This is a genomic window from Streptomyces sp. NBC_01255 (assembly GCF_036226445.1).
Classification (GTDB): Bacteria; Actinomycetota; Actinomycetes; order Streptomycetales; family Streptomycetaceae; genus Streptomyces.
Window position 1 is genome coordinate 7115705 of record NZ_CP108474.1, and the last position, 115343, is coordinate 7231047.

Annotated in this window: 107 protein-coding genes, 8 tRNA genes and 1 riboswitch (1 of these 116 cut by a window edge); of the genes, 88 read left to right on the forward strand and 27 right to left on the reverse strand. The window is 71.6% G+C overall.

Going from position 1 to position 115343, the window contains the following annotated elements; genetic code table 11:
• A protein-coding gene (locus OG357_RS32225; protein ID WP_329624475.1) for a TFIIB-type zinc ribbon-containing protein crosses the window boundary here: on the forward strand, positions 1-237 show its 3' portion. Its footprint begins 45 nt before the window's first position; only the last 237 of its 282 coding nucleotides appear in the window; its start codon lies beyond the left edge, outside the window; it ends in the stop codon at positions 235-237.
• A 56-nt stretch (positions 238-293) separates the two neighbouring features.
• On the opposite strand, the gene OG357_RS32230 is transcribed toward OG357_RS32225, so the two are convergent.
• The 6 genes from OG357_RS32230 to OG357_RS32255 all read right to left on the reverse strand — a co-directional run bounded on the left by OG357_RS32230 (position 294) and on the right by OG357_RS32255 (position 889).
• Positions 294-368: transfer RNA gene (locus OG357_RS32230), tRNA-Val, on the reverse strand.
• Between the two features lie 42 nt (positions 369-410).
• Positions 411-482: transfer RNA gene (locus OG357_RS32235), tRNA-Val, on the reverse strand.
• Positions 483-524: 42 nt separating this feature from the next.
• Positions 525-596 (reverse strand) — tRNA-Val (locus OG357_RS32240).
• Positions 597-630: 34 nt separating this feature from the next.
• A tRNA-Val gene (locus OG357_RS32245) sits at positions 631-702 on the reverse strand.
• Between the two features lies 1 nt (position 703).
• Positions 704-777: transfer RNA gene (locus tag OG357_RS32250), tRNA-Cys, on the reverse strand.
• A 39-nt stretch (positions 778-816) separates the two neighbouring features.
• Positions 817-889 (reverse strand) — tRNA-Gly (locus OG357_RS32255).
• A 244-nt stretch (positions 890-1133) separates the two neighbouring features.
• Here OG357_RS32255 and OG357_RS32260 point away from each other — a divergent pair.
• From OG357_RS32260 to OG357_RS32270, 3 genes are read left to right on the forward strand one after another with little or no spacing between them, the layout of a single operon-like run.
• Positions 1134-2201 (forward strand): chorismate-binding protein, encoded by a 1068-nt coding sequence (locus OG357_RS32260; protein WP_329624476.1) that lies wholly within the window; start codon positions 1134-1136, stop codon positions 2199-2201.
• Positions 2198-3028 (forward strand): aminotransferase class IV, encoded by an 831-nt coding sequence (locus OG357_RS32265; protein ID WP_329624477.1) that lies wholly within the window; start codon positions 2198-2200, stop codon positions 3026-3028. The genes OG357_RS32260 and OG357_RS32265 overlap by 4 nt, the downstream gene beginning before the upstream one ends.
• Positions 3029-3086: 58 nt before the next feature.
• On the forward strand, positions 3087-3926 hold the full coding sequence (locus OG357_RS32270) for a GNAT family N-acetyltransferase (protein ID WP_329624478.1): 840 nt from the start codon (positions 3087-3089) through the stop codon (positions 3924-3926).
• A 7-nt stretch (positions 3927-3933) separates the two neighbouring features.
• Here OG357_RS32270 and OG357_RS32275 read toward each other — a convergent pair whose 3' ends face one another.
• A complete protein-coding gene (locus OG357_RS32275; RefSeq protein ID WP_329624479.1) occupies positions 3934-4449 on the reverse strand; it encodes a DsbA family protein in 516 nt (171 codons plus the stop codon).
• A gap of 111 nt (positions 4450-4560) precedes the next feature.
• Between OG357_RS32275 and OG357_RS32280 the strand changes: the two genes are divergently transcribed.
• Entirely contained in the window at positions 4561-5010 is a 450-nt protein-coding gene (locus tag OG357_RS32280) for a hypothetical protein (RefSeq protein WP_443066764.1), read from the forward strand.
• Positions 5011-5121: 111 nt separating this feature from the next.
• Complete coding sequence (locus tag OG357_RS32285; RefSeq protein WP_329624481.1) at positions 5122-5304, forward strand: hypothetical protein; 183 nt, start codon at positions 5122-5124, stop codon at positions 5302-5304.
• 19 nt (positions 5305-5323) lie between these two features.
• Here the strand turns inward: OG357_RS32285 and OG357_RS32290 are convergent, their stop codons facing one another.
• Together OG357_RS32290 and OG357_RS32295 are read right to left on the reverse strand one after the other, a co-directional pair.
• Positions 5324-5881, reverse strand: a complete 558-nt coding sequence (locus OG357_RS32290) for a CGNR zinc finger domain-containing protein (protein ID WP_329624482.1) — start codon at positions 5879-5881, stop codon at positions 5324-5326.
• Positions 5882-6072: 191 nt separating this feature from the next.
• Positions 6073-6486 (reverse strand): SsgA family sporulation/cell division regulator, encoded by a 414-nt coding sequence (locus tag OG357_RS32295; RefSeq protein ID WP_015032345.1) that lies wholly within the window; start codon positions 6484-6486, stop codon positions 6073-6075.
• Between the two features lie 190 nt (positions 6487-6676).
• Here OG357_RS32295 and OG357_RS32300 point away from each other — a divergent pair, with 190 nt between their 5' ends.
• Positions 6677-7099 carry a TIGR02611 family protein gene (locus OG357_RS32300; protein WP_329624483.1) on the forward strand — a complete coding sequence of 141 codons (423 nt, stop codon included), beginning with the start codon at positions 6677-6679 and terminating at the stop codon, positions 7097-7099.
• Positions 7100-7153: 54 nt separating this feature from the next.
• Positions 7154-7228 (forward strand) — tRNA-Val (locus OG357_RS32305).
• A 63-nt stretch (positions 7229-7291) separates the two neighbouring features.
• Here the strand turns inward: OG357_RS32305 and OG357_RS32310 are convergent.
• Positions 7292-9886, reverse strand: coding sequence for an SCO7613 C-terminal domain-containing membrane protein (locus OG357_RS32310; protein ID WP_329624484.1), 2595 nt, complete (start codon positions 9884-9886; stop codon positions 7292-7294).
• 82 nt (positions 9887-9968) lie between these two features.
• Between OG357_RS32310 and OG357_RS32315 the strand changes: the two genes are divergently transcribed.
• Both OG357_RS32315 and OG357_RS32320 read left to right on the forward strand, forming a co-directional pair.
• The gene (locus OG357_RS32315) at positions 9969-10430 is read left to right on the forward strand and encodes an SRPBCC family protein (RefSeq protein ID WP_329624485.1); all 462 of its coding nucleotides are present in this window, start codon (positions 9969-9971) and stop codon (positions 10428-10430) included.
• 73 nt (positions 10431-10503) lie between these two features.
• Positions 10504-10575: transfer RNA gene (locus OG357_RS32320), tRNA-Val, on the forward strand.
• A gap of 60 nt (positions 10576-10635) precedes the next feature.
• Here OG357_RS32320 and OG357_RS32325 read toward each other — a convergent pair.
• A complete protein-coding gene (locus tag OG357_RS32325) occupies positions 10636-11364 on the reverse strand; it encodes a 3'-5' exonuclease (protein ID WP_329624486.1) in 729 nt (242 codons plus the stop codon).
• Between the two features lie 120 nt (positions 11365-11484).
• Here OG357_RS32325 and OG357_RS32330 point away from each other — a divergent pair, with 120 nt between their 5' ends.
• The 3 genes from OG357_RS32330 (at position 11485) to thrS (ending at position 15529) form a co-directional block, all read left to right on the forward strand.
• Positions 11485-12051, forward strand: coding sequence for a DUF4365 domain-containing protein (locus OG357_RS32330; protein WP_329624487.1), 567 nt, complete (start codon positions 11485-11487; stop codon positions 12049-12051).
• Positions 12051-13394 carry a hypothetical protein gene (locus OG357_RS32335; RefSeq protein WP_329624488.1) on the forward strand — a complete coding sequence of 448 codons (1344 nt, stop codon included), beginning with the start codon at positions 12051-12053 and terminating at the stop codon, positions 13392-13394. Before OG357_RS32330 ends, OG357_RS32335 begins: the two co-directional genes overlap by 1 nt.
• Positions 13395-13552: 158 nt before the next feature.
• On the forward strand, positions 13553-15529 hold the full coding sequence (thrS, locus tag OG357_RS32340) for a threonine--tRNA ligase (protein WP_329624489.1): 1977 nt from the start codon (positions 13553-13555) through the stop codon (positions 15527-15529).
• 15 nt (positions 15530-15544) lie between these two features.
• Here thrS and OG357_RS32345 read toward each other — a convergent pair whose 3' ends face one another.
• Positions 15545-16231: a potassium channel family protein gene (locus OG357_RS32345; RefSeq protein ID WP_329624490.1), complete on the reverse strand. Its 687-nt coding sequence runs from the start codon at positions 16229-16231 to the stop codon at positions 15545-15547.
• Positions 16232-16296: 65 nt separating this feature from the next.
• On the opposite strand from OG357_RS32345, the gene OG357_RS32350 reads away from it, so the two are divergent.
• Positions 16297-16860, forward strand: coding sequence for an HIT family protein (locus OG357_RS32350; protein ID WP_317593810.1), 564 nt, complete (start codon positions 16297-16299; stop codon positions 16858-16860).
• Positions 16861-16950: 90 nt separating this feature from the next.
• Here the strand turns inward: OG357_RS32350 and OG357_RS32355 are convergent, their stop codons facing one another.
• Together OG357_RS32355 and OG357_RS32360 are read right to left on the reverse strand one after the other, a co-directional pair.
• Positions 16951-18609 carry a hypothetical protein gene (locus OG357_RS32355; protein ID WP_329624491.1) on the reverse strand — a complete coding sequence of 553 codons (1659 nt, stop codon included), beginning with the start codon at positions 18607-18609 and terminating at the stop codon, positions 16951-16953.
• Between the two features lie 183 nt (positions 18610-18792).
• Positions 18793-21000: an elongation factor G-like protein EF-G2 gene (locus OG357_RS32360; RefSeq protein WP_329624492.1), complete on the reverse strand. Its 2208-nt coding sequence runs from the start codon at positions 20998-21000 to the stop codon at positions 18793-18795.
• A gap of 271 nt (positions 21001-21271) precedes the next feature.
• Here OG357_RS32360 and pgsA point away from each other — a divergent pair, with 271 nt between their 5' ends.
• From pgsA to OG357_RS32435, 15 genes are all read left to right on the forward strand, one after another.
• Positions 21272-21931, forward strand: coding sequence for a phosphatidylinositol phosphate synthase (gene pgsA / locus OG357_RS32365; RefSeq protein WP_329624493.1), 660 nt, complete (start codon positions 21272-21274; stop codon positions 21929-21931).
• Positions 21928-22872, forward strand: coding sequence for a phosphatidylinositol mannoside acyltransferase (locus OG357_RS32370; RefSeq protein ID WP_329624494.1), 945 nt, complete (start codon positions 21928-21930; stop codon positions 22870-22872). The genes pgsA and OG357_RS32370 overlap by 4 nt, the downstream gene beginning before the upstream one ends.
• Complete coding sequence (locus OG357_RS32375; RefSeq protein WP_329624495.1) at positions 22869-24020, forward strand: glycosyltransferase family 4 protein; 1152 nt, start codon at positions 22869-22871, stop codon at positions 24018-24020. The genes OG357_RS32370 and OG357_RS32375 overlap by 4 nt, the downstream gene beginning before the upstream one ends.
• Before the next feature lie 123 nt (positions 24021-24143).
• Complete coding sequence (locus tag OG357_RS32380) at positions 24144-24686, forward strand: hypothetical protein (RefSeq protein WP_024758567.1); 543 nt, start codon at positions 24144-24146, stop codon at positions 24684-24686.
• 115 nt (positions 24687-24801) lie between these two features.
• On the forward strand, positions 24802-25716 hold the full coding sequence (gene pdxS / locus OG357_RS32385; protein ID WP_317593804.1) for a pyridoxal 5'-phosphate synthase lyase subunit PdxS: 915 nt from the start codon (positions 24802-24804) through the stop codon (positions 25714-25716).
• A gap of 6 nt (positions 25717-25722) precedes the next feature.
• Positions 25723-26316, forward strand: a complete 594-nt coding sequence (gene pdxT / locus OG357_RS32390; protein ID WP_329624496.1) for a pyridoxal 5'-phosphate synthase glutaminase subunit PdxT — start codon at positions 25723-25725, stop codon at positions 26314-26316.
• A gap of 62 nt (positions 26317-26378) precedes the next feature.
• On the forward strand, positions 26379-27131 hold the full coding sequence (locus OG357_RS32395) for a YebC/PmpR family DNA-binding transcriptional regulator (RefSeq protein ID WP_317593802.1): 753 nt from the start codon (positions 26379-26381) through the stop codon (positions 27129-27131).
• A gap of 138 nt (positions 27132-27269) precedes the next feature.
• Positions 27270-27890 carry a crossover junction endodeoxyribonuclease RuvC gene (gene ruvC, locus OG357_RS32400; RefSeq protein ID WP_329624497.1) on the forward strand — a complete coding sequence of 207 codons (621 nt, stop codon included), beginning with the start codon at positions 27270-27272 and terminating at the stop codon, positions 27888-27890.
• On the forward strand, positions 27887-28519 hold the full coding sequence (gene ruvA / locus OG357_RS32405) for a Holliday junction branch migration protein RuvA (RefSeq protein ID WP_329624498.1): 633 nt from the start codon (positions 27887-27889) through the stop codon (positions 28517-28519). Before ruvC ends, ruvA begins: the two co-directional genes overlap by 4 nt.
• A gap of 65 nt (positions 28520-28584) precedes the next feature.
• Positions 28585-29673, forward strand: a complete 1089-nt coding sequence (gene ruvB, locus OG357_RS32410; protein WP_329624499.1) for a Holliday junction branch migration DNA helicase RuvB — start codon at positions 28585-28587, stop codon at positions 29671-29673.
• Positions 29674-29838: 165 nt separating this feature from the next.
• Positions 29839-30339, forward strand: coding sequence for a preprotein translocase subunit YajC (gene yajC / locus OG357_RS32415; RefSeq protein ID WP_329624500.1), 501 nt, complete (start codon positions 29839-29841; stop codon positions 30337-30339).
• 144 nt (positions 30340-30483) lie between these two features.
• Positions 30484-32259: a protein translocase subunit SecD gene (gene secD, locus OG357_RS32420; protein WP_329624501.1), complete on the forward strand. Its 1776-nt coding sequence runs from the start codon at positions 30484-30486 to the stop codon at positions 32257-32259.
• A 1-nt stretch (position 32260) separates the two neighbouring features.
• Complete coding sequence (secF, locus tag OG357_RS32425; RefSeq protein ID WP_329624502.1) at positions 32261-33331, forward strand: protein translocase subunit SecF; 1071 nt, start codon at positions 32261-32263, stop codon at positions 33329-33331.
• Positions 33328-33879, forward strand: coding sequence for an adenine phosphoribosyltransferase (locus tag OG357_RS32430; protein WP_329624503.1), 552 nt, complete (start codon positions 33328-33330; stop codon positions 33877-33879). Before secF ends, OG357_RS32430 begins: the two co-directional genes overlap by 4 nt.
• A gap of 230 nt (positions 33880-34109) precedes the next feature.
• Positions 34110-36587: a RelA/SpoT family protein gene (locus OG357_RS32435; RefSeq protein ID WP_329624504.1), complete on the forward strand. Its 2478-nt coding sequence runs from the start codon at positions 34110-34112 to the stop codon at positions 36585-36587.
• A gap of 69 nt (positions 36588-36656) precedes the next feature.
• Here the strand turns inward: OG357_RS32435 and OG357_RS32440 are convergent, their stop codons facing one another.
• Complete coding sequence (locus OG357_RS32440) at positions 36657-37886, reverse strand: DUF349 domain-containing protein (RefSeq protein WP_329624505.1); 1230 nt, start codon at positions 37884-37886, stop codon at positions 36657-36659.
• Between the two features lie 200 nt (positions 37887-38086).
• Positions 38087-38884 (reverse strand): peptidylprolyl isomerase, encoded by a 798-nt coding sequence (locus OG357_RS32445; RefSeq protein ID WP_329624506.1) that lies wholly within the window; start codon positions 38882-38884, stop codon positions 38087-38089.
• A 163-nt stretch (positions 38885-39047) separates the two neighbouring features.
• On the opposite strand from OG357_RS32445, the gene OG357_RS32450 reads away from it, so the two are divergent.
• The 5 genes from OG357_RS32450 (at position 39048) to rpsD (ending at position 44199) form a co-directional block, all read left to right on the forward strand.
• On the forward strand, positions 39048-39755 hold the full coding sequence (locus tag OG357_RS32450; RefSeq protein ID WP_030316256.1) for an MBL fold metallo-hydrolase: 708 nt from the start codon (positions 39048-39050) through the stop codon (positions 39753-39755).
• A 10-nt stretch (positions 39756-39765) separates the two neighbouring features.
• Entirely contained in the window at positions 39766-41028 is a 1263-nt protein-coding gene (hisS, locus tag OG357_RS32455) for a histidine--tRNA ligase (RefSeq protein WP_329624507.1), read from the forward strand.
• Positions 41029-41192: 164 nt separating this feature from the next.
• Positions 41193-41819, forward strand: coding sequence for a vitamin K epoxide reductase family protein (locus OG357_RS32460; protein WP_329624508.1), 627 nt, complete (start codon positions 41193-41195; stop codon positions 41817-41819).
• Positions 41820-41862: 43 nt separating this feature from the next.
• Positions 41863-43215 carry a replication-associated recombination protein A gene (locus tag OG357_RS32465; protein ID WP_329625762.1) on the forward strand — a complete coding sequence of 451 codons (1353 nt, stop codon included), beginning with the start codon at positions 41863-41865 and terminating at the stop codon, positions 43213-43215.
• 369 nt (positions 43216-43584) lie between these two features.
• On the forward strand, positions 43585-44199 hold the full coding sequence (rpsD, locus tag OG357_RS32470) for a 30S ribosomal protein S4 (RefSeq protein WP_024758279.1): 615 nt from the start codon (positions 43585-43587) through the stop codon (positions 44197-44199).
• Positions 44200-44248: 49 nt separating this feature from the next.
• On the opposite strand, the gene OG357_RS32475 is transcribed toward rpsD, so the two are convergent.
• Positions 44249-46417, reverse strand: a complete 2169-nt coding sequence (locus tag OG357_RS32475; RefSeq protein ID WP_329624509.1) for an ATP-binding protein — start codon at positions 46415-46417, stop codon at positions 44249-44251.
• A 166-nt stretch (positions 46418-46583) separates the two neighbouring features.
• On the opposite strand from OG357_RS32475, the gene OG357_RS32480 reads away from it, so the two are divergent.
• The 15 genes from OG357_RS32480 (at position 46584) to nusB (ending at position 60332) form a co-directional block, all read left to right on the forward strand.
• The gene (locus OG357_RS32480; RefSeq protein WP_329624510.1) at positions 46584-47021 is read left to right on the forward strand and encodes a DUF948 domain-containing protein; all 438 of its coding nucleotides are present in this window, start codon (positions 46584-46586) and stop codon (positions 47019-47021) included.
• Between the two features lie 6 nt (positions 47022-47027).
• Positions 47028-47375 carry a DUF6167 family protein gene (locus OG357_RS32485; protein WP_329624511.1) on the forward strand — a complete coding sequence of 116 codons (348 nt, stop codon included), beginning with the start codon at positions 47028-47030 and terminating at the stop codon, positions 47373-47375.
• The gene (alaS, locus tag OG357_RS32490; protein ID WP_329624512.1) at positions 47375-50044 is read left to right on the forward strand and encodes an alanine--tRNA ligase; all 2670 of its coding nucleotides are present in this window, start codon (positions 47375-47377) and stop codon (positions 50042-50044) included. Before OG357_RS32485 ends, alaS begins: the two co-directional genes overlap by 1 nt.
• Positions 50041-50511: a Holliday junction resolvase RuvX gene (gene ruvX, locus OG357_RS32495; protein ID WP_024758274.1), complete on the forward strand. Its 471-nt coding sequence runs from the start codon at positions 50041-50043 to the stop codon at positions 50509-50511. Before alaS ends, ruvX begins: the two co-directional genes overlap by 4 nt.
• A gap of 101 nt (positions 50512-50612) precedes the next feature.
• Complete coding sequence (mltG, locus tag OG357_RS32500; RefSeq protein ID WP_329624513.1) at positions 50613-52403, forward strand: endolytic transglycosylase MltG; 1791 nt, start codon at positions 50613-50615, stop codon at positions 52401-52403.
• Positions 52400-53227 carry a shikimate dehydrogenase gene (locus OG357_RS32505; protein ID WP_329624514.1) on the forward strand — a complete coding sequence of 276 codons (828 nt, stop codon included), beginning with the start codon at positions 52400-52402 and terminating at the stop codon, positions 53225-53227. The genes mltG and OG357_RS32505 overlap by 4 nt, the downstream gene beginning before the upstream one ends.
• Positions 53228-53276: 49 nt before the next feature.
• Positions 53277-53561 carry a hypothetical protein gene (locus tag OG357_RS32510; RefSeq protein WP_329624515.1) on the forward strand — a complete coding sequence of 95 codons (285 nt, stop codon included), beginning with the start codon at positions 53277-53279 and terminating at the stop codon, positions 53559-53561.
• 114 nt (positions 53562-53675) lie between these two features.
• Positions 53676-54860 carry a chorismate synthase gene (aroC, locus tag OG357_RS32515; RefSeq protein WP_329624516.1) on the forward strand — a complete coding sequence of 395 codons (1185 nt, stop codon included), beginning with the start codon at positions 53676-53678 and terminating at the stop codon, positions 54858-54860.
• Positions 54857-55378: a shikimate kinase gene (locus OG357_RS32520; RefSeq protein ID WP_329624517.1), complete on the forward strand. Its 522-nt coding sequence runs from the start codon at positions 54857-54859 to the stop codon at positions 55376-55378. Before aroC ends, OG357_RS32520 begins: the two co-directional genes overlap by 4 nt.
• Complete coding sequence (aroB, locus tag OG357_RS32525; protein ID WP_329624518.1) at positions 55375-56472, forward strand: 3-dehydroquinate synthase; 1098 nt, start codon at positions 55375-55377, stop codon at positions 56470-56472. Before OG357_RS32520 ends, aroB begins: the two co-directional genes overlap by 4 nt.
• Positions 56469-56915: a type II 3-dehydroquinate dehydratase gene (aroQ, locus tag OG357_RS32530; protein ID WP_317593782.1), complete on the forward strand. Its 447-nt coding sequence runs from the start codon at positions 56469-56471 to the stop codon at positions 56913-56915. The genes aroB and aroQ overlap by 4 nt, the downstream gene beginning before the upstream one ends.
• Before the next feature lie 136 nt (positions 56916-57051).
• Positions 57052-58086, forward strand: a complete 1035-nt coding sequence (locus OG357_RS32535) for an AAA family ATPase (protein WP_329624519.1) — start codon at positions 57052-57054, stop codon at positions 58084-58086.
• A 77-nt stretch (positions 58087-58163) separates the two neighbouring features.
• Positions 58164-59276, forward strand: coding sequence for an aminopeptidase P family protein (locus OG357_RS32540; RefSeq protein WP_329624520.1), 1113 nt, complete (start codon positions 58164-58166; stop codon positions 59274-59276).
• A 49-nt stretch (positions 59277-59325) separates the two neighbouring features.
• Positions 59326-59892: an elongation factor P gene (gene efp, locus OG357_RS32545; protein ID WP_329624521.1), complete on the forward strand. Its 567-nt coding sequence runs from the start codon at positions 59326-59328 to the stop codon at positions 59890-59892.
• A 2-nt stretch (positions 59893-59894) separates the two neighbouring features.
• Positions 59895-60332 carry a transcription antitermination factor NusB gene (gene nusB, locus OG357_RS32550; protein ID WP_329624522.1) on the forward strand — a complete coding sequence of 146 codons (438 nt, stop codon included), beginning with the start codon at positions 59895-59897 and terminating at the stop codon, positions 60330-60332.
• A gap of 212 nt (positions 60333-60544) precedes the next feature.
• Here the strand turns inward: nusB and bldD are convergent, their stop codons facing one another.
• Positions 60545-61045 (reverse strand): transcriptional regulator BldD, encoded by a 501-nt coding sequence (gene bldD, locus OG357_RS32555; RefSeq protein WP_015032294.1) that lies wholly within the window; start codon positions 61043-61045, stop codon positions 60545-60547.
• Between the two features lie 245 nt (positions 61046-61290).
• Between bldD and pyrR the strand changes: the two genes are divergently transcribed.
• The 14 genes from pyrR to OG357_RS32625 all read left to right on the forward strand — a co-directional run bounded on the left by pyrR (position 61291) and on the right by OG357_RS32625 (position 77992).
• Entirely contained in the window at positions 61291-61854 is a 564-nt protein-coding gene (gene pyrR, locus OG357_RS32560; RefSeq protein ID WP_329624523.1) for a bifunctional pyr operon transcriptional regulator/uracil phosphoribosyltransferase PyrR, read from the forward strand.
• A gap of 84 nt (positions 61855-61938) precedes the next feature.
• On the forward strand, positions 61939-62928 hold the full coding sequence (locus OG357_RS32565; protein WP_329624524.1) for an aspartate carbamoyltransferase catalytic subunit: 990 nt from the start codon (positions 61939-61941) through the stop codon (positions 62926-62928).
• 2 nt (positions 62929-62930) lie between these two features.
• Positions 62931-64217, forward strand: coding sequence for a dihydroorotase (locus tag OG357_RS32570; protein ID WP_329624525.1), 1287 nt, complete (start codon positions 62931-62933; stop codon positions 64215-64217).
• Complete coding sequence (locus tag OG357_RS32575; RefSeq protein WP_329624526.1) at positions 64214-64789, forward strand: PH-like domain-containing protein; 576 nt, start codon at positions 64214-64216, stop codon at positions 64787-64789. The genes OG357_RS32570 and OG357_RS32575 overlap by 4 nt, the downstream gene beginning before the upstream one ends.
• The gene (carA, locus tag OG357_RS32580; protein WP_329624527.1) at positions 64786-65934 is read left to right on the forward strand and encodes a glutamine-hydrolyzing carbamoyl-phosphate synthase small subunit; all 1149 of its coding nucleotides are present in this window, start codon (positions 64786-64788) and stop codon (positions 65932-65934) included. Before OG357_RS32575 ends, carA begins: the two co-directional genes overlap by 4 nt.
• The gene (gene carB / locus OG357_RS32585) at positions 65927-69235 is read left to right on the forward strand and encodes a carbamoyl-phosphate synthase large subunit (protein ID WP_329624528.1); all 3309 of its coding nucleotides are present in this window, start codon (positions 65927-65929) and stop codon (positions 69233-69235) included. The genes carA and carB overlap by 8 nt, the downstream gene beginning before the upstream one ends.
• A gap of 75 nt (positions 69236-69310) precedes the next feature.
• Entirely contained in the window at positions 69311-70420 is a 1110-nt protein-coding gene (locus tag OG357_RS32590; RefSeq protein ID WP_329624529.1) for a quinone-dependent dihydroorotate dehydrogenase, read from the forward strand.
• A complete protein-coding gene (pyrF, locus tag OG357_RS32595; RefSeq protein WP_329624530.1) occupies positions 70417-71253 on the forward strand; it encodes an orotidine-5'-phosphate decarboxylase in 837 nt (278 codons plus the stop codon). Before OG357_RS32590 ends, pyrF begins: the two co-directional genes overlap by 4 nt.
• A 353-nt stretch (positions 71254-71606) precedes the next feature.
• Positions 71607-71930 (forward strand): integration host factor, encoded by a 324-nt coding sequence (locus OG357_RS32600; RefSeq protein ID WP_030008746.1) that lies wholly within the window; start codon positions 71607-71609, stop codon positions 71928-71930.
• A gap of 49 nt (positions 71931-71979) precedes the next feature.
• Entirely contained in the window at positions 71980-72567 is a 588-nt protein-coding gene (gmk, locus tag OG357_RS32605; protein ID WP_317593769.1) for a guanylate kinase, read from the forward strand.
• 64 nt (positions 72568-72631) lie between these two features.
• Entirely contained in the window at positions 72632-72904 is a 273-nt protein-coding gene (gene rpoZ, locus OG357_RS32610; RefSeq protein WP_017242218.1) for a DNA-directed RNA polymerase subunit omega, read from the forward strand.
• A 113-nt stretch (positions 72905-73017) separates the two neighbouring features.
• The gene (gene coaBC / locus OG357_RS32615; protein ID WP_329624531.1) at positions 73018-74229 is read left to right on the forward strand and encodes a bifunctional phosphopantothenoylcysteine decarboxylase/phosphopantothenate--cysteine ligase CoaBC; all 1212 of its coding nucleotides are present in this window, start codon (positions 73018-73020) and stop codon (positions 74227-74229) included.
• A 297-nt stretch (positions 74230-74526) separates the two neighbouring features.
• On the forward strand, positions 74527-75735 hold the full coding sequence (gene metK / locus OG357_RS32620) for a methionine adenosyltransferase (RefSeq protein WP_150272137.1): 1209 nt from the start codon (positions 74527-74529) through the stop codon (positions 75733-75735).
• Between the two features lie 127 nt (positions 75736-75862).
• Positions 75863-77992 (forward strand): primosomal protein N', encoded by a 2130-nt coding sequence (locus tag OG357_RS32625; protein ID WP_329624532.1) that lies wholly within the window; start codon positions 75863-75865, stop codon positions 77990-77992.
• 76 nt (positions 77993-78068) lie between these two features.
• Here OG357_RS32625 and OG357_RS32630 read toward each other — a convergent pair whose 3' ends face one another.
• Positions 78069-78590: a hypothetical protein gene (locus tag OG357_RS32630; protein ID WP_329624533.1), complete on the reverse strand. Its 522-nt coding sequence runs from the start codon at positions 78588-78590 to the stop codon at positions 78069-78071.
• 340 nt (positions 78591-78930) lie between these two features.
• Between OG357_RS32630 and fmt the strand changes: the two genes are divergently transcribed.
• From fmt to OG357_RS32670, 8 genes are all read left to right on the forward strand, one after another.
• Positions 78931-79863 (forward strand): methionyl-tRNA formyltransferase, encoded by a 933-nt coding sequence (fmt, locus tag OG357_RS32635; RefSeq protein ID WP_329624534.1) that lies wholly within the window; start codon positions 78931-78933, stop codon positions 79861-79863.
• 90 nt (positions 79864-79953) lie between these two features.
• Positions 79954-81366 carry an RsmB/NOP family class I SAM-dependent RNA methyltransferase gene (locus OG357_RS32640; protein ID WP_329624535.1) on the forward strand — a complete coding sequence of 471 codons (1413 nt, stop codon included), beginning with the start codon at positions 79954-79956 and terminating at the stop codon, positions 81364-81366.
• A gap of 160 nt (positions 81367-81526) precedes the next feature.
• The gene (gene rpe, locus OG357_RS32645; protein WP_024760842.1) at positions 81527-82210 is read left to right on the forward strand and encodes a ribulose-phosphate 3-epimerase; all 684 of its coding nucleotides are present in this window, start codon (positions 81527-81529) and stop codon (positions 82208-82210) included.
• A 135-nt stretch (positions 82211-82345) separates the two neighbouring features.
• Positions 82346-83395, forward strand: coding sequence for a sugar-binding transcriptional regulator (locus OG357_RS32650; RefSeq protein WP_329625763.1), 1050 nt, complete (start codon positions 82346-82348; stop codon positions 83393-83395).
• Between the two features lie 56 nt (positions 83396-83451).
• On the forward strand, positions 83452-83859 hold the full coding sequence (locus OG357_RS32655) for a ribonuclease domain-containing protein (protein ID WP_329624536.1): 408 nt from the start codon (positions 83452-83454) through the stop codon (positions 83857-83859).
• Complete coding sequence (locus OG357_RS32660) at positions 83856-84188, forward strand: barstar family protein (protein ID WP_329624537.1); 333 nt, start codon at positions 83856-83858, stop codon at positions 84186-84188. The genes OG357_RS32655 and OG357_RS32660 overlap by 4 nt, the downstream gene beginning before the upstream one ends.
• A 105-nt stretch (positions 84189-84293) precedes the next feature.
• Positions 84294-85736, forward strand: a complete 1443-nt coding sequence (locus OG357_RS32665) for a GuaB1 family IMP dehydrogenase-related protein (RefSeq protein ID WP_329624538.1) — start codon at positions 84294-84296, stop codon at positions 85734-85736.
• A 76-nt stretch (positions 85737-85812) separates the two neighbouring features.
• A complete protein-coding gene (locus OG357_RS32670; RefSeq protein WP_329624539.1) occupies positions 85813-86322 on the forward strand; it encodes a GNAT family N-acetyltransferase in 510 nt (169 codons plus the stop codon).
• Here OG357_RS32670 and OG357_RS32675 read toward each other — a convergent pair.
• Positions 86294-87307, reverse strand: coding sequence for a GDSL-type esterase/lipase family protein (locus tag OG357_RS32675; RefSeq protein ID WP_329624540.1), 1014 nt, complete (start codon positions 87305-87307; stop codon positions 86294-86296). The two genes, OG357_RS32670 and OG357_RS32675, sit on opposite strands and share 29 nt — an antisense overlap.
• A 489-nt stretch (positions 87308-87796) precedes the next feature.
• Between OG357_RS32675 and OG357_RS32680 the strand changes: the two genes are divergently transcribed.
• Both OG357_RS32680 and OG357_RS32685 read left to right on the forward strand, forming a co-directional pair.
• Positions 87797-89287 carry an amino acid permease gene (locus tag OG357_RS32680; protein ID WP_329624541.1) on the forward strand — a complete coding sequence of 497 codons (1491 nt, stop codon included), beginning with the start codon at positions 87797-87799 and terminating at the stop codon, positions 89285-89287.
• A gap of 10 nt (positions 89288-89297) precedes the next feature.
• Entirely contained in the window at positions 89298-89753 is a 456-nt protein-coding gene (locus OG357_RS32685; RefSeq protein ID WP_030204433.1) for an Lrp/AsnC family transcriptional regulator, read from the forward strand.
• A 91-nt stretch (positions 89754-89844) separates the two neighbouring features.
• On the opposite strand, the gene OG357_RS32690 is transcribed toward OG357_RS32685, so the two are convergent.
• A complete protein-coding gene (locus OG357_RS32690) occupies positions 89845-90405 on the reverse strand; it encodes a Repetin (RefSeq protein WP_329624542.1) in 561 nt (186 codons plus the stop codon).
• 296 nt (positions 90406-90701) lie between these two features.
• Here OG357_RS32690 and OG357_RS32695 point away from each other — a divergent pair, with 296 nt between their 5' ends.
• Both OG357_RS32695 and OG357_RS32700 read left to right on the forward strand, forming a co-directional pair.
• Complete coding sequence (locus OG357_RS32695) at positions 90702-91508, forward strand: carbon-nitrogen hydrolase family protein (protein WP_329624543.1); 807 nt, start codon at positions 90702-90704, stop codon at positions 91506-91508.
• A 59-nt stretch (positions 91509-91567) separates the two neighbouring features.
• A complete protein-coding gene (locus tag OG357_RS32700; protein ID WP_329624544.1) occupies positions 91568-93265 on the forward strand; it encodes a flavin monoamine oxidase family protein in 1698 nt (565 codons plus the stop codon).
• Between the two features lie 46 nt (positions 93266-93311).
• Here the strand turns inward: OG357_RS32700 and OG357_RS32705 are convergent, their stop codons facing one another.
• The 3 genes from OG357_RS32705 to OG357_RS32715 form a co-directional block, all read right to left on the reverse strand.
• A complete protein-coding gene (locus tag OG357_RS32705) occupies positions 93312-94031 on the reverse strand; it encodes a DUF5995 family protein (RefSeq protein ID WP_329624545.1) in 720 nt (239 codons plus the stop codon).
• Between the two features lie 72 nt (positions 94032-94103).
• Positions 94104-95504 carry a uracil-xanthine permease family protein gene (locus tag OG357_RS32710; RefSeq protein WP_329624546.1) on the reverse strand — a complete coding sequence of 467 codons (1401 nt, stop codon included), beginning with the start codon at positions 95502-95504 and terminating at the stop codon, positions 94104-94106.
• A 109-nt stretch (positions 95505-95613) separates the two neighbouring features.
• Complete coding sequence (locus OG357_RS32715; RefSeq protein ID WP_329624547.1) at positions 95614-96837, reverse strand: MFS transporter; 1224 nt, start codon at positions 96835-96837, stop codon at positions 95614-95616.
• A 105-nt stretch (positions 96838-96942) separates the two neighbouring features.
• Between OG357_RS32715 and OG357_RS32720 the strand changes: the two genes are divergently transcribed.
• The gene (locus OG357_RS32720) at positions 96943-98067 is read left to right on the forward strand and encodes an ROK family transcriptional regulator (RefSeq protein WP_329624548.1); all 1125 of its coding nucleotides are present in this window, start codon (positions 96943-96945) and stop codon (positions 98065-98067) included.
• Positions 98068-98248: 181 nt separating this feature from the next.
• On the opposite strand, the gene OG357_RS32725 is transcribed toward OG357_RS32720, so the two are convergent.
• On the reverse strand, positions 98249-100630 hold the full coding sequence (locus tag OG357_RS32725) for a chitinase C-terminal domain-containing protein (RefSeq protein ID WP_329624549.1): 2382 nt from the start codon (positions 100628-100630) through the stop codon (positions 98249-98251).
• Positions 100631-100873: 243 nt separating this feature from the next.
• A riboswitch (FMN riboswitch) is annotated at positions 100874-101003 on the forward strand.
• Positions 101004-101178: 175 nt separating this feature from the next.
• Here OG357_RS32725 and ribD point away from each other — a divergent pair.
• The 10 genes from ribD to OG357_RS32775 all read left to right on the forward strand — a co-directional run bounded on the left by ribD (position 101179) and on the right by OG357_RS32775 (position 109818).
• A complete protein-coding gene (gene ribD / locus OG357_RS32730) occupies positions 101179-102252 on the forward strand; it encodes a bifunctional diaminohydroxyphosphoribosylaminopyrimidine deaminase/5-amino-6-(5-phosphoribosylamino)uracil reductase RibD (protein ID WP_329624550.1) in 1074 nt (357 codons plus the stop codon).
• 2 nt (positions 102253-102254) lie between these two features.
• On the forward strand, positions 102255-102863 hold the full coding sequence (locus OG357_RS32735; RefSeq protein ID WP_329624551.1) for a riboflavin synthase: 609 nt from the start codon (positions 102255-102257) through the stop codon (positions 102861-102863).
• Between the two features lie 44 nt (positions 102864-102907).
• Positions 102908-103501 (forward strand): nicotinamide mononucleotide transporter family protein, encoded by a 594-nt coding sequence (locus OG357_RS32740; protein ID WP_329625764.1) that lies wholly within the window; start codon positions 102908-102910, stop codon positions 103499-103501.
• Positions 103498-104778: a bifunctional 3,4-dihydroxy-2-butanone-4-phosphate synthase/GTP cyclohydrolase II gene (locus tag OG357_RS32745; RefSeq protein WP_329624552.1), complete on the forward strand. Its 1281-nt coding sequence runs from the start codon at positions 103498-103500 to the stop codon at positions 104776-104778. The genes OG357_RS32740 and OG357_RS32745 overlap by 4 nt, the downstream gene beginning before the upstream one ends.
• Positions 104779-104823: 45 nt before the next feature.
• Positions 104824-105309: a 6,7-dimethyl-8-ribityllumazine synthase gene (ribH, locus tag OG357_RS32750; protein ID WP_024760819.1), complete on the forward strand. Its 486-nt coding sequence runs from the start codon at positions 104824-104826 to the stop codon at positions 105307-105309.
• Positions 105310-105343: 34 nt separating this feature from the next.
• Complete coding sequence (locus tag OG357_RS32755) at positions 105344-105616, forward strand: phosphoribosyl-ATP diphosphatase (protein WP_030551960.1); 273 nt, start codon at positions 105344-105346, stop codon at positions 105614-105616.
• Between the two features lie 63 nt (positions 105617-105679).
• Positions 105680-106528 (forward strand): ATP phosphoribosyltransferase, encoded by an 849-nt coding sequence (gene hisG / locus OG357_RS32760; RefSeq protein ID WP_189804354.1) that lies wholly within the window; start codon positions 105680-105682, stop codon positions 106526-106528.
• 44 nt (positions 106529-106572) lie between these two features.
• Positions 106573-107025, forward strand: a complete 453-nt coding sequence (locus OG357_RS32765; protein ID WP_329624553.1) for a PH domain-containing protein — start codon at positions 106573-106575, stop codon at positions 107023-107025.
• A gap of 289 nt (positions 107026-107314) precedes the next feature.
• Entirely contained in the window at positions 107315-108763 is a 1449-nt protein-coding gene (locus OG357_RS32770) for a hemolysin family protein (protein ID WP_329624554.1), read from the forward strand.
• Entirely contained in the window at positions 108760-109818 is a 1059-nt protein-coding gene (locus OG357_RS32775; protein ID WP_329624555.1) for a hemolysin family protein, read from the forward strand. Before OG357_RS32770 ends, OG357_RS32775 begins: the two co-directional genes overlap by 4 nt.
• Here OG357_RS32775 and OG357_RS32780 read toward each other — a convergent pair.
• Both OG357_RS32780 and OG357_RS32785 read right to left on the reverse strand, forming a co-directional pair.
• Positions 109815-111734 (reverse strand): AAA family ATPase, encoded by a 1920-nt coding sequence (locus tag OG357_RS32780; protein ID WP_329624556.1) that lies wholly within the window; start codon positions 111732-111734, stop codon positions 109815-109817. The genes OG357_RS32775 and OG357_RS32780 overlap by 4 nt on opposite strands.
• A gap of 309 nt (positions 111735-112043) precedes the next feature.
• On the reverse strand, positions 112044-112673 hold the full coding sequence (locus OG357_RS32785) for a uridine kinase family protein (RefSeq protein WP_329624557.1): 630 nt from the start codon (positions 112671-112673) through the stop codon (positions 112044-112046).
• 182 nt (positions 112674-112855) lie between these two features.
• Between OG357_RS32785 and OG357_RS32790 the strand changes: the two genes are divergently transcribed.
• Together OG357_RS32790 and OG357_RS32795 are read left to right on the forward strand one after the other, a co-directional pair.
• Complete coding sequence (locus tag OG357_RS32790; protein WP_329624558.1) at positions 112856-114247, forward strand: peptidase C39 family protein; 1392 nt, start codon at positions 112856-112858, stop codon at positions 114245-114247.
• 203 nt (positions 114248-114450) lie between these two features.
• Positions 114451-115233, forward strand: coding sequence for an SAM-dependent methyltransferase (locus OG357_RS32795; protein WP_329624559.1), 783 nt, complete (start codon positions 114451-114453; stop codon positions 115231-115233).
• The last annotated feature ends 110 nt before the right edge of the window (positions 115234-115343 follow it).

Below are 115343 nucleotides of genomic sequence, written 5' to 3' on the forward strand. Positions count from 1 at the left end.
AACGGCGTCCAGATCGAGCAGTGCAGCGGCTGCCGCGGGATATTCCTGGACTTCGGCGAGCTGGAGGCCCTGACTCGCCTGGAGTCCCAGTGGTCCCAGCAGGCGCCGCCGGCCCCGCAGGCCTACCCGGCGCAGCCCGCCCCCGCGGCCCCCGCCTGGGGAGCCCCGCACCAGGGCGGCCACCACGGCGGTCACTACCGCCAGCGCGGCTTCGGCCGGATGCTCTTCTCCTCCTGAGGGTCCTGAGCACGAAGAAGCCCCCGGCGCGAGATGCGGCCGGGGGCTTCGTCAGGTGGTGCGCGATACTGGGATTGAACCAGTGACCTCTTCCGTGTCAGGGAAGCGCTCTCCCGCTGAGCTAATCGCGCGGGATGGTGCACATGTCGTATCCGAAGATACTCCATACTGCGTGCGCGATACTGGGATTGAACCAGTGACCTCTTCCGTGTCAGGGAAGCGCTCTCCCGCTGAGCTAATCGCGCGGGATGGTGCACACGTCGTGATCGACGGTGCGGGGTGCTGTGTGCGCGATACTGGGATTGAACCAGTGACCTCTTCCGTGTCAGGGAAGCGCTCTCCCGCTGAGCTAATCGCGCGGGGGATCCGGAGATCCAGGATCCGAAGATCCAGTGGACGATACTGGGATTGAACCAGTGACCCCTTCCGTGTCAGGGAAGTGCTCTCCCGCTGAGCTAATCGTCCTTGGAGGTGGAGACGGGATTTGAACCCGTGTAGACGGCTTTGCAGGCCGTTGCCTCGCCTCTCGGCCACTCCACCAGGAGTGATAACAGGGGTTCGGGAAGATCCCCCACATCGAGCGGACGACGAGATTCGAACTCGCGACCCTCACCTTGGCAAGGTGATGCTCTACCAACTGAGCCACGTCCGCTTGTCGTTTCCGTTCCGCTTGCGCGTCCCGGCGACGTGTTGAACTCTAGCGGATTCCTGGGCCAGTACAAAAACGCGTTTCCGCAGCGTGCTGACCTGCGCGCCGATCGGGGTGCCCGTCGCGGCGCCCCGGAGGGTTCGCGTGGCGTTCACTCGCCGTGTCGCCCGAGTGGCGCGCAGCCCCGCGCGCACGAGGCCGCACACACGAACCCGGGGACCCGGTCCACCCGACCTAGACTCGATGCGTGCACGACTTTGCTCCTCTGGCCCGCTTCGGCGGCCTCGTCGCGACCGATCTCCGGGACGTCACCCATGACCCCGAGGCCCTGGACTCCACCGGCTTCTGGGCCGTCTGCGCGGACTTCGAAGGCCGTCTGACCTGCGCCCGCTTCGGCGACGTGCGGCCCGACCCGGTGCCCACGCCCGTGCCGGGAGCCTGGCGAGGACCGGGGGCCGGTGACTGGGCGTCCTCGCTCGACCGCGCCGCGTACACCGCGGGCGTCCGGCGCGTGCGCGAGCACATCGCGCGCGGCGAGGTCTACCAGGCGAACCTCTGCCGGGTCCTGACCGCGCCGCTGCCGGACCCGGCCGCCGCCGACGTCGACGCCCTGACCGCGCTGCTCGCCCGGGGCAACCCGGCTCCCTACGCCGGAACGATCCGCCTCCCCGCCCACGGTGTGGAGATCGCCACCGCTTCTCCCGAGCTCTACCTCCGTCGCGAAGGGGCCCTGATCACCTCGGGCCCCATCAAGGGCACCGGCCGCACCACCGCCGACCTCCTCCCCAAGGACCACGCCGAGAACGTGATGATCGTCGACCTGGTCCGCAACGACCTGGGACGCGTCAGCGCGACCGGCACCGTCGCCGTCCCCGCCCTCTGCGCGGTCGAGGAGCACCCCGGCCTCGTCCATCTCGTCTCCACCGTCACCGGCCTCCTGCGCGAGGACGCGGGCTGGCCCGAGCTCCTCGACGCGACCTTCCCGCCCGGCTCCGTCACCGGCGCGCCCAAGTCCAGCGCCCTGCGGATCATCGAGGCCCTGGAGACCGCCCCCCGCGGCCCGTACTGCGGAGGCATCGGCTGGGTGGACGCCGACGCGGACACCGCAGAGCTGGCCGTCGGCATACGCACCTTCTGGATCGACCGTCCCGAGGGCGTGCTCCGCTTCGGCACCGGCGCCGGGATCACCTGGGGTTCTGACCCGGAGCGCGAGTGGGAGGAGACCGAGCTGAAGGCGTCCCGGCTGGTCGCGATAGCGTCGGGCGCCTACGAGTCGGACGCCTGCGAGGCGAGCGGAAAGGCCATCTCTCGATGAAACTCTGGGTCAACGGCGGGCTGCACGACGCGGAGACCGCCCTGGTCTCCGTCCTGGACCACGGGCTGACCGTCGGCGACGGCGTCTTCGAGACGGTCAAGGCCGAGCGCGGAGAAACGTTTGCTCTCACCCTCCACCTGGACCGCCTCACCCGCTCCGCCCGCGGACTCGGCCTGCCCGACCCGGACCTCGACGAGGTCCGCCGCGCCTGCGCCGCCGTCCTCGCCGCCAACCCGATGGAGCTCGGCCGGCTGCGGATCACGTACACCGGCGGTCTCTCGCCGCTCGGCTCGGAGCGCGGCGACGCCGGCGGCAGCCTCGTCGTCGGCCTCGGCGAGACCGCCCGCCGCGCCGACTCCACCGCGGTGATCACCGTGCCCTGGACCCGTAACGAGCGCAGCGCCCTCGTCGGCCTGAAGACCACCTCGTACGCGGAGAACGTCGTCGCCCTCGCCAGGGCGCGCGAGCAGGGTGCCTCCGAGGCGCTCTTCGCCAACACCCTGGGGCGGCTCTGCGAGGGCACCGGCTCCAATGTCTTCGTCGTGCTCGACGGCACGATCCACACCCCGCCCGTCGCCTCCGGCTGCCTGGCGGGCATCACCCGGGCCCTCGCCGTGGAGTGGACCGGCGCCGAGGAGACCGATCTGCCGCTGGACGTGCTGGAGAGCGCCGAGGAGATCTTCCTGACCTCGACCCTCCGCGACGTCCAGGCCGTGCACCGCGTCGACGGGCGCGCGCTCACCGGCGCCCCCGGGCCGGTCACCGCCAAGGCCATGCGGATCTTCGACGAGCGCGCGGCACAGGACCGGGACCCGCGCCTCGCGTGAGCCCGTTCGCGCGTAAATCGGGATGACGGACGGCCCGGGGGTGGGTAGAACACCCATGATGACCACCACCCTGCGGCCGGCCGGGCCGCTTCAGCAGACGCCCGACGGCGGCCGCTCCCGTACCTACGACGTGTGCGTGAACAGTCGCCGCGTCGGCTCCGTCCACCTTTCGACCGATCCCGGCTTCGGCGCCGCCTCGGGCGTGATCCAGGGACTCAGGGTCGACGAGCCGGACCGGCGGCGGGGCCGTGGCACGGTCGCCGCGCTCGCCTCCGAGGAGGTGCTGCGGAGCTGGGGCTGCGCCGAGGTGCAGATATCGGTGCCCGCCGACGCGGAGGCGGCGCTCCGGATGGCCCGCTCGCTGGGCTACGGCGAGCGCAGCCGGAACATGGTCAAGGAACTGGCCGCCGAGCCGCCGGCCCTGCCGGACGGCGTCGAGGTCAGGCCCATGACCGGGAGCGAGTTCACCGAGTGGGAGGCGCGGGCCAAGGAGGGCTTCGCGCAGAGCTGGATCGACCGCGGGGTCCCCGAGGACCAGGCCCGCGCCAAGGCCGACGACAGCCACCGCAGGTACCTCCCGCAGGGCCTGGCCACCCCCGGCATCGCGATCCACGTGGTCGTCCGGGACGGGCGGCCCGCCGGCTTCCTGTGGACCGGCCGCATCGAGCTCGAACCGGGACGGTGGGCCGCTTTCGTGTACGACATCGAGGTCGCGGAGGAGCAGCGCGGGCGCGGCTACGGCCGGGCCCTCATGCTGCTCGCCGAGCGGGTCGCACGGGAGACCGGGGAGGAACTGCTCGGACTCCACGTCTTCGCGGGCAACACCCCGGCCATCCGGCTCTACGAGTCCCTCGGCTACCGCACCACCTACGTGAACAGCGCCAAGGCGCTCCTGTAGGGGGTGCTCAGCCCTTCAGGAGACGGTCGGCGATCTCCTCGATGCGCTGCCGCAGGCCGTCCTGGCTCTGGCCGCCGTCGAGGCGCTCGCCGCCGATCACGTACGTCGGGGTGCCGGTGACCTTGATCGCCTTGCCCTCGGCCTCGTCCGCGTCGACGGTCAGCAGGTGCCGGCCGTCGATCAGGGCGGTGTCGAACTCCTCGGCGTCCAGCCCCAGTTCGGTCGCCACCTCCAGGAGCACCGGCTCGCCCCGGTCGCCGAGGTCGGCGGTCCTGGCCAGCAGCGCCTCCACGTACGGCCAGCCCTTGCCCTGCTCGACGGCCTCCTCGGCGGCCTGGGCGGCGGCGTAGGCGTGCTTGTGCTTCGCCAGCGGGAAGTGGCGCAGCTGTACGTCGAGGCGGTCGCCGTAGGTCTCGCGCAGCGCGCGGACGTCGTCGAGGGCCACGAAGCAGTCGGGGCACTGGAGGTCGAACCAGGCCTCCAGGACGACGGGGGAGGCGGGTGCGGTGGTGGAGTCGTTCATGGCAGCAGTGTCCCTCACCACCCCCTGGGGAGGAGATCCGGCCGCCGCGACCCCGAGATCTCCCTGAGAAGGGTCCCGGGACGTGGCCCCGGGAGCCCTCGGCGGTGCAGGATGGAAGGGACGCATCACCCGGACCTGGAGGATCGCATGATCGCCGAGACCATTTTCTCCGCGGCGGCCGTGGCGGGCCTGGGTATCGCCGGAGTCACGGCGTACCGGAAGCGCTTCCTGTCCGCCGCCCGGATCGCCGCCTACTCGCTGGTGCCGCTGGGTCTCGTGATGACCGGCGCCGTGGAATGGATCGCCGACACGGCCTTCAGCCCGGTGGCCTGGGCGGGATTCGGCGTGCTCGGTGCCGCCTGGCTGCTCTTCTCGTCCACGCGGGCCATCGAGCGGCGCCGCGGCGGCCGTAAGGAGACCACCGGTGGAGCGGAGCCGAGTGCCGTGGCCCCGGCCGCGTCCTCGCCCTCGCGCGCCGTGGCGCCGAAGCCGCAGGCCGGCAAGTCCGCCGGGGAGGACTTCAGCGACATCGAGGCGATTCTGAAGAAGCACGGAATCTGATCACTTCTGGCGATTCCCGTTCCCGTGATCCACGGGAAGGGGTGAACAGCCCTTGCGGTGAGGCGTGTTGCGGGATTTCCCGGGCGTGGCGTGCGTCATCATCCCCCCGAGATGCTCGATACCTCGCGGGAGCCCGTCCCCGCCGCCCCTGATGCCGCCGGACCCGTCGACATGCCCGCGGAGGAACCGCGCGGCTGTCTGTTCGCGCTCTCCCAGCCGCCGCTGATGATCTTCCTTGCGGTGATCGGCTGCCTGCTGCTGACGGCCGCCGTGCACGATCTCTTCGTGCTGTGACGGGGGGCGGGGCCGGCGGTCAGCCCGCCGCTTCCTTGCGGCGCGCCCGGTATGCGGCCACGTGCAGGCGGTTGCCGCAGGTGCGGCTGTCGCAGTAGCGGCGTGAGCGGTTGCGGGACAGGTCGACGAAGGCCCGGCCGCAGTCCGGTGCCTCGCAGCGGCGCAGCCGCTCCTGCTCGCCCGCCACCACGATGAACGCGAGGGCCATGCCGCAGTCGGCGGCGAGATGGTCCGCCACCGAGGCGCCCGGCGCGAAGTAGTGCACGTGCAGGTCGTAGCCGTCGTGGTCGGTGAGCTGCGGGGTGGTGCCCGCCGCCGCCACCAGCTGGTTGATCAGCGGGGCCGCGATCCGGGGTTGGGGGGCCGAGAACACCGCGGTGAACTTCTCGCGGACGTCGCGGACGGCCTTCAGATCGCCGGCTCCGAGCTCGCCCACGTCGCTGATCTTGTGCGCCCGTACGAAGGTCCGCAGCCCTTCGAGGTCCGCGAGCTCGTCCGGGCGGTCGCCCTGGGGGGCCGTGTTCATCAGATCGACGACGGTGTCGAGGGCGATCCGGGTGTCGTGGGGGATCAGCACGATTCGCTCCCTGGCCGGCCGCGGGCGGGCGCCCGCGGAATGGCGCTGACTCTAGCGCGGCCGGGAAAGGGACAACGGCGCCCACCACCGCGCCGGCTGCGCGGTGGGGAACGCCGTCGTCGTGCCTATGTGACTGCCCACGCGGCGCCGTCGCCCCGAGTCGGACGGCGCCGTGCGGCTCTCGGCCTGGCTCAGCTGTCCGCCAGGATGTGGGAGAGCTCCGTATCGAGATCGAAGTGCCGGTGCTCGGTGCCCGGTGGCACGGCGGCGTCGGTCCGCTTCAGGAACGACTCCAGGGCCCTCGCCGGGGCCTCGAGCAGGGCTTCTCCCTCGGGTGAGCTCAACGCGATGCAGACGACTCCCTGGCCGTGACTACGGGATGGCCAGACGCGGACGTCGCCCGTGCCGGTGGGCCGGTGCAGCCCCTCGGCGAGAAGGTCGCGGGCGAAGACCCACTCGACCGTCTCTTCGGCTCCGGTGTGGAAGGTGGCGTGCACGGCATACGGATCGGCCGTGTCATACCGCAGGCCCGCGGGTACAGGCAGTGAGGACTCGCTCGACACAACGAGGCGCAGGTGCAGCTCGCAGCTGACCGTGGTGTTCATAAGCGCCAGGGCCTTTCGCTCAGTGTGCGCTCGGGGATTCGCACGTCGGCGAAATCGACATGCCACCTCCAGTGCCGTTGTAAACCCCTCTGTCGGTTTTGTGATCGTTCAGGTAGCTCGGATGGCGGTATGTAACCACGAGTAATACCGCCATACCGGTAGGCCCCTCGCGTCCGGTAAGTTGGGGGGTATGAATGCGGAGAGTGACGAGCGCACAGGGGATTCCGCAGCCGGCCAGGAAGCCGAATTGGGATCCCGCGCACCGGAGTTCATCAAGTCCCGACGAGGCCTGCATCTGAGCTGGCAGGTCGGCGTCTTCATCGTGGGACTGGCCGTGGTCGGCGCGGGCGTCGTGATGCTGCCGCTGCCCGGACCCGGCTGGCTGGTCATCTTCGGCGGCATGGCGATCTGGGCGACCGAGTTCGTCTGGGCACAGCTCGTGCTCCGCTGGACCAAGCGGAAGGTCACCGAGGCCGCCCAGCGCGCCCTCGATCCCAAGGTCCGTCGCAGGAACATCATCCTCACCACCGTCGGCCTGGTGATCATCGGCGCCCTGCTCGGCGTCTACCTCTGGAAGTTCGGCATCGTCATGCCGTGGAAGATCGACGAGTGACCCTCAGGCGGTTCGGGAGCCCCGCTGACATGGGGTAATGTTTGCGGTGCGCCCGGGCGATTAGCTCAGTGGGAGAGCACTTCGTTCACACCGAAGGGGTCACTGGTTCGAACCCAGTATCGCCCACCACCCGGCCCGAAGGCCCGGAGACGGAACACCGTCTCCGGGCCTTCGGCGTTCGTCGGTGGTGCGTCACCGCATCCGCGCCAGCCGCTCCCGCAACCGCCGGGCATCCCGCAGCCGCTGCTCGTACGTGGCGCCCACCGCGAGCAGCAGGAGCCCGGCCAGGGCCGGCGGCAGCCAGCGCGGCAGTGCACCTACCGCCTGCACGACGTACGGGGCCAGCTCGTGCAGCCCGTCCAGGGCCAGCACCCCACCGCCGAGCACGAGCAGCGCCTGGAGCCGGAACCGCGCGCCGAGGAGCGTCACGACGAGCGCAGCGACCCCCAGGAGCAGCGGGCGCATCCAGTCCGGGTCCACCCAGGCCGCGACGAGGCTCGGCAGCAGGGTCGCCGCGAGACCGGGGCCGTACGCCGTCCAGGACGAGGCCTCCGGGTCCCGGCGCCGCCGCAGGAACCCGACGACCAGCGCGGGCACGGTCACCGGCAGCGTGTACGCCTCCGGGGTCGTCACATCCGAGACCGCGAGCCGGACCCAGGTGGCGAGCAGGAACAGGGCCGCCGCCGTCCACGAGCCGAACCGCCGCCGCTCCGGCCGGACCGCCGTCGCCGCCGCGATCACCCCGCCGGCGGCCAGCGCGAGCGCGAGGAACGCGGGCCGGGACGTGGCGACCCCCAGGGCGAGCAGCCCCACGGAGGCGCCGGTGATCTCGACCGCCAGGGTCACCGGGCCCGTACGCGTCCGGGCGGCGAGCGCCGCGGTGGCCGCCGGGACCAGGAGCAGCGCCAGGGCCGTCCAGTGGTCCTCGAACCCGGCCGTGGCCGCCACCGCCAGGACGAGCCCCGTCGCCGTGAGGACGGCGACGCAGGCGGAGACCACCCGGCGCGCGCCCTCCCCGAGCACGGCGACGCCCGCGAAGAGGCCGAGCAGCACCCCCAGCGAGACGAAGGTGGCCCCACGGACGTCCAGCGCCGACGCGACCGTGCTCACGGCGGACGCGAGTCCGCCGGCGTACGCGCACCAGCCGAGCGCGGTACGGGGCTCCAGGACGGTCACCCGCGCCTGGGGCCGCAGGGGTGCCCAGGTGCCCCAGGGAGTCCCGGGGCCGGGAACCGGCGGCAGGGCCGTCGTGACCGGTGCCTCGGCGCGCCGCAGGCCGCGCAGGAGCGGGCCGGGGCGGACGGCGATCCAGAGGGTGGCCGCCGTCGTGAGGAGCTGGAGGACGAGCGTCGCCGCGTACGGCAGGTCCAGGGCGACGGGCAGGGCCGTGAGCAGCGCCCAGACCACCGCGAGCGCGCCGCAGCGGGCCCAGAGCCGGGGGACTGCCGCGAGCGCGGCGGCGGCCACCAGGAGGACCAGGCCGGCGGTCGCGGGGTACGAGGTCAGGGCACGCTCGGCGTGCTCGCCGGACCACACCTCCGTCGTCCGGGCCAACGGGCCCAGCAGCCCCACGGCCGCGGGCGGCAGCGCCCACAGCGCGCCGAGCGCCATGACCCCGGCACCGGCGCCGGCGAGCCCGAGCCGGACGCCAGGCGGCAGCCACGCGGGCGTGGCCGGCCGGACCGTGGCCCCCGCGCCGGTCGTCGTGCCCGCGCCGGTCGTGCCCGCGCCGGTCGTGGCGGCGTCGGCCGTGCCGGCGTCCGCCCCGGGCGCCGTCCCGGAGTCCGCGCCGAGGAGCGGCCCGCCCGCGCGCCACAGCGACGCCAGGGCGAGGCCGCACAGCACGTACCCCGGGACCGTCCAGTCCGCCGGGAGCGCCGCCCGGAGGAGGCCGCCGAGGGCCGCCACCGCCGACAGACCCGCGAGCGCCGAGGCCGCCGCCGCGAGCGGAGGCCGGCGCCAGGCCACGTACAGCGTCAGTGCCGCGCTCGCCAGGATGAGCGGAGCGCCGCTCCACGGCGCGGACAGGGAGAGCCACGCACCCGTCAGGAGCGACCAGCCGCCCAGCGCCGTCGCCCCGGCGACCGCCGTGATCCGGACCGCCGTCGGGCGGGTCCACAGCGCCACCGCCACGTCCGCCGCGACCGTGACCAGCGCCGCCCAGGCGAAGGCCGTCGGCCCGCCCCCGGCCGCGAGCACGCCCAGCGGCAGCGGCAGCTGGGCCGCGACGACGGCCACCGGCAGCGGGATCCGCAGCCGGGGCAGCGCCGAGCCGTACGCCGTCCACGCGCCCGCGAGGACCGCGGACGCCACCGCCGTGTAGCCCAGGCCGTCCGTCTCCGCCAGCGCCACCCGGTGCAGCGCGTACGCGTCGAGGACCATCAGGACGAGGCCCAGCGCCGCCACCGACTCGGCCGTCGAGACCAGCCCCTTCCGCAGCAGCGCCACCGGCGCGGCCAGGGCCGCCGAGGTCACCACGAGCAGCACCGCCGCGCGGCCGCCGATCCCCATCGAGCCCCAGCTCACCAGGGTGAAGGCGACCGCGGCGATCGTCAGGAGCGTCCCGCCGAGCGTCAGCAGCACGTTCTGCGCGCTCCGCGGGGTCGAGTCCGCGACCGCCCTGCCCCCCGGCCACGGCGCCGCCACCGGGGCCGCCGGGACCGGCGAGTACAGCGCGCGGATCAGCCAGGCCCGGCGGGCCAGCAACTGGGTCCGGCGCGCTTCGAGTTGCGCCAGCTCGCGGTCGACGAGCACCAGCTCGTCCGCGGGCGGCAGGGAAGTGTCCATGACCGGAGTGTGGCCCCGGCCACACGCGACGGGAATGCGTCACCGTACTCAGATTCCGGCCTGAGTACCCCAGACTGGGGGCATGGACTGGTGCCGGTACCGCTTCCGGAGCGTCTGGCGGCTCGCCGCCCCGCCCGACGCCGTCTACGCCGTACTCGAACGTGCCGAGGAGTACCCCCGCTGGTGGCCCCAGGTCCGCGAGGTCGTCCCCGTCGACGACACCACCGGCACCGCCCGCTTCCGCTCCCTCCTCCCGTACGAGATCGTCGTCACCGCCCGCTCCCTGCGCCGCGACCCCGCCGCCCGGATCCTGGAGGTCGGCCTCGGCGGGGACCTGGAGGGGTGGGCCCGCTGGACTCTCGTGGCGGAAGGGGCCGGCACCCGCGCCGTGTACGAGCAGGAAGTGGAGGTCCGCGCCCGGCTCCTGCGGGTCCTCGCCGTCCCGGGACGACCCGTCTTCCGGGCCAATCACGCCCTGATGATGCGGGGCGGACGGCGTGGACTCGCCGCCCATATGAAGGGGCCGCTCGAAGAGCGTCGATGAGGGGCGGTGGTCGGGTGACGGGTGGGCGGTTTGAACGAAACCCGTACGGGCCTGTATGGTTCAACCCGTTCCCGGGCGATTAGCTCAGCGGGAGAGCACTTCGTTCACACCGAAGGGGTCACTGGTTCGATCCCAGTATCGCCCACCGGGAAAAGCCGGTCCGTCGAAAGACGGACCGGCTTTTGTCATTCCGTGGCCTCATCCGTCAGGCCGCCGTGCGCAGTTCCGGTCGCAGCGGCCAGGCCGGGTCCACCGTCTCCGGTGTCCCCTGCCGCGTGAACCACGCCTGGAGCCCGCGCGCCTGGGCCGCGTGCCACACCGCCTGGAGCGTGTGCAGCTCCGCCGGGGACAGCCGCTCGAGACGGGACGAGAAACGCCGCGCCAGCGCCCGTACGAGGTCCATCGACGCGGTCGCGTCCGCCGCCGCGTCGTGCGCCCCGGCCAGCTCCACCTCGTAGTGCGCGCAGAGGTCGGTGAGCGTGCGGCGGCCCTTGCGGTAGCGGTCCAGATGCTTGTCCAGGACCCGCGGGTCGAGCACGCACAGCGGCGAACTCGCCAGGTAGGTCCCCAGCGACGACGCCCGGTGCCGGCGCAGCTCCCGGTCCAGGATCGTCAGGTCGAACGGTGCGTTCATGACCACGAGCGGCCGCCCCGAGGTGATCTGCTCGGCGAGCGCCCGTGCCAGCTCCTCCATCACCGGAGCCGGCCACCGGCCGTTCCGCTGAAGGTGATCGTCCGTCAGTCCGTGTACGGCCGTGGCCCCCTCCGGTACGGGTATGCCCGGATTGACCAGCCAGCGCGTCACCCGCGGGCGCGCCCCGGCCGTGTCCTGCACGACGAGGGCGGCCGAGACGATCCGGTCCTCCTCGACGTCGACTCCCGTGGTCTCCGTGTCGAAAGCGGCCATGGGCCCTTCGTACCAGTGCGTCGTCATCCCCGAACTCCTCGCACCCCAGCGGCAGATGGCCAACCCCCTGCCCGAAACGGTGATACCCGCACTGTTTGCGCCGTACGCGGACCGGTCACAACACCAGGGACGGGGAAGGAAATCGACATGGCGCTCGCCCAGCCCGAGTCGGGAGGGCTGCCGCCTCAGCGGGCAGCATCGACGCGCGGCTCACTCGCCACCACCGCCTGCATGGAGACCCTCCAGGTGGGCTACCTCCACGCGGTCGCCGCGGCGGCCGGCTGTTCGCTGTCCCAGCCCTTTCCGGACAACGGCATCGACTGGCACGTCAGCCACGGCTCTCCCGCGCACACCGTCGACGACGAAGTGACCATCAAGGTGCAGCTCAAGTGCACCTACCAGATACCGCCGCACCCGCCGGGGAACTCCTTCTCGTTCACGCTCGACAACGACCATCTGGTGAAGCTCGCCCGGACGCCCGTGTCCGTGCACAAGATCCTGGTCGTGATGATCGTCCCGAGGACGCAGGAGGACTGGCTGAGGGCGAGCCACGACCGGCTCGACCTGCGGCACTGCTGCTACTGGATCAACCTGGCCGGACACCCGGTCACGGGACGCCGCCGGACCACGGTGCGCATCCCGACGGCGCGGATCTTCGACGACCGGGCGCTCTGCGAGATCATGACCCGGGTCGGCGTGGGAGGGAGACCTTGATGCACCGACCGATCGACGACCCGGACGGCGGGTACGGAGCCGGTGGTGACGGCGGCGGGCGCGGTTCCGGCTCCGTACCGCCGCCCTACCGGCCCCATCCGGCGCCCGGCGACACCCCCGGGCCCTGGACCGGGATCCCCGCACCGCCCGCGGGACCCTGGGCCGACACACAGGGCCCGCCCGACCCCGGGCGGGTCGACCCGCGCGTCCTCGGCGCCCTCCTCGCCCGCCACGGCTGGCGGCGGCGCGGCGGGGCGGCCGGGCGCTACAGCCGCTGGACCCCGCCCGGCGGCCCGGGCGGCGGCACGGGAAGCGGCGGCACGAGCCTGCTCGTCCCCGAGAGCCGGGCCTTCCCCGACTGCGAGGACCTCCTCGGCGAGGCGCTCGCCGCCCTCGCCCACAGCGGCACGCCCTCCGCGCGCGAGGTCCTCACCGGCCTCTCCGTCCCCAGCGACGAGATCCGCTGGTGGCGCGACGTACCGCCGGGCCCGGCCGGCACGGTCCCGTGGACCGTGCAGGAACAGCTCAGGTCGGCGGCCCGCCAGCTGCTCCTCGCGGGCGCCCTCGCCGTACGCGGACGGGCCGGCTACCACGGCGCCCGCCACCGCCGGCCCGCCCAGGCCTCCCTGGAGACCGTCGTCGTGGGCGCCGCCCCCGGCGGACGCGGCCTGACCGCCTTCCTGCCGGTCGAACCGGGCCGCCCCATCGCCGTCCGGCTCTACCACGCGCTCTACGCGGCCCGGGAGGCCACCGACTACCAGCGGGCCACCGGCGGCATGGAGGCCTTCGACGCCGCCGTCGAGGCGGGCGTCAGCCGCGAGCTCACCGAGGCCCTCGTCGCCCTGGTCCGGGGCACGGAAGGGGCCCGGGTCGCCCTCGAATGGGCTCCGGCCGCCGGAGCCCCCGAGGGGTGCGCCGCCCGCCCCGAACCCGTCGAGTTCTCGCCCGGCGACCTGCCCGCCCTGCGCGAGGCGAGCGCCCGCTATCTGACCGACGAGCCGTCCGTGCCGGTACGCATCACCGGGGCAGTCGTCCGCATGCGCCGCTCGGGGGCGCGCGGCGACGGCACCGTCCGGCTGCGGGTGCTCGGCGGGGCGGAGGTCCCGCACGTCCGTGTCACCCTCGGGGAAGAGGCGTACCGCACCGCCGTCCACGCCCATCTCGTCGGGCTGCCGATCAGCGTCGTGGGCCGCCTGGAGAGCAGGGGCGGTTTCCGGCGCCTGACCGACGCCTCCGGGGTCGTCCCCGTCCAGGTCGACGAGGCGGAGCGGGACCGGCTGATGAAGTCGCTCCACGAGAACCTCGACTTCTTCGAGGAGGCGTGCGGCCCGGACGAGGCGTGACGGGTGGGGCGAAGGCGGGGCGCGGGGCGGGAGAAACGGGTGCGCGGGCGGGCCGGTCGGCTCGGTAGGATCGGCGTGATGCGGCACCTCGTCTCTGTCGCGCACCGTCGGCGCCGGCACCTCGTGCCTGCCTGCGCCCCAAAGGAAGAAGAACACCAGTGTCTGAAGTCCGTGTGACCGTCCAGTCCGCCTCGGAAGCAGAGGAGAGGGCGGTGAGCGCGGGCACCACCGCCGGTGCCCTCTTCGCCGACGACCGCACCGTCATCGCCGCCCGCGTCGCCGGCGAGCTGAAGGACCTCTCGTACGAGCTCGCCGAGGGCGATGTCGTCGAGGGCGTCGAGATCTCGTCCCCGGACGGTCTCGACATCCTGCGCCACTCCACCGCGCACGTCATGGCCCAGGCCGTGCAGGAGCTCTTTCCCGAGGCCAAGCTGGGCATCGGCCCGCCGGTCCGGGACGGCTTCTACTACGACTTCGACGTCGAAAAGCCCTTCACTCCCGAGGACCTCAAGGTCATCGAGAAGAAGATGCAGGAGATCCAGAAGCGCGGCCAGCGCTTCTCCCGCCGCGTGGTGACCGACGAGGCCGCCCGCGAGGAGCTCGCCGACGAGCCGTACAAGCTGGAGCTCATCGGCATCAAGGGCTCCGCGTCCACCGACGACGGGGCCGACGTCGAGGTGGGCGGCGCCGAGCTGAGCATCTACGACAACCTCGACGCCAAGACCGGCGAGCTGTGCTGGAAGGACCTCTGCCGCGGTCCGCACCTGCCGACCACCCGGAACATCCCGGCGTTCAAGCTCATGCGCAACGCGGCCGCCTACTGGCGCGGCAGCGAGAAGAACCCGATGCTCCAGCGCATCTACGGCACCGCCTGGCCGTCGAAGGACGAGCTGAAGGCCCACCTCGACTTCCTGGCCGAGGCCGAGAAGCGCGACCACCGCAAGCTCGGCAACGAGCTCGACCTCTTCTCCGTCCCGGACGAGATCGGCTCCGGCCTCGCGGTCTTCCACCCCAAGGGCGGCATCATCCGCCGGGTCATGGAGGACTACTCGCGCAAGCGCCACGAGGAGGAGGGCTACGAGTTCGTCTACTCGCCGCACGCCACCAAGGGCAAGCTGTTCGAGAAGTCGGGCCACCTGGACTGGTACGCCGAGGGCATGTACCCGCCCATGCAGCTCGACGAGGGCGTGGACTACTACCTCAAGCCCATGAACTGCCCGATGCACAACCTGATCTTCGACGCGCGCGGGCGCTCCTACCGTGAGCTGCCGCTGCGCCTGTTCGAGTTCGGCACCGTGTACCGGTACGAGAAGTCCGGCGTCGTCCACGGTCTGACCCGGGCGCGCGGCTTCACCCAGGACGACGCGCACATCTACTGCACCCGCGAGCAGATGGCGGAGGAGCTGGACAAGACCCTCACCTTCGTCCTCAACCTGCTCCGCGACTACGGCCTGAACGACTTCTACCTGGAGCTGTCCACCAAGGACCCGGAGAAGTTCGTCGGCTCGGACGAGGCGTGGGAGGAGGCCACCGCGGTCCTCCAGCAGGTCGCCGAGAAGCAGGGCCTCCCGCTGACCCCCGACCCGGGCGGCGCCGCGTTCTACGGCCCGAAGATCTCGGTGCAGGCGCGGGACGCCATCGGCCGTACCTGGCAGATGTCGACCGTGCAGCTCGACTTCAACCTGCCGGAGCGCTTCGACCTGGAGTACACCTCCCCGGACGGCACCAAGCAGCGCCCGGTCATGATCCACCGCGCGCTCTTCGGTTCCATCGAGCGTTTCTTCGCGGTGCTCCTGGAGCACTACGCGGGTGCGATGCCGCCGTGGCTGGCGCCGGTGCAGGCGACCGGTATCCCGATCGGCGACGCGCACGTCGACTACCTGCACGAGTTCGCCGCCAAGGCGAAGAAGCAGGGCCTGCGCGTGGACGTCGACTCGTCCTCGGACCGGATGCAGAAGAAGATCCGGAACGCGCAGAAGCAGAAGGTCCCGTTCATGATCATCGCGGGTGACGACGACATGGCCGCCGGCGCCGTCTCCTTCCGCTACCGCGACGGTTCGCAGGAGAACGGCATCCCCGTCGACGAGGCCATCGCCAAGATCGCCAAGATCGTCGAGGACCGCGTCCAGGTCTGACGGCCGCACGCGTGATCAGGCCCCCGGGGATTCCCCCGGGGGCCTCTTCTCGTCCTCCCGCGTGAACGCCTGGATCAGCCAGGACGAGAACGAACCCGTCACCGCGCCGAGCAGCGCGAGCCCGCAGGCCATCACGCCCACCGCCGTCACCCGGCCGCCCGTGGTCACCGGGGTGACGTCCCCGTACCCCACCGTGGCGAGCGTGGCGCAGGCCCACCACACCGCGTCGCCGAAGGTGCGGATCGTGGCGCCCGGGGCATCCACCTCGTACTGGTAGACGGTGAGCGCTCCCGCGAAGCCCAGCAGGGTCGTGGTGAGGCCGGCGTAGACCATCACGCGCGCGTAGAGGCTGAGCCGCGGCTTCTCCTGGCGGCGCTGCACCCGGTCGTAGATGGTGACCATCCGCACCGGCCGCAGCAGGGGCAGCATCAGGACCACCGTGTCGAGGAGGTGGGTGCGGACGAAGCGCAGCGGGCCGAGGCCGCTGAGGCGGAGCCGTACCGCGTAGTCCGCGATGAAGACCGCCCAGGCGGCCAGGGTGACGGCGAGGCACAGGTCGAGCCAGACCTGGGCGAGACCGTGGTGGCCGAGGACCCGGACCGCGTAGCCCGTCAGATAGGCGAGCGAGGCCACGGCGAGCGGGGTCTCCATGCGGCGGTCCCAGCGTTCCTGGCGGGGCGGTTTCGGTGGCCTGTCGATCATCGGATCAGCATGGCGTCTGCATGGATCTTCCGCCCCGGCGACACGTTCCGAACGGGCGACGCAATATGCTGCACAGCATGACGACTGAGCCGGAGCAGCAGATCGGAGTCGGGACGCGGGACGCGTTCCAGCGCCTGTGGACGCCTCACCGGATGGCGTACATCCAGGGCGAGAACAAGCCGACCGGGCCGGGGGCCGACGACGGCTGTCCGTTCTGCTCGATTCCGGCGAAGTCCGACGAGGACGGTCTGGTGATCGCCCGCGGCGAGAGCGTGTACGCGGTCCTCAACCTGTACCCGTACAACGGCGGACACCTCATGGTCGTCCCCTACCGGCACGTCGCCGACTACACGGACCTGGACGTGGCGGAGACGGCGGAGCTCGCCGACCTCACCAAGCGCGCGATGGTCGCGCTGCGGACGGCGTCGGGTGCGCACGGCTTCAACATCGGCATGAACCAGGGCGCCGTCGCCGGCGCGGGGATCGCCGCGCACCTGCACCAGCACGTGGTGCCGCGCTGGGGCGGCGACACCAACTTCATGCCGGTCGTCGGGCACACCAAGGTGCTTCCGCAGCTGCTCGCCGACACCCGGAAGATGCTCGCCGACGCCTGGCCGGCCACCATCTGATCCGTACGCGGGGCGATTCGTACGCGTGTTGATTCGTACGCGCGCGAAAGGCCCGGGCCGAGTGGCCCGGGCCTTTTCCCGTTCGTCCCGTCAGGCGTCGTAGGCGTCGGCCTTCCTCGGGCCCGGGTCCTGGACGGCTCCGCCGAGGAACATCGAGCGGTTGGTGAAGCGCTCCGTGTCCACACCGTGGTCGTCGAGCATCTTGACGGTCGCGGCGTGGACGGCCCGCAGCACCGGCGTCGCCATGCGGATCGCGTCGTCGGCCATGAAGCGGTTCTTCCAGAGCGGGCCCGCCCAGGCGTGACGCAGGCCGAAGGGCTCGGGCAGGACGAGCTTGCCGCCGAGGAAGTCCAGGAGCGGCGGGTACCAGGAGAGCGGGGCGCGGACCGCGAGCCGGACCACCTCGTCCGTCTCCATCAGCGGCTGCTGGATCTCCCTCGTCTCCCAGAAGCGGACGGCCTTCGAGACCTCCTTGGTCTTCGCCTTGGGCTTCGTCGTGAAGAGGGAGTGCACGGGCCCCAGGGCGTGGCCGGTGACCTCGACCCGGAGCGTGTGGTGGAGCGAGGTGACGGTGACCAGCATCGTGAGGACGAGGTTTCCGTCCCACAGGATGAACTGCACGCCGAGGTAGTGGCGGTTGCCGGCGCCGAACTGCTGGTCGTTGCAGATGCGCTGTATCTCGTGCGGCTTCACCTGGTAGTGGACGATGCTGTCGCCCTCGGGGCGGCTGACCTCGTCAGCGCCCTCGCCGACCGGGGAGACGACCCAGTGCTTGACGGTCGGCTTGGGGAAGCCCGTCTTGAGGGAGCCGCGCTCCAGCAGCGCGAGCTGGTCGTGGATCTTCCGTATGACGTCCCAGGCGCGGAAGTCGTGGATCTCCCGGCCGGGCTGCGGGACGAGCTCCTCGGCGAGGGTCCAGCTGCCCCAGCGGGTGCCCATGCCGAGGATGCCCTTCGTGCCCGCGTAGAAGACGATGTTGGACTGCTGCTCGGCGGAGAGCTTCTCCAGGTTCAGCCGGAGGGCCTCGGCGGCCTTCTCGCCCGGATCCTGCGGCACGGCCTCGGGGATCTTCGGACCGGCGCCGCCGCCGCTGAGCAGGGAGGTCCACTGCTCGCGCAGGGCGACCGCGGTCTTCTCGCAGATCTGGCGCGCGAGGAACCAGCCGACGACCGGAGCCACGATCATGGCGCGCAGGTAGTTCGGCAGGATCCCGTCGAAGGGCAGCTTGATCAGCACGAGCAGGGCGAACAGGCCGGCGGCGACGAGGAGTGCGGTGCCGACGGCGCTGGTGCGCTTGTTCGCGGAGCCCGCGGCGATCCTGCGGAGCTGGATGACGCCGAGCCAGAGGAGCAGACCGGGCAGGAAGAGGACGCCGCAGAAGAACGTGACCAGGGTCAGCCTGCTGTCGCGCTGCCTGCGGATCCGGGAGGCGGCGAGGCAGTGCTCGACGACCGGCTGGGGCTCCGCGCCGAAGGACTGGATGAGGGCCTTGCGGCCGCCGCCGAGCATGCGTACCTGGACCGCGCGGGAGAAGGCCTCGCCGAGGTCGGGGTGGAAGAGCTTGTTCCATCTCCCTTCCTTGACCGTCGACTTGTGCAGGTCGTTGTCGGCGTCCAGGATCACCTCGACCGGGCTGTCGCGGTACGCGACGGAGGCGAGGGCATGGGTCGCCGCCGTGCGTCCGTCCGACCCCTGGAGGGGAACCTGTGCCCCGGGTCCGAATCCGTCGAAAGCCACTGCCGCCCCCATCGCCGCGAGTACCTGTGCGGGCTGTTCCCAACTGCCGCGCCCCGCACACCTTCTGAGCTGGGCACCACAGCGTAACCGGGTAGCGGCTGATGCGTCACCGGAGCGCACGGTCCCGGCCGAATGCCGCCCGCCGGTTCGGTGCCGGCCGGGCGGCAGCGGCTCTCGCCCCGTCAACTGCGAGTGTCAGGAACCCTTTTCGGCCTCGCCGCGGATCCTGTCCGCGAGGTGCGGGGGCATCGGTTCGTGCCGGGCGTACGCGCGGTCGAAGCGGCCCGTGCCGTGCGAGACGGAGCGAAGGTCGATCGCGTACCGGCCGATCTCGATCTCCGGAACCTCGGCCCTGACCAGCGTCCGTCCCGGCCCCGCCTGCTCGGTGCCGACGACCCGGCCGCGCCGCCCCGACAGATCGCTCATGACAGGGCCGACGTACTCGTCGGGGACGAGGACCTGGACCTCGGCGACCGGCTCCAGGAGATGCACGGCGACGTCGGCGGCCGCCTCGCGCAGCGCGAGCGCCCCGGCCGTCTGGAAGGCGGCGTCGGAGGAGTCGACCGAGTGGGCCTTGCCGTCCCGCAGGGTGATCCGGACGTCGACGAGCGGGTAGCCGGCGGCGACGCCCCGGGCGGCCTGGGCCCGCACCCCCTTCTCGACGGAGGCGATGAACTGGCGCGGGACCGCTCCGCCGACCACCTTGTCGACGAACTCGATGCCGCTGCCCGCCGGCAGCGGCTCCACGTCGAGCTCGCAGATCGCGAACTGGCCGTGGCCGCCGGACTGCTTGACGTGCCGGCCCCGGCCGGCCGACGCGCCGCCGAAGGTCTCGCGCAGCGACACCTTGTATGGTACGGCGTCCACCCGGACCCCGTACCGTCCCTGGAGCCGTTCCAGGACGACGTCCTGGTGGGCCTCGCCCAGGCACCACAGCACCACCTGGCGGGTGTCCTGGTTCTGTTCGAGGCGCATGGTCGGGTCCTCGGCGACCAGCCGGGCCAGGCCCTGCGAGAGCTTGTCCTCGTCGGCCTTGCCGTGCGCCTCGACGGCGAGCGGCAGCAGGGGCTCCGGCATGCTCCACGGCTCCATCAGGAGCGGGTCGTCCTTCGCGGAGATCGTGTCGCCGGTCTCGGCGCGGCCCAGCCGGGCGACACAGGCGAGGTCCCCGGCGATGCAGTGCGCCATGGGCCGCTGCTGCTTGCCGAAGGGAGAAGTGAGTCCCCCGATCCGCTCGTCGACGTCGTGGTCCTCGTGGCCCCGGTCGGCCAGGCCGTGGCCGGAGACGTGCACCGTCTCGTCGGGTCGCAGCGTCCCGGAGAAGACCCGCACCAGGGAGATCCGGCCGACGTACGGGTCGGCGGCGGTCTTGACGACCTCGGCGACCAGCGGGCCGTCGGGGTCGCAGGTGACCGGTGGCCGGGGCTGCCCGTCGGGCGTGGTGACGGCGGGCGGCTCGTGCTCCAGGGGGGAGGGGAAGCCGCCGGTGATCAGCTCCAGGAGTTCGAGGGTGCCGAGGCCCTGCGTCCCGCCGTCGACGGCGGGGGCGGCCGCGAGGACCGGGTGGAAGCCGCCCCGGGCGACGGCCTTCTCCAGGTCGTCGACGAGCGTCTTCACGTCGATCTCCTCGCCGCCGAGATAGCGGTCCATGAGGGTCTCGTCCTCGCTCTCCGCGATGATCCCCTCGATGAGCCGGGCGCGGGCCTCCGCGATCAGCTCCCGCTGGCCCTCGTCGGGCTCCTCCTCGCGTCGTACGCCCGTCGAGTAGTCGAGGATCCGCTCCGAGAGCAGACCGACGAGTCCCGTGGCGGGCGCGTGCCCGTCGGCGCCCTCGGTGCCGCGCACCGGCAGATAGAGGGGGAGGACGGCGTCCGGGTCGTCGCGCCCGAAGAGGTCGGCGCAGACGGCGGTGAGCTCGGTGAAGTCGGTGCGGGCGGTGTCGAGGTGGGTGACGACGATGGCGCGGGGCATGCCGACGGCGGCGCACTCCTCCCAGACCATGCGGGTGGAGGCGGCGACGGCATCGGCCTCCTGCGCGGCCGAGACGACGAAGAGGGCCGCGTCCGCCGCCCGCAGACCGGCCCTCAGCTCCCCGACGAAGTCGGCGTACCCGGGTGTGTCGAGGAGATTGATCTTGAACCCGTCCCAGCCGACCGGGACGAGGGAGAGCTGTACGGAGCGATGCTGGCGGTGCTCGATCTCGTCGTAGTCGGAGACCGTCCCGCCGTCCTCGACGCGCCCCGCCCGGTTGACCGCCCCGGCGGCCTGGGCGAGCGCCTCGACGAGGGTCGTCTTGCCCGATCCACTGTGGCCGACCAGCACCACGTTCCGTACGGACGCGGGCCGGTCGGCCGTCAAAGCCCTGCCGGCGGCTCCGGCGGCCGTGTTCGCCTTGTCACCCATGATGTGTTCCTCCCGACTGCTCGCACGGTGCGGCGGGACGCGGGCGCGGGGGAGTGGCGTGTCGCGGTGCGGCTCCTGCGCGTGCCCGCGGTGGTCCTTCGAGCTTTGCACCGGCTTCGGGAAGCGTCCATACGTCGTACACGCACGGACCCGCGAGGGGACGTCGACGCGGCGGGGACGGGTGCCCGCCGCGTCGACGGCGCGCGCGTGGCTACGATGGGTGAGCCGGTGGTCATAGGGGCCGCGCGGCCCACCGAACCTCGGGAAGGCCATGCTGAACAAGTACGCGCGTGCCTTTTTTACGCGTGTCCTCACACCGTTCGCCGCGTTTCTGCTCCGCCGGGGCGTCAGCCCCGACGCGGTCACGCTCATCGGCACGGCGGGAGTGATGGCCGGTGCGCTGGTCTTCTTCCCCCGGGGAGAGTTCTTCTGGGGCACGATCGTCATCACCCTCTTCGTCTTCTCCGACCTCGTCGACGGCAACATGGCCCGGCAGGCGGGGATCTCCAGCCGTTGGGGGGCGTTCCTCGACTCGACGCTCGACCGGGTCGCGGACGGCGCCATCTTCGGCGGCTTCGCGCTCTGGTACGCGGGCACGGGCGACGACAACGTGCTGTGCGCCGTCGCCATCTTCTGCCTCGCGAGCGGCCAGGTCGTCTCGTACACCAAGGCCCGTGGCGAATCGATTGGCCTGCCGGTAGCGGTGAACGGTCTCATCGAGCGCGCCGAGCGCCTCGTCATCTCGCTGGTCGCCGCCGGTCTCGCCGGACTGCACGCCTTCGGCGTGCCCGGCGTCCAGGTGCTGCTCCCGATCGCCCTGTGGATCGTGGCGGTCGGCAGCGCGGTGACGCTGGGACAGCGCGTGGTGACGGTACGACGGGAGTCGGCCGAGGCGGACGCCGCGGCCAGGGGGAGCGAGGCGGCGTCGTGAGCGCACTGAAGGACAAGCTGACCGACGGGCTGTACGGCCTCGGCTGGTCGACCGTGAAGAAGCTGCCGGAGCCGGTGGCGACCGGCCTCGGCCGGCGGATCGCCGACTTCGCCTGGAAGCGGCGCGGCAAGAGCGTCCTGCGCCTGGAGTCCAACCTCGCGCGCGTGGTGCCGGACGCCACGCCCGAGCGCCTCGCCGAGCTGTCGAAGGCCGGCATGCGCTCGTACATGCGGTACTGGATGGAGTCCTTCCGGCTGCCGACCTGGAGCAAGGAGCGGGTCGAGAGCGACGTCGACATCAAGGGCGCCCACTACCTGCTCGAAGGTGTCGCCGCCGGGCGGGGCGTCATCATCGCGCTGCCGCACCTGGCCAACTGGGACCTCGCGGGTGTGTGGGTGACCCGCGCGCTCGGCCTGCCGTTCACGACGGTCGCGGAGCGGCTCAAGCCGGAGACCCTGTACGACCGCTTCGTCGCCTACCGCGAGTCCCTCGGCATGGAGGTCCTCCCGCACACCGGGGGGTCCGCCTTCGGGACGCTCGCGCGGCGGCTGCGGGCCGGCGGCCTGGTCTGCCTGGTCGCCGACCGCGACCTGTCGGCGTCCGGCATCGAGGTCACGTTCTTCGGCGACACGGCACGGATGCCGGCCGGCCCGGCGATCCTCGCGCAGCAGACGGGCGCGCTGCTGCTGCCGGTGACGCTCTGGTACGACGACACGGCCGTCATGCGTGGGCGGATCCACCCGCCCGTCGACGTACCGGAGTCAGGTACGCGGGCCGAGCGGACGTCTGTGACGACACAGGCGCTGGCCGACGCCTTCGCCGCCGGCATCGCGGACCACCCGGAGGACTGGCACATGCTGCAACGACTGTGGCTCGCGGACCTGGACGAACGCCCTGAGGGCCCGCAGGGCCCGGACCGGGAAGGGGAGCGGACCGCGTGAGGATCGGGATCGTCTGCCCGTACTCCTGGGACGTGCCGGGCGGCGTCCAGTTCCACATCCGCGACCTCGCCGAACACCTCATCCGGCTCGGGCACGAGGTCTCCGTCCTCGCGCCCGCCGACGACGAGACCCCGCTGCCGCCGTACGTGGTGTCGGCGGGCCGCGCCGTGGCCGTGTCGTACAACGGCTCGGTGGCGCGGCTCAGCTTCGGCTTCCTCTCCGCCGCCCGCGTGCGCCGCTGGCTGCACGACGGCACCTTCGACGTCGTCCACATCCACGAGCCGACGTCGCCCTCGCTGGGGCTGCTCACCTGCTGGGCGGCTTCGGGGCCGATCGTCGCGACCTTCCACACGTCGAACCCGCGCTCGCGGGCGATGATCGCCGCGTACCCGATCCTCCAGCCCGCCCTGGAGAAGATCAGCGCCCGGATCGCGGTGAGCGAGTACGCGCGCCGGACCCTCGTCGAGCACCTCGGCGGCGACGCCGTCCTCATCCCCAACGGCGTCGACGTGGACTTCTTCGCCCGCGCCGAGCCGAAGAAGGAGTGGCAGGGCGAGACGCTCGGCTTCATCGGGCGGATCGACGAACCGCGCAAGGGTCTGCCCGTCCTCATGCGGGCCCTGCCCAGGATCCTCACCGAGCGTCCGGGGGCCCGGCTGCTGGTCGCCGGCCGCGGCGACGAGGAGGAGGCGGTGGCCGCGCTGCCGCGCGAGATGCGCTCCCGGGTGGAGTTCCTCGGCATGATCAGCGACGAGGACAAGGCGCGGCTGCTGCGCAGCGTCGACGTGTACGTGGCACCCAACACCGGCGGCGAGAGCTTCGGCATCATCCTCGTCGAGGCGATGTCGGCCGGCGCGCCGGTGCTCGCCGCCGACCTCGACGCCTTCGCCCAGGTCCTCGACCAGGGCGGCGCGGGCGAGCTCTTCGCCAACGAGGACGCGGACGCGCTCGCGGAGGCGGCGATCCGGCTCCTGGGCGACGAGACGCGGCGCGCGGAGCTGAGCGCCCGGGGCTCGTCGCACGTCCGGCGCTTCGACTGGAGCACGGTCGGCGCGGACATCCTCGCCGTCTACGAGACGGTCACGGACGGCGCGGCGGCGGTGGACACGGACGAGCGGGTCGGCCTGCGGGCACGGCTGGGGCTGTAGGCGCGCCCACTCTTCGGCTGAGGCGGGGCGGCCCCGCCTCAGCCGTCGCGCACGTGTCCTGTTCGCCCATGACCGTGACCTTTGGGGAGGGGTGCTCCCGCCGCCCCGGTAGCCTGTGCGCCCGTGACCGAAACCCTGATCTGGACCGTTGTCGCGCTGATCCTCATCGGCGTCTATCTCAGCTGGACCGCCGGACGGCTCGACCGGCTGCACTCCCGTATCGACGCCGCCCGCGCCGCCCTGGACGCCCAGCTGCTCCGCCGGGCCTCGGTCACCCAGGAGCTGGCCACCTCCGGCGTCCTCGACCCCGCCGCCTCGATCGTGCTGTACGAGGCCGCGCACGCCGCCCGGCAGGCCGAGGAGGACCACCGGGAGGTCGCCGAGAGCGAACTCAGCCAGGCGCTGCGGGCCGTCTTCGGCGAGCCCGAGCAGGTGGAGCTCGTACGGGAGGCGCCCGGCGGCCCCGAGGCCGCGGGGGAGCTGGCCCAGGCCGTGCGCCGGGTGCCGATGGCGCGCCGCTTCCACAACGACGCCGTACGGGCCGCCCGCGCCCTGCGCCGCCACCGCAAGGTGCGCTGGTTCCGGCTCGCAGGCCACGCACCCTTCCCGCTGGCCTTCGAAATGGACGACGAGCCGCCCGTGGCCCTTGCCGATCGCCCGGCCTGAGCCCGCGTCACCTGGGAAAACGATCCACCGGGTCCACATTGGCCCTTGATGTGGACCCCATGTGGCCTGTTTCCTCATCTTGTCGTCAACCCCTGTTGTCACGAGTGAGGTATCCGTGTCCACCACGCCTTCCACCACCTTCCAGTCCCCCGAGACCGGCACCGCGCGCGTCAAGCGCGGCATGGCCGAGCAGCTCAAGGGCGGCGTGATCATGGACGTGGTCAACGCCGAGCAGGCGAAGATCGCCGAGGACGCCGGCGCCGTGGCCGTCATGGCCCTGGAGCGGGTCCCCGCGGACATCCGCAAGGACGGCGGCGTGGCCCGCATGTCCGACCCGAACATGATCGAAGAGATCATCGGCGCGGTTTCCATCCCGGTCATGGCCAAGTCCCGCATCGGCCACTTCGTCGAGGCGCAGATCCTGCAGTCCCTCGGCGTCGACTACATCGACGAGTCCGAGGTCCTGACCCCGGCCGACGAGGTCAACCACTCCGACAAGTGGGCCTTCACGACCCCCTTCGTCTGTGGTGCCACCAACCTGGGCGAGGCCCTCCGCCGCATCGCCGAGGGCGCGGCCATGATCCGCTCCAAGGGCGAGGCCGGCACCGGCAACGTCGTCGAGGCCGTCCGCCACCTGCGCCAGATCAAGAACGAGATCGCCAGGCTGCGCGGCTACGACAACAACGAGCTGTTCGCCGCCGCCAAGGAGCTGCGCGCCCCGTACGAGCTCGTCAAGGAGGTCGCCGAGCTCGGCAAGCTGCCGGTCGTGCTGTTCTCCGCCGGTGGTGTCGCCACCCCCGCCGACGCCGCGCTCATGCGCCAGCTCGGTGCCGAGGGCGTCTTCGTCGGCTCCGGCATCTTCAAGTCGGGCGACCCGGCCAAGCGTGCCGCCGCCATCGTGAAGGCCACCACGTTCTTCGACGACCCGAAGGTCATCGCGGACGCCTCCCGCAACCTGGGCGAGGCCATGGTCGGCATCAACTGCGACACCCTCCCCGAGTCCGAGCGCTACGCCAACCGGGGCTGGTAAGCACCGATGAACCCCACTCCCGTCATTGGTGTCCTGGCCCTCCAGGGCGACGTACGGGAGCACCTGATCGCCCTGGCCTCGGCTGACGCCGTGGCCAGGCCGGTCCGGCGCCCCGAGGAGCTCGCCGAGGTCGACGGCCTGGTCATCCCCGGTGGTGAGTCCACCACCATCTCCAAGCTGGCCGTGCTCTTCGGCCTCATGGAGCCGCTCCGCGAGCGCATCGCCGCGGGTATGCCGGTCTACGGCACCTGCGCCGGGCTGATCATGCTCGCCGACAAGATCCTCGACCCGCGCTCGGGCCAGGAGACCTTCGGCGGCATCGACATGATCGTCCGCCGTAACGCCTTCGGGCGGCAGAACGAGTCCTTCGAGGCCGGCGTCGCCGTCACGGGCATCGAGGACGGCCCCGTCGAGGGCGTCTTCATCCGCGCCCCGTGGGTCGAATCCGTCGGCGCCCAGGTAGAGGTCCTCGCCGAGCACGGCGGCCACATCGTGGCCGTACGGCAGGGGAACGCCCTCGCCACTTCGTTCCACCCCGAGCTCACCGGGGATCACCGACTGCACGGCCTGTTCGTCGACATGGTGCGCGCCGCACGGTGACTCGATCCCGGTAGGATCTCTGGGGTTCGTTCAGAAATGGGTTACGCGAAGGAGACAGGCAGATGTCCGGCCACTCTAAATGGGCTACGACGAAGCACAAGAAGGCCGTGATCGACGCCAAGCGCGGCAAGCTCTTCGCGAAGCTGATCAAGAACATCGAGGTCGCGGCCCGTACCGGCGGTGCCGACCTGGACGGTAACCCGACGCTGTTCGACGCCGTCCAGAAGGCGAAGAAGAGCTCGGTCCCGAACAAGAACATCGACTCGGCGATCAAGCGCGGCGGCGGCCTCGAGGCCGGCGGCGTCGACTACGCGACGATCATGTACGAGGGCTACGGCCCGAACGGTGTCGCGGTGCTCATCGAGTGCCTCACCGACAACCGCAACCGTGCCGCCTCCGACGTCCGCGTCGCCATGACCCGCAACGGCGGCTCCATGGCCGACCCCGGCTCGGTCTCGTACCTGTTCAACCGCAAGGGCGTCGTCGTGCTCCCCAAGGGCGAGCTGTCCGAGGACGACGTCCTGGAGTCGGTGCTCGAAGCCGGCGCCGAGGAGGTCAACGACCTCGGTGAGTCCTTCGAGATCATCAGCGAGGCCACCGACCTGGTCGCGGTCCGTACCGCCCTCCAGGAGGCCGGCATCGACTACGACTCGGCCGACTCCAGCTTCGTCCCGACCATGCAGGTCGAGCTCGACGAAGAGGGCGCGCGCAAGATGTTCAAGCTGATCGACGCGCTGGAGGACAGCGACGACGTGCAGAACGTCTTCGCCAACTTCGACGTCAGCGACGAGGTCATGGAGAAGGTCGACGCCTGACGGTGTCGGATCACGCCTGATCACGGCTGTTTCAACAGCGGGCCGACGGGGACACACCCCCGTCGGCCCGCTGCGTTGTCAGTGCCAGCCGATAGCCTGCACAAACAGTTGAGCGACAGCGGTCCAGGGAGGGGCACAGTGCGCGTTCTCGGGGTGGACCCCGGGCTGACCCGGTGCGGCGTCGGCGTCGTCGAGGGCGTCGCCGGCCGGCCCCTGACCATGCTCGGGGTGGGCGTGGTCCGGACGGCGGCCGACGACGACATCGGTGTGCGCCTGGTCGGTATCGAACGGGGCATCGAGGAGTGGCTCGACCGCTTCTCACCCGAACTGGTCGCCGTGGAGCGGGTGTTCAGCCAGCACAACGTGCGTACGGTGATGGGCACGGCCCAGGCCAGCGCGGTCGCCATGCTGTGCGCCTCACGCCGCGGCATCCCCGTCGCCCTGCACACCCCGAGCGAGGTGAAGGCCGCCGTCACGGGCAGCGGGCGGGCCGACAAGGCCCAGGTCGGGGCCATGGTGACGCGGCTCCTGCGGCTCTCCGCACCGCCCAAGCCGGCCGACGCCGCCGACGCCCTCGCGCTCGCCATCTGCCACATCTGGCGGGCGCCCGCCCAGAACCGGCTCCAGCAGGCCGTCGCCCAGAACCGCCTCCAGCAGGCGGTCGCCAAGCAGCAGGCGACCGCCGCACAGCAGGTCCCCGGCCCGCAGCAGGCAACCGCTCCACACCAGACATCCGCCGTGAAAGGCCGAACCCGATGATCGCCTTCGTCAGCGGCCCGGTCGCCGCGCTCGCCCCCACCACCGCCGTGATCGAGGTCGGTGGCGTGGGCATGGCCGTCCAGTGCACGCCGAACACCCTCTCCGCCCTGAGGATCGGTCAGGAAGCCCGGCTCGCCACCTCCCTGGTCGTGCGCGAGGACTCGCTCACGCTGTACGGCTTCGCCGACGACGACGAGCGGCAGGTCTTCGAGCTGCTCCAGACCGCCAGCGGTGTCGGCCCCCGGCTCGCGCAGGCGATGCTCGGCGTGCACAGCCCCGACGCGCTGCGCGTCGCCGTCTCCACCGGCGACGAGAAGGCGCTCACCGCCGTCCCCGGCATCGGCAAGAAGGGCGCGCAGAAGCTCCTCCTCGAACTGAAGGACAAGCTCGGCGCCCCCCTGGGCAGCAGCGGCCTGGTCGGCGCCCAGCGCGCCGCGGCCTCCGGGCCCGCGCCCTGGACTGAGCAGCTGTCCGCCGCGCTGATCGGGCTCGGCTACGCGAGCCGCGAGGCCGACGAGGCCGTCAGCGCCGTCACCCCGCAGGCCGAGGCCGCCCTCGCCGAGACCGGCAGCGCGCCCGTACCGCAGCTGCTCCGCGCCGCCCTGCAGACCCTCAACCGCGCGCGCTGACCTCCCCGCCCGGCCCCGGCGGGCCGGGCGCCACCACCGACCGTACGAACGAGAAGGCATCCACCGTGAACTGGGACGACGACATCACCGCCGAGGCAGCCGAGGCCGAGGCGCGGATCGTCGACGCCGCAGCCGAGGGGGACGACCAGGCCGTCGAGGCCGCCCTGCGCCCGAAGGACCTCAGCGAGTTCGTCGGCCAGGAGAAGGTCCGCCAGCAGCTCGACCTGGTCCTCAAGGCGGCCCGCCAGCGCGGCGCCACCGCCGACCACGTGCTGCTCTCCGGCGCCCCCGGCCTCGGCAAGACCACCCTCTCGATGATCATCGCCGCCGAGATGAACGCGCCGATCCGCATCACCTCCGGCCCTGCCATCCAGCACGCCGGCGACCTCGCGGCGATCCTCTCCTCCCTCCAGGAGGGCGAGATCCTCTTCCTCGACGAGATCCACCGGATGTCCCGGCCCGCCGAGGAGATGCTGTACATGGCGATGGAGGACTTCCGCGTCGACGTCATCGTCGGCAAGGGCCCGGGTGCCACCGCAATCCCCCTGGAACTCCCGCCCTTCACGCTGGTCGGCGCCACCACCCGGGCCGGACTCCTGCCGCCCCCGCTGCGCGACCGCTTCGGCTTCACCGCCCACATGGAGTTCTACGACCCGGGCGAGCTCCAGCGCGTGATCCACCGCTCCGCCGGCCTCCTCGACGTCGAGATCGACCCCGCCGGCGCCGCCGAGATCGCCGGCCGCTCCCGCGGCACCCCCCGCATCGCCAACCGCCTCCTGCGCCGGGTCCGCGACTACGCGCAGGTCAGGGCCGACGGAGTGATCACCCGCGACATCTCCGAGGCCGCCCTCCGGGTGTACGAGGTGGACAGCCGGGGCCTCGACCGGCTCGACCGCGCCGTCCTGGAGGCGCTCCTCAAGCTGTTCGGCGGCGGCCCGGTCGGCCTGTCCACCCTCGCGGTCGCCGTGGGGGAGGAGCGCGAGACCGTCGAAGAGGTCGCCGAACCCTTCCTCGTACGCGAAGGCCTGCTGGCCCGTACGCCCCGTGGTCGGGTCGCCACTCCCGCGGCATGGGCCCACCTCGGACTCGTTCCGCCGCAGGCAGCGGGCCCGGGGACGTCCGGAAGCGGACAACAGGGGCTCTTCGGGGCGTGACGGTGGCGACACTCGCCTGGACCGGAACCAGGGTGCGATGCTGGACGTTGTTCCATCGATGCGGACTCGCCTAGACTCCGCCGATGCCGCCCTTTCTGGTCGGCGCGCCCACCCCCGAAGATCAGGCCGCGGGTTCTCCGCGACCGTGCGAAGGAAACCCGTCCCGTGAGCATCGTGACCCTCCTCCCCTTCATCGTCCTCATCGGGGCCATGTTCCTGATGACCCGCTCTGCGAAGAAGAAGCAGCAGGCGGCCGCGCAGATGCGCAATGAGATGCAGCCCGGCACCGGTGTGCGGACGATCGGGGGGATGTACGCCACCGTCAAGGAGATCGGCGACGAGACCGTCCTCCTCGAGGTCGCGCCCGGCGTCCACGCCGTCTACGCCAAGAACTCGATCGGCGCGGTCCTCGAGGACTCCGAGTACAACCGCATCGTCCACGGCGACGACCCGGAGTCGGACACCGACGCCGTCGTCCCCGACGACGCCTCCTCGCTCACCGAGACCGCCGAGGCCACGGAGAAGGACGCGGAGAAGGACGCGGTGACCGCCGAGTCCGAGGACGCGGCGCCGAAGGCCGACCTGACGAAGAAGGCGGACGCGGCCGAGGCCGGGACCGAGGGGCAGAAGGACGGCAAGGCCGACGGCGAGACCGACGCGAAGTAGTCGCGGCCGGGGACCCCGCGCACGCCCACCGGCGTGCGCGGTCTCCGGAACGGTTGCACGTCTGCGGGGGCAGGTCCCCACACACACTTCGTGGCCGTCTCACGCATACCCGGCGGGAGACGGTTGGACAGGGAGATACGACAGGTGGCAGCACCGAAGAAGGGCCGAGGGGCGGCGGGGGGACAGAGCCGTCCGGGCCGCGCCCTGGCATTCATCCTGATCGCCATGGTCGCGCTCACCGGCGGAATGTTCTGGTCGGGGCACACCACCCCGCGCCTCGGCATCGACCTCGCCGGCGGAACGTCGATCACGCTCAAGGCGAAGGCCGAGCCCGGCCAGGAGTCGGCGGTCAACGAGACCAACATGAACACCGCGGTCGGCATCATCGAGCGCCGTGTCAACGGTCTGGGTGTCTCCGAGGCAGAGGTCCAGACGCAGGGCCGTGAGAACATCATGGTCAACATCCCCCGGGGTACGAACGAGAAGCAGGCCCGCGAGCAGGTCGGCACCACCGCCCAGCTCTACTTCCGGCCCGTTCTCACCGTCGCCGACGGCGCGCCCCCGGCGGCGCCGAGCGCCACCCCCTCGGGCTCCGCCTCGGGAACTCCCTCGGCCAAGCCGTCCTCCTCCGCCTCCGGCGCGAGCGTCGGCGAGAAGTCGGCCACCCCGACGGCCACCGCCACCACGCAGGGCCGCGCGGTCAGCGAGGCCCTCAAGGCCCCGAGCCCGACGCCCACCGCGAGCTCCTCGACCTCCGCGAAGCCGCAGGCCACCGGGACCCCGCAGGCGACCCCTTCGGCCGACGCCGCCACCGTGGCGCTGCAGCAGAAGTTCGCCACCCTGAACTGCCTCGACCCCAAGCAGCGCGCCGCCGCCGGCCAGGGCGTCAAGCCGACCGAGCCCACCGTGGCCTGCGGCGAGGACAACCCGGGCGTGTGGGCGAAGTACCTGCTCGGTCCCGCCGAGGTCGAGGGCAAGGACGTCGACGACGCCAAGGGCCAGTTCGACCAGCAGCGCGGTATGTGGATCGTCACCATGGACTTCACGGACGAGGGTTCGAAGAAGTTCCAGTCGATCACCGGCAAGCTCTCGCAGCAGGCCGACCCGCAGAACCGGTTCGCGATCGTCCTCGACGGCCAGGTCGTCTCGGCGCCCTCCGTGCGCCAGACGCTCAGCGCCAGCGCGGAGATCTCCGGCAACTTCAACCAGGAGTCCGCCCAGGACCTGGGCAACATCCTGTCCTACGGTGCGCTGCCGCTCACCTTCGAGACCCAGAGCGTCGACACCGTCACCGCCGCCCTCGGCGGTGACCAGCTGGAAGCCGGCCTCATCGCCGGTGCCATCGGTCTCGCCCTGGTCATCATCTACCTGGTCGCCTACTACCGCGGTCTGTCGCTGGTCGCCATCCTCAGCCTCGGCGTCTCGGCGGTCCTCACCTACGTGATCATGGCCCTGCTCGGCCCGGCCATCGGCTTCGCGCTGAACCTGCCGGCCGTCTGCGGCGCCATCGTCGCCATCGGTATCACCGCGGACTCGTTCATCGTCTACTTCGAGCGCATCCGCGACGAACTCCGCGAGGGCCGCACGCTCCGCCCGGCCGTCGAGCGCGCCTGGCCGCGTGCCCGCCGCACCATCATGGTCTCCGACTTCGTGTCGTTCCTGGCCGCGGCAGTGCTCTTCATCGTCACCGTCGGCAAGGTCCAGGGCTTCGCGTTCACGCTCGGCCTCACCACCCTGCTCGACATCGTCGTGGTGTTCCTCTTCACCAAGCCGATCATGACGATGCTCGCGAAGACCAAGTTCTTCGGCAACGGTCACCCGTGGTCGGGTCTCGACCCGAAGCGTCTCGGCGCCAAGCCGCCGCTGCGCCGCACCCGCCGTGCCACTGCCCCTGCCGCTGCCGACCCGAAGGAGGCGTGAGATGTCGAAGCTCGGCGATCTCGGCGCCCGGCTCCACCGCGGTGAGGTCGGTTACGACTTCATCGGCAACCGCAAGATCTGGTATGGCCTGTCCATCCTGATCACCATCACCGCCATCGTCGCCCTGGCCGTCCGCGGCCTCAACATGGGCATCGAGTTCCAGGGCGGCGCGGTCTTCACCACCCCGAAGAGCGAGGTCTCCGTCAGCCAGGCGCAGGAGTACGCGGAAGAGGCCTCGGGCCACGACGCGATCGTCCAGCAGCTCGGCAACGGCTCCCTCCGCATCCAGGTCGGCGGCCTCGACACCGCCCAGTCCGACCAGGTCCGCGAGGAGCTCGCCAAGGACCTGAACGTCCCCGAGGACAAGATCGCGGCGGAGCTCGTCGGCCCCAGCTGGGGTGAACAGATCGCCACCAAGGCCTGGACGGGTCTGGGGATCTTCATGATCCTCGTGGTGATCTATCTGGCGATCGCCTTCGAGTGGAGAATGGCGGTCGCGGCACTCATCGCCCTCATCCACGACCTCACGATCACCGTGGGCATCTACTCACTGGTCGGCTTCGAGGTCACCGTCGGTACCGTCATCGGTCTGCTGACGATCCTCGGCTATTCGCTGTACGACACAGTCGTCGTCTTCGACTCCCTCAAGGAACAGACGAAGGACATCACGAAGCAGACCCGCTTCACCTACAGCGAGCTGGCCAACCGCTCGATCAACGGCACCCTGGTCCGTTCGATCAACACCACCGTGGTCGCGCTGCTGCCCGTCGCCGGCCTGCTCTTCATCGGTGGCGGCGTCCTCGGCGCGGGCATGCTGAACGACATCTCGCTGTCGCTGTTCGTGGGTCTCGCCGCCGGCGCGTACTCCTCGATCTTCATCGCCACCCCGCTCGTCGCCGACCTCAAGGAGCGCGAGCCGTCGATCAAGGCGCTCAAGAAGCGCATCATGGTCAAGCGGGCCGCCGCAGCCGCCAAGGGCGAGCCGCTGGACGCCGCGGACGACCTGCCCGGCGAGGCCGCCGTCGTGGGCCCGCGCGCGAGCCGTCACGGCGCCCAGGAGCACCGCGGATGACCACAGGAACGCAGGACGTCAACGGGCTGCTGCTCAGCCGCATCCGCGACGTCCCCGACTACCCGAAGCCGGGCGTGCTGTTCAAGGACATCACGCCGCTGCTCGCCGACCCGGAGGCCTTCACCGCCCTCACCGACGCCCTCGCCGCACTGTGCACCGCGCACGGCGCGACGAAGATCGTCGGCCTGGAGGCCCGCGGCTTCATCCTGGCCGCCCCGGTCGCCATCCGCGCGGGCCTGGGCTTCATCCCGGTCCGCAAGGCAGGCAAGCTCCCCGGGGCCACGCTCCGCCAGGCCTACGAGCTGGAGTACGGCACCGCCGAGATCGAGGTGCACGCCGAGGACCTCGCCGCGGGCGACCGCGTCATGGTCATCGACGACGTCCTCGCCACCGGCGGCACGGCCGAGGCCTCGATCGAGCTCGTCCGCCGGGCCGGCGCCGAGGTCGCGGGTGTCGCGGTCCTTATGGAGCTCGGCTTCCTCCCGGGCCGCGCCCGTCTGGAACCGGTCCTGAACGGCGCCCCGCTCACGGCGCTGATCACGGTCTGACCCCAGGGTCCGACAGCACGGCCCACAGCAAGGCCCACAGGGGCGCTCCGGGGAATCCCCGGGGCGCCCCCGCTGTTTTCCCGGTATGTCCCCGTACGGGGCCCGAATGGAGCGCTTCCCCGGCGCCCGTGCCGTCCGCGCCCCGGGCGCGTGAGCAGGGCGGGTCGTGGCTCGATACCATGGCCTCTCCGGGCCTGACCGGGGGACCCGGAACCGCACGAGGAGCGCTCTTGCCAGACGAGGCCCAGTCACTCTCCGCCGCGCAGCCCGACCCGAAGGCCGAAAAGGCCGCGCCGGGGACCGGCACGCCCCAGGACAAGCCCGCGGAGACCGGGCCCGCGCCCGAGACGCCCGCCCCGGCGCCCACTCCGGCCCCCGCCGCCCGGCCCGCGCCGGCCGCGCCCGCCCGCTCGGGCGGCTCGTCCAACCGCGTCCGCGCCCGCCTCGCCCGCCTCGGCGTCCAGCGCTCCTCCCCGTACAACCCGGTCCTCGAACCACTGCTGCGGATCGTCCGGTCCAACGATCCCAAGATCGAGACGGCGACCCTCCGCCAGATCGAGCGCGCCTACCAGGTCGCCGAGCGCTGGCACCGCGGCCAGAAGCGCAAGAGCGGCGACCCGTACATCACGCACCCGCTCGCCGTCACGACGATCCTCGCCGAGCTCGGCATGGACCCGGCGACGCTGATGGCCGGTCTCCTGCACGACACCGTCGAGGACACCGAGTACGGCCTCGACACCCTCCGCCGCGACTTCGGCGACCAGGTCGCCCTGCTCGTCGACGGCGTCACCAAGCTCGACAAGGTCAAGTTCGGCGAGGCCGCGCAGGCCGAGACCGTCCGCAAGATGGTCGTCGCCATGGCCAAGGACCCGCGCGTCCTGGTCATCAAGCTCGCCGACCGCCTGCACAACATGCGCACCATGCGCTACCTCAAGCGGGAGAAGCAGGAGAAGAAGGCCCGCGAGACCCTCGAGATCTACGCGCCCCTGGCCCACCGCCTGGGCATGAACACCATCAAGTGGGAGCTGGAGGACCTCGCCTTCGCGATCCTCTATCCCAAGATGTACGACGAGATCGTCCGGCTCGTCGCCGAGCGCGCCCCCAAGCGGGACGAATACCTCGCCATAGTGACCGACGAGGTCCAGACCGACCTGCGCGCCGCCCGTATCAAGGCCACCGTCACCGGCCGCCCCAAGCACTACTACAGCGTCTACCAGAAGATGATCGTCCGCGGCCGTGACTTCGCGGAGATCTACGACCTGGTCGGCATCCGCGTCCTCGTGGACACCGTCCGCGACTGCTACGCGGCGCTCGGCACCGTCCACGCGCGATGGAACCCGGTCCCCGGCCGGTTCAAGGACTACATCGCGATGCCGAAGTTCAACATGTACCAGTCGCTGCACACGACGGTCATCGGACCCAACGGCAAGCCCGTCGAGCTCCAGATCCGCACCTTCGACATGCACCGGCGCGCCGAGTACGGCATCGCCGCGCACTGGAAGTACAAGCAGGATCCTTCCGCCGGCGCCTCCAAGGTACGTACCGACGTGCCGAAGAAGACCGGCAAGGACGACCACCTCAACGACATGGCGTGGCTGCGCCAACTCCTCGACTGGCAGAAGGAGACCGAGGACCCCAGCGAGTTCCTGGAGTCCCTGCGCTTCGACCTCTCGCGCAACGAGGTCTTCGTCTTCACGCCCAAGGGCGACGTCATCGCGCTGCCCGCCGGGGCCACCCCCGTCGACTTCTCCTACGCGGTCCACACGGAGGTCGGACACCGCACGATAGGAGCACGGGTCAACGGGCGGCTCGTCCCGCTCGAATCGACCCTCGACAACGGCGACCTGGTGGAGGTCTTCACCTCCAAGGCCGCCGGCGCCGGACCCTCCCGCGACTGGCTCGGCTTCGTCAAGTCCCCGCGCGCCCGCAACAAGATCCGCGCCTGGTTCTCCAAGGAGCGCCGCGACGAGGCCATCGAGCAGGGCAAGGACGCCATCGCGCGGGCCATGCGCAAGCAGAACCTGCCGATCCAGCGGATCCTCACCGGCGACTCGCTCGTCACCCTCGCCCACGAGATGCGCTACAGCGACATCTCCTCGCTGTACGCGGCGATCGGCGAGGGCCACGTCACCGCCCAGTCCATCGTCCAGAAGCTGGTCCAGGCGCTCGGCGGCGAAGAGGCGGCCACCGAGGACATCGACGAGGCCGCCCCGCCGACCCGCGGCCGCTCCAAGCGCCGCTCCAGCGCCGACCCGGGCGTCGTCGTCAAGGGCGTCGAGGACGTCTGGGTGAAGCTGGCGCGCTGCTGTACGCCCGTCCCCGGCGACCCGATCATCGGGTTCGTCACCCGGGGCAGTGGCGTATCGGTTCACCGCAGCGACTGCGTGAACGTCGAGTCGCTCTCCCGTGAGCCGGAGCGCATCCTCGAGGTCGAGTGGGCGCCCACCCAGTCCTCGGTCTTCCTGGTCGCCATCCAGGTCGAGGCCCTGGACCGGTCCCGGCTCCTCTCGGACGTCACCCGGGTCCTCTCGGACCAGCACGTCAACATCCTCTCGGCGGCCGTCCAGACGTCCCGCGACCGGGTGGCCACCTCGCGCTTCACCTTCGAGATGGGCGACCCCAAGCACCTGGGCCACGTCCTGAAGGCGGTCAGGGGCGTGGAGGGCGTCTACGACGTCTACCGCGTGACCTCGGCGCGCAGGCCGTAGTGACGCCCATGAGGAAGGCCCCCCGGCTCGCTGCCGGGGGGCTTTCCTCGTACGGTCACGGCTTCCGCGTCAGCCGCCGAACTCCTCCAGGCCCTTCATGGCCTGGTCGAGCAGGGCCTGACGGCCCTCCAGCTCACGGGCGAGCTTGTCGGCCTTGGCGTCGTTCCCGGCGGCGCGGGCCGCGTCGATCTGCTTGCGCAGCTTCTCGACGGCGTCCTGGAGCTGACCGGTCAGACCCGCGGCACGCGCGCGTGCCTCCGGGTTCGTCCGGCGCCACTCGGCCTCCTCGGTCTCCTGGAGCGCCCGCTCCACCGTGTGCATCCGGCCCTCGACCTTCGGGCGGGCGTCACGCGGCACGTGGCCGATGGCCTCCCAGCGCTCGTTGAGGGAGCGGAAGGCCGCACGGGCCGCCTTCAGGTCCGTCACCGGCAGCAGCTTCTCGGCCTCGGTCGCGAGCTCCTCCTTGAGCTTGAGGTTCTCGGTCTGCTCCGCGTCCCGCTCGGCGAAGACCTCGCCGCGCGCCGCGAAGAAGACGTCCTGGGCGCCGCGGAAGCGGTTCCACAGGTCGTCCTCGTGCTCGCGCTGCGCCCGGCCGGCGGCCTTCCACTCCGTCATCAGCTCGCGGTAGCGGGCCGCCGTGTTCCCCCAGTCGGTGGAGCTGGACAGCGACTCCGCCTCGGCGACCAGACGCTCCTTCGCCTTGCGGGCGTCCTCGCGCTGGGCGTCCAGCGAGGCGAAGTGGGCCTTGCGGCGCTTCGAGAACGCCGAGCGGGCGTGCGAGAAGCGGTGCCACAGCTCGTCGTCGGACTTGCGGTCCAGCCGGGGGAGACCCTTCCAGGTGTCCACGAGCGCCCGGAGCCGCTCGCCCGCGGAGCGCCACTGCTCGCTCTGGGCCAGCTCCTCGGCCTCGGTGACGAGCGCCTCCTTGGCGGCCCGCGCCTCGTCGGTCTGCTTGGCCTTCTGGGCCTTGCGCTCCTCGCGGCGCGAGTCGACCGACGCCACGAGCTTGTCCAGCCGGACGCCGAGCGCCGCCAGGTCGCCGACGGCGTGGTGCTCGTCGATCTGCTGGCGGATGTGCTCGATCGCCGTGGTGGCGTCCTTCGCCGAGAGGTCGGTGGTCCTCACACGCTTCTCGAGGAGGCCGATCTCGACCACCAAGCCCTCGTACTTGCGCTCGAAGTAGGCCAGAGCCTCCTCAGGGGTGCCGGCCTGCCACGATCCGACGACCTTCTCACCCTCGGCCGTCCGCACGTACACGGTGCCCGTCTCGTCGACGCGGCCCCACGGGTCGCTGCTCACAGCGCCTCCTCACCATGATGCCGTCGCGGGGTCGTACCCCCCGGGCATCGTCCACAGTTTCCCGGCGGGCCTCGCCCGCCTTCCGCAGCGCGGCCGACAGGCCCACGCTGCACAACGCCAATCTAGGCGAACGGCGGCCCGGCTGTCCGCACTCAGCGCGACCGAAATTCCACGGTCACGCATGTGTGCGGACACCCGGCTCACTTCTTCGTGACAGTGGCCTTCTCGATGGTGACGGGCTTCTTCGGGGCGCCGTCCGAGGCACCGTCCACGCCACCGGCCGCGGCCACGTCCTTGACTGCCTTGAGACCGGCCGCGTCCATCGTCCCGAAGCGGGTGTACTGCGGCGGCAGCTTGCTGTCCTTGTAGACGAGGAAGAACTGCGAACCGCCCGTGCCGGGCTGTCCGGTGTTGGCCATGGCGACCGTGCCGGCCGGGTAGGTCACCTTGCCGTCCGCGCCCGCCTTGCCCAGGGCGTCCAGGTCCTCGTCCGGGATGTTGTAGCCCGGGCCGCCGGTCCCCTCGCCCGTCGGGTCGCCGCACTGGAGGACGTAGATGCCGTCGGTCGTCAGGCGGTGGCACTTGCTCCCGTCGAAGTACTTCTTCGCGGCGAGGTGGTGGAAGGAGTTCACCGTGCGCGGGGTCTTCGCCGCGTCCATCGCGATCGCGATGTCGCCCTCGTTGGTCTTGAGGGACATGGTGTACGTGCCCTTGGCGTCCACGGCCATCTTCGGCTCGGGAGCCTTCGACTCGCTCTGCGTGGGCTCCGGGGTCGGCGTGGTGGGCGAGTCGCCCGAGGCGGCGTCCGAGCCCTTCGAGTCGCCCGTCAGCGCCACCGAGGCGTACACGGCACCGCCGGCCGCCAGCACCACGGCCAGGGAGGCCGCGATGACCGTATTGCGCCGCTTCGCCTTGCGCTGCTTCTCCTCCCGCCGCTGCTGCTGCCGCACGTACTTCTCCCTGGCAAGCTGCCGCCGCCGCTGATCGCTCGTGACCACCGGGTCCGCTCCTGTCGCTCGTCTGTTCCTGCCCTGGCCGGATGTGCCCGTACCGTATACGGGTTGGCTGTGGAACCGGCAGCGCCGGTAGGCTCTGATCTGCCGCATTCCGTGTTTTTCACGAGTTCCGCGCCCCCGTGCCGGACGACATCTAAGGACGAACGTGCTGATTGCCGGGTTCCCCGCCGGGGCCTGGGGGACCAATTGCTATCTGGTCGCCCCCGCCGCAGGCGAGGAGTGCGTGATCATCGACCCGGGCCACCAGGCCGCCCAGGGAGTCGAGGAGACGCTCAAGAAGCATCGGCTCAAGCCCGTCGCCGTCGTCCTCACCCACGGACACATCGACCACGTCGCCTCCGTCGTTCCGGTGTGCGGCGCCCATGACGTCCCCGCGTGGATCCACCCGTCCGACCGGTACATGATGAGCGACCCGGAGAAGGCCCTCGGCCGCTCCATCGGGATGCCGCTCATGGGCGAGCTGACCGTGGGGGAGCCCGACGACGTACGGGAGCTCACCGACGGCGCCGAGCTGAAGCTCGCCGGTCTGGACTTCTCCGTCGCCCACGCGCCCGGTCATACCAAGGGGTCGGTGACCTTCAGGATGCCGGAGACCACGGAGATCCCCTCCGTGTTCTTCTCCGGGGACCTGCTGTTCGCCGGCTCCATCGGACGCACCGACCTTCCCGGCGGTGACATGGACGAGATGCTCGCTTCGCTGGCCCGTGTGTGCCTGCCGCTCGACAACTCGACCGTGGTGCTGTCGGGACACGGTCCCCAGACGACCATCGGCCAGGAGCGCGCCACGAACCCCTATCTGCGGGACGTGGCCGCCGGTCTCGGGAGCACGGACGCTCCCCGACGAGGAATGTGACGAGACTTTCGTGAGCACCTTTCAGGCCCCCAAGGGCACGTACGACCTGATCCCGCCCCGCTCCGCCACGTTCCTGGCGGTCCGCGACGCGATCTCCACGCCGCTGAGGAACTCCGGCTACGGCTACATCGAGACGCCCGGTTTCGAGAACGTCGAGCTGTTCTCCCGCGGTGTCGGTGAGTCCACCGACATCGTGACCAAGGAGATGTACACCCTCACCACGAAGGGCAACGACCACCTCGCCCTCCGTCCGGAGGGCACCGCGTCCGTCCTGCGTGCGGCGCTCCAGGCCAACCTGCACAAGCAGGGCAACCTGCCGGTCAAGCTCTGGTACTCCGGCTCGTACTACCGCTACGAGCGGGCCCAGGCGGGCCGCTACCGCCACTTCTCGCAGGTCGGCGCCGAGGCGATCGGCGCCGAGGACCCGGCCCTCGACGCCGAGCTGATCATCCTCGCCGACCAGGCGTACCGCACGCTCGGCCTGCGGAACTTCCGCATCCTGCTGAACTCGCTGGGCGACAAGGAGTGCCGTCCCGTCTACCGCGAGGCGCTCCAGAGCTTCCTGCGTGGGCTCGACCTCGACGAGGAGACCCTGCGCCGGGCGGAGATCAACCCGCTGCGCGTCCTCGACGACAAGCGCGAGTCCGTGCAGAAGCAGCTCGTCGGCGCCCCGCTGCTCGGCGACTACCTCTGCGACGCGTGCAAGGCGTACCACGAGGAGGTGCGCGCCCTGATCACCGCGGCGGGCGTGGTCTTCGAGGACGACGCCAAGCTGGTGCGCGGCCTGGACTACTACACCCGCACGACCTTCGAGTTCGTCCACGGCGGCCTCGGCTCGCAGTCGGCGGTCGGCGGCGGCGGTCGCTACGACGGCCTCTCCGAGATGATCGGCGGCCCCGCGCTGCCGTCCGTCGGCTGGGCGCTCGGGGTGGACCGCACCGTCCTCGCCCTGGAGGCGGAGGGCATCGAGCTCGATCTCCCCGCTGTCACCAGCGTCTTCGCCGTGGCCATCGGCGAGGAGGCGCGCCGGACCCTCTTCGGCAAGGTCACCGAGCTGCGCAGGGAGGGCATCTCCGCGGACTTCTCGTTCGGCGGCAAGGGCCTCAAGGGCGCCATGAAGGACGCCAACCGCTCGGGTGCCCGCCTCGCCGTCGTCGCCGGTGAGCGCGACCTCGCCGACGGCGTCGTCCAGCTCAAGGACATGGAGTCCGGCGAGCAGCAGGCCGTCGCCGTCGACGCCCTGCTGGACGCGGTACGCGCCAAGCTCGCCTGACGGACCGTACGCACACAGGGCCCGGACCACGCACACGCGCTGGTCCGGGCCCCTGCGCGTTGCCCTTATGCCGGCCTCACTTATCCCCCGCGAACGGTGGGAGGGGTCCCCCGTACGGCAGAATGACCGTGCCCAGACGGTCCGCGAGCGAGGGAAACGGCGACATGACGAAGGCAGCGGTGGACGAAGCCGCGTCCAGCCGGAACGACGGCGGCAGGATCGGTGCGAGCAAGGCCTTCGCCTGGCTGCTCGTGATCACCGGAGCGGCCGGTCTGCTCGCCTCCTGGGTGATCACGATCGACAAGATCAAGCTCCTTGAGGACCCGAACTTCACGCCGGGCTGCAGCCTCAACCCGATCGTCTCCTGCGGCAACATCATGAAGAGCGAGCAGGCGGCGGTCTTCGGCTTCCCGAACCCGATGCTCGGCCTCGTGACGTTCGCCATGGTCATCGCGATCGGCGTCGGCCTGCTCGCGGGCGCCCGCTACCGCCGCTGGTACTGGCTCGGCCTCAACGCCGGCACGCTGTTCGGCGTCGGCTTCTGCACCTGGCTCATGTACCAGTCGCTGTACGAGATCAACTCGCTCTGCCTGTGGTGCTGCCTGGCCTGGGTCGCCACCATCGTCATGTTCTGGTACGTGACCTCGCACAACGTCCGGAGCGGTGTCATCCCCGCCCCCGGCGGCCTGAAGACCTTCTTCGACGAGTTCACCTGGCTCCTGCCCGTCCTGCACATCGGGATCATCGGGATGCTGATCCTGACCCGCTGGTGGGACTTCTGGACCAGCTGACAGCGGGCGGCGCTGTCAGTGGCGTGACCTAGGCTTCATGACTGTGGAGCCCGACCTCTTTACCGCAGCCGCCGAAGACCGCCAGGAGAAGGACCCGTCCAGCAGCCCGCTGGCGGTCCGGATGCGCCCGCGCACCCTCGACGAGGTGGTGGGGCAGAAGCACCTGCTCAAGCCCGGATCGCCGCTGCGCCGACTCGTGGGCGACGGCGACGGAGGCCCCGCCGGCGCCTCCTCCGTGATCCTCTGGGGCCCGCCCGGTATCGGGAAGACCACTCTCGCGTACGTGGTCTCCAAGGCGACCAACAAGCGGTTCGTGGAGCTGTCCGCGATCACCGCGGGCGTCAAGGAGGTCCGGGCCGTCATCGACGGCGCCCGCCGTGCGGTCGGCGGCTACGGCAAGGAGACCGTCCTCTTCCTCGACGAGATCCACCGTTTCTCCAAGGCCCAGCAGGACTCTCTGCTGCCCGCCGTCGAGAACCGCTGGGTGACGCTCATCGCGGCCACCACCGAGAACCCGTACTTCTCGATAATCTCCCCGCTCCTCTCCCGCTCGCTGCTCCTCACTCTGGAGCCGCTCACCGACGAGGACCTGCGCGGCCTGATGGCCCGGGCGCTCACCGACGAGCGGGGGCTCTCCGGGGCCGTGTCCCTCCCGGAGGACGCCGAGGCCCACCTCCTCCGGGTCGCCGGCGGCGACGCCCGGCGCGCCCTGACCGCCCTGGAGGCGGCGGCCGGCGCCGCCCTCGCCAAGCGCGAGCCGGAGATCACGCTCCAGACGGTCGAGGAGATCGTCGACCGCGCGGCCGTGAAGTACGACAAGGACGGCGACCAGCACTACGACGTGGCCAGCGCGCTCATCAAGTCGATCCGTGGCTCGGACGTGGACGCGGCCCTGCACTACCTGGCGCGGATGATCGAGGCGGGGGAGGACCCGCGGTTCATCGCCCGGCGCCTGATGATCTCCGCGAGCGAGGACATCGGCCTCGCCGATCCGAACGCGCTGCCGATCGCCGTGGCAGCCGCGCAGGCCGTCGCCATGATCGGCTTCCCGGAAGCCGCGCTCACCCTGAGCCACGCCACGATCGCCCTGGCCCTGGCCCCGAAGTCGAACGCGGCGACGACCGCGATCGGCGCCGCCCTGGCGGACGTACGGAACGGCCTCGCGGGCTCGGTCCCGCCGCACCTGCGCGACGGCCACTACAAGGGCGCGGCCAAGCTCGGCCACGCCCAGGGGTACGTGTACCCGCACGACGTGCCGGGCGGCATCGCGGCCCAGCAGTACGCGCCGGACACGATCCACGGCCGCCGGTACTACGAGCCCACGCGCTACGGCGCGGAGGCGCGCTACGCGGACGTGGTGGAGCGGGTGCGGGCCCGCCTGAAGGGCGACGAGTAGCACCCGCCGTTCGAGGCCGCCGGCCCCGGGGCGAGGGCGCCCCGGAGACCCGGTACACTGGTCGGGATTGCTGCGTCCCGTGCCCGGCTCCGGTCGGCACCACCAGAACGGGACAGTCAGCCGGAGACCCGGCCCTCGGGCGGGGTTTCCAGGAGTGTCGCGCACCTTCGAGGGTGTCGCGGGTCACCCACCACCACCCGGATCCCGGGAGCGGCGGTGGGTCGTTCGCGTGCTGCACGTATGTGCCCAGACCTGGGAGCGGCTGCCCGGCAGGTCCGTCCTGTACGGACCCGGCGGGTTTCCCGGCTGCGGATGCGACCTCCCTTAACCCTGGTGAAGCCGTTTTCGTTCAGATAGAGAGGTTGGTTCATGCCGAACCAGTCCCGTCCCAAGGTCAAGAAGTCGCGTGCGCTCGGTATCGCGCTGACCCCGAAGGCTGTCAAGTACTTCGAGGCCCGCCCCTACCCGCCGGGCGAGCACGGCCGTGGTCGCAAGCAGAACTCGGACTACAAGGTCCGTCTGCTCGAGAAGCAGCGTCTGCGCGCTCAGTACGACATCTCCGAGCGTCAGATGGCCCGCGCGTACGACCGCGCCAAGAAGGCCGAGGGCAAGACGGGCGAGGCGCTGGTCGTCGAGCTCGAGCGTCGCCTCGACGCCCTGGTCCTGCGTTCGGGCATCGCCCGCACCATCTACCAGGCCCGTCAGATGGTCGTCCACGGCCACATCCAGGTCAACGGTGGCAAGGTCGACAAGCCGTCGTTCCGCGTCCGTCCCGACGACGTCGTGATGGTCCGCGAGCGCAGCCGCACCAAGCCGCTGTTCGAGGTCGCCCGTGAGGGTGGCTTCGCCGCCGACGGTGAGACCCCGCGCTACCTGCAGGTCAACCTGAAGGCCCTGGCCTTCCGCCTCGACCGCGACCCGAACCGCAAGGAAATCCCGGTCATCTGCGACGAGCAGCTGGTCGTCGAGTACTACGCCCGCTGATCCGGGCCCCCGGCGACAGTCGGGGGACGTAGTACCACCCTCGCGGTGTTCAGCCCGCCGCTTCCCCACCCTTACCGGTGGGGGAGCCGGCGGGCTTCCGCGTTCCCGGGACCGTCGCCGCCCGCGCCGTCCGGAAGGGACGCGGAGCCACAGGACCGGCCACCCCCGCCGGCCCGCCGATGGCCGGATCCCGACGGTGCGCGAGCGCCCGCTCCACCGCCGCGTCCAAGGAGAGCCCCCGCCCCTCGCGGAACGCGGCGGCGTACGCCTCCGCCCCCAGCGCCGCGCCCGCGTGCTCCTCGCACAGCGCCCTCGGCCCGTTGAACGACGCGGAACCGAAGAGCCGGATCCCCACGGTGTCCCAGACCGGCACCGTCGCGCCCTGCAACACGGCCGCCTCCACCGGATCGCCCTCGCTCACCGTCACCAGCGCGAGCAGCTCGATCGCGAGGACGAGCCCCACCTGGTCACGGAAGGCGTGGTTGATCGTCACGCACTCGGCGAGCAGCTCCCGCGCCTCCCCGAACTCGCCCCGGGTCCACGCCGAGAACGCGAGCACGTAGAGGGCGTACGCCCGCGTCCAGAGCTCCCCACGCTCCTCGCAGACCTCCCGCACCTCGCGGCAGATCACGACCGCCGCCTCCAGATCGCCCGCGAAGGCCCGCGCCATCGCCAGCTCGACCTGCCCCATCAGCACGTTGCTGTTCAGCTCGCCGAGTTCCCGGTACCCGTCCAGGGCCCGCCCGATCAGCTCCTCCGCCCGCGGCATGTCGTCCGAGAGCAGCGCCAGACAGCCCATCCGGTGCGTCGCGTACGCCTCCGCCAGCGCGTTCCGGGAGGCCCGGGCCCCCTCCCCGCACTCGTGGAGCGCCGCCACCGCGGCCGTACCGTCGCCCTGGAGGATCGTCACGTAGCCGAGCACCCACAGCGCCTTCAGCCGGGCCTCCTCGTGCCCGGACTCCAGCGCGAGCGCCCGCTCCAGCCAGTGCCTGCCCTCCGAGAGTCGCCCGCAGCCCACCCAGGCGAACCAGAGCGTGCCCGCCAGGTGCTGCGCGAGATGCGCGTCCTCGGGGAGTTCGAGGCACAGGTCGAGGGCCGCCCGCAGATTCGGCAGCGCCGCGTCCGTCCGGGCCGCGACCTCCGCCTGGCGCGGGCTGAACCACTCCAGCTCGCACCAGGTCGCCAGCCCCATGTACCAGTCGCGGTGCCTGCGGCGCAGCCGCTCCGTGTCGCCGAGCGCGGCCAGCCACTCCGCCCCGTACGCGGCGACCGTGTCCAGGATCCGGTAGCCCGGACCGGCCGGCGTGTCCTCCCGCACCACCAGCGACTGCGCGAGCAGCCCGCCGAGCAGGTCCAGGATCCCGTCCGGCGGCAGCTCGGCGCCACCGCACACGTACTCCACCGCCTCCAGGTCGAAGGTGCCGGCGAACACGGAGAGCCGCGCCCACAGCAGGCGCTCCTCCGGGGTGCACAGCTCGTGGCTCCAGCCGATCGCCGTGCGCAGGGTCTGGTGGCGGGGGAGCGCCCCGCGCGCGCCGACCGTGAGCAGCCGGAAGCGGTCGTCGAGACGGCACAGCATCTGCTCGACGGAGAGAAGGGGCAGACGGCCGGCCGCGAGTTCGAGAGCGAGGGGGATCCCGTCGAGCCGACGGCAGAGCTCGCGCGTGGAGTCGTGCACCTGGACGACCGGTGCGCCCGCCTCCGCGGCCCGCTCGGCGAGGAGCGTCACCGCGTCCGCCTCGCTCATCGGTGCCAGCCGGAACACGGCCTCGCCCGCCACGCGCAGCGGGCGGCGGCCCACGGCGAGCACCGTGAGCCCGGGGGCGTGCGCGAGCAGTTCCCCGACCAGCGGCGCACAGCTCTCCACCAGGTGCTCGAAGCCGTCGAGGACCAGCAGGAGCCGCCGCTCCGCGAGATGCTCGATCAGCACCTCGCGCGGGCCCCGCAGTGTGTGGTCGGTCAGCCCGAGCGCCTCGACCAGCGCGTGATCCACCAGATCCGGATCACGGAGCGGTGCGAGCTCGGCGAGCCGCACCTCGTCGCCGTAGCGTTTCTGCGTCTCCGTGGCCGCACGCAGCGCGAGCCTCGTCTTGCCGACCCCACCCACCCCGACGACCGTGACGAGACGCGACTCCTCAAGGAGTCGCGTCAGTTCGGCCTGCTCGGCGGCCCGTCCGACGAACCGGTTCGGCTCCGCCGGGAGATTGCTCCGTCGCATGGGACACGGAGCGTACCCATCCGCACGCGCTCCGTACAATCGGATTCCGCAACTCCCTTCCCACGAGCGGTAATGCGGTACGGCGGGACAGCCCGGGCGCGATAGGGTCGGGTGACTACTTTTGGCAAGGGCCCCAAGGGCGAACGACAGCAGAGAGCGGTGCAGAGTGACCGGTGGAGAGGTTGCCGGGATCCTGGTGGCCGTCTTCTGGGCGATCCTGGTCTCCTTCCTCGCCGTGGTGCTGGTGAGGCTGGCGCAGACGCTCAGGGCGACCACCAAGCTAGTGGCGGACGTGACCGAGCAGGCCGTTCCCCTGCTCGCCGACGCCTCCGCGACCGTGCGCTCCGCGCAGACCCAGCTCGACCGGGTCGACGCCATCGCCTCGGACGTCCAGGAGGTCACCTCCAACGCGTCCGCGCTCTCCTCCACCGTCGCCTCCACCTTCGGCGGCCCGCTCGTCAAGGTGGCCGCGTTCGGCTACGGCGTGCGCAAGGCGCTCGGCCGCGGCCGGGACGGCGAGGACGTGCCGCGGGCCGGCGCGCGACGTACTGTGATCGTCGGCCGTACGGTGCCGTCCGCACGGCGCCGGAAGCAGAAGGGCTGAGCCACCATGTTCCGCCGCACGTTCTGGTTCACGGCCGGCGCAGCCGCCGGCGTGTGGGCCACCGCCAAGGTCAACCGGAAGCTGAAGCAGCTGACCCCCGAGAGCCTCGCCGCCCAGGCGGCGAACAAGGCCGTCGAGACCGGTCACCGGCTCAAGGACTTCGCCCTCGACGTGAGGGCGGGCATGGTCCAGCGGGAGGCCGAACTGGGCGAGGCACTCGGCCTGGACGCATCTGCGGACCAGGACCGCGAGCTTCCGCAGCCGCGCCGCAGGGCAGCGCTCGATCCCACCGCGCGCCCGACCACGACGTATTCAATCCCCACGATCTCGTACAACCGGAATGAGGACCACTGATGGAGTCGGCTGAAATCCGCCGCCGCTGGCTGAGCTTCTTCGAGGAGCGCGGGCACACCGTCGTCCCTTCGGCGTCGCTCATCGCGGACGACCCGACTCTGCTGCTCGTCCCCGCCGGCATGGTGCCCTTCAAGCCCTACTTCCTGGGTGAGGTCAAGCCGCCCTTCACGCGCGCCTCCAGCGTGCAGAAGTGCGTGCGGACGCCCGACATCGAGGAAGTCGGCAAGACCACCCGCCACGGCACGTTCTTCCAGATGTGCGGCAACTTCTCCTTCGGCGACTACTTCAAGGAAGGCGCCATCAAGCTCGCCTGGGAGCTGCTGACCTCCTCGGTGGAGCACGGCGGCTACGGGCTGGACCCGGAGAAGCTCTGGATCACCGTCTACCTGGAGGACGACGAGGCCGAGCGGATCTGGCGCGACGTCGTCGGCGTCCCCGCCGAGCGCATCCAGCGCCTCGGCAAGAAGGACAACTACTGGTCCATGGGCGTCCCGGGACCCTGTGGCCCGTGCTCCGAGATCAACTACGACCGGGGTCCCGACTTCGGCGTCGAGGGCGGCCCGGCCGTCAACGACGAGCGGTACGTGGAGATCTGGAACCTGGTCTTCATGCAGTACGAGCGCGGCGAGGGCTCCGGCAAGGACGACTTCCCGATCCTCGGCGAGCTGCCGTCGAAGAACATCGACACGGGCCTCGGCCTGGAGCGCCTGGCGATGATCCTCCAGGGCGTCCAGAACATGTACGAGACGGACACCCTCCAGGTCGTCATCGACAAGGCCACCGAGCTCACCGGCGTCGCCTACGGCAAGGCCCACGACAGCGACGTCTCGCTGCGCGTGGTCGCCGACCACATGCGTACGTCCGTCATGCTCATCGGCGACGGCGTCACCCCCGGCAACGAGGGCCGCGGCTACGTGCTGCGCCGCATCATGCGCCGCGCCGTCCGCAACATGCGCCTGCTCGGCGCCACCGGCCCGGTCGTCCAGGAGCTCGTGGACACCGTGATCGACACGATGGGCGAGCAGTACCCGGAGCTGGTCACCGACCGCAAGCGCATCGAGACGGTCGCCCTCGCCGAAGAGGCCGCCTTCCTGAAGGCCCTCAAGGGCGGCACGAACATCCTCGACACCGCCGTCACCGAGACCAAGGCCGCCGGCGGCACGATCCTCTCCGGCGACAAGGCGTTCCTGCTCCACGACACCTGGGGCTTCCCGATCGACCTCACCCTGGAGATGGCCTCCGAGCAGGGCCTCTCCGTGGACGAGGACGGCTTCCGCCGCCTGATGAAGGAGCAGCGGGAGCGCGCCAAGGCCGACGCCAAGGCCAAGAAGACCGGTCACGCCGACATGACCGCGTACCGGGAGATCGCCGACGGCAACGGCGCCACCCAGTTCACCGGCTACACCAACACCGAGGGCGAGACCACGGTCGTCGGCCTCCTCGTCAACGGCGTCCCCTCGCCGGCGGCCTCCGAGGGCGACGAGGTCGAGGTCGTCCTCGACCGCACCCCGTTCTACGCCGAGGGCGGCGGCCAGATCGCCGACCAGGGCCGGATCAAGCTGCACAGCGGCGCCGTCATCGACATCCGTGACGTCCAGCAGCCGGTCCCGGGCGTCTCCGTGCACAAGGGCTCCGTCCAGGTCGGCGAGGTGACCGTCGGCTCCACCGCCTACGCCACCATCGACGTCCGGCGCCGGACGGCCATCGCCCGCGCCCACTCGGCCACCCACCTCACCCACCAGGCGCTGCGCGACGCCCTCGGCCCGACGGCCGCCCAGGCCGGTTCCGAGAACCAGCCCGGCCGTTTCCGCTTCGACTTCGGTTCGCCGAACGCCGTCCCCGGCACGGTCCTCGTCGACGTCGAGCAGAAGATCAACGAGATCCTCTCGCGCGAGCTGGAGGTCCACGCCGAGGTCATGGCGATCGACGAGGCCAAGCGTCAGGGCGCCATCGCCGAGTTCGGCGAGAAGTACGGCGAGCAGGTCCGTGTCGTCACCATCGGCGACTTCTCCAAGGAGCTGTGCGGCGGCACGCACGTCCGCAACACCTCCCAGCTGGGTCTGGTGAAGCTGCTCGGCGAGTCGTCCATCGGCTCCGGCGTGCGCCGTATCGAGGCCCTCGTCGGTGTCGACGCGTACAACTTCCTCGCCAAGGAGCACACGGTCGTCGCCCAGCTCCAGGAGCTGGTCAAGGGCCGTCCCGAGGAGCTGCCGGAGAAGATCTCCGCCATGCTCGGCAAGCTGAAGGACGCCGAGAAGGAGATCGAGAAGTTCCGCGCGGAGAAGGTCCTCCAGGCCGCCGCCGGTCTTGTCGACTCCGCCAAGGACGTCCGCGGCGTCGCGCTCGTGACCGGTCAGGTCCCGGACGGCACCACCGCCGACGACCTGCGCAGGCTGGTCCTCGACGTCCGTGGCCGCATCTCCGGTGGCCGTCCGGCCGTCGTGGCCCTGTTCACCACGGCCAACGGCAAGCCGCTCACGGTCATCGCCACCAACGAGGCCGCCCGCGAGCGCGGCCTCAAGGCCGGCGAGCTGGTCCGCACGGCCGCCAAGACCCTCGGCGGCGGTGGCGGCGGCAAGCCGGACGTCGCCCAGGGCGGCGGTACGAACCCGGAGGCCGTCGGCGAGGCCATCGCCGCCGTCGAGCGTCTCGTGACGGAGACGGCGTGACGCTGCGTCGCGGCCGCCGGATCGCGGTCGACGTCGGGGACGCCCGGATCGGGGTCGCCTCGTGCGACCCCGACGGGATCCTCGCCACGCCGGTGGAGACCGTGCCGGGACGTGACGTCCCGGCCGCCCACCGGCGGCTCCGCCAGATCGTCGAGGAGTACGAGCCCATCGAGGTCGTCGTGGGCCTGCCCCGCTCGCTCAACGGGCGGGAGGGCCCGGCCGCGACCAAGGTCCGCGCCTTCGCCCGCGAGATGGCCAAGGGCATCGCGCCGGTGCCGGTCAGGCTGGTCGACGAGCGGATGACGACCGTCACGGCGACCCAGGGGCTGCGGGCCTCGGGAGTGAAGGCGAAGAAGGGGCGGTCCGTCATCGATCAGGCCGCCGCTGTGATCATCCTGCAAGCCGCTCTTGAGTCCGAACGGGTATCAGGTAATCCGCCCGGCGAGGGCGTCGAAGTGGTCATCTGATCGCGATACGGTAACGTTCCGCGCGATGCGGCGGTGTTCGAACAATTGCCGCACTACGTAGAGGCGGATCGTCCGGAAGCCTCGCGGCTGTTTGGGGATCGATGACTGAGTATGGACGGGGCCCCGGCTCCGAACCGTGGCACCCCACGGACCCGTTGTACGGGGACCAGGGGTGGGAAGGTCAGCAGCAGTACCAGCAGCCGCAGCAGGCGAGCCAGTACGGCCAGGGCGGCGGTCAGGGGTACGAGGACACCCCGTATCAGCAGCAGCAGTACCAGCAGCAGCCCCCGTACCAGGAGCAGCAGCAGTACCAAGGGCAGCAGTACCAGGACCCGCAGCAGTCCCAGGGCTACGTGGATCCGCAGTACCAGCAGCAGATGCAGCAGCAGTACCAGCAGCACCCGCAGCAACATCAGCAGCAGCAGTACGGGACGGGGTACCCGGGCGGTTACGACACGCCCGGGGACCTCGGACAGCAGTACGACGGCAACTGGGAGTCGGGCCAGGCGGCGATGGCGTACGGCGCGCCCCCGGCCGATCCGTACGGCGGCCAGAACCCCGACTTCTACGGCACCCCCGAGGCGTACCCGCCGCCCCAGCCTCCCGGCCACCGGCAGAACCCGCCGGAGCCGGTGATCGACTGGGCGCCGGAGGAAGAAGCGCGTCCGGAGCCGGAGGAGGAGCAGCACCCCTTCTTCACGGGTGCCGACGACGCGGACGACGACGAGTACGACGAGGAGTCGGCACCGGGCCGCGGCTCCCGCGGCGGCGACCGCGAACGCCGGAGCAAGTCGAAGAAACGCAAGGGCAAGAACGGCGTGGCCTGCCTCGTCGTCGCACTCGTCCTGGCGGGCGGCGTCGGCGGCATCGGCTACTTCGGCTACCAGTTCTGGCAGGGCCAGTTCGGTGCGGCGGAGGACTTCGCGGGCAGCGGCTCGGGCGAGGTCCAGGTCGAGATCCCGAAGGGCGCGCTCGGCAACGAGATCGGCAACATCCTGAAGAAGGCGGGCGTCGTCAAGAGCGTCGACGCCTTCATCTCCGCGCAGCAGAAGAACCCCAAGGGCATCTCGATCCAGGCCGGCGTCTACACGCTGAAGAAGGAGATGTCGGCCGAGAGCGCGGTCGCCCTCATGCTCAACCCGGCGAGCCAGGCCAACTTCGTCATCCCCGAGGGCAAGCGCAACACCTGGGTGTACGACCAGCTCGACAAGCGCCTCGACCTCAAGGAAGGCACCACCAAGGGCATCGCCCGCGCGAAGGCGGACTCCCTCGGGCTGCCCGACTGGGCCAAGAACCACAAGGACGTCAAGGACCCCCTGGAGGGCTTCCTCTTCCCGGCCAGCTACCCGGTCTCCAAGACGGCCAAGCCCGAGGAGGTGCTCCGCAAGATGGTGTCCCGCGCGAACGCGGAGTACACGAAGCTCGACTTGGACGCGAAGGCGAAGGAGCACGGCTTGGAAGGGCCGTGGGAGCTGCTGACGGTCGCGAGCCTCGTGCAGGTCGAAGGCAAGTACAAGCACGACTTCGACAAGGTCGCGCGGGTCGTCTACAACCGGCTCAAGCCGAACAACGTGGAGACCGTGGGCCGCCTGGAGTTCGACTCGACGGTGAACTACCTCAGGGGCACGACCACCCTCGACGTCGGCTCGGTCGAGAAGATGCGCAAGATCAAGGACCCGTACAACACATACGCGTTCGACGTGAAGGGCCTCATTCCCGGCCCCATCAGCAATCCCGGCGTCGAGGCGCTGAACTCGGCGATGAGCCCGGCCGACGGGCCGTGGTACTACTTCGTGTCGATCAACGAGAACAAGACCGTCTTCTCCGTGACCCTCAAGGAGCACAACCAGAACGTCGCGGAGTACGAGAAAGAACGGGAACAGGGCCAGTGAGCAAGCAGCACCGCGCGGCCGTCCTCGGTTCGCCGATCGCCCACTCGCTCTCCCCGGTCCTGCACCGGGCGGCTTACGCCGAGCTGGGCCTCGACGACTGGTCGTACGACCGGTTCGAGGTCGACGAGGCCGGACTGCCCGGCTTCGTCGGCGAGCTGGACGACAGCTGGGCCGGTCTGTCACTGACCATGCCGCTCAAGCGGGCGATCATCCCGCTGCTCGACGACATCAGCGACACGGCCGCGTCCGTGGAGGCCGTCAACACGGTCGTCTTCCGGGAGGACGGCCGCCGGGTCGGCGACAACACCGACATCCCCGGCATGATCGCCGCCCTGCGCGAGCGGGGCGTCGAGAAGGTGGAGTCGGCGGCGATCCTCGGCGCCGGCGCCACCGCCTCCTCCGCGCTGGCCGCGCTCGCCCGGGTCTGCGCGGGCCCCGTCACCGCGTACGTCCGCAGCGAGGCGCGCGCCGAGGAGATGCGCGGCTGGGGCGAGCGGCTCGGCGTGGACGTCCGTACCGCCGACTGGGAGCGCGCGGCCGAGGCCTTCGCCGCGCCGCTGGTCATCGCGACCACCCCGGCCGGCACCACGAACGCCCTCGCCACCGCCGTCCCCGACGCGGTCGGCACGCTCTTCGACGTCCTGTACGACCCCTGGCCGACCGCGCTCGCCGCGGCCTGGTCCGACCGCGGCGGCAAGGTGGTCGGCGGCCTCGACCTCCTCGTCCACCAGGCCGTCCTCCAGGTCGAGCAGATGACGGGCCGCACGCCCGCCCCGCTCGCGGCGATGCGGGCGGCGGGAGAGCGGGCGCTGGCCGCCAGGTAGGCTCGTCTGCGCCGGATCGATCGGCGTACAGGGGGGGAGTACGGGGGATATGGGCGAGGAACTGGTACTGGCGTCCAAGTGGGACATGGGCTTCGACGTGCTGCGCTTCTTGTGGGTGGGGTTCTTCAGCTCGCTGCCCCTCTGGGCGCGGTGCACCGTGCTCGCGCTGTTCGGCGCGACCTTGGTGTACGGCTTCGTCTCCTGGCTGCGGAGTCGTTCCGCCTCCTCCTCGGAGGCCGAGCAACCCGCACCGGAGACCCCTCCGGAGACCCCTTCGGAGACCGCTCCCGAGGTCGTGGAGACCACCCAGGAAGTTGAGACCCGCGTCCGATAGCTGGACCGGGGACCGGGCGACCCGCCCGGACGTGGGAGGATCGGATACGGCGGGCCCGGGCCGCGCACCCGGCCGCGCCGTCGCAGTGCCCAGGCGCGAGCATGAGGAGCATCGTTGAGCAGGTTGCGTTGGCTGACCGCTGGGGAATCCCACGGACCCGCGCTGGTCGCGACGCTGGAGGGTCTTCCCGCCGGCGTCCCCGTCACCACCGAGCTGGTGGCGGACCACCTCGCGCGGCGGCGACTCGGCTATGGGCGCGGCGCCCGGATGAAGTTCGAGCAGGACGAGATCACCTTCCTCGGCGGAGTCCGCCACGGGCTCTCCCTCGGTTCCCCGATCGCCGTCATGGTCGGCAACACCGAGTGGCCCAAGTGGGAGAAGGTCATGTCGGCCGACCCGGTCGACCCGGCCGAGCTGAAGGAGACGGGCCGCAACGCGCCCCTGACCCGGCCCCGGCCCGGCCACGCCGACCTCGCCGGCATGCAGAAGTACGGCTTCGACGAGGCCCGCCCGATCCTGGAGCGCGCCAGCGCCCGGGAGACCGCCGCCCGTGTCGCCCTCGGGGCCATCGCCCGCTCCTTCATCAAGGAGACCGCGGGCATCGAGATCGTCTCGCACGTCGTCGAACTGGCCGCCGCCAAGGCGCCGTACGGCGTCTACCCGACCCCCGCCGACGTCGAGCGGCTCGACGCCGACCCGGTCCGCTGCCTCGACGCCGACGCGTCGAAGGCGATGGTCGCCGAGATCGACCAGGCCCACAAGGACGGCGACACCCTCGGTGGAGTCGTCGAGGTCCTCGCCTACAGCGTGCCCGTCGGCCTCGGCTCGCACGTCCACTGGGACCGGCGCCTCGACGCCCGGCTCGCCGCCGCCCTCATGGGCATCCAGGCCATCAAGGGTGTCGAGGTCGGCGACGGCTTCGAGCTCGCCCGCGTGCCCGGCTCGAAGGCCCACGACGAGATCGTCCGCACCGAGGACGGCATCAAGCGCACCTCCGGCCGTTCCGGCGGCACCGAGGGCGGTCTGACCACCGGTGAGCTGCTGCGCGTCCGCGCCGCGATGAAGCCGATCGCGACCGTCCCGCGCGCCCTCGCCACGATCGACGTCGTCACCGGCGAGGCCACGGCCGCCCACCACCAGCGCTCCGACGTGTGTGCCGTCCCCGCCGCCGGCATCGTCGCCGAGGCCATGGTCGCGCTCGTCCTCGCGGACGCCGTCGTCGAGAAGTTCGGCGGCGACAGCGTCCCGGAGACCCGTCGCAACGTGCAGTCGTACCTCGACAACCTGCACATCCGGTGACCGCCGGACCGCTGGTCGTCCTCGTCGGACCCATGGGCTCCGGCAAGTCCACGGTGGGCGCGCTCCTGGCCGAACGGCTCGGCGCGCCCTACCGGGACACCGACGCCGACATCGTCGCCGCCGAGGGCCGGGAGATCTCCGACATCTTCGTCGAGGACGGCGAGGAGCACTTCCGCGCCCTGGAGCGGGCCGCCGTCCGCGCGGCCGTCGCCGCGCACGAGGGCGTCCTCGCCCTCGGCGGCGGCGCGATCCTCGACGCCGACACCCGCGCCCTGCTCGCCGGGCTGCCCGTCGCGTACCTCTCGATGGACGTCGAGGAGGCGGTCCGCCGCGTCGGCCTCAACACCGCGCGGCCGCTGCTCGCCGTCAACCCGCGCCGCCAGTGGCGCGAGCTGATGGAGGCGCGCCGCCATCTCTACACCGAAGTCGCACAGGTGGTCGTGACCACCGACGACCGCACCCCCGAAGAGGTCGCGGACGCGGTCCTCTCGGCACTGGATCTGAAGAAGGACGCATGACGACGGACCAGGAAGTGACCCGTATCCAGGTCGCGGGCAGCGCGGGCACGGAGCCGTACGAGGTGCTGGTCGGCCGGCAGCTGCTCGGCGAGCTCCCCGCCCTGATCGGCTCCCGGGCCAAGCGCGTCGCCGTGATCCACCCGGAGGCGCTCGCCGGCACCGGCGAGGCGCTCCGCGCGGACCTCGCCGACCAGGGCTTCGAGGCCGTCGCCATCCAGGTGCCGAACGCGGAGGAGGCGAAGACCGCCGAGGTCGCCGCCTACTGCTGGAAGGCGCTGGGCCAGACCGGCTTCACCCGGACCGACGTCATCGTCGGCGTCGGCGGCGGTGCGACCACCGACCTGGCGGGCTTCGTGGCCGCGACCTGGCTGCGGGGCGTGCGCTGGATCGCCGTACCGACCACGGTCCTGGCCATGGTCGACGCGGCCGTCGGCGGCAAGACGGGCATCAACACCGCCGAGGGCAAGAACCTCGTCGGCGCCTTCCACCCGCCGGCGGGGGTCATCTGCGACCTCGCCGCGCTCGACTCGCTGCCGGTGAACGACTACGTCAGCGGGCTCGCCGAGATCATCAAGGCCGGTTTCATCGCCGACCCCGTGATCCTGGACCTCGTCGAGGAGGACCCGGAGGCGGCCCGTACGCCCGCCGGCCCGCGCACCGCCGAGCTGATCGTGCGGTCGATCCGGGTCAAGGCCGACGTCGTCTCCGGTGACCTCAAGGAGTCCGGCCGCCGCGAGATCCTCAACTACGGCCACACGCTGGCCCACGCCATCGAGAAGAACGAGCGGTACAAGTGGCGGCACGGCGCCGCCGTCTCCGTCGGCATGGTGTTCGCCGCCGAGCTCGGCCGGCTCGCGGGGCGGCTCGACGACGCCACCGCCGACCGGCACCGCGCGGTCCTGGAGTCCGTCGGCCTGCCGCTCACGTACCGCGGCGACCAGTGGCCCAAGCTCCTGGAGACGATGAAGGTGGACAAGAAGTCCCGCGGCGACCTGCTGCGCTTCATCGTCCTCGACGGGCTCGGCAAGCCGGCCGTCCTGGAAGGGCCCGACCCGGCCGTGCTGTTCGCGGCGTACGGCGAGGTGGCGGTGTGACCGACCCCCGACCCGTACTGGTGCTGAACGGCCCGAATCTCGGGCGGCTCGGTTCCCGCGAGCCCGACATCTACGGCGCCACCTCGTACAAGGGGCTCGTCGAGTCCTGCCGGGCCCTCGGCGCGGAGCTCGGCTTCGACGTCGAGGTCCGGGAGACCAACGACGAGGGCGAGATGATCCGCTGGCTCCACGAGGCGGCGGACGGCTCGGTCCCGGTGGTGCTCAATCCGGGGGCGTTCACGCACTACTCGTACGGGATGCGGGACGCGGCCGCGCAGCGGACGGCCCCGCTGATCGAGGTGCACATCTCGAACCCGTACACCCGCGAGGAGTTCCGGCACACCTCGGTCGTCGCGGCCGTGGCGACCGGGACGGTGGCCGGCTTCGGGATCGGCTCCTACCGGCTGGCCCTGCGGGCGCTGGCCGAGGAACTGGCCGGCTGACACGGGAGTGGACACGGCCGGGGGCGGGCAGGGCACTACGCGCCGCCCCCGGCCGTTCCCCGTGTGGGGGGCAGGGGCGGTAACGTTCCGGCGTCCCTGATACATCATTCAGTCGTACGAGACGGAGTGGCACCGGATGCAGCACGCAGTGGGGGGCCCGCTGCCACCGCCCGAGCAGTCGCCGGGCCAGGCGCCCGGCACCGGACCCGTGGCAGGCGCCGCGCCAGGGCCCGTCGCGGGACCCGCCTCCGGGCAGGGGGGCGGCGCGCAGGGCGTGCACCCGCCCGTTCCGCCCGCGCCCCCGCAGACCGCCCCGTACCCCGTTCAGTCCGCCGGATCCCGGCTCGGCGTGCACCCCACCCTTCAGGCGGGCGCCCCCCGGCCCCCGCACCCCGCTCCGCTCCCGCACTCCGCGCCGCCCGCCCCGGGCCCCGGCGGACCGGGCTGGGGCGCCCCCGGAGCCGTACCGCAGCACTCGGCGGCCCCTCAGCACCCGGCGGCCCCGCAGCACTCGGCCCAGGCGCCGCTCCGGGCGGACCTCACCGGCCACGTCCCACTGCCTCCCGTGGGCGCGCCCGTCGCACCGCCCGTGGAGCACGGCGGGGGGACCGGCGGCGCGACCCTCGCCGTCCTGCTCATCGGCCCCGCGGGCGCGGGCAAGACGACCGTCGCCCGCCACTGGGCCCAGCGGCGCCGGGTGCCCACCGCGCACATCAGCCTCGACGACGTACGCGAGTGGGTCTGCTCCGGCTTCGCCGACCCGCAGTCCGGCTGGAACGAGCACTCCGAGGCGCAGTACCGGCTCGCCCGCCGCACCTGCGGCTTCGCCGCCCGCAACTTCCTCGCCAACGGCATCTCCTGCATCGTCGACGACGCGGTCTTCCCCGACCGGCCCGTCGTCGGCCTCGGCGGCTGGAAGCGGCACGTCGGCCCCGGCCTGCTGCCCGTCGTGCTCCTGCCGGGCCTGGAGATCGTCCTGGAGCGCAACGCCGAGCGCAGCGGCAACCGACGCCTCTCGGACGAGGAGGTCGCCGCCATCCACGGCCGGATGGCCGGCTGGTACGGCTCCGGCCTGCCGATCATCGACAACTCCACGTACGACGTCGAGACCACCGCGCGCGTCCTCGACGACGTCCTCGCCCGCGCGATAGCGAGCCCGCCCTCCTGGTGACCCGACGGGGACCCGGTCCCCGCACGGTCGGCCGCGCAGAACAGGCCACCGTGCCGAGCTCCTCGTAGGCTCGGAGCATGTCAGAGGTGTATGCGGACCGCCGTGTACGGCTGCGCGATCGGTGCGCGGCCGCGGGCAGCCCGGCGGCCCTGGTCTCCCGCCCCGCCAACGTCCGCTATCTCGCGGGCGGTTCGCCCGCGGGAGCCGTCCTGCTCATCGGCCCCGAGCCGGCCGCGGACGTCCTGCTCTGCCCCGTCGCGCCCGGCGGCGAGCCGGCCGACGGGCGGCTCGACGAGCTGCTCCGGCAACAGGTCCTGCCCGCCGGCGGGGGCGATCCGGCGGTCGCCGCCGTCGACCTCGCCCGCCGGGCGGGCGCCGACGCGCTCGCCGTCGAGGAACACGACCTGACCGTGGCCCGGCACCGCGCGATGGGCTCCGTCGCGCCCGGGCTCCACCTCGCCGACCTCGCCTGCGCCGTGGAACAGCTCAGGATCGTCAAGGACGAGGACGAGATCGCCTGCCTGCGGATCGCCGCCGAGATCGCCGACCAGGCCCTCGGCGAGCTTCTGGAGTCGATCCTGGTGGGGCGGACCGAGCGCCATCTCGCCCTGGAACTGGAGCGGCGGCTCGTCGACCACGGCGCTGACGGAGCGGCCTTCGCGACGTCGGTGGCGACCGGCCCGCACTCCGGGCGCCGAAGGCACCGGCCCACCGACCGCCGGGTCGAGGAGGGTGATTTCCTCTCCGTCTGCCTCGGCGCCGACTACCGCGGCTACCGGTGCGAGATCGGTCGCACCTTCGTCATCGGCACGACGCCCGCCGACTGGCAGATCGAGCTGTACGAGCTCGTCTTCGCCGCTCAGCGGGCCGGACGCGAGTCCCTCGCACCGGGCGCCGAGTACCGCGACGTGGACCGGGCGGCCCGCCAGATCCTGGACGCCGGAGGCCACGGGGAGGCCGCCGTGCCGCTCACCGGGCACGGGGTGGGGCTCGAAATCGACGAGGACCCGCAGCTCTCACCCTCGGCCATGGGTAAACTGGACGCTTGTGTGCCGGTCACCGTCGAACCGGGGGTCCACCTCCCGGGCCGGGGCGGGGTCCGGATCGATGACACGCTCGTCGTACGCCAGGAGGCGGACGGCGGACCCGAGCTACTCACCATCACGACCAAGGAGCTGCTCGCGCTGTAAGGCGCGTACGCCTCCACGGTCCTACGTCAGTCCAGGAGATTCCGCAACCGTGGCTTCCACGAACGACCTCAAGAACGGCATGGTGCTCAAGCTCGAAGGCGGCCAGCTCTGGGCCGTCGTCGAGTTCCAGCACGTCAAGCCCGGCAAGGGCCCGGCCTTCGTGCGCACCAAGCTCAAGAACGTGCTGTCCGGCAAGGTCGTCGACAAGACCTTCAACGCCGGTGTGAAGGTCGAGACGGCCACCATCGACCGCCGCGACATGCAGTTCTCCTACATGGACGGCGACTACTTCGTCTTCATGGACATGGAGACCTACGACCAGCTGCACGTCGACCGCAAGTCGGTGGGCGACGCCGCGAACTTCCTCATCGAGGGCTTCACCGCCTCGGTCGCGCAGCACGAGGGCTCGGTGCTCTACGTCGAGCTCCCCGCCGCCGTCGTGCTGACGATCGAGCACACCGACCCGGGCGTCCAGGGCGACCGCTCCACCGGTGGCACCAAGCCCGCCAAGCTGGTGACCGGTCACGAGATCCAGGTCCCGCTCTTCATCACCACCGGTGAGAAGGTCAAGGTCGACACCCGCACCAGCGACTACCTCGGCCGGGTGAACGACTAACCGTGGCCGCTCGGAGCAAGGCCCGCAAGCGCGCCTTCCAGATCCTCTTCGAGGCCGACCAGCGCGACGCCTCCGTCCAGGAGGTCCTCGCGGACCAGGTCCGGCTCGCGCGGTCGGACGACCGTCAGCCGCCGGTCACCGACTTCACCATGCAGCTGGTCGAGGGGTACGCGGCGCACATCCACCGCATCGACGAGCTCATCGCCACCTACGCGGTGGACTGGGACCTCGACCGGATGCCGGTCGCCGACCGGAACATCGTGCGCCTCGGTGCGTACGAGCTGATCTGGGAGGACGGGACGCCGGACGCGGTCGCGATCGACGAAGCGGTCCAGCTCGCCAAGGAGTTCTCCACCGACGAGTCCCCGAACTTCGTCAACGGCCTGCTGGCGCGCTTCAAGGACTTGAAGCCGCGCCTCCGCCGGGACGCGGACGTCTGAGTCCGCAGCCCGTCACCGGCCGCCGAAGGGGCCCGCAGCGCTCACGCTGCGGGCCCCTTCGGCGTGTCCGGGCACTCCGGGGCACCGGAGGGCTCCGGAGGCCCTGAGCGGCCCGTACAGGCCGGAGAAAGCACCGAGCCCGTGGACGTCGGATGACGTCCACGGGCCCGGCGGTACGTTTCTGCTGGTGCCTCGGAAGGGCAGCGGAAGGGTCAGTTCTCCTCGTGGGCGACCGCGCGGCGCGCGTCCGCGTCGAGGACGCCCCAGCTGATCAGCTGCTCGGTGAGGACCGAGGGGGACTGGTCGTAGATGACGGCCAGGGTGCGCAGGTCGTCCTGGCGGATCGACAGCACCTTGCCGTTGTAGTCGCCGCGCTGCGACTGGATCGTCGCCGCGTAGCGCTGGAGGGGGCCGGCCTTCTCCTGGGGGACGTGCGCGAGGCGCTCCAGGTCCAGGACCAGCTTCGGCGGCGGCTCGGCGGCCCCGCCCGGGGTCGTGCCCGGCAGGAGCTCCTGCACCGGCACCCCGTAGAAGTCGGCCAGCTCGGCGAGACGCTGCACGGTCACCGCGCGGTCACCACGCTCGTACGACCCGACGACCACGGCCTTCCAGCGGCCCTGGGACTTCTCCTCCACCCCGTGGAGGGAAAGACCCTGCTGGGTGCGGATGGCACGGAGTTTGGCCCCGAGCTGCTTTGCGTATTCGCTGGACATAACGCTCCCGGACGCTGTGACGACATGCGGCTGCGCCGCGCGGCTGGTAACTCACTGTGAGGTTACGCAGCGTTACGCTTGCCCGTCAAGCCGAAAGGTCCGTACCGCCCCCTCCCGGGGGACGTCGCCCGGGGTGACGGCGGGGGCGTCGGAGGCGCGACCGCTCGCCCCTGGTAGTGTGAGTCGCGCAAATCCGACGTCCTTTAAGAGCCGTCCCGTGAGGCGGAGAAGGAGGTCCGTTACCCATGGACGCTCAGCAGTACAGCGATGACGCCCGGCCCGTGCTCGAGGCCCCGGACATCGCGCGGGTTCTGACCCGCATCGCCCACGAGATCGTCGAGCGCGCCAAGGGCGCGGACGACGTGGTTCTCCTCGGTATCCCCACCCGCGGTGTCTTCCTCGCCCGCCGGCTGGCCGAGAAGCTCGAATCGATCACCGGCACCAAGATCCCGGTCGGTTCCCTCGACATCACGATGTACCGGGACGACCTGCGGCTGAAGCCGGCCCGCGCCCTCGGCCGCACCGACATCCCCGGCGACGGCATCGACGGCCGCCTCGTCGTCCTCGTCGACGACGTGCTCTTCTCCGGCCGCACCATCCGCGCCGCCCTCGACGCCCTCGGCGACATCGGCCGCCCGCGCGCCGTCCAGCTCGCGGTCCTCGTCGACCGCGGCCACCGCGAACTTCCGATCCGCGCCGACTACGTCGGCAAGAACCTCCCCACGTCGCTGCGGGAGACGGTCAAGGTCCAGCTCGCCGAGGAAGACGGTCGCGACACCGTCCTGCTCGGTTCCAAGACCTCCGCCTAGCCGGACCGGCTTCCCCGCGGGGCAGGGGCACACCCCTGCGCCCCCGCATGCCCTCGCACCTCCCCACCACGGAGAGAAACCCCGATGATGCGTCACCTCATCTCGGCCGCCGACCTCACCCGCGACGACGCCGTCCTGATCCTCGACACCGCCGAGGAGATGGCCCGGGTGGCCGACCGGCCCATCAAGAAGCTGCCGGCCCTGCGCGGCCGGACCATCTGCAACCTGTTCTTCGAGGACTCCACCCGGACCCGGATCTCCTTCGAGGCCGCCGAGAAGCGCCTCTCCGCCGACGTGATCAACTTCGCGGCCAAGGGCTCCAGCGTCTCGAAGGGCGAGTCCCTCAAGGACACCGCGCAGACCCTTGAGGCCATGGGCGTCGACGCGGTCGTCATCCGGCACGGCGCCTCCGGCGCCCCGTACCGCCTCGCCACCTCCGGCTGGATCGACGCCCCCGTCGTCAACGCCGGCGACGGCACCCACCAGCACCCCACCCAGGCCCTCCTGGACGCCTTCACCATGCGCCGCCGGCTGGTCGGCCGTGACGCGGGCCTCGGCAAGGACCTGGCCGGCCGGCGCATCACGATCGTCGGCGACGTCCTGCACAGCCGGGTCGCCCGCTCCAACGTCGACCTGCTGCACACCCTCGGCGCCGAGGTCACCCTGGTGGCCCCGCCGACCCTCGTCCCCGTCGGCGTCGAGACCTGGCCCTGCGAGATCTCGTACGACCTCGACCGGGTGCTGCCGAAGTCCGACGCGGTGATGATGCTGCGTGTGCAGCGAGAGCGGATGAACGCCGCCTTCTTCCCCACCGAGCGCGAGTACTCGCGCCGGTACGGGCTCGACGGCGACCGGATGGCGAAGATGCCCGAGCACGCCATCGTCATGCACCCCGGACCCATGGTCCGCGGCATGGAGATCACCGCCGAGGTCGCCGACTCCGACCGCTGCACGGTGATCGAGCAGGTCGCCAACGGCGTCTCGATCCGGATGGCCGTCCTCTACCTGCTGCTCGGCGGCAACGACTCCGCCGCCACCGCCCCCAGCACCACCCGCACCGAGGAGAGCAAGTAATCATGAGCAAGATCCTTATCCGTGGTGCGCAGGTGCTCGGCGGCGAGGCCCAGGACGTCCTGATCGACGGCGAGACCATCGCAGCGGTCGGTACGGGCCTGTCGGCCGAGGGCGCGACGGTCATCGAGGCCGAGGGGCAGATCCTGCTGCCCGGCCTGGTCGACCTCCACACCCACCTGCGCGAGCCCGGCCGCGAGGACTCCGAGACCGTCCTCACCGGCACCCGCGCCGCCGCCTCCGGCGGCTACACCGCCGTCTTCGCCATGGCCAACACCCACCCGGTCGCCGACACCGCCGGTGTCGTCGAGCAGGTCTACCGGCTCGGCAAGGAGTCCGGCTACTGCGACGTCCAGCCCATCGGCGCCGTCACCGTCGGCCTGGAGGGCAAGAAGCTCGCCGAGCTCGGCGCCATGCACGACTCCGCCGCCGGCGTCACCGTCTTCTCCGACGACGGCAAGTGCGTCGACGACGCCGTGATCATGCGCCGGGCCCTGGAGTACGTGAAGGCCTTCGGCGGCGTCGTCGCCCAGCACGCCCAGGAGCCCCGCCTCACCGAGGGCGCCCAGATGAACGAGGGCATCGTCTCCGCCGAGCTCGGCCTCGGCGGCTGGCCGGCCGTCGCCGAGGAGTCGATCATCGCGCGCGACGTCCTCCTCGCCGAGCACGTCGGCTCCCGCGTCCACATCTGCCACCTCTCCACCGCCGGCTCCGTCGAGATCGTCCGCTGGGCCAAGGCCCGCGGCATCGACGTCACCGCCGAGGTCACCCCGCACCACCTCCTCCTCACGGACGAGCTGGTCCGCTCGTACAACCCCGTCTACAAGGTCAACCCGCCGCTGCGCACCGAGAAGGACGTCCTCGCGCTGCGCGAGGCGCTGGCCGACGGCACGATCGACATCGTCGCCACCGACCACGCCCCGCACCCGCACGAGGACAAGGACTGCGAGTGGGCCGCCGCCGCCATGGGCATGGTCGGCCTGGAGACCGCCCTCTCCGTCGTCCAGCAGACGATGGTCGAGACCGGCCTCCTCGACTGGGCCGGCGTCGCCGACCGCATGTCCTTCGCCCCGGCCCGCATCGGACAGGCCAAGGGCCACGGACGCCCCGTCTCGGCTGGTGAGCCCGCGAACCTGACGCTGGTCGATCCGGCTTACCGTGGTGTCGTGGACCCCGCGGACTTCGCCTCCCGCAGCCGCAACACCCCCTACGAGGGCCGTGAGCTGCCGGGACGCGTCACCCACACCATCCTGCGGGGCCGGGCAACGGTCGTGGACGGGAAGCTGGCGTGACACCACTCATCGCAATCGCCGCAGAGGCAGCGGATCAGAAGTCGGCGGAAGTGACCGACTGGGCCGGCCGGATCGGCTGGGTCGCCGGACTGCTGCTCTTCGTCGTCCTCGTCTACTGGCTGATGCGCCAGGGCTGGAAGTGGCGCGGCAGCCTCCAGTCGGACCTGCCCGAACTCCCCACCGCGCCGGAGGCTCCCGGAGCGGCGAAACTGACTCTCAGCGGGCGCTACCACGGGTCCACGACGGCCGGGCAGTGGCTCGACCGGATCGTCGCCCACGGCCTCGGCACCCGCAGCCGCGTCGAGCTCACGCTCACCGACGCCGGAATCACGGTCGTACGCCCCGGGGCGAACGACTTCTTCATCCCGACGGACGCCCTGCGCGAGGCCCGCCTCGACAAGGGCATCGCCGGCAAGGTCCTCGCCGAGGGCGGCCTGCTGATCGTCACCTGGGCCCACGGCGAGAAGCTGCTCGACTCCGGCTTCCGCTCCGACCGGGCGGCCGAGCACACCGCCTGGGTCGAGGCCCTCAACTCCATGAACAACACCACGACGGAAGGCATCGCACGATGACGACCTCCACAAGGGGAGCCGCCAAGACTCCCGCCGTACTCGTCCTGGAGGACGGCCGCATCTTCCGCGGCCGCGCCTACGGGGCCGTGGGGGAGACCTTCGGCGAGGCCGTGTTCTCCACCGGCATGACCGGCTACCAGGAGACCCTCACCGACCCGTCGTACCACCGCCAGGTGGTCGTCATGACCGCCCCGCACGTCGGCAACACCGGCGTCAACGACGAAGACCCCGAGTCCGGCCGCATCTGGGTCTCCGGCTACGTCGTCCGCGACCCCGCCCGCGTCTCCTCCAACTGGCGCGCCCGGCGCTCGCTGGACGAGGAGCTGGAGCGCCAGGGCGTCGTCGGCATCTCCGGCATCGACACCCGCGCCCTCACCCGCCACCTGCGCGAGCGCGGCGCCATGCGCGTCGGCATCTTCTCCGGCGACGCCTGGACCGGCATCCGCGACGAGGCCCTCCTCGCGAAGGTTCAGCAGCAGCCCCAGATGAAGGGCGCGAACCTCTCCGCAGAGGTCGCCACCAAGGAGACGTACGTCGTCCCCGCGATCGGTACGAGGAAGTTCACCGTCGCCGCTGTCGACCTCGGCATCAAGGGCATGACCCCGCACCGGATGGCCGAGCGCGGCATCGAGGTCCACGTGCTGCCCGCCACCGCCACCGCCGAGGACATCTACGCGGTGAACCCGGACGGCGTCTTCTTCTCCAACGGCCCGGGCGACCCGGCCACCGCCGACGGCCCCGTCGCCGTCATGCGCGCCGTCCTGGAGCGCAAGACCCCGCTCTTCGGCATCTGCTTCGGCAACCAGATCCTCGGTCGCGCCCTCGGCTTCGGCACCTACAAGCTGAAGTACGGCCACCGCGGCATCAACCAGCCGGTCCAGGACCGCACCACGGGCAAGGTCGAGGTCACCGCGCACAACCACGGCTTCGCCGTCGACGCGCCCCTCGACAAGGTCTCCGACACCCCCTACGGGCGCGCCGAGGTCTCCCATGTCTGCCTGAACGACCAGGTCGTCGAAGGTCTCCGGCTGCTCGACCAGCCGGCCTTCTCCGTCCAGTACCACCCCGAGGCGGCCGCGGGCCCGCACGACGCCGCGTACCTCTTCGACCGTTTCGTATCGCTGATGGAGGCCGAGCGTGCCTAAGCGCACCGATATCCAGTCCGTCCTGGTCATCGGCTCCGGCCCGATCGTCATCGGACAGGCCGCCGAGTTCGACTACTCCGGCACCCAGGCCTGCCGCATCCTCAAGGCCGAGGGCCTGCGGGTCATCCTGGTCAACTCCAACCCGGCCACGATCATGACCGACCCGGAGATCGCCGACGCCACGTACGTCGAGCCGATCACCCCCGAGTTCGTCGAGAAGATCATCGCCAAGGAGCGCCCCGACGCCCTCCTGCCCACCCTCGGCGGCCAGACCGCGCTCAACACCGCGATCTCCATGCACGAGCAGGGCGTCCTGGAGAAGTACGGCGTCGAGCTCATCGGCGCCAACGTCGAGGCCATCAACAAGGGCGAGGACCGCGACCTCTTCAAGGGCGTCGTCGAGGCCGTCAAGGCCAAGATCGGCTACGGCGAGTCCGCCCGCTCGGTCATCTGCCACACCATGGACGACGTCATCAAGGGCGTCGACACCCTCGGCGGCTACCCCGTCGTCGTCCGCCCCTCCTTCACCATGGGCGGCGCCGGCTCCGGCTTCGCGCACGACGAGGGCGAGCTGCGCCGCATCGCCGGCCAGGGCCTCACGCTCTCCCCGACCACCGAGGTGCTCCTGGAGGAGTCCATCCTCGGCTGGAAGGAGTACGAGCTGGAGCTGATGCGCGACAAGAACGACAACGTCGTGGTGGTCTGCTCCATTGAGAACTTCGACCCGATGGGCGTCCACACCGGTGACTCGATCACCGTCGCCCCGGCGATGACGCTCACCGACCGCGAGTACCAGCGGCTGCGCGACATCGGCATCGCGATCATCCGCGAGGTCGGCGTCGACACCGGCGGCTGCAACATCCAGTTCGCGATCGACCCGGTCGACGGCCGGATCATCGTCATCGAGATGAACCCCCGCGTCTCCCGCTCCTCGGCGCTCGCCTCCAAGGCGACCGGCTTCCCGATCGCCAAGATCGCGGCCCGTCTCGCCGTCGGCTACACGCTGGACGAGATCCCGAACGACATCACGGAGAAGACCCCGGCGTCCTTCGAGCCCTCGCTCGACTACGTCGTCGTCAAGGCCCCGCGCTTCGCCTTCGAGAAGTTCCCCTCCGCCGACTCCACGCTGACCACGACCATGAAGTCGGTCGGCGAGGCCATGGCGATCGGCCGTAACTTCACCGAGGCGCTCCAGAAGGCGCTGCGCTCCCTGGAGAAGAAGGGCTCGCAGTTCACCTTCGTCGGCGAGCCCGGCGACAAGGACGAGCTCCTGAGCGCGTCGGTCCGCCCGACCGACGGCCGCATCAACACCGTGATGCAGGCCATCCGCGCCGGCGCCACCCCGCAGGAGGTCTTCGACGCCACGAAGATCGACCCGTGGTTCGTCGACCAGCTCTTCCTGATCAAGGAGATCGCCGACGAGCTGACCGCCGCCGAGAAGCTCGACCCCGAGATCCTCGCCGAGGCCAAGCGCCACGGCTTCTCCGACGCCCAGATCGCCGAGATCCGCGGCCTGCGCGAGGACGTCGTCCGCGAGGTCCGGCACGCCCTCGGCGTCCGCCCGGTCTACAAGACGGTCGACACCTGCGCCGCCGAGTTCGCCGCCAAGACCCCGTACTTCTACTCGTCGTACGACGAGGAGAACGAGGTCGCGCCGCGCACCAAGCCCGCCGTGATCATCCTGGGCTCCGGCCCGAACCGCATCGGCCAGGGCATCGAGTTCGACTACTCCTGCGTCCACGCCTCCTTCGCACTCAGCGACGCCGGCTACGAGACCGTGATGGTCAACTGCAACCCGGAGACCGTCTCGACGGACTACGACACCTCCGACCGCCTGTACTTCGAGCCGCTGACGCTCGAGGACGTGCTGGAGATCGTCCACGCCGAGACCCTCGCAGGCCCCGTCGCCGGTGTCGTCGTCCAGCTCGGCGGCCAGACCCCGCTGGGCCTGTCGCAGGCGCTCAAGGACAACGGCGTGCCGGTCGTCGGTACCCCGCCGGAGGCCATCCACGCCGCCGAGGACCGCGGAGCCTTCGGCCAGGTCCTCGCCGAGGCCGGCCTCCCCGCCCCGAAGCACGGCACCGCGACCACCTTCGCCGGCGCCAAGGCCATCGCCGACGAGATCGGCTACCCCGTCCTCGTACGCCCGTCGTACGTGCTCGGCGGCCGTGGCATGGAGATCGTGTACGACGAGACCCGCCTCGAGTCGTACATCGCCGAGTCCACCGAGATCAGCCCCACCCGGCCGGTCCTGGTCGACCGCTTCCTCGACGACGCCATCGAGATCGACGTCGACGCCCTCTACGACGGCCACGAGCTCTACCTCGGCGGCGTCATGGAGCACATCGAGGAAGCCGGCATCCACTCCGGCGACTCGGCCTGCGCCCTGCCCCCGATCACCCTCGGCGGCTTCGACATCAAGCGCCTGCGCATCTCCACCGAGGCGATCGCCAAGGGCGTCGGCGTCCGCGGCCTGATCAACATCCAGTTCGCCATGGCCGGCGACATCCTCTACGTCCTGGAGGCCAACCCCCGCGCCTCCCGGACCGTCCCCTTCACCTCGAAGGCGACCGCCGTCCCGCTCGCGAAGGCCGCCGCCCGCATCTCGCTGGGCGCCACCATCGCCGAGCTGCGCGAAGAGGGCCTGCTGCCGAAGAACGGCGACGGCGGCACCCTGCCGATCGACGCGCCGATCTCCGTCAAGGAGGCCGTCATGCCGTGGTCGCGCTTCCGCGACATCCACGGCCGCGGCGTCGACACCGTCCTCGGCCCGGAGATGCGCTCCACCGGCGAGGTCATGGGAATCGACGCGGTCTTCGGCACGGCGTACGCCAAGTCGCAGGCCGGCGCCTACGGCCCGCTGCCCACCAAGGGCCGCGCGTTCATCTCCGTCGCCAACCGCGACAAGCGCTCGATGATCTTCCCGGCGCGCGAGCTCGTCGCCCACGGCTTCGAACTGCTCGCCACCTCCGGCACCGCCGAGGTCCTCAAGCGCAACGGCATCAATGCCACGATCGTGCGCAAGCTCAGCGAGGGCGAGGGCCCGAACGGCGAGAAGACCGTCGTCCAGCTGATCCACGACGGCCAGGTCGACCTGATCGTCAACACCCCGTACGGCACCGGCGGCCGCCTCGACGGCTACGAGATCCGTACGGCCGCGGTGGCGCGCGGCGTCCCGTGCCTCACCACGGTCCAGGCGCTCGCCGCGGCCGTCCAGGGCATCGACGCGCTCAACCACGGCGACGTCGGCGTCCGCTCGCTCCAGGAACACGCGGAGCATCTGACCGCGGCCCGCGACTAGCAGCCCGTACGAAGCAGGGGGACACCGGAAACACCGCGGTGTCCCCCTCTTCATGAGCACACCTGGATCTCCCGCATGTACAAGTTCTTCTTCCACCTGGTCTTCAAGCGCATGGACCCCGAGGAGGCCCACTACCTGGCCTTCCGCTGGATCCGCCTCGCCGCCCGCGTCCCCGTCCTCCGGACCTTCGTCGCCGCCGTCCTGGCGCCCCGGTACAAGGAGCTGCGCACCGAGGCCCTCGGCCTCCGCATGCACGGCCCCTTCGGTCTCGCCGCCGGCTTCGACAAGAACGCCGTCGCCATCGACGGCATGGCGATGCTCGGCTTCGACCACGTCGAGATCGGCACCGTCACCGGCGAGGCCCAGCCCGGCAACCCCAAGAAGCGCCTCTTCCGGCTGGTCCCGGACCGCGCCCTGATCAACCGCATGGGCTTCAACAACGAGGGCTCCGCCGCCGTCGCCGACCGCCTCCACGCGCGCGTGCCGGTCTTCAGGACCGTCGTGGGCGTCAACATCGGCAAGACCAAGGTCGTCCCGGAGTCCGAGGCCGCCGCCGACTACGTGAAGTCCACCGAGCGCCTCGCCGCGCACGCCGACTACCTGGTCGTGAACGTCTCCTCGCCGAACACCCCCGGGCTGCGCAACCTCCAGGCCACCGAGTCGCTGCGCCCGCTGCTCACGGCCGTACGGGAAGCGGCGGACAACGCGGTCACCGACCGCCGGGTCCCCCTCCTCGTCAAGATCGCCCCCGACCTCGCCGACGAGGACGTCGACGCCGTCGCCGACCTGGCCCTGGAGCTCGGCCTCGACGGCATCATCGCCACCAACACCACCATCGCCCGCGAGGGCCTCGGCCTGACGTCCGACCCGGCGCTGGTCAAGGAGACCGGCGGTCTGTCCGGCGCGCCCGTCAAGGAGCGCTCCCTGGCCGTCCTGCGCCGCCTCCACGCGCGCGTGGGGGACCGGATCGTCCTGGTGGGCGTCGGCGGCATCGAGAACGCCGAGGACGCCTGGCAGCGCATCCTCGCCGGAGCGACCCTGATCCAGGGCTACAGCGCCTTCATCTACGAGGGCCCGTTCTACGCCCGCGCGATCCACAAGGGCCTCGCCGCGCGCCTCTCCGCCTCTCCGTACGCCACCCTCGCCGAAGCCGTCGGCGCCGACTCCCGAAAGGCCGCCAAGTGACCCTCTCCTTCGGCACCCGCCTGCGCTCCGCCATGGACGAGCGCGGCCCGCTCTGCGTCGGCATCGACCCGCACGCCGCCCTGCTCGACTCCTGGGGCCTGACCGACGACATCGCCGGCCTGGAGCGCTTCACCTTCACGGTCGTCGAGGCGCTCGCCGGCACCGTCGCCGTCTTCAAGCCGCAGGCCGCCTTCTTCGAGCGCTTCGGCTCGCGCGGCATCGCCGTCCTGGAGCGCGCCGTCGCCGACGTGCGCGCCGAGGGCGGCCTGGTCGTCATGGACGCCAAGCGCGGCGACATCGGCTCCACGATGGCCGCGTACGCGGAGGCGTTCCTCCGCAAGGACTCCCCGCTCTTCTCCGACGCGCTGACGGTCTCCCCGTACCTCGGCTACGGCTCCCTGAAGCCGGCCGTCGACCTGGCCCGGGAGTCCGGTGCCGGTCTCTTCGTGCTGGCGCTCACCTCGAACCCGGAGGGTGCGGAGGTCCAGCGGGCCGTCCGCGCGGACGGGCGCACCATCGGCGCGACCATGCTGGCGCACCTCGCCGAGGAGAACGCGGGGGAGACCCCCATGGGCTCCTTCGGCGCGGTCGTCGGTGCCACGCTCGGCGACCTGTCCTCGTTCGACCTGGACATCAACGGCCCGCTTCTCGCGCCCGGCATCGGCGCCCAGGGCGCGACCCCGGCCGACCTCCCCGCCGTCTTCGGCGCGGCCGTCCGCAACGTCGTCCCGAACGTCAGTCGGGGTGTTCTCCGTCACGGTCCGGACGTGTCCGCCCTGCGGGCCTCGGCGGCCCGGTACGCGGACGAGATCCGCGCGGCCGTCGGCGCGTGAGCGCGTTTCCGCCGGGCTCGCGGTCAATCCGCAGGTCGGAGCGGATCGGCCCGCGGGATCGGCCGTGAATCGGCCGTGAATCGGTCCGGCGAGAGGAACCGTCTCGCCGGCCGTCTCACTACTTGACGAAAACTTGGCTCAAAACCGGGTCGTTATGCCGGAAAAGTCCTGGTCGGTCGATGCTGACCAGGACTTTTCCGCTGTTCTCGCTGACTGGAGCGGCCTCGGCCGCTAGTCTCCGGGGCAGAGCAGGCGTTCAACGGCCACGCCGTTGAACGTTGCTCCACTGGTGTGGGGCGCTGGGTTCCTCACCGGTCCGTATCCGACAGATCGACATCCGAGGTGACGTAGGCGTGGCTCTTCCGCCCCTTACCCCTGAACAGCGCGCAGCCGCGCTCGAAAAGGCCGCCGCGGCTCGCCGGGAGCGGGCCGAGGTCAAGAATCGACTCAAGCACTCCGGCGCCTCCCTCCAGGAGGTCATCAAGACCGGGCAGGAGAACGACGTCATCGGCAAGATGAAGGTCTCCGCTCTGCTCGAGTCCCTGCCCGGCGTGGGCAAGGTCCGCGCCAAGCAGATCATGGAGCGCCTCGGCATCTCCGAGAGCCGCCGAGTCCGTGGTCTCGGCTCCAACCAGATCGCCTCCCTGGAGCGCGAGTTCGGCAGCACCGGCGCCTGATCCGGGACACGCGTCCCGGGCACACCGGTAAAGCTGGAATAATCGCTGCATGGCAGCAGAGGTACGTCCGCGGCTGACCGTGCTCTCCGGCCCCTCAGGGGTCGGCAAGAGCACGGTCGTCGCTCATATGCGCAAGGTCCACCCCGAGGTCTGGCTCTCGGTGTCGGCCACGACACGAAAGCCCCGCCCCGGCGAGAAGCACGGCGTCCACTATTTCTTCGTCACGGACGACGAGTTCGACAAGCTGATCGCCAACGGTGAACTCCTCGAATGGGCCGAGTTCGCGGGCAACCGCTACGGCACCCCGCGTGGCGCGGTCCTCGACCGCCTCGACTCGGGAGAGCCCGTACTCCTCGAGATCGACCTCCAGGGCGCCCGTCAGGTCAAGGACTCGATGCCCGAGTCCCAGCTGGTCTTCCTGGCCCCGCCGAGCTGGGAGGAGCTGGTCCGCCGGCTCACTGGCCGCGGCACCGAGTCGCCCGAGGTCATCGAGCGCCGGCTGGCGGCCGCGAAGGTCGAGCTGGCCGCCGAATCGGAGTTCGACACCACGCTCGTCAACACCTCAGTCGAGGACGTCGCCCGCGAGCTGCTAACGTTGATGCTGCTGTCTTCTGGGGACCCGGACATCAGTGGCTGACGCCACAGGCCCCCAGACCCCACAGTGTCTGTCTGATCTTTTTTCCATCTTCGGAAGGTAGAGCGTGTCCTCTTCGATGACTGCGCCCGAGGGCATTATCAACCCGCCGATCGACGAGCTGCTCGAGGCAACCGACTCGAAGTACAGCCTCGTGATCTACGCGGCCAAGCGCGCGCGTCAGATCAACGCGTACTACTCCCAGCTCGGCGAGGGCCTGCTGGAGTACGTGGGTCCGCTCGTCGACACCCACGTCCACGAGAAGCCGCTCTCGATCGCCCTGCGGGAGATCAACGCGGGTCTGCTGACGTCCGAGGCCATCGAGGGCCCGGCGCAGTAAGCACGTAACGTTCGTCACCGAAGGCCCGGCGGAACAACCGCCGGGCCTTTGGTGTCTCATGGAGGCGCAGGCATCCGAGTGCGGAAAGTGTCCGAGTGCGGGGAGTGGCAGTGGTGACGAAGCCGAAGGTCGTTCTGGGCGTCAGCGGCGGCATCGCCGCCTACAAGGCGTGCGAGCTGCTGCGCCGGCTCACCGAGTCGGGCCACGACGTGCGCGTCGTGCCCACCGACTCCGCCCTCCACTTCGTCGGCGCGGCGACCTGGTCCGCGCTCTCCGGACACCCCGTCTCGACCGAGGTGTGGGAGTCGGTCCACGAGGTGCCGCACGTACGGATCGGCCAGGGCGCCGACCTCGTCGTCGTCGCCCCCGCCACCGCCGACATGCTGGCCAAGGCTGCCCACGGCCTTGCCGACGACCTCCTCACCAACACGCTGCTCACGGCTCGCTGTCCGGTCGTCTTCGCCCCGGCGATGCACACCGAGATGTGGGAGCACCCGGCCACCCAGGAGAACGTGGCCACGCTGCGCCGCCGCGGCGCCGTCGTCATCGAGCCCGCCGTCGGCCGCCTGACCGGCGTCGACACCGGCAAGGGACGGCTGCCGGACCCCGCCGAGATCTTCGAGGTCTGCCGGCGGATCGTCGCGCGCGGCGTCACCGCCCCCGACCTCGCCGGACGTCACGTCGTGGTCAGCGCGGGCGGCACCCGCGAGCCCCTCGACCCCGTCCGCTACCTGGGCAACCGCTCCTCCGGCAAGCAGGGGTACGCCCTGGCCAGGGCGGCCGCCGCGCGCGGGGCCCGGGTCACGCTCGTCGAGGCCAATACCGGCATCCCCGACCCCGCCGGGGTCGACGTGGTCCACGTCGGCACCGCCCTCCAGCTCCGTGAGGCCGTCCTCAAGGCCGCGGGAGACGCCGACGCCGTGGTGATGGCCGCCGCCGTGGCCGACTTCCGCCCGGCCGTCTACGCCTCGGGGAAGATCAAGAAGAAGGACGACGGGGGAGCGCCGACCGTCGAACTCGTCCGCAACCCCGACATCCTCGCCGAGCTCTCCACCGACCGCGCCCTGCCGGGTCAGGTCGTCGTCGGCTTCGCCGCCGAGACCGACGACGTCCTCGCCAACGGACGCGAGAAGCTCCGCCGCAAGGGCTGCGACCTGCTCGTCGTCAACGAGGTGGGGGAGCGCAAGACCTTCGGCTCCGAGGAGAACGAGGCTGTCGTGCTCGCGGCGGACGGCGCCGAGACCCCTGTGCCGTACGGGCCCAAGGAGGCGCTCGCCGAGACGGTCTGGGACCTGGCCCTGCCGCTTCTCCGCCCCACTGTCTGACGGACCTCACGGGGGATCGGACGCGCTCGATCCTGGCGCGGTGTCACCCTGCGGAGGCGTTCCGCAGGGTGGGAAACGCCGACTCGCGAGTGATTCCCGAGTGATTTACGCCCCACCGGAAGGGGCGCTCCCGCCGGGCCGGACGCCGGTTCCGGTCACCGCCGACCATTCGCCAGGCGAGACACCTGGTCCATTGCCCGACCACGACCGATAGACTGTTCGTGGAACGTCGCGGGGCGCAGCCCCCTGCCGGTCCGTCACGAGTAGCCAGCAGCCGCTGCAACCCCAGGGAGCGTTGTGTCCCGTCGTCTGTTCACCTCGGAGTCCGTCACCGAGGGTCACCCCGACAAGATCGCTGACCAGATCAGCGACACCATCCTCGACGCACTGCTGCGAGAGGACCCCACCTCGCGCGTCGCCGTCGAGACGCTGATCACCACCGGCCTGGTGCACGTCGCCGGCGAGGTGACCACCAAGGCGTGGGCGGACATCCCCACCCTCGTCCGGAACAAGATCCTCGAGATCGGTTACGACTCCTCGAAGAAGGGCTTCGACGGCGCCTCCTGCGGCGTGTCGGTGTCCATCGGGTCGCAGTCCCCGGACATCGCGCAGGGTGTCGACACCGCGTACGAGAAGCGGGTCGAAGGCGACGAGGACGAGCTCGACAAGCAGGGCGCGGGCGACCAGGGCCTGATGTTCGGCTACGCCTCGGACGAGACGCCCGAGCTGATGCCGCTGCCGATCCACATCGCGCACCGCCTCTCGCGCCGCCTCACCGAGGTCCGCAAGAACGGGACCATCCCGTACCTGCGTCCCGACGGCAAGACCCAGGTCACCATCGAGTACGACGGCGACAAGGCCGTCCGCCTCGACACGGTCGTCGTCTCCTCGCAGCACGCCTCCGACATCGACCTCGAGTCGCTGCTCGCCCCCGACATCCGCGAGTTCGTCGTCGAGCACGTGCTCGCGCAGCTCGTCGAGGACGGCATCAAGCTCGACACCGACGGCTACCGTCTCCTGGTGAACCCGACCGGGCGGTTCGAGATCGGCGGCCCGATGGGCGACGCCGGCCTCACCGGCCGGAAGATCATCATCGACACGTACGGCGGCATGGCCCGGCACGGCGGCGGCGCCTTCTCCGGCAAGGACCCGTCGAAGGTCGACCGGTCGGCCGCGTACGCGATGCGCTGGGTCGCGAAGAACGTCGTCGCCGCGGGCCTCGCCTCGCGCTGCGAGGTCCAGGTCGCCTACGCGATCGGCAAGGCCGAGCCCGTCGGCCTCTTCGTCGAGACCTTCGGCACGAACACGGTCGACACCGAGAAGATCGAGAACGCCATCGGCGAGGTCTTCGACCTGCGCCCGGCCGCGATCATCCGCGACCTCGACCTGCTCCGCCCGATCTACTCGCAGACCGCGGCCTACGGCCACTTCGGCCGCGAGCTGCCGGACTTCACCTGGGAGCGCACGGACCGCGTGGACGCCCTGAAGAAGGCCGCCGGACTGTAATACCCGGAGTCCCGGAGGGCGAGAGCTCCCGGAACTCCCGGCTGCACGTGACGGAAGCCCGGTACCCCTTGGGGGACCGGGCTTTCCGTCTGCCCGACTGTCGGTGCCGTCTGGTAGGTATGGGGCTGTGAGCAGCGAGAAGGAGAATTCCGACGGGCCCGAGCAGCTCGCGCTCATTCGGGAGACCGTCCGGAAGGCGAACGTGCCGAAGGCCAAGCCGCGGACCTGGCGAGGGGCCGCGCTGGCCAAGGAGCTGCCCGTCGCCCGGGTCGTCGTGAACAAGGGGGCGCTCCACCTCGACCAGTTCTTCGACTACGCGGTCCCCGAGGAACTGGACGACGCCGCCCGGCCCGGCGTCCGTGTCCGGGTGCGGTTCGGGGCGGGCGCGCACCAGGTGCGGAACGGGCGCCGCGAGGGCGGCCGGCTGATCGACGGCTTCCTCGTCGAGCGGCGGGCCACCTCCGACTACTCCGGACCCCTCGCCGCCCTCGCCGACGTCGTCTCGCCCGAGCCGGTCCTCGGCCCCGAGCTCCTCGGCCTCGCCCGGGCCGTCGCCGACCGGTACGCGGGCAGCCTCGCCGACGTGCTTCAGCTCGCCGTGCCACCGCGCAGCGCCCGCGCCGAAGGCCGGACCTCGCCGGAGCCCCTGCCGCCGCCGAAGCCCCCGGAGCCGGGGAGCTGGACGCGGTACGAGCAGGGGCCCGCCTTCCTGGACTCCCTCGCGCGCGGCGGCGCGCCCCGAGCCGTGTGGAACGCGCTGCCGGGACCGCACTGGGCCGAGGAGATCGCCCGGGCCGTCGCCGCGACCCTGGCATCCGGCCGGGGTGCGCTCGTCGTCGTACCGGACGGCCGGGCGGCCGGGCGGGTCGACGCGGCGCTGACCGAGGTCCTGGGGCCCGGGCGGCACGCGCTGCTCACCGCCGACGCGGGCCCCGAGAAGCGGTACGGGCAGTGGCTCGCCGTCCGGCGCGGCTCCGTGCGGGCCGTCGTCGGCACCCGGGCCGCGATGTTCGCCCCCGTACGGGACCTCGGCCTCGTCGTCATCTGGGACGACGGCGACGGCAGCCACAGCGAGCCGCACGCCCCGCAGCCCCACGCGCGCGACGTACTGATCCTGCGTGCCACCCACGACCGGTGCGCCTTCCTCCTCGGTGGCACCAGCTGCACCGTCGAGGCGGCCCAGCTCGTCGAGTCCGGCTGGGCCAAGGCGCTGACCGCCGGACGCGAGCAGGTCCGCAGGGCGGCCCCGCTGATCCGGACCGTCGGCGACGGCGAGCTGGCCCGCGACGAGGCCGCCCGCGCCGCCCGGCTGCCCTCCCTGGCCTGGCAGGCCGTACGGGAGGGGCTGAAGACCGGGCCGGTGCTCGTCCAGGTCCCCCGGCGCGGATACGTACCCCGGCTGGCCTGCGAGCGCTGCCGCACGCCTGCCCGCTGCCGCCACTGCGCCGGACCCCTGGAGGCCCCCGAGCAGCAGGAGCTGCGCTGCGGCTGGTGCGGTAACGGAGCTCCCGACTGGCACTGCGTGGCGTGCGGCTCGAACCGGCTGCGGGCCCAGGTGGTCGGCGCGCGGCGCACGGCGGAGGAGCTCGGCCGGGCGTTCCCCGCGGTGCCCGTACGGACCTCGGGGCGCGACCACATCCTGGACACCGTGCCCGGACGGCCCGCGCTCGTCGTCTCCACCCCGGGCGCCGAACCCGTCGCCGAGGGCGGCTACGCGGCCGCGCTGCTGCTCGACGGCTGGGCCATGCTCGGCCGGCCCGACCTGCGCGCGGGCGAGGAGGCGTTGCGCCGCTGGATCGACGCGGCCTCGCTGGTGCGGGGCCAGCCCGACGGCGGCACGGTGGTCGTGGTCGCCGAGCCGACGCTGCGGCCGGTCCAGGCACTCGTCCGCTGGGACCCGGTGGGGCACGCCCAGCGGGAGCTGGCCGAGCGGGCCGAACTGGGCTTCCCGCCGGTCTCCCGGATGGCGGCGGTGTCCGGTCCGCCGGAGGCCGTCGAGGGGTTCCTCGCGGTGGCGGGGCTGCCGGGCGACGCGGAGGTCCTCGGTCCGGTGCCGCTGCCGGTGGTCCGCCCCGGCGGGCCGCGCCGGCCCGGTGACCCGCCCCCCGGCGAGCAGTGGGACCGCGCCCTGGTCAGGGTGCCGCCGGGCAGCGGGGCGGCCCTGGCGGCGGCCCTCAAGCAGGCCCGGGCGGCCGGGCTCGCGCGCGGCGGGGGCGAACCCGTGCGGATCCGCGTCGACCCGCCGGACATCGGCTGAGGCCCGCCGGCGTCGGCCGGTACGCCCGACGGCCGCCGGCCCCGGTGGGGCGGGCGGCCGTCGGAGGCTCGGCGGGTCAGCCGTTGCGCGGGCCGGGGAAGGCCGACGGGCGCGTGTCCTCGCGGAGGGTGGCGCTGCCCGAGGTGGGCTGCGGCGGCATCGATCGGGCGGCGGGCACCGAGGGAAGGGGACGGGCCACGCCCGGCTCCGTACCGTGGTCCTGCTGCTCGGCGACGGTGCCCGGCTGGGGCGCGCGCCGGGCACCGTAACGGCGGTGGACGGCCTGCTTGGTGACACCGAGCGCGGAACCCACCGCGTCCCACGAGAAACCGAGCGAGCGGTCGAAGTCGACCGCCGCGGTCACCAGGGTCTCGACGCTGTCCCGCAGCTCCTGGGCGAGGCGTACGGTCGGGGCGGGCGCGCGCCCGTAGACGACGAAGCCCGTCGACGGGCCGGAGCGGCGGGGACGGTAGACGTTGCCCAACTGGGCCGTGAGCGTGCGCAGTGCGTCCACCTGCCGCCGGACCCGCTCGATGTCCCGCACCAACAGGTGCAGACTCGCCCGGGCTTGGGCGTCGTGGGTTGCGTGGTCGGCCATGTGAAAGCCTCTCGAACCGGCGTGTAAAGGGGGCGGGTCGCAGGGGGGGAGCGGCGACCCGATTCGGTCAATCTCTCTTGACCAACGCGCCACCGGGAGTTGGGTCACGCTGCGGGGGCGTACACGCATATGCGCGGGGCGCTCGTCCTCACGTACGCCCCTGGGGGTGGCGCGCGGCCGGTCCCCACGCCACCCCTGACGCCTGCCGTCCGGCGCTTGCCGTCCGGCGCCTGCCGTCCATAGGGGGTGCCTTGTCGATCAGGCCGGGCTCGCCGACAAGGCACCCCCTAGACTGGTGTGTCGCTCGCAACGCCCCCGGACAGACAGGCAGCCGCCACCCATGAAGCTCGTCTTCGCAGGCACCCCCGAGGTAGCCGTACCCGCCCTGGACGCCCTGCTCGCCTCCGGCCGGCACGAGGTGGCCGCTGTCGTCACCCGCCCGGACGCCCCGGCGGGGCGCGGCCGGCGGCTCGTCGCCAGTCCGGTGGCCCAGCGGGCCGAGGAGGCCGGGATCGAGGTCCTCAAGCCGGTCAAGCCCCGTGACGAGGACTTCCTCGCCCGGCTCCGGGAGATCGCCCCGGACTGCTGCCCGGTCGTCGCCTACGGCGCGCTGCTTCCCAAGGTCGCCCTCGACATCCCGGCGCGGGGCTGGGTCAACCTGCACTTCTCGCTGCTGCCCGCGTGGCGCGGCGCGGCGCCGGTGCAGCACTCCCTGATGGCGGGCGACCAGGTGACGGGCGCGTCCACGTTCCTGATCGAGGAGGGCCTCGACTCGGGCCCGGTCTACGGCGTCGTCACCGAGGACGTCCGCCCGACCGACACCAGCGGCGACCTGCTGACCCGGCTCGCCTTCGCGGGCGCCGGGCTGCTCGCCGCGACCATGGACGGCATCGAGGACGGCAACCTCCAGGCCGTACCGCAGCCCGTCGAGGGCATCACCCTCGCACCGAAGATCCAGGTCGAGGACGCGCACGTCGACTTCGCGGCCCCCGCCCTGCGGGTCGACCGCGTGGTCCGCGGCTGCACCCCGGCGCCCGGCGCCTGGACCGTCTTCCGCGGCGAGCGCCTCAAGCTGATCCAGGTCACCCCCCTCCCGGACCGCGCCGACCTGGCCCCCGGCGAGCTCGCGGTCGGCAAGAACAACGTGTACGCGGGCACCGGCTCGTACGCCGTCGAGCTCCTCTGGGTCCAGCCGCAGGGCAAGAAGCCGATGAAGGCCGCCGACTGGGCGCGCGGCGTCCGCATCGCCGCGGGCGAGCGACTGGGAGTCTAGGGGCGGCTCGGCCGCCCCGGGCGCGGGTGGGGGCGCGGCGGACGTAGTCTTGGAGGGTTCGACCTCTTCATTTCGTCACGCGGAGCACCTTTGAGCGAGCAGGCAAGTCGCCGTCCCCACAAGCCCTACCGGAGGCCCCAGAAGGACCCCGTCCGGATGCTCGCCTTCGAGGCACTGAGGGCGGTGGACGAGCGCGACGCCTACGCCAACCTGGTACTGCCGCCGCTCCTCAAGAAGGCCCGGGAGAAGGGCGACTTCGACGGGCGCGACGCGGCCCTCGCGACCGAACTCGTCTACGGGACGCTGCGGCGCCAGGGCACGTACGACGCGATCATCTCCGCCTGCATCGACCGGCCCCTGCGCGAGGTCGACCCGCCCGTGCTCGACGTGCTCGCGCTCGGCGCCCACCAGCTGCTCGGCACCCGGATCCCCACGCACGCGGCCGTCTCCGCCAGCGTCGAGCTCGCCCGGGTGGTGCTCGGCGACGGGCGGGCCAAGTTCGTGAACGCCGTGCTGCGGAAGATCTCGCAGCAGGACCTCGACGCCTGGGTGGCGCAGGTCGCCCCGCCGTACGACAAGGACGCCGAGGACCACCTCGCCGTCGTCCACTCGCACCCGCGCTGGGTCGTCTCGGCGCTCTGGGACGCCCTCGGCGGCGGCCGCGCCGGCATCGAGGACCTCCTGGAGGCCGACAACGAGCGCCCCGAGGTCACCCTCGTCGCCCGCCCCGGCCGCTCCACCACCGAGGAGCTCGCCGCGGCCACCGAGACGCTGCCCGGCCGCTGGTCCCCGTACGCCCTCCGGATGGCCGAGGGCGGCGAGCCCGGCGCCATCGAGGCGATCAAGGACGGCAGTGCCGGTGTCCAGGACGAGGGCAGCCAGCTCGTCGCGATCGCCCTCGCCAACGCGCCGCTCGAAGGGTCCGACGCCCGCTGGCTCGACGGCTGCGCGGGACCCGGCGGCAAGGCCGCCCTCCTCGCCGCCCTCGCCTCCGAGCGCGGCGCCGCGCTCCTCGCCTCCGAGAAGCAGCCGCACCGCGCCCGGCTCGTCGAGCGCGCCCTCGCCGGCAACCCCGGGCCCTACCAGGTCATCGCCGCCGACGGCACCCGCCCGCCGTGGCGCCCCGGCTCCTTCGACCGCGTCCTGATGGACGTCCCCTGCTCGGGTCTCGGCGCGCTGCGCCGCCGCCCCGAGGCCCGCTGGCGCCGTCGCCCCGAGGACCTGGACGGCTTCGCCCCGCTCCAGCGCGGACTGCTCACGGAGGCCCTGCGGGCCGTGCGCGTCGGCGGGATCGTCGGGTACGCGACCTGCTCGCCGCACCTGGCCGAGACCCGCGTGGTCGTCGACGACGTCCTGAAGAAGGTCGGCGGCGCCGAGCTGATCGACGCCCGTCCGCTGCTGCCCGGCGTCCCGGCGCTCGGCGACGGCCCGGACATCCAGCTCTGGCCGCATCTGCACGGCACGGACGCCATGTATCTGGCGCTGCTGCGCCGCACGGTCTGACCCCCGAGCCTCCCGGGGCACCCGCCCCTTCGATCACCTGACCGCATTCTCCCGGTCCGTCCCGGTCCAGGACTCGTCACTTCGTACCGAAATTGGTCTGGACCGGATCCGAAACCGCTCAGCGGCAAAGAAGTACCCAAGAACGTGGGAGGCTTGGCACATGGCGCAGATCAACCCCAGCATCCTGTCCGCGGACTTCGCCCGGCTCGCCGAGGAGGCGAAGGCCGTCGAGGGCGCCGACTGGCTGCACGTCGACGTGATGGACAACCACTTCGTGCCCAACCTGACGCTGGGGGTGCCGATCGTCGAGTCGCTCGCCCGGGCGACGGGGACGCCGCTCGACTGCCACCTCATGATCGAGGACCCCGACCGCTGGGCGCCCCAGTACGTGGAGGCGGGCGCCGGGTCGGTGACCTTCCACGTGGAGGCCGCGGCCGCTCCCGTGCGGCTCGCGCGGGAGATCCGGGCCAAGGGCGCACGTGCCTCGATGGCGCTCAAGCCGGCCACGCCGATCGAGCCGTACGAGGACCTGCTCCCCGAGCTCGACATGCTGCTGATCATGACGGTCGAGCCGGGCTTCGGCGGCCAGGCCTTCCTCGACATCATGCTGCCCAAGATCCGCCGCACCCGTGAGCTGATCTCCAAGCACGGTCTGGAGCTGTGGCTCCAGGTCGACGGCGGGGTCGCCGAATCCACCATCGAGCGGTGCGCCGAGGCCGGCGCCGACGTGTTCGTCGCGGGCTCGGCGGTCTACGGCGCGGCGGACCCGGCGGCCGCCGTGGCCTCGCTGCGGGCCCGCGCCGAGGCCACGACGGCCTCCGCCGCGTGGGCATGTGGCCACTGAGCCTCCGCCGGATGAACGCGGCCCGTCGGGCCGCCGACAGGACTGATCAAGGCCCGCCGGATCTGACAGGATGAACGGCGAGTCCAGAGTGTGAACGACAGCCGTATGCGAACAGCCGTATGCGAACAGCGGTACGTGAACAGCAGTGAGGAGATCGCGGTGGCCGGTATGTCGGCGGGACGATCAGCCCTGCGGATGGGCCCCGCGGAGCTGGTGCAGGCGGCGGCCATGGCCCGCCGCTTCTACCTCGAGGGCAAGTCCAAGATCCAGATCGCCGAGGAGTTCGGCGTGAGCCGCTTCAAGGTGGCGCGGGTCCTGGAGACCGCCCTGGAGCGCGACCTCGTGCGCATCGAGATCCGCGTGCCGGCCGAGCTGGACGCCGAGCGCTCCGACGCGCTCCGTGCCCGCTACGGACTCCGCCACGCCGTCGTCGTCGAATCCCCGGCGGAGGCCGCGGACGAGTCGCCCGACCCGGAGAACCTCGGCGAGGTCGCGGCCGACCTGCTCGGCGAGCTGGTCACCGAGGGCGACGTCCTGGGCCTCGCCTGGGGCCGCTCCACCATCCACATGGCCGCGGCGCTCGACCGGCTGCCGCCCTGTACGGTCGTGCAGCTCACCGGCGTGTACGACGCCGGGACCGCCGAGCGCGGCTCGGTCGAGGCCGTACGGCGTGCCGCCCAGGTCTCCGGCGGCGAGGCGCACCCGATCTACGCGCCGATGCTGCTCCCGGACCCGGCGACCGCCGCGGCGCTGCGCAGCCAGACCGGCATCGCACGGGCCTTCGAGTACTTCGACAAGGTGACGGTCGCCTGCGTGTCCATCGGCTCCTGGGAGCCGGGCATCTCGACCGTCCACGACATGCTCTCCGACGCGGAGCGCGCCCACTACGCCTCGCTGGGCGTCGCCGCCGAGATGTCCGCGCACCTCTTCGACGCCGAGGGCCGCCGCGTCGGCCGCGACCTGGGCGAGCGGTGCATCACCGTCGAGGCGGACCGGCTGCGGCGCATCCCCGAGGTCGTGGCGATCGCCGGCGGGCAGCGCAAGGCGGCGGCGATCGGGGCGGTCCTCCGCTCCGGACTCGTCACCAGCCTGGTCACGGACCGCGCCGCGGCGGACTACCTGCTGACCGAGTCCAGCCCGGGCACGCACCCGGCACTCGACCGGACGGACCCCGACGGCAGCTGAGCCGCCACCACACGATTCCAGGGGCCGGAGCCATCCCGTAACGGTATGTTCGGGACATGTCGCTCCGGCCCCTTCGCGTACTCCTCGTGCTCGTCCTCTGCGTCTTCCTGGCCGGATGCTCCACCGCGAGCGACTCGGTTTCGACGGCGAGGGGCACGCCGGCACCCGCGGCCACCGGGACCTCGGGCCTGTCCACCGTACGGGCCGCCGACCTGCCGCCCGAGGCGCGGCGCACGCTCGACCTCATCGCGCGCGGCGGCCCCTACCCGTACGCCAAGGACGGCGCCGTCTTCTCGAACTTCGAGCGGATCCTGCCGCGGAAGGAACGCGGTCACTACCGCGAGTACACCGTGAAGACCCCCGGCGAACGCGACCGCGGGGCGCGCCGGATCGTCACCGGGCGGGACGGCGAGATCTACTGGACCGACGACCACTACGAGACCTTCCGGGAGGTGCTCGGATGAGACTCGACGACGCCGTCGTCCTCGACCTGGCCGGCGTCACGGACAAGGCCGCCCTCATGGACCGGTGCGCCGTCGCCCTCGCGCTGCCCGCGTGGTTCGGCCGGAACTGGGACGCCCTGGCCGACTGCCTGACCGATCTCCCCGAGCCCGTCGTCCTCGTCGTCACCGGCTGGCAGGGGTACGCCAGGACGCGTCCCCACGAGTGGCAGACCGCCCAGGAGGTCTTCGCCACGGCCGTCGACGAGCGTCCCGCCCACCTCTCCGTCCTCCTCTCCCTGGGAGAGGGATTCGTAGGATCCGACGAACCGCCTGCCGCAAGCCTCGGATGATTCGCCCGGGGCTGGTATTCGTACAGGCGTGGGACAATGAACTACGTGCTTTTTCCCCTGGCTGAAATGCCTAGGGGCCGATCCGAACGACTGGGATGTCAGCACGTGCGTTTCCTCAATGACGTCAAGCCGCCCTACGACCTGACGTACGACGATGTGTTCATGGTGCCGAGCCGCTCGGCCGTCGGTTCCCGCCAGGCGGTGGACCTCTCCTCGCCGGACGGAACCGGGACGACGATCCCGCTGGTCGTCGCCAACATGACCGCCATCGCCGGCCGTCGCATGGCCGAGACCGTCGCCCGCCGCGGCGGCCTGGTCGTCATCCCCCAGGACATCCCGATCGAGGTCGTCACCGACGTCATCGCGTGGGTCAAGAGCCGCCACCACGTGCTCGACACCCCGATCGTCCTGGAGCCCCACCAGACCGTCGCCGACGCGCTCTCCCTGCTGCCGAAGCGGGCCCACGGCGCCGGCGTCGTCGTCGACGAGAACCGCCGCCCGATCGGTGTCGTCACCGACGCCGACCTGTCCGGCGTGGACCGCTTCACCCAGCTGTCCGAGGTCATGTCGAAGGACCTGCTCCTCATCGACGCCGACATCGAGCCGCGCGAGGCGTTCAACACGCTGGACCACGCCAACCGCCGCTACGCCCCGGCCGTCGACAAGGACGGGCGCCTGGTCGGCATCCTGACCCGCAAGGGCGCGCTCCGCGCGACCCTGTACACCCCGGCCACCGACGCCGAGGGCAAGCTGCGCATCGCCGCCGCCGTCGGCATCAACGGTGACTTCGTGGGCAAGGCCAAGCAGCTCCTCGACGCGGGCGTGGACACGCTCGTCATCGACACGGCGCACGGCCACCAGGAGTCGATGATCGCCGCGATCAAGGCCGTCCGGGCGCTCGACCCGCAGGTCCCGATCGTCGCGGGCAACATCGTCGCCGCCGAGGGCGTCAAGGACCTCATCGAGGCGGGCGCCGACATCATCAAGGTCGGCGTCGGCCCCGGCGCCATGTGCACCACCCGCATGATGACCGGCGTCGGCCGGCCGCAGTTCTCGGCCGTCCTGGAGTGCGCGGCCGAAGCGAAGAAGTACGGCAAGCACGTCTGGGCCGACGGTGGCGTCCGGCACCCGCGCGACGTCGCCATGGCGCTCGCCGCCGGCGCGTCGAACGTGATGATCGGTTCCTGGTTCGCCGGGACGTACGAGTCCCCGGGCGACCTCCAGCAGGACGCCAACGGGCGGCTCTACAAGGAGTCCTTCGGCATGGCCTCCGCGCGCGCCGTCAAGAACCGCACGAGCGACGAGTCCGCCTACGACCGCGCCCGCAAGGCGCTGTTCGAGGAGGGCATCTCCACCTCCCGCATGTTCCTCGACCCGACCCGTCCGGGCGTCGAGGACCTGATCGACTCGATCATCGCGGGCGTCCGCTCCTCCTGCACCTACGCCGGTGCCGGCTCGCTCGCCGAGTTCGAGGAGAAGTCCGTGGTCGGCATCCAGTCCGCCGCCGGTTACGCCGAGGGCAAGCCGCTGCACGCCAGCTGGAGCTAGTACCTCTCGTCTCTCACGCCGTGGGCCCCCGGGAAAATCCTCCCGGGGGCCCACGGCGTTCCCGTACCGTCGGCGCATGGAGATCAGGCCCTGCCGCGCCGCCGACGTGCCCCTGCTCGACCGTCATATCCCCAACCCCGGGGCTCCGAGCCGGCACGCCGACCGGTTCGCGCGCCAGGAGGACGGGGCCGGGACGTATCTCCTCGCCTGGCGCGACGGCGTGCCGGTCGGTCACGGGCAGGTGCGCTGGGACGGCTGCGCCGCGCCCGAGGTACGGGCCGTGGTCGGCGACTGCCCCGAACTCAACGGCCTGGACGTGTGGCCCGAGGGGCTCCGCGGACAGGGCATCGGTACGGCGCTGGTCCGCGCGGCCGAGGAGCTGGTGCGGGAGCGCGGCGGGACGGCGATGGGGCTCGGCGTGGGCCAGGACAACCCGCGGGCGGCGGCGCTGTACGCGCGCCTCGGCTACGAGCCCGTCGTCACCTACACCGACCGCTACGGCTGGACGGACGAGGCGGGCCGCACGCACGCGTGCGCGGACGCGTGCACCTTCCTGGTCAGGCCGCTGGAGACACCGGGCGGCTGACCGGTACGTGGGGGCGCAAGGCCTCCGCCACCGCCGCCGCGATCCGGGCGTGACCCCCGTCGTTCGGGTGGAGTCCGTCCGCCAGGTGCTCGGGGCCGAGCAGGGAGCGCCCCGGGAGGACCAGGAGCCGTCCGTCGCCCTCGGCCGCCAGGTCGCGGCCCGCGCGTTCCATGGCCCTGCGCAGCTCCGTGAGGGTGGCTCCGAGGACGTTGCGGGTGTGCTCGGCCTCCGGGCGCAGGACGGGCGAGACGATCAGCAGCGGGGTGTCCGGATGGCCCCGCCGGACCAGGCCCACGAACGCCCGGACGGTCGCGTACAGCCAGTCCGCGGTCGCGGGCACCCGGGACCAGCAGTTGGTGCCGAAGGCGAGGGTGACCACCTCGCCCGGGAGCCGCGCGAGGTGCTCGGCCAGGGGGAGCTCGCCGCGCGCCCCGCCCGCGTACCCCAGATTGACCGGGTCGAGCCCGAGCAGCCGTCCCGCCGTGGCGGGCCAGGAGTGCGCGGGACGGGTCGCCCACCAGCCCTCGGTGATCGAGTCGCCGTGGACGAGCCAGCGGGGCCGGACCGGGGCGGGGGAGAGGCGGCCGCCGACGGCCCGCAGGGCGAGCGGGACCGGTGACTGGCCCTCGGGGAGGTGGACGGTGAAGACGCCGCCGTACGGGGGCAGGGGGAGGCTCACCGTGCCCTCCGGCGCCGGGACGGCGCAGGTCTCGCCGACGAGCCGCCGGCCCTGCCAGAGCGCGAAGCAGTGGCGCAGCGCGGCGAGCGGGTCCTCCGGCTCCGGGACGGCCGCGCGGTAGCGCAGCTCCAGCGCCCGCGTCCCGGGCTCCGCCGTGAACTCGATGCGTACGCCGATGGGCAGCGCGGCCCGCTCGGCGATGTCCCACGGGAGCCGCTCCAGGTCGGCCGGATCCGCCCGCACGGGCCGGTCCCCGTCGAGCCAGGCCGTGCCGCGCAGGAAGGGCGCCGGGGCGAGCCAGCCCACCGAGGCCTCCGATCGTGGGTTTCCGGGGGCTCGCAGCGTGGGTCATGGGGCACGAGGAGTCAAGGCACGTGCACGCGCGCGTGGACCGCCTCGGCCGGCCTGCGCACGCGACGCGTGGACCGCCTCGGCCGGCCTGCGCACGCGACGCGTGGACCGCCTCGGCCGGCCCGCGCACGCGACGCGTCGACCGCCTCGGCCGAGCCCCGCGTACTCGTACGCGGAGTGAGCCTCAGGCCCCCAATGTGCCGATTCATGCAGGGGCGCGCAATGTTTCCCCGTCTGCGCCGCGAGCGCGCAATGATCATCCGGCAGTGCGCAACAACCCTGCATTACGACTGCGAACCTCAGCCCCTTAGGCTCGTGCCCCGTACCAGGAGTGGCGGCGACCGCCTGCTCGGCGGTTCCCCTTCCCCGTGGGCTTGCTTCGGCATGCCCACGAGCCGCCGTGGTCGTCCCACCGCCTACAGGCAGCGATAAGGAGCCTCCGCAGTGCTGGACCACGGCGCAGCCCCACCGGTCGTCGACACGACCACCCCCAAGACCTCCGCGCTCGGCGCACTCACCCGGCGCAAGCCGGTGGAACGCCTGGTCATGGAGGGTGGGCAGGGTGAGGGCGGCAGCCTCCGCCGCTCGCTCTCCATGTGGCAGCTGACCATGATCAGCATCGGTGCCACGCTCGGCACCGGCATCTTCGTCGTCCTCGGCGACGCCGTTCCGCAGGCCGGCCCCGCGGTCACCCTGGCCTTCGTGATCGCCGGCCTCACGGCGCTCTTCTCGGCCCTCTCGTACGCCGAGCTGGCCGGCACCATCCCGGTCGCCGGCTCCTCTTACTCGTACGCGTACGCAACGATGGGCGAACTCGTCGCCTGGGTCTGCGGCTGGTGCCTGGTCCTGGAGTACGGCGTCTCCGTCGCCGCCGTGGCCGTCGGCTGGGGCGAGTACGTCAACGAACTCCTCGACGGCACCATCGGCGTCACCATCCCCGACGCGCTCTCCTCCGCGCCCGGCGAGGGCGGCATCATCAACCTGCCGGCCCTGATCGTCGTCCTGCTGGCGATGGTCTTCCTGCTCGGCGGCGCCAAGGAGTCGGCCCGCGCCAACACGATCATGGTCGTCGTGAAGATCGCCGCGCTCGTGCTCTTCTGCACCATCGGCTTCATGGGCTTCAAGTCCGGCAACTACTCCGACTTCATGCCGCTCGGCATGGCCGGGGTCAGCGCCGCCGGCGCCAGCCTCTTCTTCTCGTACATCGGCTTCGACGCCGCCTCCACCGCCGGTGAGGAGGCGAAGAACCCGCAGCGCGACCTGCCGCGGGCGATCATGCTCTCGCTGATCATCGTCACCACCCTGTACGTCCTCGTGGCCGCCGTCGCCGTCGGCGCGTGGAACTGGAAGGACTTCGAGGGCTCCGAGGCCTCCCTCGCCGCGATCATGAACGACGTGAGCGGCCAGACCTTCTGGGGCACGCTGCTCGCCGCCGGCGCCGTCATCTCCATCGCGAGCGTCGTCCTGACCGTCCTCTACGGCCAGACCCGAGTCCTCTTCGCCATGTCCCGCGACGGCCTCGTCCCGAAGGTCTTCGGGAAGGTCAGCCCCAAGACCGGCACCCCGCGGGTCAACACCGTGATCGTGTCGATCTTCTGCGGTGTCCTCGCGGCCGCCATCCCGCTCGGCGAGCTCGTCGACGCCACCAGCATCGGCACCCTCTTCGCCTTCGCGCTGGTCAACATCGCGGTGGTGATCCTGCGCAAGACCCGCCCGGACATGAAGCGCACGTTCCGCGTGCCGCTCGGCTGGCTCTTCCCGGTCCTCGGCTTCGGCTTCTGCGTCTACAACATGTTCAGCCTCGGCGCCTCCACCTGGACGGTCTTCGGTTGCTGGATGGCCGCCGGGCTCGTGTTCTACTTCCTGTACGGAATGCGCCGTTCCCGACTGGCCACCGCGGCGCCCGCAGAATCAGCGGCATCGACAGAGAAGTGATCCACCCGTAGTGCGACTCAACGACCTCGACGAACGCATCGTCCACGCCCTCGCGGAAGACGCCCGCCGCAGCTACGCCGACATCGGCTCGCTGGTCGGTCTCTCCGCACCCGCCGTGAAACGGCGCGTGGACCGGCTCAGGGCCGAGGGCGCCATCACCGGATTCACCGTACGGGTGGACCCGGCGGCGCTCGGCTGGGAGACCGAGGGTTTCGTCGAGATCTACTGCCGCCACAACACCTCGCCGAACGACATCCGGCGAGGTCTGGAGCGGTATCCCGAGGTGGTGTCCGCGTCGACCGTCACCGGTGACGCGGACGCCGTCGTCCAGGTCTTCGCCTCGGACATGCGCCACTTCGAGCGCGTCCTGGAGCGCATCGCGGGCGAGCCCTTCGTGGAGCGCACCAAGTCCGTCCTGGTGCTCTCGCCGCTGCTGCGGCGCTTCTCCTCGGGCTCGCCCGCGTAGCACTGCTCGGTCCTGCGGGGCACCGGCGGTCGGGGCGGTGCGGGCCGTGGTTCCCGCACCGCCCTTCGCCCGCCCACCCCCGTAGGGCGGTCTACTCGGTCGGGTAGACGAACTCCCAGGGCACGACCTTGAAGTCGCCCGTCCCCTCCTTGACCTTCTCGAACGGCGCGCCGCTGATGCACGGCGGCACCTTGTCCTTCTGCGGGTCGGCGGTCATCCAGGTGTAGCCCAGCCGGTCGCCGTTGGCGTCGTCGTGCACGGTGACCCCGACGCGGGCCTTCCGGAACTCCTTCACATCGGTCTTCGTGACGACACCGGAGACGACGGCCACCTTGCCGCCCGTGGTGAGGCAGTCGACCTTCACCTCCGCGTAGCCGCCCCAGTCGCCCTTGTAGTGGCTGAAGCGGAACGTGCCCGTGGCCTTCATCGGATCCTGCCGGTTCTTCTCGGCGAGGTGCGCGTCGAATGTGAAGGTGATGTCGTCCCCGGCCGGCCGGTACAGCTTCGCGGTGCCGGTCAGCGCGGCGGCCTCCTTGACGGTGGCCGAGGCCGCGGCCGGGGCGGGAGCATCGTCCGCCGCGGCCATGCCCCCGGCCCCCAGGGTGAGCAGAACGGCGGCGGCGACGGCGACGGTCTTCGTACGACGGTTCATGGTCTTTCCCGGTCCTTTCGGCAGGTCGTCCGGCAGGTCGTCCGGACGAGGACCACTCTTCCGCTCAGGCCGCGCCGGGGCGTCGCGCCGCAGGACGGTTCCCGTCTCCGCCGCGCGGCGGGGGAGCCGTACGACCCCTGGCGGAGCCGTACGCAACGAATCGCCACGGTGGCCGTGGATCGCGCAATGGTTCGACGGTCGGTCCGCAACGCTCCCGCCTTGTCCGGACGGAGCGCGAAACCGTACCGTTTTTGACGTCTTCCCCTTGTACTCCGACCCCCCCCCGAGGATCGCTCATGCCCGCGCTGCGCACCGCCCTGCTCCAGAGCTCCGGCGAGCTCGGTGACGTGGCCGCCAATCTCAAGATCCTCGACGAGGCCGCCGCCCGCGCCGCGGCCGCCGGAGCGGGCCTGCTGCTCGCCCCCGAGCTGTTCCTCACCGGGTACGCCATCGGCGCCGACATCGCGCGCCTGGCCGAGCCGGCCGACGGCCCCTCCGCCCGCGCCGTCGCGGCGATCGCCGTGCGCCACGGCCTCGCCGTCGGCTACGGCTACCCGGAGCGCGACACCGAGCGGCACGGGGTCCTGTACAACTCGGCGCAGCTCATCGGCGCCGACGGCGTCCCGCTCGCGCAGTACCGGAAGACCCATCTCTTCGGAGACTTCGAGCTGACGTGGTTCACCCCCGGTGACCAGGCCGTCGTCCAGGCGGAGGTCGACGGCCTCACCGTCGGCGTGATGATCTGCTACGACGTCGAGTTCCCCGAGAACGTACGGGCGCACGCGCTGGCGGGTACGGACCTCCTCCTCGTACCGACCGCGCTGATGCACCCCGCCGAGATCGTGCCCCTGTCCGTGGTGCCGGTCCGCGCCTTCGAGAACCAGCTCTACATCGCGTACGCCAACCGGACCGGCTCCGAGGGCGCCTTCGAGTTCGTCGGCCTCTCCGCCCTGGCCGGCCCCGACGGTACCGCTCGGGCCCGTGCCGGGCGCGGCGAGGACCTCGTCTTCGGCGACGTCGACACCGACTTCCTGGCGGCCTCCCGCGCGGAGAACCCCTACCTCCGCGACCGGCGCCCGGGTCTCTACGGCCCCCTCGTCTGAGCCGTCCCCACCCCCCGACCTGCCTCGTCTTTCTTTTCCGTGCAAGGAGTCCGTACCCCATGACGTCCACGGTGCCCACGACCGCCGTCCCCCACAGCGACGGCCAGCCGCCGATCACCATGTTCGGTCCGGACTTCCCGTACGCGTACGACGACTTCCTGGCCCACCCGGCCGGTCTCGGCCAGATACCGGCCACCGAGCACGGCACCGAGGTCGCCGTCATCGGCGGCGGGCTCTCCGGCATCATCGCCGCGTACGAGCTCATGAAGATGGGCCTCAAGCCCGTCGTCTACGAGGCCGACCAGATCGGCGGCCGGCTGCGGACCGTCGGCTTCGAGGGCACCGCCACCGAGGGCCTCACCGCGGAGATGGGCGCGATGCGCTTCCCGCCGTCCTCGACCGCGCTCCAGCACTACATCGACCTCGTCGGCCTGGAGACCACGCCCTTCCCGAACCCGCTTGCCGAGTCGACCCCCTCGACCGTCGTCGACCTCAAGGGCGAGTCGCACTACGCCACCACCGTCGACGACCTCCCGCAGGTCTACCGCGACGTGATGAACGCGTGGAACGCCTGCCTGGACGAGGGCGCCGACTTCTCCGACATGAACCAGGCCATGCGCGAGCGCGACGTCCCGCGCATCCGCGAGATCTGGTCGAAGCTCGTCGAGAAGCTCGACAACCAGACCTTCTACGGCTTCCTCTGCGAGTCGGAGTCCTTCAAGTCCTTCCGGCACCGCGAGATCTTCGGCCAGGTCGGCTTCGGCACCGGCGGCTGGGACACCGACTTCCCCAACTCCATCCTGGAGATCCTCCGCGTCGTCTACACCGAGGCGGACGACCACCACCGCGGCATCGTGGGCGGCTCGCAGCAGCTGCCGCTGCGCCTGTGGGAGCGCGAGCCGGAGAAGATCGTCCACTGGGCGCCGGGTACTTCGCTCAGCTCCCTGCACGAGGGCACCCCGAAGCCGGCCGTGACCCGGCTGAACCGGACCGCCGGCAACCGGATCACCGTCACCGACGCCTCCGGCGACATCCGCACCTTCCCGGCGGCGATCTTCACCGCCCAGTCCTGGATGCTGCTCTCCAAGATCGCCTGCGACGACTCGCTCTTCCCGATCGACCACTGGACGGCGATCGAGCGCACCCACTACATGGAGTCCTCGAAGCTCTTCGTCCCCGTCGACAGGCCGTTCTGGCTGGACAAGGACGAGGAGACCGGCCGGGACGTCATGTCGATGACGCTCACCGACCGGATGACCCGCGGCACGTACCTCCTGGACGACGGCCCGGACAAGCCGGCCACGATCTGCCTCTCGTACACCTGGTGCGACGACAGCCTGAAGTGGCTGCCGCTCTCCGCCAACGAGCGGATGGAGGTCATGCTGAAGTCGCTCGGCGAGATCTACCCGAAGGTCGACATCCGGAAGCACATCATCGGCAACCCGGTGACGGTCTCCTGGGAGAACGAGCCCTACTTCATGGGCGCCTTCAAGGCGAACCTGCCGGGCCACTACCGCTACCAGCGCCGCCTGTTCACGCACTTCATGCAGGAGCGGCTGCCCGAGGACAAGCGGGGCATCTTCCTCGCGGGCGACGACATCTCCTGGACGGCCGGCTGGGCCGAGGGCGCGGTGCAGACGGCGCTCAACGCGGTGTGGGGCGTGATGCACCACTTCGGCGGCGGCACCGACGCCACCAACCCGGGTCCGGGCGACGTCTACGAGGACATCGCCCCGGTCGAGCTGCCGGAGGACTGAGTCCCGGCCGTACGGCTCCCCGCCGTACGGATCCCGCCCGTACGGGTCACGGCCTGGTGAGCGGCGTGAGCAGCATCCGCCCCACCAGGCCCACCGACCGGTCGAGCCGTTCGGTGAACTCCTCGGCCAGCTCCGGCAGCCCGCGCAGCTGCCAGAGCGAGCGCGCCGCCAGCCAGGCCCCGTCGCGGGCCCGGTCCAGGCTCCAGCAGCCGAGCAGATGCGTCAGCGGGTCCGCGATCTCCAGGAGGTCCGGGCCCGGCATCAGTTCCTCCCTGATGCGCTCCTCCAGGAGGACGAGGATGTCGCCGACCCGGTCGAACTCGTCCTCCAGGTCGGCGGGCGCGCACTCCAGGGCGCGGCACGTGTCGACCACCGCGAGCGCCAGGTCGTGGCCCACGTGGGCGTTGATCCCGGCGAGCGCGAACTGCAGCGGACGTACGCCGGGATGGCGCCGGTAGCGGAAGAGCGGCCGCCAGCAGGCGGGCGCCGGGCCGCCGGTGGCGACGGTGTCGACCGCCGTGAGGTAGCGCTCGGCGAAGCGCACGTCGAGGGTGGCGGCCGCCGTGCGGTCGGCGAAGGTGCCAGCCGCGATGGCGTGGCCGATCTCCTCGGTGACCGTCAGGTACACCCGGTTGAAGACGGCGACCCCGTCGGCCGGATGCCAGGTGGAACGGAGTGTCCGCATCCGGTCCACCACGGGGTCGACCGCCAGGAACGGCCCGAGGTGGTGAGCGAGGGGTTGCCCGATCTGCTGGGTCTGCGCCATGGGGGCAGGCTTCCAGTCGCCGGGCCGGGAGGGAACTCCCTGGGCCCGGCTTACCCAGAACGGGCGAATCACTCAGTTCTTCGACAGCGGATCCTCGTCGGAGGTGCTCTCGTACGAGCTGGTGCCGGAGTCCAGGAGGGGCTCCTGCTCCTTGAGGTGGGCCGGGGCGAAGGCCCGCAGCACGTGGTAGCCGGTGATCACGACGATCGTGCCGAGCGCGATGCCGCCCAGCTCGAAGGTGTCGGTGAAGGTGAGCTTCACGCCGCCGACGCCGATGATGATGCCGGCGGCGGCCGGGACCAGGTTGAGCGGGTTGCGCAGGTCGACCTTGGCATTGATCCAGATCTGGGCGCCGAGCAGGCCGATCATGCCGTAGAGGATCACGGTGATGCCGCCGAGTACCCCGCCGGGGATGGCGGCGACGATCGCGCCGAACTTGGGGCAGAGGCCGAAGAGGAGCGCGAAGCCGGCCGCGGCCCAGTAGGCGGCGGTCGAGTAGACCCGGGTGGCGGCCATGACGCCGATGTTCTCGGAGTACGTGGTGTTCGGCGGGCCGCCCACGGCCGTCGACAGCATCGAGGCGGCGCCGTCGGCGGCGATCGCCGTGCCGAGCTGGTCGTCCAGGTTGTCCCCGGTCATCTCGCCGACGGCCTTGACGTGTCCGGCGTTCTCGGCGATCAGCGCGATGACCACGGGCAGGGCGACCAGGATCGCGGACCACTCGAAGCTCGGCCCGTGGAAGGAGGGCAGGCCGATCCAGTCGGCCTGCGAGACGCCGGAGAGGTCGAGCCGCCAGTGGTCGGTGACCTGACCGCTCGGGGACATCGAGTGGATCTTGCCGAAGACGAGGTCGAAGATCCAGGAGATGCCGTAGCCGAAGATCAGGCCGAGGAAGATCGCGATCCGGGACCAGAAGCCGCGCAGGCAGACCACGGCCAGACCGGTGAACAGCATCACGAGGAGAGCCGTCCACTGGTCCTGCGGCCAGTACGTCGACGCGGTGACCGGGGCCAGGTTGAAGCCGATCAGCATGACGACCGCACCGGTCACGATCGGGGGCATCGCCGCGTGGATGATCCGCGCACCGAACTTCCGTACCGCGAGACCCGCGAGGAAGAGCACCGCGCCGACGACGAGGACCGCGCCGGTCACGGTGGCGCTGGTGCCGCCCGAGGCCCGGATGGCGGCGGCGACACCCACGAAGGACAGCGAACAGCCCAGGTAGGACGGGACGGTGCCACGGGTCGCGAGGAGGAAGATCGCGGTCGCGACACCGGACATCATGATCGCGAGGTTCGGGTCCAGACCCATCAGGACCGGGGCGACGAAGGACGCCCCGAACATGGCGACGACGTGCTGGGCGCCGAGGCCGACGGTACGGGGCCAGGAGAGCCGCTCGTCCGGCCGGACGACGGCCCCGGGAGCGGGTGTTCTCCCGTCGCCGTGCAAGGTCCAGCGCACGCCGAGGTTCATGAGGTCGCTCCCGTTCCGAGGTTCCGGCGGCCGTGTCGTGACCGCAAAAGATCAGCCACATGGTATGCGCCGCGGCCTGCCGGAACCGTTCTCCGTCGTGCGACCGCCGTTACGCGACCGGGCCGGAGCTCTTCGCCGGGGCGCCGTCCGCCGGGGCCGACGCCGCCGCCGCGCGCGCACCGGGCCTGAGCACGCCCGCGCCGAGGACAAGACCCACGGCCAGCAGGGTGACCAGGCCGAAGGAGAAGACGAGCGAGGTCGCGTCGGCGATGCCGCCGATCGCCGAGGGGGCGATGAGACCCGAGGTGTACGTGATGGTGGCGACGCCCGCGATGGCCTGGCTCGGGTTCGGGCCGCTGCGGGCCGCGGCGGCGAAGGCGAGCGGGACGACGACCGCGACGCCGAGGCCGATGAGACCGAAACCGGCCATCGCGACGGCGGCGTGCGGGGCGAGGACGACCATGAGCCCGCCGAGGGTGGCGACCGCGCCCCCGACCCGTACCGTACGGACCGCGCCGAAGCGGTCCACGACGCGGTCGCCGGCCAGCCGGGCCACGGCCATCGTCAGCGCGAAGGCGGTCGTCGAGGCGGCCGCGAGCCCGGCCGAGCTGCCCAGCTCGTCCCGGAGGTAGACGGCCGACCAGTCGAGGCTGGCGCCCTCCGCGAACACCCCGCAGAAGCCGATCGCACCGATGACCAGCGCGGACTTCGGCGGCAGCGAGAACCGCGGCGGTGCCTCCTCGTCCGGGGTGCCGACCACGTCCAGGACGCCCTGGCAGAAGAACAGGCCGAGCGCGGTGAGGGTCAGGGCCGCGATCAGATGGTGGATCCGGGCGTCACCGCCGAGGTGGGCGGCGACCGTGCCGGCGGCCGAGCCGAGCAGCGCGCCCACGCTCCACATGCCGTGCAGGCTCGACATGATGGACTTGCCGATCCGGTTCTCGGTCTCGACGCCCAGCGCGTTCATCGCCACGTCGGACATGCCCGCCGTCGCGCCGTACACGAAGAGCACGCCGCACAGCCCCCAGACGTTCGGCGCCAGCGAGGGCAGGGTCAGGGCCAGCGTCCACAGGGCGAGCAGGCCGCGCAGGGCGGTGCGGGCGCCGAAGCGGTGGCTGATGGCGCCGGCCAGCGGCATCGTGAGGGAGGCGCCGAGCGCGGGGAAGGCGAGCGCGAGCCCGAGCTGTCCGGCGCTGACGCCCGCGTGCTCCTGGATCCACGGAATGCGCGTCGCGAAGCTGCCGGTCACCGCGCCGTGGACGCAGAAGACCGCGGCGACGGCGAAGCGTGCCCGCCGCAGTCGCTCGGTGCTGAAGACGGTCTCCGCCGCCATGTGCCCTCCCTGTGTCGTGGTGTGGCGGTAAACTATCAGGGACCCTGCCTGATAAATAGCCCGCAAGGGGAGTCCGCACGGATTCGAGTCTGAGAGGATCGCCGCATGGCCGCATCCCCGAGCACCGCGCGGGCCATCAACGACCGGCTCGCCCTGCGACTGCTCCAGGACGAGGGCCCGTTGACGGCCACTCAGCTCAAGACGCTCACCGGACTCTCCCGCCCGACCGTCGCCGACCTCGTCGAGCGGCTCCGGGAGTCCGGGCTCGTCCATGTCGTCGGGGAGTCAGGGGCGGAGCGTCGCGGCCCCAACGCCAAGCTGTACGGCATCGTGGCCGACCGCGCGCACCTCGCCGCGCTCGACGTGCGCACCCGCTCCGTCTCGGTGACCGTCTCCGACCTCCTCGGCGTCACCCTGGCCGAGGCCTCCGCGCCCGTCGGCGACGACGGCGGCACGGGCCCGGCCGTGGAGAAGGCGGTCACGCTCCTGGAGCGCACCGCGAAGGAGGCCGGCGTCGACCGGCTGCACACCGTGGCCGTCGGCGCCCCCGGGCTCATCGACCCGGCCACCGGCGAGCTGCGCGACTCCGCGAAACTGCCCGCCTGGCACCGCCGCCTGGTCGCCGTCCTCCAGGAACGGCTGCCCGCCCGCGTCCTCGTCGAGAACGAGACCAACCTCGCCGCCTTCGCCGAGCTCCGCGAGGGCGCCGCCCGCGACCGCGACGACTTCGTGCTGCTCTGGCTCGGCCAGGGTGTCGGCGCCGCCGTCGTCCTGGACGGACGGCTGCGCCGCGGGGCCTCGGGCGGCGCCGGCGAGATCGGCTTCCTGCCCGTGCCGGGCACCTCCGGGCTCCCTTCGGCCACCGGCTGCGACGGCGGCTTCCACGAGCTGGCCTGCACCGCAGCGGTCGAGGCCCTGGCAGTCGAGCACGGCCTCGACCCGGAGACCGCGCTCGGCTCGGGACACGGTCCCTTCCTCGACGCCCTCGCCCGCCGCCTGGCCGTCGGCACGGCCGCGGTCGCCTCCGTCCTGGACCCCGGCTGTGTGGTCCTCGGCGGCGAGACCGGCCACCAGGGCGGCACGGGGCTCGCGGCCCGGGTGGAGGCCGAGGCCGCGCGGCTCTCCCCGCTCCGTACGGAGGTCCGCCCCACGGCCCTCGGGGACACGGCCGTCCTCCGCGGCGCCCTCCTCCTCGCCAGGGACGCGGCCCAGGACGAGCTGTTCCCGTAGAAGGCAGAAGGCAGAAGGCAGAAGGCAGAGAAGGCAGAACGCAGGACGCACCCCCGGCCTGGAACGCGGGAGCGCCGCGCCCCGGACAGGGGGGCGCGGCGCGGTGGGAGCCCGGCGGCGGCCAAGGGCCGTGAGAATCCGCCGCCGGGGGTCTTTCGGAGGGGGTGCGTCAGCCGGCGCTTCAGCAGGCGCCGAGGTCCTTCCAGACGCCCCAGTCGCCGGTCGTGTCCGGCGTCTCGTTCTGGGTCCACCACTGGGCCTTGTACTTGCGGCCGTTGTGGGAGACCTCGTTGCCCGCGTTGTAGACGGTGCCGGCCACGTACGCCGGGACCGAGCCGCAGCCCGTGGGCGGCGTCGTCGGAGGCGTGGTCGGGGGAGTGGTCGGCGGGGTCGTCGGCGGGGTGGTGGGAGGCGTGGTCGGCGGGGTGGTCGGCGGCGTGGTGGAGCCGGGCTCCACGACCGTCGCGCCGCGCGCCAGGTCACCGGCGAGGGCGTACGTCGTGCCGTTGATGTTCACCGTCCAGTTGGAGGGGGTGGACACCGGCAGGTAGTAGTTGAACGACAGGTCGACCGAGGCGCCCGGGGCCAGCGACTGCCAGGCCGGGAGCTTCAGGGAGACGCGGTGGAAGTCGCCCTTCAGGCCGCCCACGTTGCCGCCCGTGTGGTCGCTGCTGATGACCTTCGTGCCGAAGCCCGACTGGTCCGAGGCGTTGCTCGGCGCCGAGGTGCCGTAGTCGAACTGGAACTCGGTGCCGCCCGGCAGCGCCGTCGCCGTGTTGTTGGTGATCTTGATCTTCGGGGTGATCGGGTAGTTCGAGTCGCCCAGCTTGAACTCGGTGAACTGGGTGTCGATGTTCACGGCCTGGGTCGGCAGCGCCTTGTTGGACTTCTTCGCGCCGTACGGGGTGGCCGCCTTGAACTTGTCGTACATCAGCGAGGTGAGCGTGGAGCCCATCTCGTACTGGCCCTTGGCGGCGTTCCAGGCGTAGTCGCCGGCCATCTCCCAGACCATGGTGCCGCCGATGCCGCGGTCGACCACGTAGTCGGCCTTGGCGGCCACGGACTGCTCGTCCTCGGTGGAAAGGAAGACCTTCTTCTCGGCGTTCCACAGCCACGGCGCGACCAGGGTCGAGTCGTACTTGCGGGCGTAGGTGCCGGTCAGGGTGGTGTTCGCCGGGAAGCCGTACTGGGTGACGTAGTCGCCGACGATCCCCTTCTCGAGGTTCTTGGCGTGCCACATCGGGTTGGAGCCGGCCGGCGACTCGACACCGTTGGTGTCCTTGTCGTGCCACAGGTTGTCGATGCCGACGGCGCCGTCACCGCACTTGGTCAGACCGGCGCCGGCCGGGCAGGTGGTCGCGGAGGCCTTGCCCCACAGACCGTCGGTGCCGCCCTGGACGTTCTTGTGGCCGCGGGTGTAGTAGGGCAGGCCGATGTTGATGCGGCCGGCCGGCATGGAGCCGCGGAAGTAGTGGTAGGCCCAGTCGGTGTTGAGGTAGCCGATGTTGCCGTACTGAGCCGAGCCGTAGACGTTGGCGGCGGCGAGCTCGCCGTCCTTGCCGTCGTCGAAGAGCGAGGCGTTGGGCCCGACGTACTCGTTCCAGGCGCCGTGCAGGTCGTAGGACATGATGTTGACGTAGTCCAGATACTTCTGCATCTGGAAGGTCTCCATGCCGCGCAGCAGGTAGCCGGAGGAGGGGGCGGCGACGGTCAGCATGTAGTGCTTGCCGTCGGCGGCGCCGGCCACGTCCAGCTTCTCGCGCAGGGACTTCATGAGGGCCGCGTAGCCCTGCACGAGTCCGGCGCGGCGCGCGTTCGCGAGCTGCCAGTCGAGCGGGTTGCCGGCGTCCTTCATCGTGGTCGGGTACTCGTAGTCGATGTCGACGCCGTTGAACCCGTACTTGCGGATGAAGTCGACGGACGAGGCCGCGAAGGTGTCGATCCCCGCCTGGTTGACCGAACCGTCGGCGTTGGTGGCCATCGAGTAGAAGCCGCCGGAGTTCACCCGGTCGCCGTTGTCCGCGAAGTAGCCGCCGGTCTCCGCCCAGCCGCCGACCGAGATCAGCGTCTTGACGTTCGGGTGCTGCTTCTTGAACTTGTTGAGCAGGTTGAAGTGCCCCTTGTACGCGTACGCCGGGTCCATCTCGGCACCCGCGACACCGGGCCAGGTCATCCCGGTGGCCGCGTTGTTCGGGCCGTCCGTACCCACGGAGAGCTTGTTGTCGCTCCCGATGTGCCCGAAGGCGTAGTTGATGTGGGTGATCTTCTCCCACGGGATGTCCTTGGCCAGGTACGCGGGCTGGCCGTTCTTGCCGTCGCGCCAGCCGGTGAAGTAGCCGATGACCCGGCGCTGGTGGTCCGCGCCCATCTTCTCGCGGCCCTCGGCGTCGTAGACCGAGCAGTACGGGACGTCGACGCCCGGGGTTTTGTACAGCCCGTCGGGCCGACAGGACTCGTTGTCGGCCGCGTACGAGACGCCGCCGGAGAGCGAGCTCAGCAGCAGACCGGCGACGGCCGCGCCGGAAGCGAGCAGTGACGCTCTTTTCGTGGTGGGGGACAACACGATCGGTTCCTCCTGGGGAGGTGGAAAAACACAACGAACAAGGGGGTGGGTCGTGTTGGGCCCGGGGAGTGCGCACACCGTCGGACCGGTACCTCGAAGTTGACACGGAGATTAAGAGGACTAGACCAGTGCGTCAATAGGTCTGGACCAAGGAAGGTGGGAATGGTCCCATGTGAGCCAGGCCACATGGCCTCGCCGGTATGGCCGGTCACGGGCCGTGGCACACTGGCCCTGTATCAGCAGCAGCGCACTCCGGGGTCGGTGTAATTCCGAACCGGCGGTATAGTCCGCGACCCGTCCGCAGCCAGCGGCCGGTTGACCAGGTGAAACTCCTGGACCGACGGTGAAAGTCCGGATGGGAGGCAGTGCGCGGCGGGTGACTCCTTTCCAGGGGTGTGTCAGCCGTACGTCCGCTGGTCGCCGTGTCGGAAACGATCGGCGTACCCGTGGGACAGCGGCCTCGGCGCACCCTGCGCGAGGCGTCCTTCCCGCTCTCTGTCGTCATCGACAGGCCCCGGAGTCCGTGCCCGAAGAGGCAGGAGGACCCGGTGGCCCAGCAGGCCGACATCACCGCCATGCACCGAGCCGTCGAGCTCGCCGCACGCGGACTCGGCGCCACCAGCCCCAATCCCGTCGTCGGCTGCGTCGTCACCGACGCCTCCGGACACCCGGTCGGCGAGGGCTGGCACCAGCGCGCCGGCGGCCCGCACGCCGAGGTCCACGCCCTGCGCGAGGCCGGCGTCCTGGCCCGCGGCGGCACCGCGTACGTCACCCTCGAACCCTGCAACCACACCGGACGCACCGGCCCCTGCGCCCAGGCCCTGATCGAGGCCGGGGTCAGCCGGGTCGTGTACGCGGTCGGCGACCCGAACCCGCAGGCCACCGGCGGCGCCGACACCCTGCGCGCCGCGGGCGTCGAGGTCGCGGGCGGTCTCCTGGAGGACGAGGCCGAGACGGTCAACATCGCCTGGCTCACCTCCGTACGCCGTAACCGGCCCTTCGTCCGGTGGAAGTACGCCGCCACCCTCGACGGCCGGATCGCCGCCGCCGACGGCACCTCCCGCTGGATCACCTCCGCCGAGTCCCGCGCCGACGTCCACCGGCTGCGCGCCGAGTCCGACGCCGTCGTCGTCGGCTCCGGCACCGCCCGCGCCGACGACCCCCATCTGGCCGTACGCGGCATCGAGGATGCCGTACAGCCGCTGCGGGTCGTCGTCGACACCGAGGCGACCGCCGTGAAGCCCGGCGCCCGGGTCCTCGACGACGAGGCCCCCACGCTGATCGCGATCGCCGAGGACGCCGAGACCGGCCTGCCCGACGTCGTACGCCTTCCCAGGGCCGGGCGCGGCCTGTCCGTACCCGCCCTCCTGGACGCCCTGCACGAGCGCGGCGTCCGCTCCGTCCTCCTCGAAGGCGGACCCACCCTCGCGGGCGCCTTCGTCGCCGCGGGCGCTGTCGACCAGGTCGTCGGCTACCTCGCCCCGGTCCTCCTCGGCGCGGGCCCGCACGCCCTCGCCGACGCGGGAATCGGCACCATCACCGAAGCGTTGCGGCTCGACGTCACCGAGACCGTACGCATCGGCCCCGACCTCCGTATCACCGCCACCCCCAAGGAGCGCTGACCGTGTTCACCGGAATCGTCGAAGAACTGGGCGAGGTCGTCGCCGTCGAGCAGCTGGAGGACGCCTCCCGCTTCCGGCTGCGCGGCCCCCTGGTCACGGAAGGCGCCCAGCACGGCGACTCCATCGCCGTCAACGGTGTCTGTCTCACGGTCGTCGAGTTCGGCGACGGCGAGTTCACCGCCGACGTCATGGCCGAGACCCTCAAGCGGTCCAGCCTCGGCGCCCTCGAAGCCGGCTCCCGGGTCAACCTGGAGCGGCCCATGGCCGTCGGCGACCGCCTCGGCGGCCACATCGTCCAGGGACACGTCGACGGCACCGGCGCGATCCTCGACCGGACCCCGTCCGAGCACTGGGAACTCGTCAAGGTCGGCCTGCCCGCCCACCTCTCGCGCTACGTCGTCGAGAAGGGCTCGATCACGGTCGACGGCGTCAGCCTCACCGTCGTCGAGGTCGCCGACGACTGGTTCACCATCAGCCTCATCCCCACCACCCTCGCCCTGACCACGCTCGGCATCAAGAAGAGCGGCGACCCGGTCAACCTGGAAGTGGACGTCATCGCCAAGTACGTCGAGCGACTGCTCGGCCCGAACGCCCTGGAGAACGGCAAGTGAACTGGCTCAACTCCGAGGCGTTCACCGTCCTCGACCAGCACATCATGTGGTCCGACATGATCGGCAACACGATCGGACTCATAGCCCTCGCGCTCGGCTGGCGCCGCTCCATCCTCACCTGGCCCGCCCAGCTGCTCTCCGGCCTGATCCTCGTCGGCGCCTACGCCTCCGCCCACCTCTCCGGCGGCGTCGGCAAGCAGCTCCTGGTCATCGGCGTCGCCGCCTGGGGCTGGTGGCAGTGGAACCGCGGCAGGCAGCAGGCCCAGGACGGCTCCATCGCCGTCCGCTTCGCCACCTGGAAGGAGCGCGGTCTGCTCCTCGCGGGCGCGGTCGCCGGCACCCTTGCCGTCGGCGGGCTCTTCACCCTCTACCCGTCGCTCTCCTGGAGCCCGTGGGCCGACGCGTACATCTTCGTCGGCACGCTCGTCGCGATGATCGCCCAGGCCCGCGGCCTCGTCGAGTTCTGGTTCGCCTGGCTCCTCGTCGACCTCGTCGGCGTCCCTCTCGCCTTCAACAGCGGCCTCGCCTTCTCCGGCCTGGTCTACGTCATCTACTTCGCCCTCGTCATCTGGGGCATGCGCGACTGGTGGCTCCGGACGCGCACGACCTCCGCCGCTCTGGAAGGAGCACACGCATGAGCGCCGCCCTTCCCCTCTGGGACGCCACCGACCTCGCCCTCGACCCCGTCGAGCAGGCCATCCGCGACATCGCCGCCGGGCGCCCCGTCGTCGTCGTCGACGACGAGGACCGCGAGAACGAGGGCGACCTCGTCATCGCCGCCGAGAAGGCGACCCCCGAGATCGTCGCCTTCATGATGAGCGAGTGCCGCGGTCTGATCTGCGCGCCCATGGAGGACGAGGAGCTGGAGCGCCTCCAGCTCCCGCAGATGGTCGAGCACAACACCGAGTCGATGCGGACGGCCTTCACCGTCTCCGTCGACGCGTCCCCCGCGCACGGCGTCACCACCGGCATCTCCGCCGCCGACCGCGCCACCACCCTGCGGATGCTGGCGAGCGGCAGCCACGAGCCGTCCGACTTCGTCCGCCCCGGACACGTCTTCCCGCTTCGCGCCAAGGCCGGCGGCGTCCTCGCCCGCAACGGCCACACCGAGGCCGCCGTCGACCTCGCCCGCCTCGCGGGCCTCCGCCCGGCCGGCGCGATCGTGGAGATCGCCGGCGAGGACGGCGTCATGCTGCGCCTGCCCGAGCTGGTCCCCTTCGCCCGCAAGCACGGCCTCACGATCATCTCCATCGAGGACCTGATCGCCTACCGGCGCTCCGCCGAGCCGACCGTCCGCCGCGAGGCCGAGGTCCGGCTGCCCACCGCGCACGGCGACTTCACCGCGTACGGCTACCGCTCCACCGTGGACGGCGTCGAGCACGTCGCCCTGGTCCACGGGGAGATCGGCGACGGCGAGGACCTGCTCGTGCGGGTCCACTCCGAGTGCCTGACCGGCGACATCTTCCACTCGCTGCGCTGCGACTGCGGCCCCCAGCTCCAGGCCTCCATGGACCGCATCCAGGAGGCCGGCCGCGGCGTCGTCGTCTACCTGCGGGGCCACGAGGGCCGCGGGATCGGCCTGCTCTCCAAGCTCCGCGCGTACGAGCTCCAGGAGCAGGGCCGCGACACCCTCGACGCCAACCTGGAGCTCGGGCTGCCCGCCGACGCCCGCGACTACGCCGCCGGCGCCCAGATCCTCGTCGACCTCGGCGTCCGCGGCCTGCGCCTGATGACCAACAACCCCGACAAGATCGAGGCCCTCACCCGGTACGGCCTCAGGGTCGAGGGCCGCGAGCCGATGCCGGTCCAGGCCGGCGAGCACAACCTCCGCTACCTGCGCACCAAGCGGGACCGGATGGGCCACGACCTGCCCTGGCTGGACGGCTCCCCGGCCTCCACCTGCGGCAACCAGTAATCCCCCACCTTTCGTACGTTCACGGTTCAAGGTTCAAGGAGAGACATGAGCGGCAAGGGCGCACCCGTCCTCAGTGTGAAGAACTGCGGCGACCTGCGGGTCGCGGTCATCGCGGCGCAGTGGCACGAGAAGATCATGGACGGCCTCGTCGACGGCGCCCTGCGCGCCCTCAGCGAGCTCGGCATCGACGAGCCGACGCTGCTGCGCGTCCCCGGCAGCTTCGAGCTCCCGGTCGTGGCGAAGGTCCTCGCCGGGCGCGGCTACGATGCCATCGTCGCGCTCGGAGTCGTCATCCGCGGCGGAACCCCGCACTTCGAGTACGTGTGCCAGGGCGTGACCCACGGCCTCACCCAGGTCTCGATCGACACCGGCGTACCCGTCGGATTCGGCGTCCTCACCGTCGACAACGAAGAGCAGGCCCTCGACCGGGCCGGCCTCGAAGGCTCCTCCGAGGACAAGGGCCACGAAGCGGTCACCGCCGCCGTCGCCACCGCCACCACGCTGCGCACGGTCAGCGAACCCTGGCGCTAGGTAGCACATCCCCACCCCGTACCCTAGGACCATCATGGCGAACAAAACCTTCGAAGAGCTCTTCGCCGAGCTCAAGCTCAAGGCCGAGACCGGCGACCCGGCCACCTCCCGCACCGCGGAACTGGTGGACAAGGGCGTCCATGCCATCGGCAAGAAGGTCGTCGAGGAGGCCGCCGAGGTCTGGATGGCCGCCGAGTACGAGGGCAAGGAAGCGGCCGCCGAGGAGATCTCGCAGCTGCTGTACCACGTCCAGGTGATGATGGTCGCCCGCGGGATCTCGCTCGACGACGTCTACGCCCACCTCTGAGCACGAACTCCGAGCACGACTTTTCGGTCTCCCCACCACTCCCAGGCAAAGGAAGCTCACCCCATGCTGCGCATCGCCGTTCCCAACAAGGGTTCCCTCTCCGGACCTGCGTCGGCAATGCTCCATGAGGCCGGCTACCGGCAGCGCAAGGAGTCCAAGGAGCTCGTCGTCATCGACCCCGACAACGAGGTCGAGTTCTTCTACCTGCGGCCGAAGGACATCGCGATCTACGTCGCCTCCGGGAAGCTGGACATCGGCATCACCGGCCGTGACCTGCTCCTGGACTCCGGAGCCAGCGCCGAGGAGATCCTCGCGCTGAACTTCGGCCGCTCCACCTTCCGCTACGCCACCCGGCCCGGCACCGCGAACGGCCCGGAGGACTTCGGTGGCATGACCATCGCGACCTCCTACGAGGGCATCGTCGCCAAGCACCTCGCCGACCAGGGAATCGACGCCTCCGTCGTCCACCTGGACGGCGCGGTCGAGACCGCGATCCAGCTGGGCGTCGCCCAGGTGATCGCGGACGTCGTGGAGACCGGCACCAGCCTGCGCAACGCCGGTCTCGAGGTCATCGGCGAGCCGATCCTCACCTCCGAGGCCGTCGTCGTCCGCCGCCACGGCGCCACGGACGACCACCCCCAGGTGCAGCAGTTCCTGCGCCGCCTCCAGGGCGTCCTGGTCGCCCGCTCGTACGTGATGATGGACTACGACTGCCGCGCCGAGCACCTGGAGCAGGCCGTCGCCCTCACCCCGGGCCTCGAGTCGCCGACCGTCTCCCCGCTGCACAACGAGGGGTGGGTCGCCGTCCGCGCGATGGTCCCCGCCAAGGAGGCGCAGCGGATCATGGACGACCTGTACGAGATCGGCGCGCGCGCCATCCTCACCACCGCCATCCACGCCTGCCGCCTCTGACGGCGGCCGGCCCGTACGTCCCCCGAGGCACGGAGGAGACCCCGATGTCCGAGTCACCGCTGCCCGCCCTCCCGGTCACCTTCCGGCCGGGGCGCACCCGGGCCGTCCTGCTGACCGTGGGAACCGTGATGTTCGTGGTCATCACGGCCGTCGCCCTGATGCTGGAGCGGCTGGGACCGGGGGAGCGCGTCAGCTTCGTCTTCACGGCCGCGCTGCTCTTCGGGGTCCTCGTCATGCTGAGCCGCCCGAAGGTCGTCGCCGACGACGAGGGCGTCACGGTCGTCAACATCACCCGGGCCCGGCGGCTCGCCTGGGCGGAGATCCTCAAGGTCAACCTCCGCCCCGGCGACCCGTGGGTCTTCCTGGACCTGAGCGACGGCACCAGCCTGCCCGTGCTCGGCATCCAGCCGGGCATCGCCAAGGAAGCGGCGATCCGGGACGCCCGCGCCCTGCGGGCCCTGGCCGAGAGCCGCGGAACGGTCGCGGAGCGGGTCTGATACCCGGCCCCCGGCGAACGGACGGTCGATCGTACGGCCGAACGGTCGGCGAACGGATCCCGGGCGGGAGAACCCGGATCCGTCCCCCATCCGGGGCCGACCCCCTGCCCCGCGGGGCGTTCGCGTGACTACTCTGGAGGCGGTGGTGCCGAGCGGCACCACCGCCTCGCGTGTGCAGGGCCGCGGTCGCGGCCCGCGGGGCCACCCTTCGACCCGAGGAGTGACTCCCTCCAGCAATGGACGGATCGTCCGGTAGTACCTGCGCCGCCCCCTCTCCGGAGGCGGCGGCATGATCGTCTCCCTCCTGCTGCTCGCCGCGGCTTTTCTCCTGATCCTCGCCAACGGCTTCTTCGTGGCCGCCGAGTTCGGTCTCGTGACCGTCGAGCGCGCCGAGGCCGAGCGGGCCGCGGCCGCCGGCGACCGGCGCGCCCGCACCGTCGTCACCGCGCTGCGCGAGCTGTCCTTCCAGCTCTCCGGCACCCAGCTCGGCATCACGATCACCTCGCTCGTCGTCGGCATGCTCGCGCAGCCCGCGCTCGCCGGGCTGCTGAACGGGCCGCTGACCGCGACGGGACTGCCCGAAGGGGCCGTCTCCGGAGTCGCGGTGGTGATCGGGATGCTGCTCGCCTCCGCCGTCCAGATGGTGGTCGGCGAGCTCGTACCGAAGAACTGGGCGGTCTCCCGGCCGCTCCAGGTGGCCCGCTTCGTCGCGACCCCGCAGCGCCGCTTCTCCGCGCTCTTCCGGCCGGTGATCGCCCTGCTCAACCGGGTCGCCAACCGGCTGGTCCGGCTCCTGGGCGTCGAGCCCACCGACGAGCTGGACTCCGTCCGCACCCCCGGCGAGCTCGTCTCGCTCGCCCGGCACTCCGCCCTGGCCGGCGCGCTCGAACAGGACACCGCCGACCTCTTCGTCCGGACCCTCTCCCTCGGCGGCCTCACCGCCGGGCAGGTCATGACCCCGCGGGTGAAGGTGAGCGCCCTCCAGTGGGACGCCACCGCGGCCGACGTCCTCAACCTCACCCGGGCCACCGGCCTCTCGCGCTTCCCCGTCTACCGCGACCGCATCGACGAGATCGTCGGCATGGTCCACCTCAAGGACGCGCTCGCCGTCGCCCCGCACGCCCGGCTGCGCACCCGCGTCGGCCGGATCGCGGTCCCGCCGCTCCTCGTCCCCGAGACGCTGCCCGCCCAAACCCTCCTGGAGCGGCTGCGCAGGGAGCAGCCGATCGCGGTCGTCGTCGACGAGTACGGCGGAACGGCCGGCGTCGTCACCCTGGAGGACATCGTCGAGGAGCTCGTCGGCGAGGTGCGCGACGAGCACGACACCCTCGCCGACGGACGCCCCGAGCTGGCCGCCGCCCCCGCCGAGGACGGCCGGCCCGCCTGGGAGGCCGACGGCTCCTGCCGGGTCCACACCCTGCGCCGGATAGGCCTCGACGTGCCCGACGGGCCGTACGAGACCGTGGCCGGGCTCGTCGCCGACCTCCTCGGGCGCATCCCCGCGCCCGGCGACCGCGCCGAGCTCCCCGGCTGGCGGCTCTCGGTGCGCCAGGTCGACCGCTACCGGGCCGGGCGCGTCCGGCTCGTGCGGACCGGCCCGGACCCGGACCCGGGCTGGGGCCTCGCAGGGGGCTCGGACCTGGAATCGGACGTCGCAGCGGGCCCGGGCCCGGAGCCGTACACCGATCCGGTCGCGGTGGACTCCGCCGCCCCGCTCGTCGCGGAGGGCGTCCGATGAGCACGCTCCAGCTGCTGTTCGCCGTCCTCCTGGTGCTGGCCAACGGCTTCTTCGTCGGGGCCGAGTTCGCGCTCGTCTCCGTCCGTCGCAGCCAGATCGAACCGCTCGGCGGCGTCCGCGCCCAGAAGGTCCTGCACGGTCTGGAGAACCTGCCGCAGATGATGGCGGCCGCGCAGTTCGGCATCACCGTCTGCTCGCTGACCCTCGGAGCCGTCGCCGAGCCGACCGTGGCCCGTCTCCTCGAACCCGTCTTCCACACGGTCGGGGTCCCGGAGGGCCTGATCCACCCGCTCGGCTACGTCATCGCCCTCGCCGCGGTCGTCTTCCTCCACCTCGTCATCGGCGAGATGCTCCCGAAGAACCTGGCGATGGCCGCGCCCGAGCGGACCGCGCTCCGGCTCGCCCCGGCGCTGGTCGGCTTCGCCCGGCTCTGCCGGCCGGTGACGGTCGCGCTGGGCGCCTGCGCCCGGCTCGTCCTGCGGGCGTTCAAGGTCGAGCCGAAGGACGAGGTGGAGGCGGTCTTCACCCGGACGCAGCTCGGCCGGCTCGTCGAGGACGCGGGACAGGCCGGGCTGCTCGACCCGGCCGAGCAGGAACGCCTGGAGGACGCCCTCGAACTGGGCAGCCGCCCGGTGACGGACGTCCTCATCGCCCCGGCCTCCCTGGTGACGGTCCCGCCGTCCGTCACCCCTCGCGAGATCGAGGAGCTGACCGTGCGGACCGGCTACTCGCGCTTCCCGGTCCGAGCCGAGGCGCGCGGCACCTTCATGGGCTTCGTGCACGTGAAGGACGTCCTCGACCTGGAGGAGCGGGAGCGGGCCGTGCCGCACCAGCTGTGGCGGCCGATGGCGACGCTCCGCGCCGAGCTGCCGCTCGACGACGCCCTCACCGTGATGCGCCGCGCCGCCACCCATCTGGCGCAGGTCGCGGACGGCTCGGGCCGGGTCCTCGGCCTGGTCGCGCTGGAGGACGTCCTGGAGATGCTTGTGGGCGAGGTCCGGGACCCCGCCCACCGCGTGAAACCGGCACCCGCGCCGGCACCCGCCCCCGCCTAGTACGTCGGGGGATCCTGCTGGGGGCCGCGGTCGACCGGACCGCGGCCCGACAGGACCTCGCCGTACGCCTGCATCAGGTCGGCGAGCCGGAGGGTGGCGAGGTCGTCCCGGGTCAGCGTGCCGGAGTAGCCGGAGAGCCGCAGGTCGCGGTAGGCGCAGGACTTCTCGTACAGGGTGCGCAGGAAACGGCCGTTGCCCAGCTCGTCGATCCAGCCCTGCTCGACCACGTGCCCGCTGATCGAGCGGAGCTCCTCCCGGGCCTCGTCGTCCCAGCCGTCGCCGTTGGCCGCCGCCAGGACCTCGCCGATCGCGGTGAGTTCGAGCGGCCGGTACGAGGGGAAGTCGACCCGCGTGGTGAAGCGCGAGGACAGGCCGGGGTTGGTGCTGAGCAGCCGGTCCATGCCCTCGGGGTAGCCCGCCAGGATGACCACCAGGTGATCGCGGTTGTCCTCGGCCCGCTTCAGGAGGACCTGGAGGGCCTCGTCCCCGTACGCGTCGCCCTTGCTGTAGCCCGTGTTGGAGAGCGCGTACGCCTCGTCGACGAAGAGCACCCCGCCGAGCGCCGAGTCGATGAGCTCGTTGGCCTTGACCGCCGTCTGGCCCAGGAACTCGCCGACGAGGTCGGCCCGCTGGGCCTCCACGAGGTGGTCGCCTCCGAGCAGCCCGAGGGCGTAGAAGACCCGGCCCAGGATCCGGGCGACCGTCGTCTTCCCGGTGCCGGAGGGGCCGGAGAAGACGAAGTGGCGCTTGGGCGGCTGGACCGGGAGCCCCTGGCCCGCGCGCAGCCGCGCCATCTCCAGCTGCGCGGAGAGCGCCTTGACCTGGCGCTTCACCGGGTCGAGCCCGACCATGCCCTCCAGCTCGGCGAGCGCCTCCGCGAGCAGGACGGGATCGGTGGGCCCGGCCGGGAAGCGCGGCGGGCCCGGCTGCGAGGGCAGCGGCGTCTTCTGCCGTACGGTCTCGGGCGGGGTGACGGGAGCGATCGGCGGTACGGGTTCGGGCGCGAGCCGCAGCCCGTCGCCCAGCGTCCCGGCGTCGGGGTCGGCGGCCGGGGCGGTGTCCACCGTCTCCTGGCCGAGGCCGCCGCCGACGGTGCCGAGCGCGACCGTCGCGAGCCCGGACGGGTCGTCCACGCCGTCGTACCCCTCGAAGCCGTCGTACTCGGCGATGGCCGCGAGCCGGGCGGCCGTGTCCATGAACGCCGGGTCGATCCGGTGCACGGCCCGGTAGAGGGGCAGGGCCGCGGCGCTGCGCCCGGTGCCCTCGTGGGCGCGGGCCAGCCAGTAGCGGAGCTCCTTGCGCTGGGGCTGTTCGCTGCGGCAGCGCATCAGTGAGGCCGAGAGCAGCGGCTCGGCCTGGCCGTACATCTCCAGCCGGACCCGGGCCATGCCGCCGAAGAGCCCCGCCTCGATGCCGAGCAGCGGGTCGTCGACGAGGGTCTCCGTATGGCGGACGAGCTGGTCCCAGTCCTTGACGAGATAGGCGCGGCAGGCGTGCAGGAAGCGGACCTGCGGGTCGGTGTCGACCGGGGGGAGCCCGGCGAGGGCCCGGTCCAGCTCCGGTACGTGGCGTCCGTCGAGCCAGTGGGAGGCGTGGGCGAGCAGCAGGTCGCGCGGGCTCTCCAGGACGGGCTGGACCCACCAGCCCAGCCAGTACCAGGAGTTCAGCGTGCGGCGGTGCCGGGTGCGCTGCTCGCCGAAGCGTTCTCGATTGCGGTACATGCGCAGTAACGCGGTCGTCGTGTCGACCCGGAGCGCGTGCAGCCCGAGCCAGGCGTCCGCCATCCCGGGGTCGATCCGTACCGCCGTCCGGAACTCGTCCTCCGCCTGCGGATAGGCGCCCATCGTGTAGGCGTCGACTCCGCGCAGCCAGGCGAGCTCGGCGGGGGCCAGTGAGCCCTGCGTGCCGATGTCCATCGGGTCCCCCACAACCGTCTTCGCATGGACGGGATTTGACCGCACCTGCGGGCATCGTACCTGCGCAGGGGGTGCGCCATTAAGGAGAAGCGCATGATCCGGAAGCAGTGACCCTGGGTGAGCATCAGAGGTCGCGCAGGGGCCCCGAGGGGGTGATGGGGGGCAGAACGAAGCCCCCGATCACGGGGGAACAACCGGGGGCTTCGTGTCTGCGGCGGCTCCGAAAAGCCGCACATTGAGAACGTAAGACCTGTACGCCCCTTGGGTCAAGCGGTGTTCAGGCACTTGCGAAAGCGGACTTTCGGACCCTCAATTCACGGACAGGGAGCCGTCACGGTACGTGATGATCTGGTCCGGGCCCGCTGTCACAGAGGGCCCGGGAAGCCAGTCGTACCTCTCTCGGCCCTCCCGTACCAGCGTGTCGGCGAAGGGCCGGGAGGGGTTCTCGGCGAAATGGCGAGTCTCCGCCAGCGTCCACCCGTCCCAGAACGCGGCCTGCTCCGGGCCGTCCCGGTGCCGCCCCCGGACCCAGGACTCCTCGGGCTCTCGCTCCATCCACAGCAGCCACGCCAGGAACGGCCGCACCTCCGCCCGGCCCGCGCCGACACCCTCGACGAGGACGACCGGGGCCGGCGGCAGCGCGCGGGCCTCGCCGAAGCTCCGGCGGTGCCAGTCGTACGGCCGGTACAGCGCGGTCTCGCCCCGGGAGAGCGGCTCCAGGACCTGCCGCCGCAGCCGCTCCGTCCACGCGAAGAGCTCCTCGTGGGTGGCGAGGTCGTCGAGGTGGAGGACGGGGGCGCCGCCGAGGGCGGTGGAGAGACGGGCGGTGAGGGTGGACTTCCCGGAGCCCGCGTGGCCGTCGACCGCGACCAGCCTGACCGGTCCGCAGGAGGGCGGGAGCCGGAGCAGGGCGTGCGCCGCGCGGTCGAGGTCGTTCATGGGCCCAGGGTAGGGGAGTGGGGACCGCCGCAGGTCAGGGAGGTGTCATCGCCAGTGGTCGAGACCAATATTGGTGCGGCGACGCGGGGCGAAGTGCTGGCGGACGCCCCGCGCGAGCCGGGATAGTGGGCCCGCGCAGCCCTGTCCGTACGCCCGCCGTTCTCGACTGGGGGTCACCGCCCATGACCAGCTCCACCCCGCGCAGAACTGTCCTCGCCGCGGCTCTGGCGGCCGCCGCGGGAACAGCCGCGGCCTCCGCCGCCCCCGCCATCGCGGCCTCCCCCGACTGCGTCCCGGACGCATCGGCCGACTGCGCCGCCGCCCGGGGACACGCACCGGCGCGCGGGCTCGTCGACAACCGCTTCTGGTCCTCGTACACCGACTGGAGGTGCGGCAGCGCGGCCGGGACGAAGGCGGTCGCCGGCCACCGCCCGGGCCTGGTCCTCGCCACCCCCGCGGGCCGTACCGAGTACGCCGACCCGCACACGGGCCGGACCTCGGCCTGGGAGTACGCGAGCTGGACCTCGCCCGTGCACACCCCGACCGTGCCCGCCACCGAGGTCATCGCCTCCTGGAACGCCGACACGCCGCCCGGCACCTGGCTCCAGGTCGAGCTCTCCGGCACGTACTCCGACGCCACCGCCACCCCCTGGTACGTGCTGGGGCGCTGGGCCTCCGGCGATGCCGACATCCGGCGCACCTCGGTCGACGACCAGACCGACGGCAAGAGCACCGTCTGGACCGACACCTTCGCGATCGACGACGCGGCGAGCGGACTCCGGCTGCGCTCGTACCGCCTCCGCCTGACCCTCTACCGCACCCCGGGAAGCGGCCTCACCCCGACGGTTTGGCGGCTCGGCGCGATGGCCTCGGACGTCCCCGACCGCTTCACCGTCCCGGCCTCGGAGCCCGGCCCCGCCCATGAGCTGACCGTGCCGCGCTACTCCCAGAACACCCACGTCGGGCAGTACCCCGAGTACGACAACGGCGGCGAGGCCTGGTGCAGCCCGACCTCCTCCCAGATGATCGTCGAGTACTGGGGGCGCCGCCCCTCGGCCGAGGAGCTGGCCTGGGTGAACCCGGACTTCGCCGACCCCCAGGTCTGCCACGCGGCCCGCTTCACCTACGACCACCAGTACGAGGGCTGCGGCAACTGGCCCTTCAACGCCGCCTACGCGGCCGCGTACCCCGACATGAACGCGGTGGTGACCCGGCTCCGCTCGCTCACGGAGCTCGAATCTCTGGTCAGGGCGGGCATCCCGGCCATAACGTCCCAGTCGTTCCGCAAGGAGGAGCTGACCGGGGCCGGGTACGGCACCTCGGGACACCTCATGACCGTCATCGGCTTCACCACGGACGGCGACATCATCGCCAACGACCCCGCCTCGCCCAGCAACGAGGCCGTCCGTCGGATCTACCAGCGGCGCGAGTGGGAGAACATCTGGCTCCGCACCAAGCGCTACGACGCGAACGGCAAGGTCAGAGGCGGTACGGGCGGTGTCTGCTACGTCTATTGGCCGGCCAAGCCGACACCAAGTCAGCACCGTGTGCTGAGGTCGCTCGGCCTGCTGTGAGCACGTACGGGCCCCACGGCCGTCTCGACGACCTGACGGCAGCGCTCCTGGCCGTCCTGAGCGAGATGGCCGTACCGGTCCACCGTGACCTTGATCGAACGATGTCCGAGCGGCTGCAGAACAGGCGGCGGGCAACGTGAACAGCGGGGGCAATGTGTCATCTGCGTAAGGGAGTTACTCGGGCGCTGCGCTACGTTGAAGGAGTGACCGACATCAACTCGCGAATCGACACGTCCCGGCCCCACACCGCCCGGATATGGAATTACTGGACCGGCGGGAAGGACAACTACCCCGTCGACCGGGAGGCCGGCGACCAGATCCGGCAGCTCCATCCCGGAATCGGGGAGTACGCGAAGGCGGACCGGCTCTTCCTGGGGCGGGCGGTGCGGCACCTGGCCGAGAAGGAGGGCATCCGGCAGTTCCTGGACATCGGGACGGGGCTGCCGAGCGCCGACAACACCCACGAGGTCGCCCAGCGTGCCGCCCCCGACGCGCGGGTCGTGTACGTGGACAACGACCCGCTCGTGCTGGCGCACGCCCGTGCCCTGCTGGTCGGGACGCCCGAGGGCCGCACCGACTACCTGGACGCCGATCTGCGGGACGTCGACACGATCCTGGCCGCTGCGGCGAAGACGCTCGACCTCTCGCAGCCGGTTGCACTGATGCTGCTCGGGGTCGTCATCTTCGTCGAGGACGACGAGGAGTCGTACGCGACCGTCCGCCGGCTGATGGACGCGCTCGCCCCCGGCAGCTACCTCGTCCTGTCCCACACGGTCACGCACTCCGACATGCCGGACGTCGACGCGGCGGTGGCGTTCTGGAACGAGCACGGCACCCCGAAGCTCACCCAGCGGACCCCTGCCGCCGTCACGCGCTACTTCGACGGCCTGGAGCTGCTCGAACCCGGCGTGGTGTCCTGCTCCGCGTGGCGCCCGGAGACGCCGACGCCGGACGTCGCGATGTACGCGGGCGTCGGCCGCAAGTGAGGGCGGGACCACCGCTCACGACCAGTCGAGCCTGGCAGCGGCGTTCACCTCGGCCGGCAGCACCTCGTGCAGCTGTTGCCCGGACACCACCGAACTCGCCGACCGGACAC

Coding starts and splice junctions, on each gene's coding strand:
- OG357_RS32265 (WP_329624477.1), top strand. CDS start 2,198: ATGAAACTCTGGGTCAACGGCGGGCTGCACGACGCGGAGACCGCCCTG.
- OG357_RS32270 (WP_329624478.1), top strand. CDS start 3,087: ATGACCACCACCCTGCGGCCGGCCGGGCCGCTTCAGCAGACGCCCGAC.
- OG357_RS32275 (WP_329624479.1), bottom strand. CDS start 4,449: ATGAACGACTCCACCACCGCACCCGCCTCCCCCGTCGTCCTGGAGGCC.
- OG357_RS32280 (WP_443066764.1), top strand. CDS start 4,561: ATGGAAGGGACGCATCACCCGGACCTGGAGGATCGCATGATCGCCGAG.
- OG357_RS32285 (WP_329624481.1), top strand. CDS start 5,122: ATGCTCGATACCTCGCGGGAGCCCGTCCCCGCCGCCCCTGATGCCGCC.
- OG357_RS32295 (WP_015032345.1), bottom strand. CDS start 6,486: ATGAACACCACGGTCAGCTGCGAGCTGCACCTGCGCCTCGTTGTGTCG.
- OG357_RS32300 (WP_329624483.1), top strand. CDS start 6,677: ATGAATGCGGAGAGTGACGAGCGCACAGGGGATTCCGCAGCCGGCCAG.
- OG357_RS32310 (WP_329624484.1), bottom strand. CDS start 9,886: ATGGACACTTCCCTGCCGCCCGCGGACGAGCTGGTGCTCGTCGACCGC.
- OG357_RS32315 (WP_329624485.1), top strand. CDS start 9,969: ATGGACTGGTGCCGGTACCGCTTCCGGAGCGTCTGGCGGCTCGCCGCC.
- OG357_RS32325 (WP_329624486.1), bottom strand. CDS start 11,364: ATGACGACGCACTGGTACGAAGGGCCCATGGCCGCTTTCGACACGGAG.
- OG357_RS32330 (WP_329624487.1), top strand. CDS start 11,485: ATGGCGCTCGCCCAGCCCGAGTCGGGAGGGCTGCCGCCTCAGCGGGCA.
- OG357_RS32335 (WP_329624488.1), top strand. CDS start 12,051: ATGCACCGACCGATCGACGACCCGGACGGCGGGTACGGAGCCGGTGGT.
- OG357_RS32345 (WP_329624490.1), bottom strand. CDS start 16,231: ATGATCGACAGGCCACCGAAACCGCCCCGCCAGGAACGCTGGGACCGC.
- OG357_RS32350 (WP_317593810.1), top strand. CDS start 16,297: ATGCTGCACAGCATGACGACTGAGCCGGAGCAGCAGATCGGAGTCGGG.
- OG357_RS32355 (WP_329624491.1), bottom strand. CDS start 18,609: ATGGGGGCGGCAGTGGCTTTCGACGGATTCGGACCCGGGGCACAGGTT.
- OG357_RS32360 (WP_329624492.1), bottom strand. CDS start 21,000: ATGGGTGACAAGGCGAACACGGCCGCCGGAGCCGCCGGCAGGGCTTTG.
- pgsA (WP_329624493.1), top strand. CDS start 21,272: ATGCTGAACAAGTACGCGCGTGCCTTTTTTACGCGTGTCCTCACACCG.
- pdxT (WP_329624496.1), top strand. CDS start 25,723: ATGAACCCCACTCCCGTCATTGGTGTCCTGGCCCTCCAGGGCGACGTA.
- OG357_RS32395 (WP_317593802.1), top strand. CDS start 26,379: ATGTCCGGCCACTCTAAATGGGCTACGACGAAGCACAAGAAGGCCGTG.
- ruvA (WP_329624498.1), top strand. CDS start 27,887: ATGATCGCCTTCGTCAGCGGCCCGGTCGCCGCGCTCGCCCCCACCACC.
- secF (WP_329624502.1), top strand. CDS start 32,261: ATGTCGAAGCTCGGCGATCTCGGCGCCCGGCTCCACCGCGGTGAGGTC.
- OG357_RS32430 (WP_329624503.1), top strand. CDS start 33,328: ATGACCACAGGAACGCAGGACGTCAACGGGCTGCTGCTCAGCCGCATC.
- OG357_RS32460 (WP_329624508.1), top strand. CDS start 41,193: ATGACGAAGGCAGCGGTGGACGAAGCCGCGTCCAGCCGGAACGACGGC.
- rpsD (WP_024758279.1), top strand. CDS start 43,585: ATGCCGAACCAGTCCCGTCCCAAGGTCAAGAAGTCGCGTGCGCTCGGT.
- OG357_RS32475 (WP_329624509.1), bottom strand. CDS start 46,417: ATGCGACGGAGCAATCTCCCGGCGGAGCCGAACCGGTTCGTCGGACGG.
- OG357_RS32485 (WP_329624511.1), top strand. CDS start 47,028: ATGTTCCGCCGCACGTTCTGGTTCACGGCCGGCGCAGCCGCCGGCGTG.
- alaS (WP_329624512.1), top strand. CDS start 47,375: ATGGAGTCGGCTGAAATCCGCCGCCGCTGGCTGAGCTTCTTCGAGGAG.
- mltG (WP_329624513.1), top strand. CDS start 50,613: ATGACTGAGTATGGACGGGGCCCCGGCTCCGAACCGTGGCACCCCACG.
- OG357_RS32510 (WP_329624515.1), top strand. CDS start 53,277: ATGGGCGAGGAACTGGTACTGGCGTCCAAGTGGGACATGGGCTTCGAC.
- aroB (WP_329624518.1), top strand. CDS start 55,375: ATGACGACGGACCAGGAAGTGACCCGTATCCAGGTCGCGGGCAGCGCG.
- OG357_RS32535 (WP_329624519.1), top strand. CDS start 57,052: ATGCAGCACGCAGTGGGGGGCCCGCTGCCACCGCCCGAGCAGTCGCCG.
- OG357_RS32540 (WP_329624520.1), top strand. CDS start 58,164: ATGTCAGAGGTGTATGCGGACCGCCGTGTACGGCTGCGCGATCGGTGC.
- bldD (WP_015032294.1), bottom strand. CDS start 61,045: ATGTCCAGCGAATACGCAAAGCAGCTCGGGGCCAAACTCCGTGCCATC.
- pyrR (WP_329624523.1), top strand. CDS start 61,291: ATGGACGCTCAGCAGTACAGCGATGACGCCCGGCCCGTGCTCGAGGCC.
- OG357_RS32565 (WP_329624524.1), top strand. CDS start 61,939: ATGATGCGTCACCTCATCTCGGCCGCCGACCTCACCCGCGACGACGCC.
- OG357_RS32570 (WP_329624525.1), top strand. CDS start 62,931: ATGAGCAAGATCCTTATCCGTGGTGCGCAGGTGCTCGGCGGCGAGGCC.
- carA (WP_329624527.1), top strand. CDS start 64,786: ATGACGACCTCCACAAGGGGAGCCGCCAAGACTCCCGCCGTACTCGTC.
- OG357_RS32590 (WP_329624529.1), top strand. CDS start 69,311: ATGTACAAGTTCTTCTTCCACCTGGTCTTCAAGCGCATGGACCCCGAG.
- gmk (WP_317593769.1), top strand. CDS start 71,980: ATGGCAGCAGAGGTACGTCCGCGGCTGACCGTGCTCTCCGGCCCCTCA.
- OG357_RS32630 (WP_329624533.1), bottom strand. CDS start 78,590: ATGGCCGACCACGCAACCCACGACGCCCAAGCCCGGGCGAGTCTGCAC.
- fmt (WP_329624534.1), top strand. CDS start 78,931: ATGAAGCTCGTCTTCGCAGGCACCCCCGAGGTAGCCGTACCCGCCCTG.
- rpe (WP_024760842.1), top strand. CDS start 81,527: ATGGCGCAGATCAACCCCAGCATCCTGTCCGCGGACTTCGCCCGGCTC.
- OG357_RS32655 (WP_329624536.1), top strand. CDS start 83,452: ATGTCGCTCCGGCCCCTTCGCGTACTCCTCGTGCTCGTCCTCTGCGTC.
- OG357_RS32660 (WP_329624537.1), top strand. CDS start 83,856: ATGAGACTCGACGACGCCGTCGTCCTCGACCTGGCCGGCGTCACGGAC.
- OG357_RS32670 (WP_329624539.1), top strand. CDS start 85,813: ATGGAGATCAGGCCCTGCCGCGCCGCCGACGTGCCCCTGCTCGACCGT.
- OG357_RS32690 (WP_329624542.1), bottom strand. CDS start 90,405: ATGAACCGTCGTACGAAGACCGTCGCCGTCGCCGCCGCCGTTCTGCTC.
- OG357_RS32695 (WP_329624543.1), top strand. CDS start 90,702: ATGCCCGCGCTGCGCACCGCCCTGCTCCAGAGCTCCGGCGAGCTCGGT.
- OG357_RS32700 (WP_329624544.1), top strand. CDS start 91,568: ATGACGTCCACGGTGCCCACGACCGCCGTCCCCCACAGCGACGGCCAG.
- OG357_RS32705 (WP_329624545.1), bottom strand. CDS start 94,031: ATGGCGCAGACCCAGCAGATCGGGCAACCCCTCGCTCACCACCTCGGG.
- OG357_RS32710 (WP_329624546.1), bottom strand. CDS start 95,504: ATGAACCTCGGCGTGCGCTGGACCTTGCACGGCGACGGGAGAACACCC.
- OG357_RS32715 (WP_329624547.1), bottom strand. CDS start 96,837: ATGGCGGCGGAGACCGTCTTCAGCACCGAGCGACTGCGGCGGGCACGC.
- OG357_RS32720 (WP_329624548.1), top strand. CDS start 96,943: ATGGCCGCATCCCCGAGCACCGCGCGGGCCATCAACGACCGGCTCGCC.
- OG357_RS32740 (WP_329625764.1), top strand. CDS start 102,908: ATGTGGTCCGACATGATCGGCAACACGATCGGACTCATAGCCCTCGCG.
- OG357_RS32745 (WP_329624552.1), top strand. CDS start 103,498: ATGAGCGCCGCCCTTCCCCTCTGGGACGCCACCGACCTCGCCCTCGAC.
- ribH (WP_024760819.1), top strand. CDS start 104,824: ATGAGCGGCAAGGGCGCACCCGTCCTCAGTGTGAAGAACTGCGGCGAC.
- OG357_RS32755 (WP_030551960.1), top strand. CDS start 105,344: ATGGCGAACAAAACCTTCGAAGAGCTCTTCGCCGAGCTCAAGCTCAAG.
- hisG (WP_189804354.1), top strand. CDS start 105,680: ATGCTGCGCATCGCCGTTCCCAACAAGGGTTCCCTCTCCGGACCTGCG.
- OG357_RS32765 (WP_329624553.1), top strand. CDS start 106,573: ATGTCCGAGTCACCGCTGCCCGCCCTCCCGGTCACCTTCCGGCCGGGG.
- OG357_RS32770 (WP_329624554.1), top strand. CDS start 107,315: ATGATCGTCTCCCTCCTGCTGCTCGCCGCGGCTTTTCTCCTGATCCTC.
- OG357_RS32775 (WP_329624555.1), top strand. CDS start 108,760: ATGAGCACGCTCCAGCTGCTGTTCGCCGTCCTCCTGGTGCTGGCCAAC.
- OG357_RS32780 (WP_329624556.1), bottom strand. CDS start 111,734: ATGGACATCGGCACGCAGGGCTCACTGGCCCCCGCCGAGCTCGCCTGG.
- OG357_RS32785 (WP_329624557.1), bottom strand. CDS start 112,673: ATGAACGACCTCGACCGCGCGGCGCACGCCCTGCTCCGGCTCCCGCCC.
- OG357_RS32790 (WP_329624558.1), top strand. CDS start 112,856: ATGACCAGCTCCACCCCGCGCAGAACTGTCCTCGCCGCGGCTCTGGCG.